Source organism: Telluria sp. BA11, assembly GCF_056680305.1.
In genome coordinates, this window is record NZ_CM155275.1 from 2,183,560 (window position 1) to 2,298,902 (window position 115,343).

The 115,343-nt window shown below is 61.7% G+C and carries 82 protein-coding genes, 6 tRNA genes, 9 rRNA genes and 2 pseudogenes (1 of these 99 running past the window's edge); 30 read left to right on the forward strand and 69 right to left on the reverse strand.

Annotation, left to right across the window (positions count from 1 at the left end; all coding sequences use genetic code 11):
• Nucleotides 1-913: the 3' portion of an FAD-dependent monooxygenase gene (locus AC1MGT_RS09560; RefSeq protein ID WP_499503985.1), read on the forward strand. The gene continues 236 nt to the left of window position 1, outside the view; only the last 913 of its 1,149 coding nucleotides appear in the window; its start codon lies beyond the left edge, outside the window; it ends in the stop codon at nt 911-913.
• A gap of 112 nt (nt 914-1,025) precedes the next feature.
• Here the strand turns inward: AC1MGT_RS09560 and AC1MGT_RS09565 are convergent, their stop codons facing one another.
• From AC1MGT_RS09565 to AC1MGT_RS09585, 5 genes are all read right to left on the reverse strand, one after another.
• A complete protein-coding gene (locus tag AC1MGT_RS09565; RefSeq protein ID WP_499503986.1) occupies nt 1,026-1,712 on the reverse strand; it encodes a type 1 glutamine amidotransferase domain-containing protein in 687 nt (228 codons plus the stop codon).
• An 89-nt stretch (nt 1,713-1,801) separates the two neighbouring features.
• Nucleotides 1,802-2,407: a TetR/AcrR family transcriptional regulator gene (locus AC1MGT_RS09570; RefSeq protein WP_499503987.1), complete on the reverse strand. Its 606-nt coding sequence runs from the start codon at nt 2,405-2,407 to the stop codon at nt 1,802-1,804.
• Nucleotides 2,408-2,539: 132 nt separating this feature from the next.
• Nucleotides 2,540-3,997 (reverse strand): NAD(P)(+) transhydrogenase (Re/Si-specific) subunit beta, encoded by a 1,458-nt coding sequence (locus tag AC1MGT_RS09575; protein WP_499503988.1) that lies wholly within the window; start codon nt 3,995-3,997, stop codon nt 2,540-2,542.
• The gene (locus tag AC1MGT_RS09580) at nt 3,994-4,314 is read right to left on the reverse strand and encodes an NAD(P) transhydrogenase subunit alpha part 2 (RefSeq protein WP_183556027.1); all 321 of its coding nucleotides are present in this window, start codon (nt 4,312-4,314) and stop codon (nt 3,994-3,996) included. The genes AC1MGT_RS09575 and AC1MGT_RS09580 overlap by 4 nt, the downstream gene beginning before the upstream one ends.
• Before the next feature lie 53 nt (nt 4,315-4,367).
• Entirely contained in the window at nt 4,368-5,480 is a 1,113-nt protein-coding gene (locus AC1MGT_RS09585; RefSeq protein ID WP_499503989.1) for a Re/Si-specific NAD(P)(+) transhydrogenase subunit alpha, read from the reverse strand.
• A gap of 248 nt (nt 5,481-5,728) precedes the next feature.
• Here AC1MGT_RS09585 and AC1MGT_RS09590 point away from each other — a divergent pair, with 248 nt between their 5' ends.
• Together AC1MGT_RS09590 and mnmA are read left to right on the forward strand one after the other, a co-directional pair.
• Nucleotides 5,729-6,211: an NUDIX hydrolase gene (locus tag AC1MGT_RS09590; protein ID WP_258835919.1), complete on the forward strand. Its 483-nt coding sequence runs from the start codon at nt 5,729-5,731 to the stop codon at nt 6,209-6,211.
• Nucleotides 6,212-6,232: 21 nt separating this feature from the next.
• Nucleotides 6,233-7,345: a tRNA 2-thiouridine(34) synthase MnmA gene (mnmA, locus tag AC1MGT_RS09595; RefSeq protein WP_258835920.1), complete on the forward strand. Its 1,113-nt coding sequence runs from the start codon at nt 6,233-6,235 to the stop codon at nt 7,343-7,345.
• A 7-nt stretch (nt 7,346-7,352) separates the two neighbouring features.
• On the opposite strand, the gene AC1MGT_RS09600 is transcribed toward mnmA, so the two are convergent.
• A complete protein-coding gene (locus AC1MGT_RS09600) occupies nt 7,353-9,131 on the reverse strand; it encodes a sensor domain-containing phosphodiesterase (protein WP_499503990.1) in 1,779 nt (592 codons plus the stop codon).
• A gap of 167 nt (nt 9,132-9,298) precedes the next feature.
• On the opposite strand from AC1MGT_RS09600, the gene AC1MGT_RS09605 reads away from it, so the two are divergent.
• Complete coding sequence (locus AC1MGT_RS09605; RefSeq protein WP_499503991.1) at nt 9,299-10,033, forward strand: GAF domain-containing protein; 735 nt, start codon at nt 9,299-9,301, stop codon at nt 10,031-10,033.
• Nucleotides 10,034-10,039: 6 nt separating this feature from the next.
• Here AC1MGT_RS09605 and AC1MGT_RS09610 read toward each other — a convergent pair whose 3' ends face one another.
• The 6 genes from AC1MGT_RS09610 to AC1MGT_RS09635 all read right to left on the reverse strand — a co-directional run bounded on the left by AC1MGT_RS09610 (nt 10,040) and on the right by AC1MGT_RS09635 (nt 14,495).
• On the reverse strand, nt 10,040-10,435 hold the full coding sequence (locus AC1MGT_RS09610; RefSeq protein ID WP_499503992.1) for a response regulator: 396 nt from the start codon (nt 10,433-10,435) through the stop codon (nt 10,040-10,042).
• Between the two features lie 33 nt (nt 10,436-10,468).
• Nucleotides 10,469-11,251 carry a 5'-3' exonuclease gene (locus AC1MGT_RS09615; RefSeq protein ID WP_499503993.1) on the reverse strand — a complete coding sequence of 261 codons (783 nt, stop codon included), beginning with the start codon at nt 11,249-11,251 and terminating at the stop codon, nt 10,469-10,471.
• Nucleotides 11,252-11,341: 90 nt separating this feature from the next.
• Nucleotides 11,342-12,022: a glutathione S-transferase gene (locus tag AC1MGT_RS09620; protein ID WP_499503994.1), complete on the reverse strand. Its 681-nt coding sequence runs from the start codon at nt 12,020-12,022 to the stop codon at nt 11,342-11,344.
• Between the two features lie 70 nt (nt 12,023-12,092).
• Complete coding sequence (locus tag AC1MGT_RS09625) at nt 12,093-12,353, reverse strand: DUF6587 family protein (RefSeq protein WP_499503995.1); 261 nt, start codon at nt 12,351-12,353, stop codon at nt 12,093-12,095.
• A gap of 2 nt (nt 12,354-12,355) precedes the next feature.
• Nucleotides 12,356-14,236 (reverse strand): ferrous iron transporter B, encoded by a 1,881-nt coding sequence (feoB, locus tag AC1MGT_RS09630; protein ID WP_499503996.1) that lies wholly within the window; start codon nt 14,234-14,236, stop codon nt 12,356-12,358.
• Nucleotides 14,237-14,240: 4 nt separating this feature from the next.
• Entirely contained in the window at nt 14,241-14,495 is a 255-nt protein-coding gene (locus AC1MGT_RS09635) for a FeoA family protein (RefSeq protein WP_482896485.1), read from the reverse strand.
• A 247-nt stretch (nt 14,496-14,742) separates the two neighbouring features.
• On the opposite strand from AC1MGT_RS09635, the gene AC1MGT_RS09640 reads away from it, so the two are divergent.
• Nucleotides 14,743-14,952: a (2Fe-2S)-binding protein gene (locus AC1MGT_RS09640; RefSeq protein ID WP_183556015.1), complete on the forward strand. Its 210-nt coding sequence runs from the start codon at nt 14,743-14,745 to the stop codon at nt 14,950-14,952.
• A gap of 251 nt (nt 14,953-15,203) precedes the next feature.
• Nucleotides 15,204-15,674 carry a bacterioferritin gene (gene bfr, locus AC1MGT_RS09645; protein ID WP_183556014.1) on the forward strand — a complete coding sequence of 157 codons (471 nt, stop codon included), beginning with the start codon at nt 15,204-15,206 and terminating at the stop codon, nt 15,672-15,674.
• A gap of 55 nt (nt 15,675-15,729) precedes the next feature.
• Here the strand turns inward: bfr and AC1MGT_RS09650 are convergent, their stop codons facing one another.
• Nucleotides 15,730-16,665: a PfkB family carbohydrate kinase gene (locus AC1MGT_RS09650; protein ID WP_499503997.1), complete on the reverse strand. Its 936-nt coding sequence runs from the start codon at nt 16,663-16,665 to the stop codon at nt 15,730-15,732.
• The gene (locus tag AC1MGT_RS09655; RefSeq protein ID WP_499503998.1) at nt 16,662-17,279 is read right to left on the reverse strand and encodes a glutathione S-transferase N-terminal domain-containing protein; all 618 of its coding nucleotides are present in this window, start codon (nt 17,277-17,279) and stop codon (nt 16,662-16,664) included. Before AC1MGT_RS09655 ends, AC1MGT_RS09650 begins: the two co-directional genes overlap by 4 nt.
• Nucleotides 17,280-17,436: 157 nt before the next feature.
• Here AC1MGT_RS09655 and purB point away from each other — a divergent pair, with 157 nt between their 5' ends.
• A complete protein-coding gene (gene purB / locus AC1MGT_RS09660) occupies nt 17,437-18,816 on the forward strand; it encodes an adenylosuccinate lyase (RefSeq protein WP_499503999.1) in 1,380 nt (459 codons plus the stop codon).
• 82 nt (nt 18,817-18,898) lie between these two features.
• On the opposite strand, the gene AC1MGT_RS09665 is transcribed toward purB, so the two are convergent.
• Entirely contained in the window at nt 18,899-20,881 is a 1,983-nt protein-coding gene (locus AC1MGT_RS09665; RefSeq protein ID WP_499504000.1) for a TOL_0244 family TonB-dependent receptor, read from the reverse strand.
• Nucleotides 20,882-21,029: 148 nt separating this feature from the next.
• On the opposite strand from AC1MGT_RS09665, the gene AC1MGT_RS09670 reads away from it, so the two are divergent.
• The 3 genes from AC1MGT_RS09670 (at nt 21,030) to AC1MGT_RS09680 (ending at nt 22,862) form a co-directional block, all read left to right on the forward strand.
• On the forward strand, nt 21,030-21,578 hold the full coding sequence (locus AC1MGT_RS09670; RefSeq protein WP_499504001.1) for a cytochrome b: 549 nt from the start codon (nt 21,030-21,032) through the stop codon (nt 21,576-21,578).
• Complete coding sequence (locus AC1MGT_RS09675) at nt 21,575-22,147, forward strand: YceI family protein (protein WP_499504002.1); 573 nt, start codon at nt 21,575-21,577, stop codon at nt 22,145-22,147. The genes AC1MGT_RS09670 and AC1MGT_RS09675 overlap by 4 nt, the downstream gene beginning before the upstream one ends.
• A gap of 145 nt (nt 22,148-22,292) precedes the next feature.
• Entirely contained in the window at nt 22,293-22,862 is a 570-nt protein-coding gene (locus AC1MGT_RS09680; protein ID WP_258835932.1) for a YceI family protein, read from the forward strand.
• Between the two features lie 112 nt (nt 22,863-22,974).
• Here AC1MGT_RS09680 and AC1MGT_RS09685 read toward each other — a convergent pair whose 3' ends face one another.
• Nucleotides 22,975-24,297 (reverse strand): hypothetical protein, encoded by a 1,323-nt coding sequence (locus AC1MGT_RS09685; RefSeq protein ID WP_499504003.1) that lies wholly within the window; start codon nt 24,295-24,297, stop codon nt 22,975-22,977.
• A 281-nt stretch (nt 24,298-24,578) separates the two neighbouring features.
• Between AC1MGT_RS09685 and AC1MGT_RS09690 the strand changes: the two genes are divergently transcribed.
• From AC1MGT_RS09690 to AC1MGT_RS09700, 3 genes are all read left to right on the forward strand, one after another.
• Complete coding sequence (locus tag AC1MGT_RS09690) at nt 24,579-24,848, forward strand: GlsB/YeaQ/YmgE family stress response membrane protein (RefSeq protein ID WP_123067791.1); 270 nt, start codon at nt 24,579-24,581, stop codon at nt 24,846-24,848.
• Between the two features lie 148 nt (nt 24,849-24,996).
• Entirely contained in the window at nt 24,997-26,196 is a 1,200-nt protein-coding gene (locus AC1MGT_RS09695) for a phospholipase D-like domain-containing protein (protein WP_499504276.1), read from the forward strand.
• A gap of 163 nt (nt 26,197-26,359) precedes the next feature.
• Complete coding sequence (locus tag AC1MGT_RS09700) at nt 26,360-28,519, forward strand: S46 family peptidase (RefSeq protein ID WP_499504004.1); 2,160 nt, start codon at nt 26,360-26,362, stop codon at nt 28,517-28,519.
• 396 nt (nt 28,520-28,915) lie between these two features.
• Here the strand turns inward: AC1MGT_RS09700 and AC1MGT_RS09705 are convergent, their stop codons facing one another.
• The 12 genes from AC1MGT_RS09705 to AC1MGT_RS09760 all read right to left on the reverse strand — a co-directional run bounded on the left by AC1MGT_RS09705 (nt 28,916) and on the right by AC1MGT_RS09760 (nt 46,839).
• The gene (locus AC1MGT_RS09705) at nt 28,916-29,566 is read right to left on the reverse strand and encodes a CatA-like O-acetyltransferase (RefSeq protein ID WP_499504005.1); all 651 of its coding nucleotides are present in this window, start codon (nt 29,564-29,566) and stop codon (nt 28,916-28,918) included.
• 16 nt (nt 29,567-29,582) lie between these two features.
• Complete coding sequence (locus tag AC1MGT_RS09710) at nt 29,583-31,067, reverse strand: APC family permease (RefSeq protein ID WP_499504006.1); 1,485 nt, start codon at nt 31,065-31,067, stop codon at nt 29,583-29,585.
• Nucleotides 31,068-31,207: 140 nt separating this feature from the next.
• Entirely contained in the window at nt 31,208-32,080 is an 873-nt protein-coding gene (locus tag AC1MGT_RS09715; protein WP_499504007.1) for a head GIN domain-containing protein, read from the reverse strand.
• A 124-nt stretch (nt 32,081-32,204) separates the two neighbouring features.
• Nucleotides 32,205-33,317: an NADH:flavin oxidoreductase/NADH oxidase gene (locus AC1MGT_RS09720; RefSeq protein WP_499504008.1), complete on the reverse strand. Its 1,113-nt coding sequence runs from the start codon at nt 33,315-33,317 to the stop codon at nt 32,205-32,207.
• A gap of 314 nt (nt 33,318-33,631) precedes the next feature.
• Complete coding sequence (locus tag AC1MGT_RS09725; protein ID WP_499504009.1) at nt 33,632-34,633, reverse strand: succinylglutamate desuccinylase; 1,002 nt, start codon at nt 34,631-34,633, stop codon at nt 33,632-33,634.
• Nucleotides 34,634-34,646: 13 nt separating this feature from the next.
• Complete coding sequence (locus tag AC1MGT_RS09730) at nt 34,647-39,353, reverse strand: NAD-glutamate dehydrogenase domain-containing protein (protein WP_499504010.1); 4,707 nt, start codon at nt 39,351-39,353, stop codon at nt 34,647-34,649.
• A 98-nt stretch (nt 39,354-39,451) separates the two neighbouring features.
• Nucleotides 39,452-40,792 (reverse strand): N-succinylarginine dihydrolase, encoded by a 1,341-nt coding sequence (gene astB / locus AC1MGT_RS09735; RefSeq protein WP_499504011.1) that lies wholly within the window; start codon nt 40,790-40,792, stop codon nt 39,452-39,454.
• Nucleotides 40,793-40,794: 2 nt separating this feature from the next.
• The gene (gene astD, locus AC1MGT_RS09740; RefSeq protein ID WP_499504012.1) at nt 40,795-42,279 is read right to left on the reverse strand and encodes a succinylglutamate-semialdehyde dehydrogenase; all 1,485 of its coding nucleotides are present in this window, start codon (nt 42,277-42,279) and stop codon (nt 40,795-40,797) included.
• Complete coding sequence (gene astA, locus AC1MGT_RS09745) at nt 42,272-43,351, reverse strand: arginine N-succinyltransferase (RefSeq protein ID WP_499504013.1); 1,080 nt, start codon at nt 43,349-43,351, stop codon at nt 42,272-42,274. Before astA ends, astD begins: the two co-directional genes overlap by 8 nt.
• Nucleotides 43,342-44,394, reverse strand: coding sequence for an arginine N-succinyltransferase (locus AC1MGT_RS09750; RefSeq protein WP_499504014.1), 1,053 nt, complete (start codon nt 44,392-44,394; stop codon nt 43,342-43,344). Before AC1MGT_RS09750 ends, astA begins: the two co-directional genes overlap by 10 nt.
• Nucleotides 44,395-44,462: 68 nt before the next feature.
• Nucleotides 44,463-45,764 carry an acetylornithine/succinyldiaminopimelate transaminase gene (locus AC1MGT_RS09755; RefSeq protein ID WP_258835945.1) on the reverse strand — a complete coding sequence of 434 codons (1,302 nt, stop codon included), beginning with the start codon at nt 45,762-45,764 and terminating at the stop codon, nt 44,463-44,465.
• A gap of 136 nt (nt 45,765-45,900) precedes the next feature.
• On the reverse strand, nt 45,901-46,839 hold the full coding sequence (locus AC1MGT_RS09760) for a GlxA family transcriptional regulator (RefSeq protein ID WP_183555994.1): 939 nt from the start codon (nt 46,837-46,839) through the stop codon (nt 45,901-45,903).
• Between the two features lie 225 nt (nt 46,840-47,064).
• Between AC1MGT_RS09760 and AC1MGT_RS09765 the strand changes: the two genes are divergently transcribed.
• From AC1MGT_RS09765 to AC1MGT_RS09785, 5 genes are all read left to right on the forward strand, one after another.
• Complete coding sequence (locus AC1MGT_RS09765; protein WP_332533498.1) at nt 47,065-47,493, forward strand: MarR family winged helix-turn-helix transcriptional regulator; 429 nt, start codon at nt 47,065-47,067, stop codon at nt 47,491-47,493.
• A complete protein-coding gene (locus AC1MGT_RS09770; RefSeq protein ID WP_183555992.1) occupies nt 47,490-47,771 on the forward strand; it encodes a hypothetical protein in 282 nt (93 codons plus the stop codon). The genes AC1MGT_RS09765 and AC1MGT_RS09770 overlap by 4 nt, the downstream gene beginning before the upstream one ends.
• Before the next feature lie 92 nt (nt 47,772-47,863).
• Nucleotides 47,864-48,697 (forward strand): HDOD domain-containing protein, encoded by an 834-nt coding sequence (locus AC1MGT_RS09775; protein WP_499504015.1) that lies wholly within the window; start codon nt 47,864-47,866, stop codon nt 48,695-48,697.
• A 263-nt stretch (nt 48,698-48,960) separates the two neighbouring features.
• A complete protein-coding gene (fabG, locus tag AC1MGT_RS09780; protein ID WP_499504016.1) occupies nt 48,961-49,758 on the forward strand; it encodes a 3-oxoacyl-ACP reductase FabG in 798 nt (265 codons plus the stop codon).
• A gap of 13 nt (nt 49,759-49,771) precedes the next feature.
• Entirely contained in the window at nt 49,772-51,583 is a 1,812-nt protein-coding gene (locus AC1MGT_RS09785) for a glycoside hydrolase family 15 protein (RefSeq protein WP_499504017.1), read from the forward strand.
• A 24-nt stretch (nt 51,584-51,607) separates the two neighbouring features.
• Here the strand turns inward: AC1MGT_RS09785 and AC1MGT_RS09790 are convergent, their stop codons facing one another.
• From AC1MGT_RS09790 to queA, 6 genes are all read right to left on the reverse strand, one after another.
• Nucleotides 51,608-51,928: an EAL domain-containing protein gene (locus tag AC1MGT_RS09790; RefSeq protein WP_499504277.1), complete on the reverse strand. Its 321-nt coding sequence runs from the start codon at nt 51,926-51,928 to the stop codon at nt 51,608-51,610.
• 319 nt (nt 51,929-52,247) lie between these two features.
• A complete protein-coding gene (gene secF, locus AC1MGT_RS09795) occupies nt 52,248-53,270 on the reverse strand; it encodes a protein translocase subunit SecF (RefSeq protein ID WP_499504018.1) in 1,023 nt (340 codons plus the stop codon).
• 16 nt (nt 53,271-53,286) lie between these two features.
• On the reverse strand, nt 53,287-55,161 hold the full coding sequence (secD, locus tag AC1MGT_RS09800; RefSeq protein ID WP_499504019.1) for a protein translocase subunit SecD: 1,875 nt from the start codon (nt 55,159-55,161) through the stop codon (nt 53,287-53,289).
• A 59-nt stretch (nt 55,162-55,220) separates the two neighbouring features.
• On the reverse strand, nt 55,221-55,553 hold the full coding sequence (gene yajC / locus AC1MGT_RS09805) for a preprotein translocase subunit YajC (RefSeq protein ID WP_183555984.1): 333 nt from the start codon (nt 55,551-55,553) through the stop codon (nt 55,221-55,223).
• Nucleotides 55,554-55,733: 180 nt separating this feature from the next.
• Complete coding sequence (gene tgt / locus AC1MGT_RS09810) at nt 55,734-56,873, reverse strand: tRNA guanosine(34) transglycosylase Tgt (protein WP_499504020.1); 1,140 nt, start codon at nt 56,871-56,873, stop codon at nt 55,734-55,736.
• Between the two features lie 12 nt (nt 56,874-56,885).
• Complete coding sequence (queA, locus tag AC1MGT_RS09815) at nt 56,886-57,908, reverse strand: tRNA preQ1(34) S-adenosylmethionine ribosyltransferase-isomerase QueA (protein WP_499504021.1); 1,023 nt, start codon at nt 57,906-57,908, stop codon at nt 56,886-56,888.
• 118 nt (nt 57,909-58,026) lie between these two features.
• On the opposite strand from queA, the gene recG reads away from it, so the two are divergent.
• Nucleotides 58,027-60,087 carry an ATP-dependent DNA helicase RecG gene (gene recG, locus AC1MGT_RS09820; protein ID WP_499504022.1) on the forward strand — a complete coding sequence of 687 codons (2,061 nt, stop codon included), beginning with the start codon at nt 58,027-58,029 and terminating at the stop codon, nt 60,085-60,087.
• Here recG and AC1MGT_RS09825 read toward each other — a convergent pair.
• Nucleotides 60,084-60,827 (reverse strand): NYN domain-containing protein, encoded by a 744-nt coding sequence (locus AC1MGT_RS09825; protein WP_499504023.1) that lies wholly within the window; start codon nt 60,825-60,827, stop codon nt 60,084-60,086. The two genes, recG and AC1MGT_RS09825, sit on opposite strands and share 4 nt — an antisense overlap.
• Before the next feature lie 209 nt (nt 60,828-61,036).
• Between AC1MGT_RS09825 and AC1MGT_RS09830 the strand changes: the two genes are divergently transcribed.
• Complete coding sequence (locus AC1MGT_RS09830; protein WP_499504024.1) at nt 61,037-61,795, forward strand: tetratricopeptide repeat protein; 759 nt, start codon at nt 61,037-61,039, stop codon at nt 61,793-61,795.
• A gap of 14 nt (nt 61,796-61,809) precedes the next feature.
• On the opposite strand, the gene AC1MGT_RS09835 is transcribed toward AC1MGT_RS09830, so the two are convergent.
• The 5 genes from AC1MGT_RS09835 to pyrC are packed head-to-tail and all read right to left on the reverse strand — an operon-like array spanning nt 61,810 to nt 65,491.
• Nucleotides 61,810-62,205 (reverse strand): 50S ribosome-binding protein YggL, encoded by a 396-nt coding sequence (locus AC1MGT_RS09835; RefSeq protein WP_499504025.1) that lies wholly within the window; start codon nt 62,203-62,205, stop codon nt 61,810-61,812.
• A 57-nt stretch (nt 62,206-62,262) separates the two neighbouring features.
• Nucleotides 62,263-62,619, reverse strand: coding sequence for a glyoxalase superfamily protein (locus AC1MGT_RS09840; RefSeq protein WP_499504026.1), 357 nt, complete (start codon nt 62,617-62,619; stop codon nt 62,263-62,265).
• Complete coding sequence (locus AC1MGT_RS09845; RefSeq protein WP_499504027.1) at nt 62,616-63,617, reverse strand: Gfo/Idh/MocA family protein; 1,002 nt, start codon at nt 63,615-63,617, stop codon at nt 62,616-62,618. The genes AC1MGT_RS09840 and AC1MGT_RS09845 overlap by 4 nt, the downstream gene beginning before the upstream one ends.
• A 15-nt stretch (nt 63,618-63,632) precedes the next feature.
• Nucleotides 63,633-64,436: a DUF3025 domain-containing protein gene (locus AC1MGT_RS09850; RefSeq protein ID WP_499504028.1), complete on the reverse strand. Its 804-nt coding sequence runs from the start codon at nt 64,434-64,436 to the stop codon at nt 63,633-63,635.
• Nucleotides 64,437-64,441: 5 nt separating this feature from the next.
• Nucleotides 64,442-65,491 carry a dihydroorotase gene (gene pyrC, locus AC1MGT_RS09855; RefSeq protein ID WP_499504029.1) on the reverse strand — a complete coding sequence of 350 codons (1,050 nt, stop codon included), beginning with the start codon at nt 65,489-65,491 and terminating at the stop codon, nt 64,442-64,444.
• 252 nt (nt 65,492-65,743) lie between these two features.
• On the opposite strand from pyrC, the gene AC1MGT_RS09860 reads away from it, so the two are divergent.
• The 3 genes from AC1MGT_RS09860 (at nt 65,744) to AC1MGT_RS09870 (ending at nt 69,483) form a co-directional block, all read left to right on the forward strand.
• Nucleotides 65,744-67,012, forward strand: a complete 1,269-nt coding sequence (locus AC1MGT_RS09860) for a dicarboxylate/amino acid:cation symporter (RefSeq protein ID WP_499504030.1) — start codon at nt 65,744-65,746, stop codon at nt 67,010-67,012.
• Nucleotides 67,013-67,094: 82 nt separating this feature from the next.
• Nucleotides 67,095-68,378 (forward strand): metal-dependent hydrolase family protein, encoded by a 1,284-nt coding sequence (locus AC1MGT_RS09865; RefSeq protein WP_499504031.1) that lies wholly within the window; start codon nt 67,095-67,097, stop codon nt 68,376-68,378.
• Nucleotides 68,379-68,409: 31 nt separating this feature from the next.
• The gene (locus tag AC1MGT_RS09870) at nt 68,410-69,483 is read left to right on the forward strand and encodes a type II asparaginase (RefSeq protein WP_499504032.1); all 1,074 of its coding nucleotides are present in this window, start codon (nt 68,410-68,412) and stop codon (nt 69,481-69,483) included.
• Here AC1MGT_RS09870 and AC1MGT_RS09875 read toward each other — a convergent pair whose 3' ends face one another.
• Nucleotides 69,484-71,367, reverse strand: a complete 1,884-nt coding sequence (locus tag AC1MGT_RS09875) for an ABCB family ABC transporter ATP-binding protein/permease (protein ID WP_499504033.1) — start codon at nt 71,365-71,367, stop codon at nt 69,484-69,486. It lies immediately after the preceding gene.
• A gap of 56 nt (nt 71,368-71,423) precedes the next feature.
• On the opposite strand from AC1MGT_RS09875, the gene AC1MGT_RS09880 reads away from it, so the two are divergent.
• Nucleotides 71,424-71,867 (forward strand): acyl-CoA thioesterase, encoded by a 444-nt coding sequence (locus AC1MGT_RS09880; RefSeq protein ID WP_183555969.1) that lies wholly within the window; start codon nt 71,424-71,426, stop codon nt 71,865-71,867.
• A 65-nt stretch (nt 71,868-71,932) separates the two neighbouring features.
• Here the strand turns inward: AC1MGT_RS09880 and AC1MGT_RS09885 are convergent, their stop codons facing one another.
• The 4 genes from AC1MGT_RS09885 to AC1MGT_RS09900 all read right to left on the reverse strand — a co-directional run bounded on the left by AC1MGT_RS09885 (nt 71,933) and on the right by AC1MGT_RS09900 (nt 78,770).
• The gene (locus tag AC1MGT_RS09885) at nt 71,933-73,615 is read right to left on the reverse strand and encodes a long-chain-fatty-acid--CoA ligase (protein ID WP_499504034.1); all 1,683 of its coding nucleotides are present in this window, start codon (nt 73,613-73,615) and stop codon (nt 71,933-71,935) included.
• An 88-nt stretch (nt 73,616-73,703) separates the two neighbouring features.
• On the reverse strand, nt 73,704-75,392 hold the full coding sequence (locus AC1MGT_RS09890) for a long-chain-fatty-acid--CoA ligase (protein WP_499504035.1): 1,689 nt from the start codon (nt 75,390-75,392) through the stop codon (nt 73,704-73,706).
• A gap of 173 nt (nt 75,393-75,565) precedes the next feature.
• The gene (locus AC1MGT_RS09895) at nt 75,566-76,642 is read right to left on the reverse strand and encodes an aminopeptidase (protein ID WP_499504278.1); all 1,077 of its coding nucleotides are present in this window, start codon (nt 76,640-76,642) and stop codon (nt 75,566-75,568) included.
• Between the two features lie 25 nt (nt 76,643-76,667).
• Nucleotides 76,668-78,770: a molybdopterin-containing oxidoreductase family protein gene (locus AC1MGT_RS09900; RefSeq protein WP_499504036.1), complete on the reverse strand. Its 2,103-nt coding sequence runs from the start codon at nt 78,768-78,770 to the stop codon at nt 76,668-76,670.
• Nucleotides 78,771-79,015: 245 nt separating this feature from the next.
• On the opposite strand from AC1MGT_RS09900, the gene AC1MGT_RS09905 reads away from it, so the two are divergent.
• Entirely contained in the window at nt 79,016-80,209 is a 1,194-nt protein-coding gene (locus tag AC1MGT_RS09905) for a M20 aminoacylase family protein (RefSeq protein WP_183555965.1), read from the forward strand.
• Nucleotides 80,210-80,254: 45 nt separating this feature from the next.
• On the opposite strand, the gene AC1MGT_RS09910 is transcribed toward AC1MGT_RS09905, so the two are convergent.
• A complete protein-coding gene (locus tag AC1MGT_RS09910) occupies nt 80,255-80,956 on the reverse strand; it encodes a suppressor of fused domain protein (protein WP_499504037.1) in 702 nt (233 codons plus the stop codon).
• A 140-nt stretch (nt 80,957-81,096) separates the two neighbouring features.
• Between AC1MGT_RS09910 and AC1MGT_RS09915 the strand changes: the two genes are divergently transcribed.
• The 4 genes from AC1MGT_RS09915 to AC1MGT_RS09930 all read left to right on the forward strand — a co-directional run bounded on the left by AC1MGT_RS09915 (nt 81,097) and on the right by AC1MGT_RS09930 (nt 86,017).
• Entirely contained in the window at nt 81,097-81,660 is a 564-nt protein-coding gene (locus AC1MGT_RS09915; RefSeq protein ID WP_332533527.1) for an acyloxyacyl hydrolase, read from the forward strand.
• Nucleotides 81,661-81,780: 120 nt separating this feature from the next.
• A complete protein-coding gene (locus AC1MGT_RS09920; protein ID WP_499504038.1) occupies nt 81,781-83,223 on the forward strand; it encodes a DHA2 family efflux MFS transporter permease subunit in 1,443 nt (480 codons plus the stop codon).
• A gap of 224 nt (nt 83,224-83,447) precedes the next feature.
• Nucleotides 83,448-84,410 carry a DUF2157 domain-containing protein gene (locus AC1MGT_RS09925; RefSeq protein ID WP_499504039.1) on the forward strand — a complete coding sequence of 321 codons (963 nt, stop codon included), beginning with the start codon at nt 83,448-83,450 and terminating at the stop codon, nt 84,408-84,410.
• Nucleotides 84,407-86,017, forward strand: coding sequence for a GDYXXLXY domain-containing protein (locus AC1MGT_RS09930; protein ID WP_499504040.1), 1,611 nt, complete (start codon nt 84,407-84,409; stop codon nt 86,015-86,017). The genes AC1MGT_RS09925 and AC1MGT_RS09930 overlap by 4 nt, the downstream gene beginning before the upstream one ends.
• Before the next feature lie 90 nt (nt 86,018-86,107).
• Here AC1MGT_RS09930 and rrf (AC1MGT_RS09935) read toward each other — a convergent pair.
• From rrf (AC1MGT_RS09935) to AC1MGT_RS09955, 5 genes are all read right to left on the reverse strand, one after another.
• A 5S ribosomal RNA gene (rrf, locus tag AC1MGT_RS09935) occupies nt 86,108-86,220 on the reverse strand.
• 126 nt (nt 86,221-86,346) lie between these two features.
• Nucleotides 86,347-89,222 (reverse strand): 23S ribosomal RNA (locus tag AC1MGT_RS09940).
• 224 nt (nt 89,223-89,446) lie between these two features.
• A tRNA-Ala gene (locus AC1MGT_RS09945) sits at nt 89,447-89,522 on the reverse strand.
• 24 nt (nt 89,523-89,546) lie between these two features.
• A tRNA-Ile gene (locus tag AC1MGT_RS09950) sits at nt 89,547-89,623 on the reverse strand.
• Between the two features lie 84 nt (nt 89,624-89,707).
• Nucleotides 89,708-91,240 (reverse strand): 16S ribosomal RNA (locus tag AC1MGT_RS09955).
• The 16S, 23S and 5S rRNA genes sit together here with 2 tRNA genes alongside, the layout of an rRNA operon.
• 527 nt (nt 91,241-91,767) lie before the next feature.
• Between AC1MGT_RS09955 and AC1MGT_RS09960 the strand changes: the two genes are divergently transcribed.
• Nucleotides 91,768-92,178, forward strand: coding sequence for a DUF2061 domain-containing protein (locus AC1MGT_RS09960; protein ID WP_499504041.1), 411 nt, complete (start codon nt 91,768-91,770; stop codon nt 92,176-92,178).
• A gap of 216 nt (nt 92,179-92,394) precedes the next feature.
• Here AC1MGT_RS09960 and AC1MGT_RS09965 read toward each other — a convergent pair whose 3' ends face one another.
• The 18 genes and pseudogenes from AC1MGT_RS09965 to AC1MGT_RS10050 all read right to left on the reverse strand — a co-directional run bounded on the left by AC1MGT_RS09965 (nt 92,395) and on the right by AC1MGT_RS10050 (nt 115,317).
• The gene (locus AC1MGT_RS09965; RefSeq protein ID WP_499504042.1) at nt 92,395-93,876 is read right to left on the reverse strand and encodes a DUF3999 family protein; all 1,482 of its coding nucleotides are present in this window, start codon (nt 93,874-93,876) and stop codon (nt 92,395-92,397) included.
• Nucleotides 93,877-93,894: 18 nt separating this feature from the next.
• A complete protein-coding gene (locus AC1MGT_RS09970; RefSeq protein ID WP_499504043.1) occupies nt 93,895-97,149 on the reverse strand; it encodes a DUF2339 domain-containing protein in 3,255 nt (1,084 codons plus the stop codon).
• 358 nt (nt 97,150-97,507) lie between these two features.
• Nucleotides 97,508-97,620: ribosomal RNA gene (gene rrf / locus AC1MGT_RS09975) — 5S ribosomal RNA — on the reverse strand.
• Nucleotides 97,621-97,746: 126 nt separating this feature from the next.
• Nucleotides 97,747-100,622: ribosomal RNA gene (locus AC1MGT_RS09980) — 23S ribosomal RNA — on the reverse strand.
• 242 nt (nt 100,623-100,864) lie between these two features.
• Nucleotides 100,865-100,940: transfer RNA gene (locus tag AC1MGT_RS09985), tRNA-Ala, on the reverse strand.
• A 24-nt stretch (nt 100,941-100,964) separates the two neighbouring features.
• Nucleotides 100,965-101,041: transfer RNA gene (locus AC1MGT_RS09990), tRNA-Ile, on the reverse strand.
• Nucleotides 101,042-101,125: 84 nt separating this feature from the next.
• A 16S ribosomal RNA gene (locus AC1MGT_RS09995) occupies nt 101,126-102,658 on the reverse strand.
• A gap of 393 nt (nt 102,659-103,051) precedes the next feature.
• Nucleotides 103,052-104,251: pseudogene (locus AC1MGT_RS10000) on the reverse strand (Wadjet anti-phage system protein JetD domain-containing protein).
• On the reverse strand, nt 104,251-104,715 hold the full coding sequence (locus tag AC1MGT_RS10005) for an SbcC/MukB-like Walker B domain-containing protein (RefSeq protein WP_499504044.1): 465 nt from the start codon (nt 104,713-104,715) through the stop codon (nt 104,251-104,253). The pseudogene AC1MGT_RS10000 and the gene AC1MGT_RS10005 overlap by 1 nt, the downstream one beginning before the upstream one ends.
• Nucleotides 104,688-106,196, reverse strand: coding sequence for a hypothetical protein (locus AC1MGT_RS10010; protein ID WP_499504366.1), 1,509 nt, complete (start codon nt 106,194-106,196; stop codon nt 104,688-104,690). The genes AC1MGT_RS10005 and AC1MGT_RS10010 overlap by 28 nt, the downstream gene beginning before the upstream one ends.
• A gap of 24 nt (nt 106,197-106,220) precedes the next feature.
• Nucleotides 106,221-106,772: pseudogene (locus AC1MGT_RS10015) on the reverse strand (DUF3375 family protein); the annotation flags it as partial.
• Nucleotides 106,655-107,302, reverse strand: coding sequence for a DJ-1/PfpI family protein (locus AC1MGT_RS10020; protein ID WP_499504046.1), 648 nt, complete (start codon nt 107,300-107,302; stop codon nt 106,655-106,657). The gene AC1MGT_RS10020 and the pseudogene AC1MGT_RS10015, both read right to left, overlap by 118 nt.
• 129 nt (nt 107,303-107,431) lie before the next feature.
• A 5S ribosomal RNA gene (gene rrf / locus AC1MGT_RS10025) occupies nt 107,432-107,544 on the reverse strand.
• Nucleotides 107,545-107,670: 126 nt separating this feature from the next.
• A 23S ribosomal RNA gene (locus AC1MGT_RS10030) occupies nt 107,671-110,546 on the reverse strand.
• A gap of 223 nt (nt 110,547-110,769) precedes the next feature.
• Nucleotides 110,770-110,845: transfer RNA gene (locus tag AC1MGT_RS10035), tRNA-Ala, on the reverse strand.
• A 21-nt stretch (nt 110,846-110,866) separates the two neighbouring features.
• Nucleotides 110,867-110,943, reverse strand: a tRNA-Ile gene (locus AC1MGT_RS10040).
• 84 nt (nt 110,944-111,027) lie between these two features.
• A 16S ribosomal RNA gene (locus tag AC1MGT_RS10045) occupies nt 111,028-112,560 on the reverse strand.
• Nucleotides 112,561-112,905: 345 nt separating this feature from the next.
• Nucleotides 112,906-115,317 (reverse strand): penicillin acylase family protein, encoded by a 2,412-nt coding sequence (locus AC1MGT_RS10050; RefSeq protein ID WP_499504047.1) that lies wholly within the window; start codon nt 115,315-115,317, stop codon nt 112,906-112,908.
• Between the last annotated feature and the right edge of the window lie 26 nt (nt 115,318-115,343).

Here is a 115,343-nt window from a genome sequence, read left to right on the forward strand (position 1 = left end):
GATCCACGTCTCGCGCCGCGGCCAGCTGGGCCGCAGCCTGATGCAGCGCGAAGACCATGATGTGCCGGCGCTGGGCTATGTGACGCGCTACGGCGCCGTGGTCGATGCGCTGGCGAAGATCGGCGAGCAGGCGGGCGTCTTGACGCTGCGCCCGGCGCGCGTGACATCGCTCGATGAGCAGCCCGATGCGGCGCTGCTGCACCTGGACGACGGCAGCACGGTGCGTGCCCGGGTGGCGGTGCAGGCCGAAGGCGGCCTGTTTGGCGCGCAGGACCAGCGCGCCCGCAGCCGCGACTACGAACAGAGCGCCGTCATCGCGCGCGTGACGACATCGATGCCGATCGCGCACCGCGCGTTCGAACGCTTCACCGACGAAGGCCCGCTGGCGCTGCTGCCCGAAGACGGCGCCGATGGCCACCAGTACGCGCTGGTCTGGTGCATGCGCCCGGAACGCGCACAGGCGATCCTGGCGCTGGACGACACGCGGTTCCTGACGCAGCTGGGTGAGGCGTTTGGCGCCCGCCTGGGCGCCTTCACGAAAGTATCGTCGCGCAGCGCGTTCCCGCTCGGCCTGAACGCCGAAGCACGCGCCACGGCGCGCACGGTCGCCATCGGCAATGCCGCGCAAACACTGCACCCGGTGGCCGGCCAGGGCCTGAATCTGGGCCTGCGCGACGCCGCCGTGCTGGCACGCCAGCTGGCGCGCGGGATCGACCCAGAAGCGATCGCGCGCTTCACACAAGACCGCGCAGGCGACCGCCGCACGACCATCGGTCTGACCGACACGATGGCCCGCGCCTTCACGATCCCCGGTCCGCTGCAACCGCTGCTCGGCCTGGGCCTGGCCGCCCTCGACCTGACCCGCCCCGCCCGTACCCTGCTGGCCGACCTGATGATGTTCGGCCGCCGCTAACCCCAAGCAATTACCCAACAATTGGGGTCAGAGTCGAATTGTTTGACAACGTTTTGTTAAATGGCCGCCAATACATTGCCAACGGCGATGTATTGGCGGCCGCCGCGTCCTGTCAGGCAGCGCGGGACAGCGCTTCCAGCAGCTTGGTGGCCGTGGCCGCCGACGAACCCGGATTCTGACCGGTGATCAGCAAGCCATCGGTGACCACATACGAACCCCAGTCATCGGTGCGCGAATAGTTGCCGCCTTTTGCCTTGAGCTCGTCTTCCACCAGAAACGGCACGATGTCCGTCAGTTCAACGGCGGCTTCTTCGGTATTGGTAAAGCCCGTGACGCGCTTGCCCTGCACGAGTGGCGTGCCATCGGTATTCTTCACGTGACGCAGCACGCCCGGTGCGTGGCACACCAGCGCCACCGGCTTGTTCGCAGCGATGAACGACTCGATCAGCGCGATCGAGTTGCGGTCTTCGGCCAGGTCCCACAGCGGGCCGTGGCCGCCCGGGTAGAACACGGCATCGAAGTCACCCTGCGAGACGGTATCGAGACGCACGGTCGCGGCCAGTTGCGCGTTCGCCGCGGCATCGGCTTTGAAGCGACGGGTGTCATCGGTCTGGGCCGATTCATCATCACTCTTCGGGTCCAGCGGCGGCTGGCCACCGGCAGGCGAAGCCAGCACGATGTTGGCGCCGGCTTCCTTCAGTGCATAGTACGGCGCGGCCAGCTCCTCGAGCCAGAAGCCGGTCTTGCGGCCGGTGTTGCCCAGGGTGTCGTGCGAGGTAAGAACGATCAGGATGTTCATGGTGTGGCTCCTTGTTGTTGATGTTAATAGACCAGTCGTCTAGATTACGTATCAAAAAAACGCTTCACTTGAAGCGTTTGGTATTCGTTTCATTCAGGCAATTGCAACAGGCGCCGCGTGGTCGCCAGCGCCGCATCGAACGCCACCGCGTCACGCGCGATCTTGGCCATGAGGCTGGCGCCGAGCCAGAGCTGATACAGGCTCTGCGCCACCTGCCCTGCCTCGCCCTCCACCTTCAGCGAACCGTCGCCGATGCCGCCTTCGATGGCCTCGGCCAGACGAGCAACAATGCCGGCAGTACCTTGCTTGAGCGTCAAACGCATCGGCTCGGACAGATCGACCACTTCCGCGCCCAGCTTGACGGCCAGGCACTTGCCCTGGCAATCATCAAATGACTGGTTCGTGCGCCATTGCCCGAAGTAGGTCAGCAACTTGCCGGCCATCGTGGCATCCGGATTGCGCAGCGTGACATCCATCTCTGCCAGATACGCGTCGAAATACCTGGCCAGCAGCGCTTCGCCAAAGGCATCCTTCGAGCCGAAGTAATGGTAGAACGATCCCTTCGGCACGCCGGCCGAGACCAGGATCTCGTTCAGGCCCACCGCCGAGAACCCTTTGCCGGCCATGATGCGTTGCCCGACGTCGAGGATAGTGTCACGAACGCCGGACGATTCGGATGTCAATGCTTTTGCCATGAACCTACTATACAGCAAAATTAGACCAGTCGTCTAGCGCCGCACTCAAGCGAAGCGCGAGGCTGAATGGTCAGCGTTCCTGAAGGCTATTAGCCAATAATTCGACTCTGACCCTAATTGTTGGGCTATTGCTTAGTCGACGGCTTTGACCATCGCTTCGATGACTTTTTTGGCGTCGCCGAAGACCATCATCGTGTTGGGCTGGTAGAACAGGTCGTTGTCCAGGCCCGCGTAGCCGGAGGCCATCGAGCGTTTGTTGACGATGATGCTTTTGGCCCGGTAGGCTTCCAGGATCGGCATGCCGGCGATCGCCGACTTCGGGTCTTTTGCGGCCGGGTTCACGACGTCGTTGGCGCCCAGGACCAGGACCACGTCGGTCTGACCGAATTCGCCGTTGATGTCTTCCATCTCGGCCACCTGGTCGTAGGGTACTTCGGCTTCCGCCAGCAGCACGTTCATGTGGCCCGGCATGCGCCCGGCCACCGGGTGGATCGCGTAGCGCACCGTCACGCCGTGCGCGGTCAGCTTGTCGACCAGTTCCTTGACCGTGTGCTGCGCGCGCGCCACGGCCAGGCCGTAGCCGGGCACGATGATGACCGACTCGGCATTCTGCAGGATGAACGCGGCGTCTTCGGCCGAGCCGGATTTGACGGGCCGCTGCTCTTTCGCGCCACCGGCGTCAACCACTGCTTCGCCGCCAAAACCGCCCAGCAGCACATTGAAGAACGAGCGGTTCATCGCCTTGCACATGATGTACGAGAGGATCGCGCCGCTCGAGCCCACCAGCGAGCCGGCGATGATCAGCATCGCGTTATTCAGCGAGAAGCCGATGCCCGCCGCCGCCCAGCCCGAATACGAGTTGAGCATCGAGACCACCACCGGCATGTCGGCTCCGCCGATCGGGATGATGATCAGCACGCCCAGCACGAACGCCAGCGCCGCCATCACGATGAACGCGCCCCATGCGGGTTCAAGGCCCTCGGCGAAGCAGAAGACCAGCCCCAGCGCGACAATGGCAATCGCGACCAACAGGTTCAGGATGTGCTGGCCCGCAAAGCGCACCGGCGCGCCCTGGAACAGGCGAAACTTGTACTTGCCCGACAGCTTGCCGAACGCGATCACGGAGCCCGAAAACGTTACCGCGCCGACGAACGTGCCGATGAACAGCTCGAGCCGGTTCCCGAACGGCAGCGGCTCGCCGCGCGTCGTGATGTTGAAGGCCCACGGCTCGGCCACCGCCGCAATCGCGATGCAGACGGCGGCCAGCCCAATCAGCGAGTGCATCGCTGCGACCAGCTCCGGCATCTTGGTCATCTCGACCTTTTTCGCGGCGGTCGCGCCGATCGCGCCACCCACGACCACGCCCAGCAGCACCAGGCCGAATCCCAGTCCCCCGCCCTGCTGCAGCCGCTCCTGCAGCTTGAGCATCAGCGCGATGGTGGTGAGCACGGCGATCGCCATGCCGGCCATCCCGAACGCATTGCCCAGGCGTGCCGTCGATGGTGACGACAGACCCTTGAGCGCCTGGATGAAGCACACCGAGGCGACCAGATAGAACAGCGTGACCAGGTTCATGCTGATGGCGTTCATGCCGCATCCTCCTGCTTCGGGGCGGCCTTGGGCGCCTTCTTGCGGAACATCTCCAGCATGCGCTGCGTGACAAGGAAGCCACCAAACACGTTCACGGCCGCGAGAGCCACGGCCAGCGTGCCGGCCACGCGCCCCGTCACGCCTTCGGTCAGGCCGGCGGCCAGCATGGCGCCGACGATGACGATCGCCGAGATCGCGTTGGTGACCGCCATCAGGGGCGTGTGCAGCGCCGGGGTGACGGTCCAGACCACGTGGTAGCCGACGTAGATCGCCAGCACGAAGATGATCAGGTTGATGACGGTGTGGCTGATGTCCATGGTGTCTCCAGTCCGTTCTTGTCAACGATGCCAACGTTTTATTTGCCAACGTATTACTTGCGCAGCAGTTCTCCGGCGCTGCACATCAGGGTCGCGCGCACGATCTCGTCGTCGCGGTCGATATGGAAATGGTCGTCGGCGTCGATCACCAGCTTGAGAAAATCGAGCACATTGCGCGCATACAGGGCCGAGGCGTCGGCCGGCACCAGCGTGGCCAGATCGGGCTCGCCGATGATGTGCACGCCGTGTTTCAGGACGGTGGCGCCGATCTCGCTCAGGACGCAGTTGCCGCCCTGCGCCACGGCCATGTCGACGATCACGGACCCGGGCTTCATCGCGCGCACCGTGTCTTCGCCGATCAGCACCGGCGCGCGCCGTCCCGGAATCAGGGCCGTGGTAATGATGATGTCGGCCAGCTTCGCGCGCTCGTGCACGAGCTGCGCCTGGCGCCGCATCCAGTCGGCCGGCATCGCGCGCGCATAGCCGCCGCTGCCGGCCGCGATCTCGCGCTCTTCGTCGGTTTCATACGGCACGTCGATGAATTTCGCGCCGAGCGACTCCACCTGCTCTTTCACGGGCGGGCGCACGTCGGACGCTTCGATCACGGCGCCCAGCCGCTTGGCGGTGGCGATCGCCTGCAGGCCGGCCACGCCGACGCCCATGATCAGCACGCGCGCAGCCTTGACGGTGCCGGCCGCCGTCATCAGCATCGGCATGAAGCGCCCGTAGGTATTCGCGGCCAGCAGGATGGCCTTGTAGCCGGCGATGTTCGCCTGCGACGACAGCACGTCGAGCGACTGCGCACGCGTGATGCGTGGCGCCGCTTCCAGGGCAAAGGCGGTGATGCCGGCCGCGGCCAGCGCGGCGAGATTCTCACCATCGAAGGGATCGAGCATCCCGACCAGCACCGCGTCGCGGCGCATCATGGCCAGTTCGCCGGCGGCAGGACTGCGTACCTTGAGCACCAGGTCGGCGCCGAACGCGCCAGGGGCATCGACGATGACGGCGCCGGCGGCCTCGAACGCCGCATCTGGCGCCGCCGCGTGCAGGCCGGCGCCGGCCTGCACCATGACCGCGTGGCGCGCGGCCAGCTTTTTCACGGTCTCGGGGGTGGCTGCAACACGGGTCTCGCCCGGCCGGGTTTCGGCCGGAATACCGATTCTCATGGATCCCTCCATTCGTTGAACTGCCGCGTCAGCAAATCTATCACGTCTTTACAGTGATTGTTCAAATATTAAATTTGCGTGGCCGATTTGATCATCCGTAGAGACCGTGCAGGGCGCACCGGGCCATGATGGTTGTTTTTGCGACAGATCAAGCCCGATTAACCACATGCCAACGTTGCAGGAAGCGACCGGCTGAGCAAACACGGGCCTTGTCAAGGTAGAATACCGGCTCATTTTCAAGGACAGGCATGAGCGATATCTTCAAACCATCGGTTACCGTGGCAGCGATCATCGAGCACGAGGGCCGGTTCCTGCTGATCGAGGAAGAGACGAGCGAAGGTATCAAGCTGAACCAGCCCGCCGGCCATCTCGACCCGCACGAATCGCTGGAACAGGCGGTGGTGCGCGAAGCGCTCGAAGAAACGGCGCACGAGTTCATCCCGCGCTCGCTGGTGGGCATGTACATGTCGCGCTATCACTCGAAGTCGCGCAATGCCGACGTTACCTACCTGCGCTTTACCTTTGCCGGCAGCGTCGGGCGCCAGTTCGACCAGCCGCTCGACGAGGGCATCCTGCGCACCATGTGGATGACGCGCGACGAAATCGCCGCCACCGTCGACCGCCACCGCAGCCCGATCGTGCTGCGCTGCGTGGACGACTACCTGGCCGGCCAGAGCACCCCGCTCTCCCTGCTGCACACCCACCCTTCGGTGTTCGAAGGCGGGATCTGAAGAATTCACTACGGACGTAACATGCGCAAGAAAAAAGTCGTGATCGGAATGTCGGGCGGAGTCGACTCCTCGGTCGCGGCCTGGATGCTCAAGGAACAAGGCTACGACGTGGTCGGCCTGTTCATGAAAAACTGGGAAGACGACGACGATTCCGAGTACTGCTCGACGCGTCAGGACTGGATCGACGCGGCCAGCGTGGCCGACGTGGTCGGCGTGGACATCGAGGCGGTCAACTTCGCCGCCGAATACAAGGACCGGGTATTCGCCGAGTTCCTGCGCGAATACCAGGCCGGCCGCACCCCGAACCCGGACGTGCTGTGCAACGCCGAAATCAAGTTCAAGGCCTTCCTCGACCATGCGATGAAGCTGGGCGCCGACCTGATCGCCACCGGCCACTATGCGCGCGTGCGCGAAAACACGGCCAGCGGCAGCTTCGAGCTGCTCAAGGCCTTCGACGCCACCAAGGACCAGAGTTATTTTCTGCATCGTCTGAGCCAGGCGCAGTTGTCCAAGTCGCTGTTCCCGTTGGGTGAGATCCCGAAAACCGAGGTGCGCAAGATCGCCGAAAAACTCCAGCTGCCCAACGCGGCCAAGAAGGATTCGACCGGCATCTGCTTCATCGGCGAGCGGCCGTTTCGCGACTTCTTGAACCGCTACCTGGCCTACAAGCCGGGCCCGATCCGGCTCGACGACGGCACGCAGGTGGGCGAGCACGTCGGCCTGTCGTTCTACACGCTGGGCCAGCGCAAGGGGATCGGCATTGGAGGCCTGAAGTCACGCAAGACTGCTGACGGCATCAGCGAGCCATGGTTCGTCGCGCGCAAGGACATCGAAGCCAACACGCTCTACATCGTGCAGGGCCACGACCATCCATGGCTGCTGTCGGACCGGCTCGAAGCCGGCCAGGCCAGCTGGATCGCCGGCCACGCACCAGCGGCCGGCGCGCTGTCGGCCAAGACCCGCTACCGCCAGGCCGACATGGCCTGCCGCGTGCTGGCCGATGGCGACGCGCGCTTTGCGCTCGACTTCGATGAAGCCCAATGGGCAGTCACGCCGGGCCAGTCGGCCGTGCTGTACGACGGCGACGTGTGCCTGGGCGGCGGCATCATCGACGTGCGCTCAAGCGCCGCCTGACGACACATCAAGGCTGGCGCGCAGCCAGCCATTCCACCAGCACAGCGGGCGCCAGCGGCCGCGCGTGCAGGTAGCCCTGGATCTCGTCGCAGCCGGCCAGGCGCAGGAAATCTTCCACCTCCACCGTTTCGACGCCTTCGGCCACGACCTTGTGACCGAGGTCGTGCGACAGCTTGATCATCGTGCCCACCAGCGCGCGGCAGCGTTCGTCCTGGACCAGGTTGCGCATGAAGCTCTGGTCGATCTTGACCACGTTTGCCGGCAGGCTTTGCAGGTATGACAGGCTGCTGTAGCCGGTGCCGAAGTCGTCGATCGCCAGTTGCACGCCGGCGCGCCCGAGGCGTTCGAGCGTGGCCTGCGCGACCTTCGGGTTGCGCATCAGCGCACTTTCGGTCAGCTCGATCACGAGGCACGACGGCGCCAGGCCATGGTGCTGCAACTCCATCAGCACGCGATCGCAGAAATCCGGCTCTTCCAGGTTCACGGCCGAGACATTCACCGCTACCTGCAATGCCAGGCCGTCCAGGCGCCACGCGACCATCTGGCGCAGCGCCGCGCGCAGCACCCACTCGGTGGTGGCGCGCGCCAGTGACGTCGTCTCGATCACCGGCATGAATTCGCCGGGCGAGATCGCGCCGGCCGTCGGATGGTTCCAGCGCAGCAGCGCTTCGACACCGACACAGCCGCTGTCGAGCAGGCTGACCTTGGGCTGGAACACCAGATGCAGTTCGTCGTCGCTCGCGAGCGCGGCGCCGAATTCGGTCACCAGCCAGAAGCGGCGCTGCAGGATCGCGTCGTGCTGTGACGAGAACACGCGCACGCAGCGCTCGGCCGCCAGCGCATCGTGCGCCGCGCTGTGCATATTGCGCAACAGGTCCAGGCCCTCGGTGTGGCCGACCGTGAACGGCGCGATGCCCACCGTCGTCGTCGTGATCAGGCGCGCCTGGCCATAACTGGCACGCGCGTCGAGCCACAACTGCATCTGCTCGCAGAACGGTTCGATCGACAGGCCGCGCGGCGCGAAGAACGCAAACTGCGTGCTGCCAACATGATAGATCTTGCCGGCGCCGCCCAGGCGCAGCTGCGGCACCGTTTCACGCACCATGTCGTCGAGATAGCTCGAACCCATCACGCGCTGGGCATCGCTCAGCTCCTGCGGACTGGCCAGGCTGATCAGGGCTGCAGTGCGCACTTCGCCATTCGGCTCATACAGTTCGAGGTCGTTGAAGTCGATGATGAACTGGTTGCGGTTCGGCAGGCCGCTGACCGGATCGACGCGGCCGAACGCATGCTGCAGTTCGATCTGCGCCATCACCATGGTTGCCAGGTCCGTCAGCGCCTGGCGCTCGGCCATGCTGACCTGGCGCGGTTCAGTACCGAGCACGCACATCGCGCCCAGGCAAAAGCCCTCGCTGGTCGTGAGCGGCGCGCCGGCATAGAAGCGGATCCCGCCGTCCGCCAGCGGGCTGTCGCGGAAATATGGATCCTCCAGCAGATCCGGCACGATCAGCACTTCGCGCTCATCGGCCACCATGGCGCATGGCGCTTTCATCCGCGGGATCGTGTCGTGGGTAATACCGACCTTTGACTTGAACCATTGACGGTTGGCGTCGGTCAGCGACACCGCTGCAATCGGCAACCCGAACAGCTGCGCCGCCATGCGCGTGATGCGATCGAATGCTTCGCTTGGCGGCGTATCGAGCAGTTCCAGGCGACGCAAGGCATCGAGACGGGCAGTCTCGTACTGGGGCGATACACAGTGCGGTTGAAAGAGCGGAGGATTCATGAAAAGACGACGCGCCGATGCGCGTAAATATGACGGATATGACGGACAGAATCTATTGTTGCTAATAAAAAACTTAAGGTCAATCATTATTTTCAAGCGAATCGTTGTATTCGTCATTTTTAGTTGCTTCGTGTAAAATAAAATCAGCAAATCACACGAACGATGTCATGAAAACACATGAATTTAACGATCCGATACTGACTACCCGCGAAGCAGCGCAGTTGCTTGGTGTTGCTGTCAGTACGGCCCAAGTATGGATGGAGAGCGGTGATTTGCCAGCCTGGAAGACGCCAGGCGGCCATCGCCGTGTGCATTACAGCGCCGTGATGCGCCTGGTGCGCGAGCGCGTTGCATTAAAAGACGCCGGCAAGGCGACAAGTGCGCCAGTGGCTGCGGAGTTCCTGCCAGCTGCGGCGCCTGACTATCCTGTCCCGGCCAATGAGGCACAGCGGCTGGCAGCGCTCGCTCAAAGCGGCCTGATGGATTCGGAAGATGACGCTGCCTTCGATCGCCTGACGTGGCTCGCCGGCCACGCCACGGGCTGCCCCATGTCCCTGATCACCTTGTTGTCAGCAGAGCGCCAGTGGTTCAAGTCGCACGTCGGGATGGAAAACCGCGAAACCACGCGCTCCTCGGCCTTCTGCAGTCATGCGCTGATGCAGGATGAGCCTTTTGTAGTCGAGGATGCCAGTGCTGACCCGCGCTTTGCCGACAACCCGCTGGTCACCGGCGCACCGTTCATCCGTTTTTATGCCGGCTACCCGGTACGCACCGCCGACGGGCTCGCGCTGGGTTCGCTGTGCGTGCTCGATACCGAGCCGCGCCGCCTGCGCGAGCGCGAAATGCGCGCACTGCGTGAACTGGCCGTGCTCGCGTCGGACGAAGTGCAGCGCCGCGCATAGCCTGTATCAGCCCGGCTTGCCCGGCGCCTGCTGCTGCTTGACGAACGCAATGACGGTATTGCGGATCGTCTTGAGCACGGTGTCGGCCTTGAACGGCTTGACGATGAAGCCGTGCACGCCCCGCGCCAGTGCGCTCTGGACTGCGGCGGCGTCGAGCGTGCCCGATACCAGAAACACGAGCGTCTTGGGCAGCGCTGCGCGCAGCTGCTCGACCACGTCGCTGCCATCCTCGACCTGTTCGCGCGCGATGCAGATCACGTGCGGGTGGTGCTTGACCGCCAGCGCAAGCCCCAGCGCACTGGTGTGCGTGGCGCCGACCACGTTGTAGCTGCCGTCAGCCAGCACGGTGCCGAGCGTCGAGCGCGAGACGGCGTTTGCATCCACGATGACCGCTTTGAGCATAGCTTCACATTCCTTGTCAGTGCGCTGAAGAAATCAGCCTTCGTACGCCAGTGTCTTCCATGTCACGCCCAGGCGCACGTCCAGTTTCAGCGACACCAGACAGCGTGACATCTCCAGTATCTCACGCTCGGCGCGTAATCTCTCGCCGAGCGGCGTCTTGAGGATGCCGGCGCCGGCCATCACGGCCTCGAGATTGCCATACGCCCCCAGCAGGCGCGCCGCCGTTTTCATGCCCACTTTCGATACGCCCGGCACGCCATCGGTCGGGTCGCCCATCAGCGCCAGCAGGTCGTGCAATTGCTCGGGCGCCACGCCAAAGCGTGCACGGACCCAGGCGTCGTCGTGCCACTCGTTCTTGAAATGATCCCACACCAGCGCGCCGTGCGCGATCAAAGGATGCAGGTCCTTGTCGGTGGTGGCCACGACCGCCGTGCCGCGGCCTTCGGACAGCCAGCGCATCACGCCGGTGGCGATCACATCGTCGGCTTCGACCTCGGGCACCATCAGCACATGCAGGCCAGCCGCGCGCAGGCGGTCGTGAAATTCGGGCAGCGCTGCGCGCAGTTCGGACGGCATCGCCGCCCTGCCCTCGCGGTAGCGCGGATACAGCGCATGGCGCCAGGTCGGGCCGCCATGATCAAAAGCGGCCAGCACGTGGGTCGGCGCATGCGCCTCGAGCACGTGGCGAAACGACGAGAACGCATGGCGCAGCGCGATGCTGGCCTTCAGGTCGGAATCGGGCTCGGGGCTGGCTTCGTAGACGCGGCGCACGATGTTCAGGCCGTCGATCGCGAGCAGCTTTCCCGGGTTAGACATGTGATGTGGGCATGAAGAGACGTGGAAGGCGCCCATCATAAACCGGTTGCACGGTCGCGGGAAGATGCGCGACCGTGGTGGGAACTGGCCCTACGTCGCGTACGCGTATTCGCCACCGCGCTCGAGCGCGCGGCGATACGCCGGCCGCGCATGGATGCGGGCCAGGAAATCGGTCAGGTTCGGGTACTTGGCGTCGAGCCCGCCACGCGAGGCAGCCGCTTCCAGCGGGAAGCTCAGCTGGATGTCGGCGGCGCTGAATTCTTCACCGGCAAACCACGGGTGCTTGCCCAGTTCGGCTTCGAGGTAACCCAGCTGCAGCGCGATCTGCGGCAGCACGAAGCTGCCCTTGACCTTCTGCGCGATGCCGCGCGCGATCGGCTTGGCAAAGAACGGCATCGGCGTGGTTTCGATCTTGTCGAACACGAGCTTGAGCAGCAGCGGCGACATCATCGAGCCTTCGGCGAAGTGCAAAAAGTGCGTGTAGCGCAGGCGCGCCGGCGTGCGGGCGGCCGGCACCAGGCGTGGGGCATCCGTGTCGGATGCGCGCGCCGTGAGGTACTCGACGATGGCGCCTGATTCGGCCACCACGAGGTCGCCATCGGTGATCACGGGCGATTTGCCCAGCGGGTGCACGGCCTTGAGTTCGGGCGGGGCCAGCATCGTCTTGGGATCGCGCTGGTAGCGCTTGATCTCGTACTCGAGTCCGAGTTCTTCGAGCAGCCAGAGGATGCGCTGCGAGCGCGAATTGTTCAGGTGGTGGACGACGATCATGGCGTGGACAGGAAAGTGGAGATGGCGGCCAGCTTAGCACCGTTGGCCACGCACCTGCAGCCCGCTAGCGCTAGCGCTGGTGCAGCTTGATGACGCGGTGCTTGCCCGCGCCCTGCGGCGCCGGCGCCGCGGCTTTCGGGGCGCAGCTGCCGCAGCTGCCGCCACCGCAGGCGCCACCGCTGCTGGTATCCAGCCAGCGCGCCAGCGCCGACTGGCGGCCGCCCTTCGTCAGCGCCAGCACCACGCGTGCACGCAGGGGGGCCGGCAGGTATTTCGCGCCCAGGTACAGCGCGGCGATGGCAACGATGACGATGACGGTCAGTTCTTGCATGGTTATGCTCCGGTGAAGGCCAGCGTGACGCGGTAGACGATGAACGCCGCCACGTAGGCCAGCGCGAACATGTAGCCGGCCATGATCCAGGCATATTTGCGGCTGCCCGTTTCGCGCGCCACGGTGGCCAGCGTTGGCAGGCAGTGCGGCGCATAGACATACCAGGCCAGCAGCGACAGGCCGGTGGCCAGTGACCACGACTGGGCGATCAGCGGTGCCAGCGTGTTGCCCACTTCATCGCCGCCCGACAGCGCGTACACGGTGCCCAGCGCGCCGACGGCCACTTCACGCGCGGCCATGCCCGGCACCAGCGCGATGGCGATCTGCCAGTTGAAGCCGATCGGGGCCAGCACGACTTCGAGTGCGCGGCCGATCATGCCTGCCACGCTGTAGTAGATCGGCGGATTGGTCGCGCCTTCCGGTGCGCCGGGGAAGCTGGAGAACAGCCAGAGCAGGATCATCATGGCCAGGATCAGCGTACCGACGCGCATCAGGAAGATCTTGGCGCGTTCGAGCAGGCCCGAGGCCAGGCCGCGCGGATGCGGCCAGTGGTAGGCCGGCAGTTCGAGCATCAGCGCATGCTGCTTGTAGCCGTTGCGGCGCTTCATGAACCAGGCCACCGCCATCGCAGACAGGATGCCGGCCAGGTACAGCACGAACAAGACGATGCCCTGCAGGTTCATGAAGCCGCCCACGACGCGGTCGGGAATGAACGCGGCGATCAGGAGCGCATACACCGGCAGGCGCGCCGAACACGTCATCAATGGCGCGATCATGATCGTCACCAGGCGGTCGCGCGGATTCTGGATCGTGCGCGCAGCCATCACGCCCGGGATGGCGCAGGCAAACGACGACAACAGCGGCAGGAACGAGCGGCCCGACAGGCCCACGCTGCCCATGATGCGATCGAGCAGGAACGCGGCGCGCGGCAGGTAGCCGACGTCTTCCAGCAGCAGGATGAAGAAGAACAGGATCAGAATCTGCGGCAGGAACACGAGCACGCTGCCCACGCCGGCAATGATGCCGTCGACGATGAGGCTATGCAGCATGCCCTCGCCGATCCATGAGCCGACCATCTCGCCAAAGGCGCCCATGCCCGCCTCGATCAGTTCGATCGGTGCGTCGCCCCAGCTGAACACGGCCTGGAAAATCACGAACATCAAGAGTGCCAGGATGATCGGACCGGCGACCGGGTGCAGCACGACGCCGTCGATCTTTTCGCTCAGGTTGCCGGTGTCCTTGGCCGTCGAGACGGCAGCGGCGAGGATGCGGCGCACTTCGCGCTGGGTATCTTCGACCGACACTTCGTCGATCGCCGACAGCGGCTTGGGCGTTACCGGCACGCCGAACGGCATCGCGTCGAGCTGGGCCAGCAAGGCTTTTTCGCCGCCGGACTGGATCGCGACGGTCTCGACGACCGGCATGCCCAGCTCTTGCGAGAGCTTGGCGGTATCGATTTCGATGCCGCGCTTTTTGGCCACGTCGACCATGTTCAGCGCCAGCACCATCGGCAGGCCGAGACGGCGCAGCTCGAGCACCAGGCGCAGGTTCAGGCGCAGGTTGGTGGCGTTGACGACGCACAGGATGGCGTCCGGCGGCACTTCACCGGCGCGCAGGCCTGCGACCACGTCGCGCGTGATGCCTTCGTCGGGCGTCTGCGCATTCAGGCTGTAGGCGCCCGGCAGGTCGAGCACGCGAAACGCGCGCCCGGCGGGCGACGTGAAGCTGCCCTCCTTGCGTTCGATCGTGACGCCGGCGTAGTTGGCGACCTTCTGGCGCGCGCCGGTCAGGCGGTTGAAGAGTGCGGTCTTGCCGCAGTTGGGATTGCCCAGCAGTGCGACCAGTGGCGTGCGTGACGCGACTTGCGATTCCATGACACCCATGCGACTAGTCCGCCTTGATCGAGACGAGGGCGGCTTCGAAGCGGCGCAGCGCAAAGGTGGATTCACCGACCTTGACGGCCAGCGGACCGCCCAGCACGCGCTTGAGCACACGAATGCGCTCGCCCGGCACGAAGCCCAGCTCCATCAGGCGGCGCTGGACGTCGATGCCGCCCTCCTGCGCACCGCGCGCAAGATGGACGACGGTGGCGCTCTGGCCCGTCTTGAGCGAGTCGAGGGTTGGCAATGCGGCGTGGGTCATGGCGGCTTCCGAAAAATTGTTGCGCGTATGAGACAGCGACTGGAACGATCCCGGTATCATAAACCTAAATAGGAATTATTTCTATTTGCAGCTTGTCATTGCCAGACGGTCAAGTCCAAAAAAGTACGGTCGAACCGAAAATTTCGCTTGCGTTCACGGTCGAGTTTACAGAAAATAGCAACGCAAATGAGAATGATTCGCATTTTATAGACTAAACTGCAATGGTTGTTTCAAAAGGGTTGCTCCAATGATCGTCTGTGTCTGCAATAACATCTCCGACCGTGAAATCCGCCAGGCTGCTGAACTGGGCATCTCGTCGATCGCCGAACTGCGCAAGGAGCTGGGCGTGGGCACCATGTGCGGCACCTGCGTCAGCTATGCACGCGAAGTGCTGCACGAGCACATCGACAGCAAGACCACCGTTACCGAAGTGCGCCGCCTGCCGCAGGCTGCCTGACCTTCTCTGATTTTCCGGTAGCACGAGCCTCGCAATCTGTGCGGGGCTTTTTTTCGTCGGCCGTAACCACGTCACCAGGTAGTGAGAACCGTTCGCACAGTGAACTGAGAACGGTTGCTATTACGCTCAAAAATGGCACATTTCGCGTTATTTAATGCGCTTTTTTACCCATTTTCGCGCAATTTCTAGCGTTTTAATGGCTCTCTGTTTGCTATCATGGAGGTCATTCAACACATTACCGAGGGCACCCCATGAAAGGCGATCCAAACGTCATCCGTCTGCTGAACGCACAGCTGACCAACGAGCTGACCGCGATCAACCAGTACTTCCTGCACGCGCGCATGTATCGCCACTGGGGCCTGGACAAGCTGGCGAAGAAGGAATACGACGAATCGATCGGCGAGATGAAGCACGCCGACAAGCTGATCGAACGCATCCTGATGCTCGACGCGCTGCCAAACCTGCAGGCGCTGCACAAGCTGATGATTGGTGAGTCGACGCAGGAAACGCTCGAATGCGACCTGAAACTCGAACGTGCCGCGCACGTGACGGTCAAGGAAGGCATCGGCGCCTGCGAAGCGGCAGCCGATTACGTCTCGCGCGATCTGCTGCTGATGATTCTCGAAGACACCGAAGAGCACATCGAGTGGTTGGAGACGCAGCTGGACCTGATCGTCAAGATCGGTATCCAGAACTACCTGCAAACCCAGATCGGCGAATAAGCCACCAGCCGGATTCCCCGCGGGAGTCCGGCGTCTCAGCTGCCAGCGCCCACTATCAGCGCCAGCGCGTCATCCATTTGTCGTAAAACCCCATATCCCTTGGCACCGCACCCGGTATCGCGCAGATCGCACCGGCGAATTCGTTCGCGCGCGAGAGCGTGACGTCCAGTGGCCAGCCGCGCGCCGTACCGAGCAGGAAAATAGCCGAGAAGGCGTCGCCCGCCCCCACCGTATCGATGACGAACGGCGGCGCCGGCGTGTCGTGGTTCTTGAGCGCGCTGCCATCGCTGCCGAAGTACACCGAACCGCGGTGGCCCAGCGTGACGATCAGCGCGTCGAGCGAAAACATCGTCAGCAAGGCCTGGCAGGACGCGCGCACTTCGTCGGCCGACAACGCCGGGGCGTCGGGTTGGATCTGGCAGTACCAGCCGAACAGCGCCTGCAATTCTTCTTCATTGACCTTGACGATATTGGCCGCGTCCAGCGAGCGGGCCACGCCGCGTTCGTCGTACTGGCCTTCGCGCAGGTTCAGGTCGAGAAAGCGTGGCGCGCTGCTGGCCGCCAGCACCGCCGTCAGGGCGGCGCGCGACTGCAGGTTGCGCTGGGCCAGCATGCCGAAATAGACCATGGCCGGCTGCACGCCCGCCAGCGCGGCGCCGGCAGTGGAGGCGTCGATGAAGTCGTAGGCCTGGTGCGGCAGGATCGTGAAGCGGTGGCCGCGCGGACCGCGCTCGACCAGCACGCGGCCGGTTTCTTCGATCGGATCGACCTGCAACCCGGCGTCGCTCATGGCGAAGCGCTCGAATTCGGCGCGCACCAGCTGGCCGCTGCGATCGTCGCCGATGCGCGTGATCGCCAGGCACGGCGCCATGAAAGCAGACAGGTGGCGCGCCACATTGAACGGCGCACCGCCGACGATCTGCTCGTTGTTGAAATCGTCGACGAGCGCTTCGCCGAAGATGACTGTCGTGAACAGGTTGTTGTCCATCATGCGGCGACGACAGGCACGGTGTCCTTGAACGACTGGCGCTCGGACAGTTTATCAAACAGGCGCGCCAGGTTGGGGTAGTCGCCGCGCCAGTCGATCTCGGGGAAGCGGAACGCGAGCCAGCCCAGCGCGCAGCCCACGGCGACGTCGGCCAGCGTGTACTGGTTGCTGCGGCAGAAAGCGCCCTCACCCAGGCGCTCGGACATCACGCGCAGGCCGGTATTCACCTTGCCCAACTGGCGGGCGATCCACTCGGGACTTTGCTGCGCTTCTGGCCGCAGCGTTCTTTCAAGGCGCACCAGCACGGCCGCATCGAGCACGCCATCGGCCAGCGCTTCCCAGACCTTGACCTCGGCCCGTTCGCGCCCGTTCGGCGGCAGCAGCTTGCATACCGGGGTGAGCGTGTCGAGGTATTCGGCGATCACGCGCGAATCGTACAGGGCGCTGCCGTCATCCATCAGCAGGCATGGCACCTTGCCCAGTGGGTTGGTCTGCGCGATGGTGGTGTCGGCCGACCAGACGTCTTCAAGGATGAAGGCGCAGTCGAGCTTTTTCTCGGCCAGCACGACACGCACCTTGCGCACGTATGGGCTGGCAATGGAACCGATGAGTTTCATGGATGTACGCAAGTGGAAATTGGACTTCAGTATAGCATCGGCCCCAGCGGCAAAACCTGCACCGCCACCGCTGCGGTGCGCTGCAACATCGCAGCATCGGCAATAGGTGGACGGCCGGCCAGTGGTAAAATCCGCGTTTTTGACCGACACGCCCGCCATGACCTCTACTGCTCTGTCGCCGACCCTGTCGGCCCTGTCCCCGCTCGATGGCCGTTACGCCACCAAAACCGACAAGCTGCGTCCCATCCTGTCGGAAACGGGTTTCATGCACCACCGCGTGAAGGTGGAAATCGCGTGGCTGCAGGCGCTGTCGCAGGCCGGCTTCGCCGAGATCAAGCCATTCTCGAGCGAAGCGATCGCCCACCTCGACGGCATGGCGGCCAACTTCGGCGAGAAGGACGCGGCCCGCATCAAGGAAATCGAAGCGGTCACCAACCATGACGTCAAGGCGGTCGAGTACTGGCTCAAGGAGCAGGTCAAGGACGTGCCGGAACTGGTCGCGGCCAGCGAATTCATCCACTTCGCCTGCACCTCGGAAGACATCAACAACACGTCGCACGGCATGATGCTCAAAGCGGCGCGCGATGGCGTGATGCTGCCGGCGCTGCAGGCGATCATCGCCAAGCTGACCGAGATCGCGCATACCAATGCGGCTCTGCCGATGCTGTCGCGCACCCACGGCCAGACGGCCAGCCCGACCACGCTGGGCAAGGAGATGGCCAACGTCGTCGCCCGCCTGCAGCGCGCCATGAAGCGCATCGCTGACGTCGAAATCCTGGGCAAGATGAACGGTGCAGTCGGCAATTACAACGCGCACCTGTCGGCCTATCCGGGCTTCGACTGGCCGGCGTTCTCGAAGGACGTCATCGAGACGCGCTTGGGCTTGACCTTCAACCCGTACACGATCCAGATCGAACCGCACGACTACATGGCCGAGATGTTCGACGCGTTCGCGCGCGCCAACACGATCCTGCTGGACCTGAACCGCGACATCTGGACCTACGTTTCGCTGGGCTACTTCAAGCAGAAGCTGAAAGCCGGCGAAATCGGTTCGTCGACCATGCCGCACAAGGTCAACCCGATCGACTTCGAAAACTCGGAAGGCAATCTGGGCCTGGCCAACGCGCTGCTGCGCCACATGGCCGACAAGCTGCCGGTCTCGCGCATGCAGCGCGACCTGACCGACTCGACGGTGCTGCGCAATATCGGCGTGGGCTTCGGCTACACGCTGCTGGCCTACGACAGCTGCCTGCGCGGCCTGAACAAGCTGGAAGTGAATGCAGCGCGCCTCGAGCAGGACCTGGACGCGAACTGGGAAGTGCTGGCCGAGCCGGTACAGACCGTGATGCGCCGCTATGGCATCGAGAACCCGTACGAGCAGCTCAAGGAACTCACGCGCGGCAAGGGCATCACCCGCGACGCGCTGCGTGAATTCATTGGAACGCTGGCCGTGCCGCAGGAAGCGAAAGACCTGATGCTGGCGATGACGCCGGCAAACTACATCGGGCTGGCCGCCAAGCTGGCGGCAGAGATCTGATGCCATGCGCGATGCCGCCAACGGCGGCATCGCGCATGCATCTGCGTCTGTTCTCCATCCACGATGCGCCGGCCCCGGCGCATCAGTAATCCCACCTGACCTTCCCCCCCACGCGCCGCTCGAACTCTGCCCAATACGTGGTCGAGCCGAATTCCGCGTGCCCGCCATTCAGGTTCTCGCCATACACCGACAAGGCCACGCCCGGCCGCAAGCGCCAGCCGAAGCGTGCATCGAGCGCCGTCGCTGACGCAATGCGCGACGCCGGCATCTCGCCAGTGCGGCGCAGCGTGACGTTGATCTCGCGCGCATCGTCGATGGTGTAGTGCGACCGCAGTTGCAGCGTATGGGACGGATCGCGCCGCGCCGCGCTCAAGCCCATCACGTCGTTGCCGCCGGGTTTGAGGGCCAGGCGCTGGTGCAGCGCCGTCCAGCCGGCCGACAGGCGCCAGCGTGGCAGTGCCTGCCAGCTGCCCCAGGTTTCGATGCCGCTGGCGCGGCCTTCCAGCAGACTGGCAAACTCGACATAACTGAAGGTGGGGTCGATCTGCTGCCCCCGCAGGTGGTCGTAATCGTGGTGGTACAGCACGACCGTGTACGATAGCCCCGCTGCCGGCTGGCCGCGGTAGCCCAGTTCGAGCACGGGCGCCACTTCGCTGCGCACGTGCGGCCCGCCGCGCAGGATGAACGGTGGCTGGCCGGGCACCCAGGCATCGACGTCCAATCGCGCGGGCGAGCGCACCGTGCGCGCGGCCGATGCCCACAGCGCGTGCTGGGGCGAGAGGCGCCACGACAGGCGCGCGCTCGGCAGCCATTCGATGCCGGTGTAATGGTTGTATTCGACGCGGCTGCCCAGCGTCAGGCGCCAGTCGTCGTTCAGCAGGATGTCATCCTGCACAAACACGCTGCCCCAGCGCAGCAGTTTGCGCGCCGGCAGGAACGCGACCCAGGGGCTGTTGGTGACGCGGTCACGCGTGCTGCGGTAGTTGGCGCCCCACATCAGGTCATGGCGGCCTTTGGTGGCCAGCGTGTGCTGGAACTGCACGTCTGCGGTCGTGAGGCGCTCGGCAAACAGCGGCGGCGATTCGCGCACCGTATGGTCGAGATAGGCTTGCAGCGACACGCTGGCGCCCGCGTCGAGCGTGCGCTGCCAGCGCGCCAGCAGGTTGGCGCCGTCCGATCGCACACGGCCAAATGTGGCCGGGCCGAACGGCGTGGCCAGTTCACCGGGTGCCGGCTGATCGAGGCGCCCGCGGTTGACATTGCCGATGACCGAGAAGGCATCGGCGCCCTGGTCCCAGTCGGCGCGCACGCCTACCAGCGCGCGCCGGTGACCGTCGTCGATGCGCCCGCCACCAATGCCCTCGCTGTCGCTGCGCCGCGTGACCTTGCCATACGCGCGCCAGGCGACGCCGCCATCGCTCGTGCCGCCCTGGCGAAACGCCGCGCCGGCCACGCTGTCGCTGGCGCCGTGCAGCGCCACCATGCCGCCCTGCGTATCGCGGGCCGAGCGCGTGCTGATATTGATGACGCCGCTGACGGCGTTCAGGCCCCACATCACGCCACCCGGCCCGCTGACCACCTCGATGCGCGCAATGTCTTCGAGCAGCACGTCCTGCGCATCCCAGAACACGCCCGCAAACAGCGGCGTATAGACCGAGCGGCCATCGATCAGCACCAGGATCTTGTTGGACAGGACGCTCGGCCCGCTGTTCATGCCGCGCGCGCTGATCGAATAGGCATAACCATTGATGCGCGCCACATGCAGGTTGGGCGCGAGGCGCAATGCCTCGGGCAGCGAATCGGCGCCGGAGCTGCGGATGTCGTCGGCAGTGATCACGAAGACCGCCGCCGATGCGTCCTGCAGGCGCTCGGGGCGCTTCGAGACCGATGTCACCTGGATATTAGCCAGTTCCTCGATTGACAGGTCGGCCAGATCGGCCAGGTCGACAGGATTGGCCTGGCCATGGGCGAGCGCCAGGACCGGCGCGGCGCAAACAAGAGCAACCCAGACAGCAGCAACACGAGGGCTGGCGGCAAACGGCATGCAGGGTATGAATGCGCTCATAACCAGATATTACATTCGGCAGAACGCGATGGTGTATCTTTTGCAATCCGGTGTGGCTTGTTGGGCGTGAAAAAGCGCGTCAACACCACGACGGCCTTTTTTGCTATAGTGAGTTAGTTCTAGCCCGTACTAATTACTTATAAGAAAAATGCGCCGCTATTCGATTCCAGCGATCGTGCTGCACTGGCTGATGGCCTTGGCGATCATCGGCACCTTCACCCTTGGCCTCGTGATGACCGACATCCAGGGCATCAGCATGGCCAAGCTGCGCTATACGAGCTGGCACAAGTGGGCAGGCGTGACGATCCTGGCGCTGGCCGCGCTGCGCCTGTTATGGCGCCTGTTCAACAAGCCACCCGCCTACCCTGCCGGGTTGCCGCGCTGGCAGCATGGCGCCGCCCACGGCCTGCATCTGGCGCTGTATGTGCTGATGTTCGCCGTGCCTCTGTCCGGTTATTTCTTCAGCCTGGCGGCCGGCTATCCGGTCGTTTATTTCAGCAAATTTCCGTTGCCGGTGCTGATCGGCCCCGACCCGGTGCTGCGCGACATCCTGCGCGGCCTGCACTACTGGCTCAATATGCTGCTGGCCAGCCTGGTGGCATTGCACGTGCTCGCCGCGCTCAAGCACCTGCTCATCGACCGTGACGGCATCATGCAGCGCATGCTCCCCATCCCTACCCCGAAGGAAAAACCATGAATGCCATCAAGGCCCTGCTGCTGGTGAGCCTGGTTGCCGGCAGCGTCGCTGCCGTGCAGGCTGCGCCACTCAAGACCGACATTGCCGCCAGCAGTGTCTCAGCTGTCTTCAAGCAGATGAACGTGCCGGTGGAAGCACCGTTTCGCACGTTCGCGGCGCAGATCGATTACGACGCCGCCAAGCCGGCGGCGGCCAGCGCCAGCGTCGAGATCACGACGGCCAGCTTCGATATCGGCGACGCCATGTACAACAAGGAAGTGGCCAAGAAAGAATGGTTCAATTCGGCGCAGTTTCCGAAGGCCACTTTTGTCTCCACCAGCATCGCACCGGCCGGCGCCGGCAAGCTGACGGTGTCGGGCAAGCTGACCCTGAAAGGCAAGAGCGCCAATGTCACGTTCCCGCTGACGGTCAAGGCGGCTGGTGCGAAAACCGTGTTCGAAGGCCAGTTGCCAATCAAGCGTCTGGCGTTCAATATCGGCGAAGGCGAGTGGAAAGACACGAGCATGGTCGCCGATGAAGTTGTCATCAAGTTTCGCGTTACCGCAGCACCAGCTGTCGCAGCAAAATAAACTGATTCACCACCACGTAGGGTGGACGGGTTCCCCGTCCACGCGTTCAACGAAGCTTGATCAGTTTGAACGCGTGGGCGGCATAGCCGCCCACCCTACGGCTGCACGACAAATCTCTATCAACTTTTTTACAGGAATTGCACCCATGAACATCAAGCACCTGATCGCAGCCGCCGCCGCCTTTGCCGCCACCTCGGCCTTCGCCGCGCCAGTCACGTACGACATCGAGCCAAACCACACTTACCCAAGCTTCGAAGCTGACCACATGGGTCTGTCGGTGTGGCGCGGCAAGTTCAACAAGTCGAGCGGCAGTGTTACCATCGACCGCGAAGCAAAGACCGGCTCGCTGGACATCACCGTCGACATCAACAGCATCGATTTCGGCCACGAAAAGATGAACGAGCACGCGAAAAAGCCGGACATCTTCGACGCTGCCAAATACCCGACCGCCACCTTCAAGTCGAAGGCGATCAAGTTCACGGGCGACGTGCCGACCTCGGTCGACGGCGAACTGACCCTGCACGGCGTGACCAAGCCACTGACCCTGCAGATCAACAAGTTTAAGTGCATCATGCACCCGATGCTCAAGAAAGAAGCATGCGGCGCGGACGTGACCGGCACCTTCAAGCGCGACGACTTCGGCATCAGCTTCGGCCTGCCGAACTTCTCGCCGGAAGTGAAGCTGGCAATCCAGGTTGAAGCAGTCAAAAAGTAATCTGGTTCGACCATGAAAAATCCCCGCCGGTTCGCACCGGCGGGGATTTTTTTTGATCAGCGCGCTGACGAATCAGTGCTGCTCAGTGCTGCTCAGTGCAGCTCAGTGCCGATTAACGGCCATCACGATCGAAGTCGCCCGGGATCGCGCGCTCGACACGGTGCCAGCCGGCGCGGGTGGCCGACTTGGCCTGGTCCCAGCTCAGGCGCGAATTGCCTTTCGAGCGATCCCACTCGGTCGACAGACGACCTTCGTTGGCATCGTAGCCGCCGTCGTACTTGTCGTAGTTGTTGTAACCCAGAGCGTAGGCTGGCTCGTAGTCGTCATAGGTGTAGCCTGGCGTGTAGTAAGGCTGGGTCTGGTACTCGTTGCGCCAGTAGTCATTCTCGGCTTTCGGATTGACCACATGGCCCACGCCCTTGCCTGCTGCGCCGCCGACCATGCCGCCGATCGCTGCGCCTGCCGCCACGCCCAGTGGGCCGGCTGCTGCACCGATCACGGCGCCAACCGTCGCGCCGCCACCAGCACCGACGCCTTGCGCCAGGTTATGGTCGCTCAGTTCGTCGGTGGCTTTTGGATTGACCACTTCGCCCGCGCCACGGCCGGCTGCACCGCCTGCCAGGCCGCCGACGACAGCGCCTGCTGCCATGCCGATCGGACCGCCGACAGCACCGACCAGTGCGCCTGCTGCTGCGCCCGAACCTGCGCCAACGCCCTTGGCCAGATGGTGCTCGGACAGGTCGTCATTGGCTTTTGGATTGACCACTTCAGCTGCGCCCTGGCCGGCGATGCCGCCAGCGATGCCGCCGACAACCGCGCCTGCTGCCATGCCGATCGGACCAGCAACGGTGCCGACGGTAGCGCCCAGTGCCGCGCCGCCTGCCACGCCCAGGCCAGCGCCCAGCACGTGCGAACCACCCTGCTCGGTCCACGATTTGTGGATGTGCGCTGCATCTTCATCCGAACGTGCATTCACGCCCAGCAGGATGCCGCCGCCCTTGATGCCTTCTTCATAGTGCTGTGCGCGTTCTTCCGGGATGCCGGCGCCGATCAGCGCGCCGATCAGGCCACCGGTGATACCGCCCGCGCCAGCACCTGCCAGCGCCGCTGCCAGAGGACCGGCGACGACCAGGCCCAGGCCTGGCAGCACCAGCGTGGTGCCCACTGCTGCGATACCGGCCAGCACGGCGCCGATGGTGCCGCCGATACCGGCGCCAATGCCCGCACCTTCAGCCGCCTTGGTACCCAGTTCGGTGTCCGTGTCGGCGAAGTGGGTTTGACGGGTGGAGTCGGACATCATCAGGTTGACGTCATCGCGGTCGTAGCCGCGCTCGGACACGGTGCCATACGCACGCTCGGCGCTGGCACGGTCAGGGAACAGGCCAGTAACCATGCGCTGGTTATCCGTGGTGCGGTTGGTATCAAAGCTGCTCATGATGAATCCTTTGCTGGTTGGTTTCGGCAGCCGGCTACGGATGAGCTGTTGCTGCCAAGGACCTTCACCATAGGCCCCGGCGCTCTCTGGCTCTGTTCGATGACGCACGCTCGGATGACTGACAGCATCTTGCCGCAAAGAATTTTCATAACGATGCAAATTCGTCATCGAAGGTACGCTGCCGCACCGACCCAGGGGTGCGGCGTCTCTAAACTTTTTCACATGGTCTCGGCATTCGTTGGGCCTGGGGATAATGTCTTTTCACTTGAGGAGGAAGCACCATGTTATTTATTATCTGGATCGTCGTTGGCGGTATTCTGGGTTGGCTGGCCAGCATGGTCATGAAAACCGATGCCGAGCAAGGCATCATCCTGAACGTTGTGGTCGGTATCATCGGCGCCTTCCTGGGCGGCTGGTTGCTCTCGCCACTGTTCGGTACCGGCACCATCAATTCCGACGACTTCAGTGTTGCTTCGCTCCTGGTCTCGTTCCTGGGTGCAGTCATCCTGCTGGCCATCGTGAATCTGCTGCGTCGCGGTCGCGTTCGCTAATATGGTGGTTCGCCACCCATAAAAAACCAACGCCTTGTGCGTTGGTTTTTTTTCCTCTGCGATTTTACTGATGAGCTCAAAAAAGTTCTGGACACTGTTGCTGACAGTAGCCGCCACCCTCGTACTGGGGGTGCTCGCATTGAATTTCATGCCGGGCGAAAAACAGATCGAACGCCAGCTGACACGGCAATACGATACGGCCGATCCGCAGTTCCGTCGCTCGCTTGGCGTGTTGCTGGGGCCACCGATCATCGAAGGCAACCAGGTCGAGGCGCTGCTCAATGGCGACCAGATTTTCCCTGCGATGCTCGAGGCTATTCGCGGGGCCAAAAAAACGATTACGCTGGAAACCTATATCTACTGGTCGGAATCGATCGGGACCGAATTTTCCGAGGCCTTGGCCGAGCGCGCGCGCGCCGGTGTGAAGGTGCACGTGATGCTCGACTTCATGGGCAGCATGAAGATGGACACCGCCCAGGTCGACAAGATGAAGGCGGCCGGCGTGCAGGTGCAGCGCTATCACAAGCCGGTCTGGTGGAAGCTGGCGCGCATGAACAACCGCACCCACCGCAAGCTGCTGATCGTGGACGGCACGGTCGGCTTCACGGGCGGCGTGGGCATTGCCGACCAACGGCGCGGCAACGCGCAGGACGAAGACCACTGGCGCGACAGCCACTTCCGCGTCGAAGGCCCGGTCGTCGGGCAGATGCAGGCCGTGTTCAACGACAACTGGACCAAGGCCACGGGCGTGGTGCTTGATGGCGCGGCGTACTTCCCGCCGCTCCAGCCGAAGGGCACGATGCCGGCGCAGATGTTCTCCAGTTCGCCCACGGGCGGCAGCGAGAGCATGCACCTGATGTACCTGATGGCGATCACGTCGGCACGCGAGACGATCGATTTGTCGGCCTCGTATTTCGTGCCGGATGAACTGACGGTGCGCACACTGATCGCCGCCGCCAGGCGCGGCGTGAAGGTACGCCTGATCACGCCGGGCCACATCATCGATTCGGATCTCGTGCGGGCCGCCTCGCGCGACCGCTGGCCCGAGCTGCTGGCGGCCGGGGTGCAGATCTCGGAATACCAGCCGACGATGTACCACGTCAAAACGCTGATCGTCGACAAGCTGCTCGTATCGGTGGGGTCGACCAACTTCGACAACCGCTCGTTCAGTATCAATGACGAGGCGAACCTGAACGTGCTCGATACCGGGTTTGCGGTGCAGATGACGGACGTCTTTGACGCCGACTGGGCACTGGCCAAGCCGGTGACGGCCCAGGCACTCGCCAAGCGGCCCTGGTGGGAACACGCGGCGACGTGGTTCGTGTCGCTGTTCGAGGCGCAGTTGTAGGCGCAATTGCGCGCACCGTTGCAAGCAGGCCCGCGCCCATACTGGCGCGGGCTTTTTCATTGGTGTTGCTGAAATACAGGTTGACGATCCGATAGCGGATTAACCATACTCATGAACACTCTCCGGAGTCCATGAATATCCCTTCCCAACCAGACCAAAGCGCATGAAAAAGACCCTTCTCTCGCTCGCCATCCTGACCAGCTTCGCCGCCCAAGCGGACGAAGGCATGTGGATGCCGCAACAGCTGCCACAAGTAGCCAAGCAACTGAAAGCCGCCGGCCTCAAGCTGGATCCGGCAAATCTGACCAAGCTGACTGAATTCCCGATGGGCGCGATCGTGAGCCTGGGCGGCTGCTCGGCGTCGTTCGTCTCGCCGCAAGGTCTGGTCGTGACCAACCACCACTGCGTCTACAACAGCATCGCCGTCAACTCGACGCCCGAGCGCGACCTGCTGGCCAACGGCTTCCTGGCCAAGACCATGGCCGACGAGCTGCCAGCATCGCCCGGCAGCCGCGTGTATGTCACTGACGAAGTGGCCAATGTCAGCGCCCAGGTCATTACCCCTGAAGTCGCCAAACTGACCGGTAAGGCCCGTATCGACGCCATCGAAAAGAACCAGAAAACCCTGGTGGCGGCCTGCGAAAAAGATGCTGGCTACCGCTGCACCGTGGCCAGCTTCTACGGCGGCCTGGAATTCTATCGACTGAAACAGCTCGAGATCCGCGACGTGCGCCTGGTGCATGCACCGGCATCGGGCGTCGGCAAGTTCGGCGGCGACACCGACAACTGGATGTGGCCACGCCACACGGGCGACTACGGTTTCTACCGCGCCTATGTCAGCAAGGACGGCAAGTCGGCCGAGTTCTCGAAGGACAACGTGCCGTACCAGCCAAAGCACATCATCAAGATCGCGAAAGACAACCCGAAAGAAGGCGACTTCGTGATGGTGCTGGGCTACCCTGGCCGAACGAACCGTCACCGCCTGCCGTCCGAAGTGGCATTCACGTTCGACTGGAACTACCCGGCCTTCATCCAGGCCTCGAGCGAGACGCTGGCGATCATCGACCGCGAAACCAAGAACGATCCGGCCGCCCGGCTGAAATATGCGGGCCAGATCGCGGGCGTGAACAACTACTACAAGAATCGCAAGGGCATGCTGGTCTCGTACCAGGGCAGCGACTTCCTGCAGCGTAAAACGGCCGAGCACAACGCGCTCAAGGCCTGGGTCAATGGCGACGCCGCGCGCAAGGCGCAGTACGCAGCCGACATCGAGATGGCCGAAAAGCTGATCGCCGAACGCGATGCAGGCATGAAGAAGAGCTTCTTCCAGACCTATGCGCAGCCGAAGTTCCTGTCGTCGGCCCGCACGCTGTACCGCCTGGCCAACGAGCGCACCAAGCCGGACGCCGAGCGCAAGACCGGCTACCAGGAACGCGACCTGCCACGCCTGACGTCCGTCGTCGAAGGCCAGGACCGCACCTACGACGAAAAAGTCGACAAGGCACTGGTACTGAACTTCCTGACCAAGTACAACGCGCAACCTGCCGCCGAACACGACGCCGCGTTCGACGCCGCACTGGGCATCCGCGCCGGCATGAGCGAAGCCGAACTGAAGGCTGCACTCGACCGCATCTATGCAGGCTCGAAGCTGGCCGACAAGGCAGCGCGCACTGCGTGGCTCAAGAAGACGCCAGCCGAGTTCAAGGCATCGAACGACAGCTTCATCAAGGCAGCAGTGGCAATGTACGACGCCGACATGAAGGATGAAGAAAAGCAGGAAGAGTCGGCCGGCAAGATCCAGCAAGCCTACGGCAACTACATGAAGGCCAAGATCGCCTACATGAACAGCCGTGGCCAGGCCGTCTACCCGGACGCCAACAGCACGCTGCGCGTCACCTTCGGCAAGATCGCCGGCCGCCCGCAAGGCGCCGACGGCACCACCGGCTGGACCGCATTCACCACCGTGGCCGGCGTCACCGCCAAGCACACGGGCGAAGGCGAGTTCGACGCACCGGACAACCAGCTGGCCGCCATCCAGGCAAAGAACTTCGGCAAGTACGTCGACCCGAAACTGAAAACGCTGCCAGTGAACTTCCTGGCGACGCTGGACATCACGGGCGGCAACTCGGGTTCGGCTGCACTGAACGCCAAGGGCGAGCTGATCGGCCTTGCATTCGACGGCACGCTCGACTCGATTATTTCGGATTGGGACTTCAACAAAGCCATGACCCGCTCGATCCAGGTCGATACCCGTTACATGCTGTGGAATATGCAGTATGTCGACAAGGCCGATAACCTGCTGAAAGAAATGAACGCGCTGTAAATCGCGTATCAATCCTGCCAAAGGCCGCGCTACCGAAAGGAGCGCGGCCTTTTTAATATCCCAAAGAAATTCCCAACAATTAGGGTCAGAGTCGAATTGTTTGACAACTTTTGTGGATGAGCCGTTAATGCGACTCTGACCCTAGTTATCTCTGGGGCAATTGGCCAACAATTCGACTCTGACCCTAATTAATTTTTAGTTAAATTTGGCGAGTTTGAATAGCTGCAGGAAAGTAATGCCGAGAGTATTTGAACGTGCCGTAACTTCTACCAAACTCAAGCAGAAAACCACCTCAAAAACAATTAGGGTCAGAGTCGAATTGTTTGACAACTTTTGCGGATGAGCCGTTAATGCGACTCTGACCCTAGTTATCTCGGGGGCAATTGGCCAATAATTCTACTCTGACCCTAATTGGAGGATGGTGGTGAGTTCGGTGGTGATTTGGGTGGCCAGGCGGTGGATGTGGAGGCCGTCGACGAAGCCGTGGTGGGCCTGGACGGAAAATGGCAGCGTCAGATTGCCGTTTGGGGCGTCGCGAAAGCGCCCCCAGGCCAGGGACGGGATGTCGGGCTGCGCCAGCATTGCGGTCGGGTGCTGGATTGAGGTGAAGTCGAGCCAGGGGATGCAGGTGACGAAGACTTGCTCTTTTGCTGCGCGCGGTGACAGTGCTGCGTACTGCGTGTTCAACGCCGTCATGCCGGCGGCTTCGGCGCCGGCGGCACGGCTGCGGGCGACGAACGTGTGCAGGTCGTCGGACCACGCGAACATCGCGAAATTCAGGTCGTCATTGGCGTTCGTGACGGTGAACGACGGGTTCAGGCGTTGGATGCGGATGACCTCGCCGTCCACGATACGGTAGCAGAAGTTCTCGATCTTCAACACCGCGCGCAGCGTGGCGCACAGCAGCACGTGGAATGGCGCCAGGCCCTGCGCGCGGCACCACGGCCGCAGGTCCGGCAGAGTCAGCGTGAAGCACAGGTTCAGCGCCGGGCTGTCCATGCTGTCGAACAGCGCGAAGCGGTCGCGCCGTCGTTCGAACTTGTCCATCGCGATCGCCAGCCGCTTACGCCTGCTGTTTGTTCAGGCGGCTGTTGCGCATGCTGTAGACGAAGTAGGTCACGACCGCCACGCCCATCCAGATGAAGAACACGCGGAACGTCGTGCTCGACAAGTCCTTCATGATGTACAGGCAGGCCAGCACCGACAGGCCCGGCACCACATATGGACCGAACGGCACGCGGAAGCCAGGTGGCGCGTCAGGGCCCTGCTTGTGGCGGATCACCGGCACCGCGATCGATACCACCATGAACGCTGTCAGCGTGCCCATGCTGACCATGTCCCACAAAAAGGTCGAGTCGACCGTGCCGGCCACCAGCCCCACGACGCTGCACACGATGATCGTATTGGCCACCGGTGCCTGCGTACGCGGGCTGACTTTCTGGAACACTTTCGGGATCAGGCCATCACGGCTGATCGCGTACAGGATGCGGGTCTGGCCGTAGATCGTCACCAGCGTCACCGAAAACACCGACACCACGGCGCCAGCCGACAGGATCAGCGCCGGCCAGGCCTGGCCCGTCACGTTCTGCAGGATGACCGACAGGCCAGCTTCCTGGCCTTCGAACAGGTGCGCCGGCTGCGCGCCCATCGCGGCAATCGCCACCAGCATGTAGAACACGGTGACGATGACCAGCGCCGACAGGATCCCGATCGGCACATTGCGGCGCGGGTCCTTGACCTCTTCGCCGGCGGTGGCGATGGTGTCCAGGCCAATGAACGAGAAGAACACGGTGCCGGCCGCGGCGGTCACGCCGGCCATGCCCGCATAACCCTTGCTCTCGTCCATATTGAAGAACGGCTGGAAGTTGTTGGCGTCAAAACCGGTGAACGCAATCGCGGCAAAGAACACCAGGATCGCCAGCTTGATCATCACCATGATGGCGTTGGTCGTGGCCGATTCCTTCGTGCCGCGCACCAGCATGATGCCGCACATGATCACGAGCAGGATCGGCGGCAGGTTGATGTGGCCCGGATTGAACGAGACGTTATGGTGGTCCGACACGAACATCGGCGAGCGCAACTCGATCGGTATCTGCCAGTGGAACGCGTTGAGCAGGAAGTTGTTCAGGTAATCGGACCAGCCAATTGACGTCGCACTGGCCGCCAGCCCGTATTCGAGCAGCAGGCAGCCGGCGACGATGAACGCCGCGAATTCGCCCAGCGTCGCATACGCGAACGAGTACGAGGAGCCCGATGCCGGCACGCGCCCGGCCAGTTCGGCGTAGCACAGCGCGGTCAGGCCGGCGGTGATCGCCGCGAGCAGAAACGAGAGGACGACGGCAGGACCGGCTTTCGGCACCGCTTCGACCATCGTGAAAAAGATGCCGGTACCGATCGTGGCACCCACGCCGATCATCGTCAGCGGGAACAGCCCGAGCGAGCGATGCAGGCCGGGCAAGGCGCCGGCAACGCCAACGGATGTGCCCTCGTCGTGATGGCGTCCCGCCGGTTTGGTACGTAGCAGCTTTTGGCCCAGAGTCTGATTCACGGCGAGTCCTTCAGTACGCGGTTGCAATCGCGTTCGATGCCGCCGGTAAGCAGTCCCCAAACGCAGTCTCAAAACGAAGCTGCGATTATAGGGGACTCTGCTGTCGCTGAAGACATTTTGTTTGCACGCGCGACAAGACCTCAATCGAGCAGGTGGATACGCTCGCCCGTCATGCTGCGCTGGGCCGGCTGGCCATACACGCGGATGCCGCCCGAGCCCGAGGTACGGGCAAACAGCGACTGCCTGACCGTGGCCCGGATGCTGCCAGCGCCGCTCGCGCCCAGGTCGGCGTCCTGCGTCGTCAGGCCCGCCAGATCGGCGCTGGCCGAGCCGCTCACACGGGCGTTGAGCGAGCGCACCGCGCCGCTGGCCTCGAGCGAACTCGATCCACTCAGCTCCATGCGCGCGACCTCGCCGCTGACTGGTCCGAGGCGCATCCGGCTCGACCCGGACAGCGTGACATCGATGCTGTTGCTGGTGAGCCGGGCCGCATCCAGCAGACCGGAGCCGCTTGCGCGCGCATGCAGGTTGCCGGCGCTGCCAGCCAGCGTCACGCTCGCCGAACCGCTCTTGCGAACGTCAAGCGGTGCACCATTCAGGCCGCCCACGTCGACGCGGGTCGCGCCCGACGCACGCACCTCGCTCAAGCGCGGCGTCGTGTAGATGATGCGCAGCGGCGTCTTGGTGCGCAGGTTCTGCTCGGACCAGATGCGCAGCGTGTCGCCCTGCGTCTCGGTGCGAATCAGTGGCAGCAGGTTGCTGTCGGCTTCCACCACCAGCGACGCGACCGGCCCCACGCGCACATCGACCGGCAGCGCGCCGCTCACGTCCAGTGCCGGCAACGCCGCGATGGCGCGGGCATCGCGCGCCGCGACACCGTTCCCCTCCGTCGTCCCGCTGCTCCACGACGTATGAAAGCGCATGTCGCTGCCATCCTGCGGCGCGACGATGATGGCGCAACCGGCAAGGGCAGCAAGGGCAGCAAGAGCGGCAAGGGCGATGAGGGTACGCATGGCAGTCCTGACAGGTTGTTGTTCGGGTGATGGCACTCTACCAACCGCCCTGCCCCCCAACGTGCTGCATGCGACGAACTGCAAAAACGGCGCCGTGGGCTGCATGCCCCAGGCGCGAACCGTGTCAGCCCTTGCCAGGCCGCGTGGTGTCGAACAGCGTCTTGAATTCGTGCGGCTGCGAGCGCCAGTACTGCGGCGGCGCGCTCACCTGCGCCCCCAGTTCGGCCGCCGCGTGCCACGGCCAGCGCGGGTCGTACAGCATCGCGCGCGCCAGGGCGATGACGTCCGCCTGGCCCGCCTGCAAAATCGCTTCAGCATGGCGCGCCTCGGTGATCAGGCCCACGCCGATCGTCGGCAGGCCCGTGTCACGCTTGATGCGTTCGGCGAAGCCGATCTGGTAGCCCGGCTCCACCGGGATCTTCTGGGCGGTCGACACGCCACCGCTCGACACGTGGATGAAGTCGCAGCCGATGCGCTCGAGTTCCTGCGCAAGGCGCACGCTCTGTTCGAGGTCCCAGCCGCCGTCGACCCAGTCGGTGGCCGAAATGCGCATCCCGAGCGTCATCGACGGCACGGCGGCGCGCACGGCCGCAAAGACTTCCAGCGGATAGCGCATGCGGTTCTCGAGCGAGCCGCCGTATGCGTCGGTGCGGTGATTGGCCAGCGGCGAGAGGAACTGGTGCAGCAGGTAGCCGTGGGCGCCGTGCAGCTCGATCGCATCAAAACCCAGCGCGTGCGCGCGGCGTGCCGCAGCGACGAAGCTGTCACGCACCCGTTCCAGGCCGGCGGCATCCAGCGCCAGCGGCGCGGCGTCGCCCTCGGTATGCGGTACGGCGGACGGACCTTCCGTCTGCCAGCCGTTGGCCGCGTCGGGGGCGATCTGCGCGCCGCCGTCCCACGGCACATTCGTCGACGCCTTGCGGCCCGCGTGGCTTAGCTGGATGCCGATCTTGATGGGTGAATGACGACGCATCGCCGCCAGAACCGGCGCGAGCGCGTCGGCGTGCGCATCGGACCACAAACCCAGGTCACTCGGGGAAATGCGGCCTTCCGGCACGACGGCGGTGGCCTCTAATGTGATCAGCGCGGCGCCGGACAGCGCCAGGCTGCCAAGATGGATCATGTGCCAATCAGTGGCTAGGCCATCGACAGCCGAATACTGGCACATCGGGGCGATGGTAATACGGTTGGACAGCTCGAGGGGGCCGAGCGAGTACGGTGAAAACAGCATGGTCATGGTGGCTCCTGCATATCAAGAGCACCAGTCTAGCCCGACATGAAAATTCGTGTCGTCGACCAAAAAAAGCGGGGGTCAGGTCTGACATTCGGACACGACCTCGACAATCGCGTAATGGGGACCAGCTGGCACCGGGCCATGCTAATACTGGCTAGACACCGTTGCAGGTGGATAAGGCTGAGGTCGTGTCCGAATGTCAGACCTGACCCCGGCTGTAAGGCTGAGGCCGTGTCCGAATGTCAGACCTGACCCCGGCTGTGTTATGGAAATACGTGTCGTCGACCAAAAAAAAGCGGGCTGCGGCCCGCTTGGTCTTACCCGATGCGCACCACCATGATCCCGGCGCGCAGTCCTACCCGTACATCCGGGTTCGGGAACACGACCAGTTCTTCGTCGTGCTGCACCGTGTAGGTCGTTGCGCCATCCTGCGCGATGACCTCACCTTTTTGCATCGGCGTGAAGTTCCAGGTCTCGCGCCCTACCCGCATGGTAAATGCGTCGGACAGCTTGATGATCGACTGCGCCGTCCCGAACACGCGCGGCGACACGGTCGCTGGCTGCGCCGGCTGCCCGCGCAGCAGGCGATCCAGCGCGCCCGATGCAGCAGCAAACTGCGACAGATCATTCTGCCCCAGTGTGCCAACACGGCCCAGTTCGACCGTGCTGCTGGCCGCGCCGAGATGCTCGGCCGTGAAGTAACTGTAGGTGCCGGCCGATTCGGGGTTCATGATGATCGCTTCGATCCCTGCCTCGCCCAGCCACGTCATCAAGCCGCCACGCGCGGCATTGGCAATCAGTTCCGGCACGATCGCGAACATCGGATAGTGCGACGGCCTGATTGCCGTGTGCAGGTCGAGATGCCAGCGCGCCGGGCCGCTGCCCTCGAAAAACGCGCGGGTCGCCTCGATCAGCACATCGGCGCGCCCGGCCTCGAACGTCCCGGCGAGCGAGCCGCGTTCGGCGCGGAACATCCGGTTCAGGTCCGCGTCGATGAAACGCTTCCCGGCGCGGATGGCGTCGATATGCCCGACACACAGCATCAGGTCCACCGCCAGCGCACTGGCGGAACGCGACAACGCGTCGACCAGATACGCCACCATCTCGATCGGCCCCGTCTCGTCACCATGCACGCCGACCGACACCAGCACGCTGGGGCGATCGGCGTCCGGCGTTGCGGCGCGCACCGTCAGGATCCCTGACGCCGGCAACGCGACGACAAAGCCGGCATCACGAAAACGCTGCGCGACCGCGCCGAAGTCGGCTTCGGCCAGTGCGCGCACCGCTTCCGGCAAACCTGCTGCAGGTGCGGTGCTCATCTCGGTGCTCATATCACGCAGCCAGACGTTCTGGGCTGAGGCCTTCCGACAGCGCCCACACGTCCAGCATCGCCTGCTCCAGCTCCGTCGGCGGCGCAAAGCCCGTCAAGCCGCGCGCGGCGGTCACTTCGTCCACCGCTGCCTGCATGTCGTTGCCATTGTGGCCCGCATGCTCGATCACCTGCAGCAGCAGGCGCTGTTGCGCGCGGCGCAGCGATTGCAGTGCGTAGTTGCGCAGCTGTTCCTGCGACTTGCTCTGCGCCGGCAACTTCAGGCCCAGTTCCAGCGTGTCGATGCCGACCTGCTGGCGCAGCAGCGTGCCCACCTGCAGGAACTGCAGCAGCGACATGCCTTCTGGTCGTGGCACCGACACCGCAGCGAACAGGAACGAGGCTTGCGACTCGATGATCTCGACCGCCTTCCAGGCCGCTGCAAACTGCGGTGGCAGGCCCGTATGGCCATCGGCCTCGGAACGGAACTTGGCGGCCGCGCTCCCGTCGGCTTCGGCGAACAGCGTCGAGAGCTCGTCCAGGCCTTGCGAGCCTGGCGGCAGCGACAGCACGCCTTCGATCGTGGCGCGTTGCAGCGCGCGGGTGCGGTTGTCGACCGAAACCGACACGTCGCGCGGCACCACCAGGGCGTCGGCGTCGAGCGCGTCGAACACCGGCGCCAGGTGCAGTGCAGCCCAGGCCTTGGCCCACGCCTTGACGACTTCGGTGTCGTCGATGCGGTGTTCCAGCGCCAGGTCGCGCAGCATCAGCGGACCGCAGCGGTTCACGGCTTCGTTGGCCAGCACGGTGGCCAGGATGGCATTGGCCAGCGGATGGTCCAGCGGATCGCGCGTGGCGACCAGCTGCGCCGGGAAGTAAGGCCGCAGCAGCGAATCGGCCCAGACTTCATCGGTCAGCGGCAGCGCGGCCAGCGTACGCTTGAAGCGGTTCTTGACGTTGGCAATGACCACCGCCAGTTCCGGCGCCGTCAGGCCCAGGCCCAGCGCTTTACGGCGCAGCAGTTCGGCGTCACTCGGGAGTTGCTCGAGCTCGCGCGAGACGGCGCCTTCGGCTTCCAGGTTGGCGATCAGGGCGATGTAGCCGTCGACCACTGCGCCGGTAGCTTGCGCCTGCACTTCGCGCGTCAGCAAATGGGTCTGCAGCGTGTTGTCGCGCAGGACCAGGCGCTCGATCTCGCCGGTCATTTCGTTCAGCGTGCGATTGCGGTCGGTTTCCGACAACTGGCCGGCATTGACTTCGGTATCGAGCCAGATCTTGACGTTGACTTCATGGTCCGAGCAATCCACGCCGGCCGAGTTGTCGATGGCATCGGTGAAGATGCGGCCACCTGCCAACGCGAACTCGATGCGGCCGGCCTGGGTCGCGCCCAGGTTGCCGCCTTCGCTTACCACCTTGCAGCGCAGCTCATTGCCATTGACGCGGATCTGGTCGTTGGCGCGGTCCTTCACTTGCGCGTGCGTCTCGGTCGAGGCCTTGATATAGGTGCCGATGCCGCCGTTGTAGAACAGGTCGACCGGTGCCTTGACGATGCGGTGCATCAGTTCCTGTGGCGCCAGCGATGTCTCTTCGATCTGCAGCGCCTCGCGGATCTGCGGCGACAGTTCGATCGAGCGGGCATTGCGCGGGTACACGCCGCCGCCGGCCGAGATCAGGCTCTTGTCATAGTCTTCCCACGACGAGCGTGGCAGCGCGAACATGCGCTCGCGTTCCTTGAACGAGACTTCGACGTCCGGCGTCGGGTCCAGGAAGATGTGGCGGTGGTCGAACGCCGCCACCAGTTTCAGCTGGCGCGACAGCAGCACGCCGTTGCCGAACACGTCGCCCGACATGTCACCCACGCCGGTCATCGTGATCGGGTTGTTGGCCAGGTCGTGGCCCAGTTCATAGAAGTGGCGCTTGACCGCCTCGAACGCGCCCTTGGCGGTGATGCCCATCTTCTTGTGGTCGTAGCCGTTCGAGCCGCCCGATGCAAACGCGTCGCCCAGCCAGAAGCCGCGCTGCACGGCGATGCTGTTGGCGATGTCCGAGAACGTCGCGGTGCCTTTGTCGGCTGCCACCACCAGGTACGGGTCGTCCTGGTCGTGACGCACGGTAGCCTCTGGCGGCACGATCTCGCCGCGCACGCGGTTATCGGTCACTTCCAGCAGGCTGGCAATGAACAGGCGATACACGGCTTCGCCCTCAGCGGCGACCACGTCGCGCGCCGCATCCTTCGGCATCTGCTTGCAGACAAAGCCGCCTTTCGAGCCGGCCGGCACGATGACGGCATTCTTGACCATCTGCGCCTTCACCAGGCCCAGCACCTCGGTGCGGTAGTCCTCCATGCGGTCCGACCAGCGCAGGCCGCCGCGGGCGACCGGGCCGCCGCGCAGGTGCACGCCTTCGAAGCGGCGCGAGAACACGTAGATTTCGCGGAACGGCCGTGGCTCCGGCGCCAGCGCCAGGTCACTCGTGTCGACCTTGAAGATGATCTTTTCGCCGCTGTTCTGGAAGTAGTTGGTACGCACGGTGGCCAGCGCCAGGTCGATCAGCGCCGCCATGATTTCTTCGGTGTCGGCGTGGTTCACGCCTGGCAGGCTGGTTTTCAGCAGGTACAGCGCGCTGCTGCCTTCGTTGCGTTGTTCGTCGGTCAGGGCCGGATCGAAGCGCTGCATGAAGCCGTTGACGAATTCCTTGACCAGGCCAGGCTGGGCGCGCAGCGTTTCGGCCATGTAGCGCACCGAGAACTTCGAGCCGAGCTGGCGCCAGTAGCTGATGTACGCGCGCACCAGTTGCACTTCGCGCAGCGAAAGGCCGCCTTCGATGGTCAGGCCGTTCATGCGGCCATCTTCGGCCTCGTCGTTGAACAGGGCCGAGAACAATTCTTCGGCCACTTTGCCGATGCCAGGCTTGGTCAGCTTGGCAGCGCTTTCGGCGTCGACCGACAGCGCGGTCACGTAACGGCGCACGCCATCCAGGCCCGTGTGGCGGAAGGTCTGCTCGCGGTCGACCGCGATGCCCGCGTTCTGCAGGGCCGGCAGGATGCGCGACAGCGACGGCACGGTTTCGCTCGAATACAGGCGGATCGAGGTCCCGGCAGCATCATCCTGCTCGATGCGCGCGGTCACGCGGTCCGGACGGCAGCGCGTCAGCAGCGCGTGCACGTCGCGGAACGCCGTTTCGGGCGCAGTGGCGGAGACAAAACTCACCGGCAGCGTTGGCACCACCTTGCGCATCAGGCTGCGCAGGCGGCTTTCATCGACGCTGTTGGTCAGCTGGGCAAAGCGATCATGCCAGCCATCGAGCACGCCCAGCAGCGGCGCCTGCAGATCGGTTTCCAGGTCGAGCGGATAGCGGGCAGCGTGCGCGATCAGGTACACGCGCGCCAGCGGGCCATCGGCCACCAGGGTCTGGACGTCGACGTCGCGCGCGCCCGAGCTTTCCTTCAGGGCAGCTGCCAGGCTCGCGGCCACGGCAGCGCTGAAGCGCTCGCGCGGCAGGTACACCAGCACGTTCAGGTGGCGGCGATACACGTCGCGGCGTGCAAACACCTTGGCGCGCGGCTGCTTGTACAGCGAGACCACGGCGCTGCAGACTTCGGCCAGCCATTCCGGCTCGGCTTCCAGCGCTTCGTTGCGCGGCAGCGATTCGAGGATCTCGATGAATTTCTCGGCGCGGAAACCTTCCTGGCGCACGCCGGCGATGCCGAGCACCTTGGCCACGCGGCCACGGGCGAACGGCAGGCGCGCCAGCGGGGTCGAGGTGGCGGCGCGAGTGAACAGGCCAATGAAGCAATGCTCGCCCAGGATGCGGCCCTGCGCGTCGGTATCGCGCACGCCGATGAAGTCCAGCGGCTGGTCGCGGTGCAGCGTGCCGCCCACGTCGGCCTTGACGATCGACAGCGTGTCAGCGCGGCGCGACAGCGTATCGAGGTCGCCCGGGATGCTGGCCAGGCAATCGCCATACACCGGATGCGCGGTGTCCTTCAGCACGCCGATGCGGCTGCCCAGATCGCGTTCGAGTTCGCGCTCACCCGCCTTGACGACGTAGTAGGCGTAGCCGAACGGCTCGAAGCCTTCGTTCTTGGCCCATTCGAGGAAGGCGGCGGCTTCCTGGCCATCCGGCGTGCCGGCGGCGGCAGCGGCTGCTGCCACGGCGGTCATGCGGTCGCCCATGGCGACGGCGTCGCGCTGCACGGTGGCGGCGTCGCTGGCGACCATGCGGATGCGCGCGGTCAGCTTGTCGAGTTCTTCGTACTGCAGTTCGTCGTTCAGCAGGCACAGGACGATGGATTCGAGCGGGCTGCCCGCTTCGCCGATGGCGGCCAGCGCGCCCGTGGCGTCGCGGCGTACCGGCAGCACGGCGTTCATGACGCCGGCGGCGACGATGCGCTCCTTGCGCAGTGCCATGACGAAGGAGTCGACCAGGTACGGGCGGTCATCGTTGAGAATCAAGAGTGCGGTGGCCTTGCCGCCGCGGCCGTCCGAGTAACCCATCGTGGCGATCTGCGCGCCAGGGCCGGTGCGCTGGGCCAGTTGCGAGAAACCGTCGACCAGCACGGGCGCCAGGCTTTGCGGCGCGGTGCCGGCCAGGTCTTCGTCGTCGAGCGACTCGAGCCAGGCGGCGATCAAGGCATTAACCTGCGCGCTGCCGGCCGATTGACTGGCCGAACCGTTCTCGTTGATCAGCGCCAGCGTCTGGCCGCGCAAATCGTTGGGCATATCTTTCATCTTGCTTCTCCAAAGTTGTGTGCCTGGCGCGCAACCGGCTCGTGGCGTGGCGCTGCCCTGCTTTATATGGACAGGGATTACCCGCCCGAATCCTGCTGTTACAAGTCGTACAGCCCCGGCAAGCCGAGGATGCGTGTGAGTTCTTCCAGCGCGGCGGCGCATTCAAGCGCCAGCTGCGGGTCCATCAGATCCTGCGTCTCGACACGGTCGCGATAGTGGCGTTCGACCCACGCCACCAGTTGCGCATACAGCGCCTCGGTCATGATCACGCCCTGGTGCATCGCGGCCGCCTCGGCATCGGTCAGCGCCACGCGCAGGCGCAGGCACGCCGGCCCACCGCCGTTGCGCATGCTCTGGCGCAGATCGAATTCGATCAATTCGTCGATCGGTCCGCGTCCCGCCAGCAAGCCTGCCAGATAATCGGCAACTGCGGCGTTCTCGCGGCATTCGTGCGGCACCACCAGCGCCATGCGCCCATCCGCCTTGGACAGCAGCTGGCTGTTGAACAAGTAGCTGGCGACGGCGTCGCCCACCGCGACCTGGCTCGTCGCCACGCGCACCGGATGCAGCTCGGTGCCGGCAACGGCCAGCGCGCGCCGCAGCGCGTCGAGCGTGCCCGCTTCATCGGCGAACGCCTGCTCGTGATAGAACAGCACATTGCCGTTGCCAACCGCGATGACGTCGTTATGGAAGACGCCCTGGTCGATCACGTCCGGGTTCTGCGATGCGAACACGGTGCGCGCCGGATCCAGGCCGTGCAGGCGCGCGATGGCTTGCGAGGCTTCGAGCGTCTGGCGCGCCGGGTATTTTTTGGGCGCCGGGGCCGACGGATCGAACTCGACGCGGCCATACACGAAGAACTCGACGCCGGCGGCGCCGTGGCTCGCGGCAAAGCGCGTGTGATTGGCCGCGCCTTCGTCGGCAAAGGCCGGCACCGATGGCAGCGGGTCGTGCACCATGAAATGTTCGCTGTTGCCGAAGATCGCGCGCAGCGTGCGCGTGGCCTGCACGTGTTCTTCGGCGCGGTGCAGCTTGTTGTTCAGGTTCGCGGCCGTGAAGTGCACGCGGCCATCGAGCGAATCGGCCGACGGGCTGACGGTGGCCGCGTTGGCGGTCCACATCGGCGCAGCCGACCAGGCGCAGGCCAGGATCACCGGCGCTTCGCGGTAGGCACGGGCCAGCACGTCGGCGTCGGTACCCGAAAAGCCCAGGCTGCGCAGCAGGCGGAAGTTCGGCCGGCCCTGCGGCGGCATCACCGCTTGTGCAAAGCCGCGCGCAGCCAGCTCGCGCATCTTGGCCAGGCCCTGCAAGGCGGCCTGGCGCGGATTGGAGCTGCTGCGCACATTGCTGAACGAGGCTACATTGCCGAACGACAGACCAGCGTAGTTGTGCGACGGGCCAACCAGCCCGTCGAAATTGAATTCGCGTGCGTCGCGCATGGTCACGCTCCTTCGGCCGGGAAGCTCAGGCCGGGCGACAGTTTGGCCGGCATGTCCAGCACCGGGTTCTCGATCGAGGCGACGGGATAGGCGCAATAGTCAGCGGCGTAATACGCGCTCGGGCGGTGATTGCCCGACTTGCCCACGCCGCCAAACGGCGCCGAGCTGGCCGCGCCGGTGGTTGGCCGGTTCCAGTTGACGATGCCGGCGCGGGCGCGCACGGCAAAGCGCTGCCACAGGTCTTCGGACGGCGACAGCAGGCTTGCGGCCAGGCCGTATTGGGTAGCGTTGGCCACGCGCAGCGCGTCATCAAAACTCGCCACGCGGATCACTTGCAGCAAGGGGCCGAACCATTCTTCGTCCGGAATGCCTTGCGCGTCGGTCGTGTCGACGATGCCGGCGGTGACGAAGCCGGTGTTCGGGTCGAGCTGGCGCATTGCCAGCAGCAGCTTGCCACCCTTGGCGACCATGTCTTCCTGCGCCTGAACCAGGCGCGCGGCGACGGCGCTCGAGACAACGGGCCCCATGAACGGCTGCGGCTCGGCGTTCGACGGGCCGACCTGCAACTGCGCGGCCACGGCCACCAGGCGCGCGAGGAACGCGTCGCCGGCAGCGCCGTTCTCGATCACGAGACGGCGCGCGCAGGTGCAGCGCTGGCCGGCCGAGATGAAGGCCGACATCACCGTGTGGTGCACGGCCGCGTCGATATCTTCCACGCCCCACACGACGAGCGGATTGTTGCCGCCCATTTCCAGCGCCAGCATCTTGCCCGGCTGGCCACCGAACTGTTTATGCAGCGCGGCGCCGGTCTGGCTGCTGCCGGTAAACAGCACGCCATCGATCAGCGCTTGCTGGCCCAGTGCGATGCCGGTGTCGCGGCCGCCGTTGACCAGGTTCAGCACGCCCTTGGGCAAACCGGCCTGCTCCCACAGCTGCACCGTCTTGACGGCCGTGCGCGGTGCGTATTCGCTGGGCTTGAACAGCAGCGTGTTCCCCGCGATCAGCGCCGGCACGATGTGGCCGTTCGGCAGGTGGCCCGGGAAGTTGTATGGCCCATAGACAGCGAACACGCCGTGCGGACGGTGGCGCAGCACGGCGTTGCCGTCGGCGACCTTGGTTGCGCTCTCGCCGGTGCGGGCAGCGTGCGCCTGGACCGAGATGTCGATCTTGTTGGCCATCGTCGCGACTTCCGTGCGCGCTTCCCACAAGGGTTTGCCGACTTCTTCGGCGATCGTCGCGGCGAGCGACTCGGCGTTGTCCTTCAGCAGATCGCGAAAACGCGTGGCGATGGCAATGCGCTCGGCCAGCGGCGTCAGGGCCCAGGCTTCGAAGCTGTCGTGCGCGGCTTGCGCGGCGCGCGCGATGTCATCCGGGCTCGATGCATTGCTGGTCCAGGTCTGGCGGCCGGTCGATGGGTCGATCGTCGCGAGTTCGGTGCCACTGCCGGCGAGCCATTCGCCGTTGATGTAATTCGAGAGATTAGCCATGGGTGTTTTTCCTGGTATTGAGTGTCAGGGTACGCACATTGTCGCCAGCGGCGACGCGCAGCAGCGCCAGCTCGTCGGGACTCAGGACCACGCTGCCCGCGCCGGGCACGGCGCGCGTGAGGATCATCCGGAAGTCGTCAAGGCGCGTGTTCGACACCAGCATGTGTTCGGTGTCGTGGGCGATGTCCTTGGGTGCACCCTCGACCACCTCGCCGGCGTCGATCGCAGGCAAGCCTTGCGCCGCCACGGCCAGCACGCTGTCGCGCACCGCGCGTAGTTCGGACACGCGGCCCTGCAGCACGGGGCCGGCGTCGAAAATGTCGACATAGCCTTCGTAGTACATGCCTTCTTGCTCCAGCAGGCGGCGCGCCGGCTGGGTCGAGGTGTGCACCTTGCCGATGACGTCAATCGCCGATTGCGGCAGGTAGTCGACATACAGCGGCTGGCGCGGCATCAGCTCGGCGATGAAGGACTTCTTGCCGATCGCCGTCAGGCCATCGACATGGTTGAAATCCATCTTGAAGAAGTGCCGCCCCAGGCCTTCGTAGAACGGCGAATCGCCGCCCTCGTCCTGGTAGCCGCGCATCTCGGCGATGATCTTTTCGGTAAACAGCTGCTGGAACTGGGCGATGAACAGGAAGCGGCTTTTGGAGAGCCACTTGCCGTTGAAGCCCACGCGGTATTCGGGCAGCAAAAACAGCGAGCACAGTTCGGTCGAACCGGTGAGATCGTTCGACAGGTACAGCGTCTCCATGCGCGTGAAGACATTCAGTTCGCGGCTGCAGTGCACCAGCGTACCAATACGGTAGTTGTAGAACGGCTCGGTCAGGCCCACCGCGCCCTTGATCGCGCAGACGCCGGCGATGCTGCCGTCCTGCGGCTCTTCGAGCACGAACATGTAGTCGCGCTGTTCGGGGCGGATGGTTTCGGCAAACGAGGCCTCGGACGTGGCCAGGCGCTGGCCCAGCATCTCGGGATCGGGCTTCAGCGTCGTCATGCCGCTGCCGGCCTGGTGCGCCATATTGATCAGGGCGTCCAGGTCGGACGTTTTGGCGGCGCGGATCACGAGCATGATGCTTCTCCTTCGATGCGCAGGCAGACAACCTCGTCGCCCGCTGCGACGCCAAGCGCCTGCTGGACGTCGCGCGGCAGCGCGATCGTCGAGCCGTGTTCGAGCGGCGCGCAGTGCAGCGTCACGGCCCGGAAGCCGTTGTCGACACTGGCGACGGCGTAGGCCACCGGCGCGCCGTGATTCGGCGACTCTTGCCCGGCGGCGGCCACGCGCAGGCGCTGCGAGGCGCCGAACGAGCGCAGCGCATTCTTGTGCGCCTGCAGGATCGGGCCGCCGTCGAAAATGTCGATGTACTCGTCGGCTTCAAAACCCTCTTGCGCCAGCAGGTCGAAGGCCATCTGGCCGCCCGGATGGATCTGGCCCAGCGCCGCCTGGGCGTCGCCCGGCAGCAGCGGTACGTAGACGGGATAGTGCGGCATCAGTTCGACGATCAGCGTGCGGTTGCGGGCGCCTTCGATCAGGCGCTCGGCTTCGAGAAAATCCATCTTGAAGAACTTGCGGCCCAGCGCATTCCAGAACGGCGACTGGCCATCGGCATCGACGCGCCCGGCCAGCGGCACGAAGAAGCGGTCGCCAAAGCGGTGCGGTGCGAGCATCGCGTACAACAGGCGCGCGCGCGACAACAGCGCCGCCTCGACGCCAGCGCTCTCGCGGTTGCGGACAAAAAAACCCGACAAATGCGAATAGGCAGTCAGCTCGGAGCACAGCGTGAGTGCGTGCACGTTGTGGCTGATGTTCAGGTCGCGCGAGACCTGCTGGATGACATCGTTGCGAAACGCGAAATAGGTGCCGTTCGAGCCGGCCGACGCGTGGATGGCGGCGGTGCCGACGACCTCGCGCGAGCGCAGGTCTTCGAGCACGAACAGATACGATTCTTCGCTTGGAATATCGACTTGCGCGGCGAACGAAGCGAGCGAGCGCTCGACGGCGGCATTGATGCCTTCACGCGTGCGCGGGAGCGTATGCACCCCCGGCATCGAAATAGCGGCCATCGCTTCGAGCGCGCCGATATCCGCGCGATCTACCGGACGGACAACATACATGTGGTCTCCCTGTGGGTCAGTGCGTGCGGCCGGCCGCCTCGATCAAGGCGGCCGGCGGTTCCGATGCGTCAGGCGGCGTCGGGTGCAGGCACGGGTGCCTCTTTGCGTGGCGCCGCAGGCTCGTCGATGGCGTCGGCCAGGAATTCGGCCACGGCAGCGCGCATGATGCGGTTCGCTTCCGCGATCTGCGCGTCCGAGACGATCAGCGCTGGCGCCAGGCGCACGACGTCCGGACCGGCGATCAAGAGCATCAGGCCCATCTTCTCGGCGATCTTGGTGAAGTCCTTCGAGCGGCCTTTCGACGTTTCCGCCATCGGCAGGCCCAGGAGCAGGCCCATGCCGCGTGGCTGGCCGAACACCTGCGGGAAGTCCGCCGCCAGTTGCAGCAGGTTCGTCATGATCGCCACGTTGGCTTCTTTTACGCGCGCCAGGAAGGCAGGCTGGTTGATGATCTCCAGGACCTTGAGGGCGACGGTGGTGGCCAGTGGATTGCCGCCGTAGGTCGTGCCGTGGCTGCCCACGCCCAGGTGCTGGGCGATCTCAGTGGTGGTGAGCATCGCGCCGATCGGGTAGCCATTGCCCAGCGCCTTGGCCGACGTCAGGACGTCCGGCTTGACGTTCATCTGCTCATAGGCGAACAGCGTGCCGGTGCGGCCCATGCCCGACTGGACTTCATCGAAGATCAGCAGCGCGCCGGTCTGGTCGCACAGCTCGCGCAGCGCTTTCAGGTAGTCCGGGTTGCCCGGAATGACGCCGCCCTCGCCCTGGATCGGCTCGACGATCACGGCCGCGACATCATCGGTAATTGCGGCGCGCGCGGCCTCGATGTCGTTGTACGGGATGTGGCTCAGTTCCGGTGGCAGCGGCTCGAAGCCTTCGGTGTACTTCGACTGGCCGCCGACCGACACGGTAAACAGCGTGCGGCCGTGGAACGAGGCCAGGCACGAGACGATGCGCGACTTGTGCGGACCAAACTTGGTGTGCGCGTATTTACGAGCGAGCTTGAGGGCCGCTTCGTTGGCTTCGGCGCCCGAGTTGCAGAAGAACGCGCGCTCGGCGAACGTCGCTTCGGTCAGGGCACTGGCCAGGCGCAGCACCGGCTCGTTGGTGTAGCCGTTGCCAAGGTGCCAGAGGGTATTGAGCTGTTTCGTCAGCGCTTCGTTAACTTCAGGATGGGCGTGGCCCAGCGAGGTGACGGCGATGCCCGAGGTGAAGTCCAGATACTGCTTGCCTTCCTGGTCCCACAGGTCCAGGCCCGATGCGCGCACCGGCACCATGGCGGCCGGGGCGTAGGTCGGGACCAGGACGTCGTCGAAGGTCTGGCGGGTGACAGACCGCGTGGCGATACCCGAATCAAGCTGAGCGTTCATGGCTTTTTCCTCATCCAATCAATGTAAATGGCGCGGGATGCTTCTCCCGCATGATCAATTCATTATAGAAACGCTGGCCGACAACTTCTTTTAGAAGTGCGACAGGCATTTTCATTTTTGACGCTACCGGACGGCACTATTGCGCCAGCTTCCTCTGCCGCTCTTCGCGTGGCGTATTGCCGAACAGGGCCCCAAACGCCGTCGAAAAGTGCGAGCCGGACGAAAACCCGCACATCAGCCCCACCTGGACGATCGAGTGATTGGTGTCGAGCAGGAGCTGGCGCGAGCGGCGCAGGCGCAGTTCGAGGTAGTAGCGCGACGGCAGGCTGCCCAGATATTGCTTGAACAGTCGCTCGAGCTGGCGTCGCGAGATGCCGGCCAGCTGGGCAATTTCGTCGGTGGACAGCGGCTCTTCGATATTGGCTTCCATCAGCGCCACCGCCTCGGACAGTTTCGGTTGCAGCGCGCCGAAGCGGGCTTGCAGCGCCACGCGCTGGCGCTCGTCCGGGCCGCGCACGCGGTCGATGCACAGCGTTTCTTTCACTTGCGCCTGGACGGTCGCGCCGAACAGCAGATCGACCAGCGTCAGCGCGAAGTCGATACTGGCCGCGCCGCCGCAGCAGGTGAGGCGGTTGGCGTCGAATTCGTACAGATTGGGGGTGAGCAGGGCCTGCTCGGCTTGGGCATTGACGTCTGGATACAGCGCCCACGGCAAGGCCGTGCGCACGCCATGCAGGACACCCGCATCGGCCAGCCACAGCACGCCGGCGCCGACGCCGCCCCAGAACGGCGCGGCGCGGCAGCGCTCGACCAGCGCGCGCAGATTGGCCGGGCGCAGCGCCGCTTCGGCCTCATCGGCCACCAGCAGCACCAGGTGCCAGTGGCGCTGGGCGTCGCCCATGAATTTGTCGGGACTGCGCACGTCGACGTGCAGGCGCTCGGGGCCCAGCACCTTGGCAGCGAGCCGCAACGGCTGGTACAGCCCGGACCAGGTCAGCGCGTCCGGCTCGCCGGCATTGACCAGGAGCACGCGCAGCAGCCGCTCCTGGGTCAGCAGGGACAGGTCAGGCTGCATCGCGGCGGATGGTCAGGGTCACGAAAAGGAAACGGCCACAGGCCTGTGCAAACGACATGGGCGTACATCATACCGGAGAACATTCATGCAACGAGCCTGTGGCGGCCTGCCCCGCAATATTGCGTACCGATGAACGCGTGGTGCTACAGGCAGTGCAGCGGGCGGCTATAATCCCGCCCCATGGGGGAACGATATCTAAAAAGCGTCCGACTGCTGGCCGAGTGCATGCAGAGCTTCGAGCGCGTCTCGGGCGACGCCGTGCGCCAGAATGGCTTGACGCATGCGCAGTTCGATATCATCGCCACGCTCGGCAACACGAGCGGCATGAGCTACAAGGAGCTGGGCGAGCGCACCCTGATCACCAAGGGCACGCTCACCGGCGTCATCGAACGCCTGGAGCACAAGGGCCTGGTGCTGCGCGAGCGCAGCTGTGACGACAAGCGCTCGTTCTTCGTGCGCCTCACGCCGGCCGGGGAACAGGTATTCTGCAACGTATTCCCGATCGTGATCGCACGCGGCAAGGAATTGTTCCACGCTTACAGCGACACCGACTTCGCCACGCTCGAAACCGCCCTGACGCTGCTGCGCACCCGCATCGCCAGCCACGGCAACGGTCCCCTGCCATCATCACCCCACCTGAAGGAAACGCCTTGAAAACCGCCCTCATCGACGACAAGAAGCCCGCCCATTTCGACAAGCACATTATCGGCAACATCCTGCTCGACGTCGCTCCACTGGACGAAGTCCAGCAAGAACCGATGCTGATCGGCGTGCGCAACGAAGCCGGCGAAATCTACCGCCTCATCGGCGCCACCAAGCTCAACAGCTACATGAACGCCGTCGAAGAACTGTTCGACCTGGGCCTGGCAGACGAGCTGGAAAACACCGAAGAGCCAAAAGAAGGCTGCGACGCCATCTTCAGCGAAGCGTAATCCGGTCGCAGGGATGCCACAGGCCCTTGCCCGTGGTTCTCTAGAGCAATATATTTGGTCGTGTTCCGATGGGTTGGGGGTATAATTTTTTGATGGACCAACTCTCCTCTCTCGACAGCATCGCTGCTGAAGCCAGCCGGGGCGAACTCACGTTCCCCACCAGCGTTCACGCATCGCTCAGGTTGCAGCGGGCGTTGAGCGAACCCGACTGCCACATCGACGCCGCCGCCCGCCTCGTGCAGGCCGAGCCGCTGCTGGCCGCGCGCACGGTGGCGATCGCCAACTCGGTCGCCTATAACCGCTCCGGCAACGACGTCACGAGCGTGCCCGCAGCCGTGCAGCGGGTGGGCTTTCGCACGTTGGGCGCGCTGGCCGCGTCCGTCATCGTGCGCCAGCTGGCCAGCGAAATCCGCGACCCGGGCCTGCGCAAGAAGGCCGACCAGCTGTGGACCCACTCGGCCCACGTGGCCGCACTGGCCCAGGTGATCGCGCGCCGCGTCTCGTTTGTCGACCCTGAAACTGCGCTGTTCGCTGGCATCGTGCATGAAGTCGGCGGCTTTTATCTGCTGTCGCGCGCCGAAGCGATGCCGGGGCTGCTTGACGATCATCTCGACGCCTGGCTCGACCATGGCGAAGCGGCCATCGGTCGCGGCGTGCTGCACCAGCTCGCCGTACCGGCGCCGGTGATGAGCGCCATCGAAGCGTTGTGGAACGGCATGCGCGCGCTGCCACCCGAAACCCTCGGCGACACGCTGCTGCTGGCCAATGACCTGGCACCCTTTCCGTCGCCGCTGTTCGCGCCCGTGGGCGCCACGACCTACGCGGCCGCAGCCACCATCGACTTCGTGTTCGGCCACGGCACGCTCAAGGGCGTGCTGGAAGAGTCGGGTGAAGAGGTCAAGAGCCTGGCCTCAGCGCTGCTGTAAGCAAAAAAATGCCCGCTCGGTGAGGAGCGGGCCAAAGTCCAAAACTAGGGATGTCCTGAAAGAGACAGCCTGATCTTATGTCTCACAGGGTGCGCACTCGGTGCGCTGACTCACACTCGCACCATCTTTTCGCACGGATTTTATCCCTGTTTTTCCGCACGCCATTGCCACCCCTGGCGTGCCGGTCGCATCCCCGCTTTCTGCTAAGGTCACGCCAATAAATGGCGTACGCAACAGTGCGCCCCGACCTTCTGGAGAATCCCATGAAAATCAGCTTGCAAGACCAGGTGGTGCTCGTCACCGGTGGCGATTCCGGCATCGGCCGCGGCATCAGCCTCGCGTTCGCCGAGGCCGGCGCGCAGGTCGTCGTCAACTACAACAGCAGCCGCGACAAGGCCGAAGAGGTCGTCGCGCAGATTGCGGGCGCCGGGGGCCGCGCCGTGGCGGTCCAGGCCAATGTCGGGCACGAAGACGATGTCGGGCGCCTGTTCGACGAAACCATCAAAGCCTTTGGCGGCATCGATATCCTGGTCGCCAACTCGGGCATCCAGAAAGACGCGCCGATCGCCGAGATGACGCTCAAGGACTGGCAAGCCGTCATCGACGTCAACCTCACCGGCCAGTTCCTGTGCACGCGCGCGGCCATCCGGCGCTTTCGCGAGCAGGGCAACCGCGGCCGCATGCGCGCCAACGGCGCCATCCTGTGCATGAGTTCCGTGCACGAGATCATTCCCTGGGCCGGCCACGTGAACTACGCCGCGTCCAAGGGCGGCATCGGCATGCTGATGCGCTCCCTGGCGCAGGAAGTGGCGCCAGACCGCATCCGCGTCAATGCCATCGCCCCGGGCGCGATCCGCACGCCGATCAATGCCGAGGCCACCGAAGGCGCGGCGGCCGACAAGCTGCTCAAGCTGATCCCGTATGGCCGTATCGGCGACGTGGAAGACGTCGCGGCGCTGGCGCTGTTCATGGCGTCCGACCTGGCCGACTACATGACCGGCACCACGGTGTATGTCGATGGCGGCATGACGCTGTATCCGGGCTTCGAAGACAATGGTTGAACGTTCAGATAATTTGGCCCGCACCCCGCCGCCAAGACCTATTGCCGATCACGGCGCCATCGGTAACCTGGCCACGATGGCACTGGTCGCCACCGACGGCACGATCGACTTTTTGTGCTGGCCCGACTTCGACAGTCCCAGCATCTTCGCCGCCCTGCTCGACCCGGACAAGGGCGGCCACTTCACGCTCGCCCCGCAGATGGCCGATGCACGCGTCGTGCAGACCTACCTGCCCGACACCAACGTCCTGCTCACGCAGTGGCTGAGTGACGAAGCCAGTGTCCAGGTCACCGACCTGATGGCCGGCCCCGAGGAAATCGGCCATGGCGCAGCGCGGCTGCTGCGCCGCGTGCAGGTCACGAAGGGCGACGTGTGCATGCGGCTCGATTGCCAGCCGCGCTTTGACTATGCGCGCCTGCAGCCCGAGGTCAGCATCGCCTCGGACCATGTGGTGTTTTCCGCCGCTGGCGCGCCGTCGCTGCGCCTGTGCGCGCCTGTGGACTTTACGGCTGCCGAAGGCGGCGCCGGCGCCACCTTCGTGCTGAAGGCAGGCGAGTCGATCGACATCGTCATGGACGAAGAAGGCGATCCGCCCCTTGACCAGGCGGCGCGCGATACGCTGGTGGTTGACGTGGTCGCGCACTGGCGCAACTGGGCCCGGCGCTCGACCTACAAGGGCCGCTGGCGCGAGGACGTCACGCGCTCTGCGCTGGTGCTCAAGCTGATGACATCGCGCCGTTACGGTTCGATGGTCGCTGCCGCCACCTTCGGCCTGCCCGAGGTGCTGGGCGGCTCGCGCAACTGGGATTACCGCTCGACCTGGATCCGCGATGCCTCGTTCACCGTGTATGCGCTGATGCGCCTCGGCTACACCGACGAAGCCAAGGCGTTCACGCGCTGGTCGGCCGAGCGGCCCACCCACGGGCCGGATGACGGCCAGTTGCGGATCATGTACGCACTCGACGGCGGCGAAGTGCAGGCCGAAGTCGATCTCGATCACCTGGCCGGTTATGCCGGCTCGCAGCCAGTCCGGATCGGCAACGATGCCGCGACCCAGCTGCAGCTCGATATCTTCGGCGCCCTGCTCGACGCGGTTTACCTGAGCAACAAGTACGGGGAAGCGATCTCGCACGCCGACTGGCTCGGCGTCTGCCACGTGGTCGGCTTCGTGTGCGACAACTGGCGCCGGCCCGACGCCGGTATCTGGGAAGGCCGCGAAGCACCGCGCGAGCACCTGCACTCGCAACTCATGTGCTGGGTGGCGGTCGACCGTGCAATCCGCCTGGCCAGCAAGCGTTCGCTGACTGCGCCATTCGACCGCTGGATCGCGGCGCGCAACGACATCGCCAACTATATCTGGGCCACGTTCTGGAACAAGGAACTGGGCCACTTCGTGCGCAGCAAGGGCTCCACTGACCTCGATGGCGCGATGCTGATGATGCCGCTGGTGCGCTTCATCGGCTCGACCGACCCGCAGTGGCTGGCCACGCTCGACGCCATCGGCGACCAGCTGGGCGACGACGCGCTGGTGCTGCGCTACGACCGCGACGATGGCCTCGAAGGCGAGGAAGGCGCGTTCGCGGCGTGTTCGTTCTGGTATGTGGAATGCCTGGCGCGCGCCGGGCGCCTGGAGCAGGCGCACAACAATATGGAAAAGCTGCTCGCCTACGGCAACCATGTCGGACTGTACGCGGAGGAGTTCACCGGCAAGGCCGAGCTGCTCGGTAACTTCCCGCAGGCGTTCACGCACCTGGCCCTGATCAGCGCCGCGACATATCTCGACAGCGCGCTCGATGGCAGGAACAACCATCCGTGGCAGTTGTAGAGAAAGCAGCTTGCACGCCACCTTTCAAAGCAGCGGCAAGATCATCGACCTGGCCGCTGCGGTGATGCAGACCGGCGTAAGTAGCGCGACAGCGCCGAACACGTTCCCGATCGGCTCGGGTTTATGTAGCAAGTACCCTTGTGCGAAGTCGATGCCGATCTCACGCACGCGCTCCAGCACGTTGGGTTGGTCCACGAACTCGGCGACCGTCTTGACGCCCACCACCCGGGCCACATCAACGAAACAGCGGAGCCGGGAGCCGGGGGAGCCGGGGTCAGGTCTGACATTCGGACACGAACTCAGCCGGGAGCCGGGGTCAGGTCTGACATTCGGACACGAACTCAGCCGTAGCCACTTCCGATGGTATCTTGTCCACTATTCACATGGCCCGGTGCCCGCTCGTTCCGACTGCCTGAATGTCGAGGTCGTGTCCAAATGTCAGACCTGACCCCCGCTTTTCTTCGCTACTGTCGAGATCGTGTCCGAATGTCAGACCTGACCCCCGCTTTTCTGCAAGGAAAGCAGGGCAAAAAAAACCCGCGCCGTTGCCGGGGCGGGTGAAGTCCAAAACTAGGGATGTCCTGAAAGAGACAGTTCCACTATAAATACGGGCACATCGCGGCTCCGTGCGTTGACACACACAAAGCCGCAATCGTGCAATCGGTCAGACGACGGCGCCGTCGGTGTCGTCTTTCTCTTTGACCGGCTTGATCAGGTCTTCACGCTTGACGCCCAGCCACATCGCCACGGCCGCCGCCACGAACACCGACGAATAGATACCGAAGAGAATGCCGATGGCCAGCGCAATCGCGAAGTAGTGCAGTGCGTAGCCGCCGAAGAACAGCATCGACAAGACCATCATCAGTGTCGAGCCGTGCGTGATGATCGTGCGCGAGATCGTGCTGGTGATCGCATGATCGATCACTTCGGGCACGCTCATGCGGCGCTGCTTGCGGAACATCTCGCGGATCCGGTCGAAGATGACAACCGACTCGTTGACCGAGTAACCCAGCACCGCCAGCGTTGCCGCCAGCACCGTCAGCGAGAATTCCCACTGGAAGAACGCGAAGAAGCCCAGGATGATGACCACGTCGTGCAGGTTGGCGACCACGGCAGCGACGGCGAATTTCCATTCGAAGCGGATCGCCAGGTAGACCACGATGCCCAGGATGACCATCAAGAGCGCGTTCAGGCCGTTCTGGGCCAGCTCTGCGCCGACCGACGGGCCGACGAACTGCACCTGCTGCAGGCCCAGCAGCTCCTGGCCGCCAGGTGCCACGCAGCTCGTGCGGTTGAGCACGTCGCCCTTGTCGGTGGTCGTTTGCGTCTGCTTGGGCGTGCCCTGCTCGTCACGGCAAATCGCGTTGAACACGGCCGTCGAGCTGCTCGATGCCGGCGCACCTTCGACGATCGGCAGGCGCAGCATGATGTCCTGCGCAGTGCCGAAACTGGCCACCTCAGGATGCGAATAGCCCATGCCACGCAGCGTGTTACGGATCTTTTCCTGGTCCGCCGCCTTCGGATAGTGCAGCTCCATCACCGTGCCGCCGGTGAACTCCACCGAGAAGTTCAGGTTCTTGGTCACCAGGAAAAACACTGCAGCCAGGAAGGTCACCGCCGAGATCACATTGAGGATCAGGGCGTGGCGCATGAACGGGATATCCCGTTTGATCTTGAAAAATTCCATTGTCGTATCCCGGTGCTTACTTCTTGTTGGGCGTCATGCCAGGCTGCCAGACCGTGCCGATCGACAGCTTGGTCAACTTCTTCTTGCGGCCGTACCACAGGTTGGCGAAACCGCGCGCCACGACCACGGCCGAGAACATCGAGGTCAGGATGCCCAGGCAGTGGACCACGGCGAAGCCGCGCACCGGACCGGAACCGAAGATCAACAGCGCCAGGCCGACGATCAGCGTGGTGACGTTGGAGTCGACGATGGTGTCCCAGGCATGCTTGGAACCGGCCGAAATCGCCGCCTGCGGCGTCGCGCCGGCACGCAGCTCTTCGCGGATACGTTCATTCACCAGCACGTTCGAATCGATTGCCACGCCCAGTGCCAGCGCGATCGCGGCGATACCCGGCAGGGTCAGGGTAATCTGCAGCAGCGACAGCAGGGCCAGCAGGAACAGCACGTTGGCCGCCAGCGCCAGCGCCGAAAACACGCCGAACAGGTGGTAGTAGATGACCATGAAGATCGCGATCGCCACGAAGCCCCAGATGGTGGAATGCAGGCCGCGTTCGATGTTCTCGGCGCCCAGTTGCGGGCCGATCACGCGTTCTTCGACGAATTCCATCGGCGCCGACAGCGCGCCCGAGCGCAGCAGCAGCGCCAGTTCGTTGGCGTCCTGCGAGGTACCCATATTGGTGATCTGGAAGCTCGAACCCAGTTCGCTCTGGATGGTCGGCGCCGACAGCACGTTGTAGACGCCCTTTTCTTTCAGCAGGATCGCCATGCGCTTGCCGACGTTTTCACGCGTGGCCAGGCGGATGCGGCGGCCGCCGTCGCCGTTCAGGTCGAGCGAGACGGCAGGCTGCTGGTTCTGGTCGAAGCTGGCGGTGGCGCTCGAAATCGATTCGCCGGTCAGGATGATGTCGCGCGAGACGACGATCGGTGCGCCGCGACCTTCGGTGAACAGTTCGGAGTTGATCGGAATCGCTGCCGACAGCTCGGTGCCCGGGGTCACGGTGGTGTCGACCATGCGCAGTTCGAGCGTGGCGGTGCGGCCGATAATGTCCTTGGCGCGGGCGACGTCCTGCACGCCTGGCAGCTGGACCACGATGCGGTCGGCGCCCTGCTGCTGGATGATCGGCTCGGTGGTACCCAGTTCATTGATACGCTTGGACAGCGTCATGATGTTCTGCTTGATGCCGTCTTCGACCGAGCGCTTGATGGCTTCGGGCTTGAGGCTCACGACCAGCTTCATGTCGGCGCCATCGGCGGCGTCGGCAAAGGCCAGCTCGCTCGACTGCGCGGCCAGCACGTTGCGCGCATTGCTGCGGGTGGCGGCGTCGCGGAAGCGCACTTCGATGGTGTCGCGCACGCGCTCGATGCCGCTGTGGCGCACGTTCTTGTCACGCAGGTTGCTGCGCACGCTCGACTGCAGGGCTTTGACTTTGTTGTCGAGGACCGCTTTGGTGTCGACCTGCAGCAGGAAGTGCACGCCACCGCGCAAGTCCAGGCCCAGGCTCATCGGCGCTGCGCCAATGGCCGTCATCCAGGCCGGAGTGTTCTTCACCAGGTTGACGGTGACGATGTAATCGGGATTGGCAGGGTCGCGGTTGAGTTCGCGTTCGAGGGCCAGCTTGGCCTTGAACTGCTCTTCGGTACCGGCGAAGCGCGCGCGCACCGAGGTGGTGTGGCCCGTGCCTTCGAGGGTGATACCGGTGGATGGAATGCCGGCACGCTTGAGCGCATCCTCGACCACGGTAGTGGAGGCACTCGTGATATTTAGGGTAGAGCGGCCTGATGTGACCTGCAACGCCGGCGTTTCGCCGAAGTAGTTCGGTGCCGTGTACAAGGCGCCCAGCAGCAGCGCAATGACGATCAGTATGTATTTCCAGACGGGATAGCGATTCATAGTGTTCCGGCGTTCAGGTTAGGCAGTGCGGGTTGCCCCGCACGGCGCACAGCTAAGGCTTACAGGGCTTTCAGCGTGCCTTTTGGCAGCAGCGTGGTCACCGAATTCTTTTGCACGGTGATTTCGGTGCCGACGGCAACTTCCAGCGTCACATAGGCTTCGGCCACTTTCGAAACACGGCCGACGATACCGCCGGCGGTCACGACTTCGTCGCCCTTGGCCAGTGCGTCCATCATGGCTTTCGCCTCTTTCTGGCGTTTCTGCTGAGGACGGATCATCAGGAAATACATGACCACGAACATCAGGATCAGCGGCAGGAAGGTCGTCAGGCTACCCATGATGCCGGCATCGGCGACAGGGGCAGTTTGCGCGTACGCGTTGGAAATGAACACAAGAACTCCGATGGTGAAGTTAAAAAAATAAGCGGTGTATTCTAGCATCGGCCAGAAGCCGCAAACCATATCCGGCAGTATGTCGTCTTGCTTTCAGGTATTGCAAGACAAACCGGTCGATATTGCATGCAGCCCCAACCGTCAATACGGCAAGATCGGGGCTGCAGGGTAAGCAAGTGCTTACACGCCGCGTGCGCGGTCGGCCGCGAATTTGACGCGGAACGCCTGGAAGCCGTCGGCGTCGATCGCGTCGCGCATTTCCTGCATCAGATTCAGGTAGTAATGCAGGTTGTGGATCGTGTTCAGGCGCGCGCCGAGGATCTCGTTCGAGCGGTGCAGGTGGTGCAGGTAGGCGCGCGAGAAATTCTGGCAGCAGTAGCAGGTGCAGCTCTCGTCGAGCGGCGCCATCTCTTCTTTATAGCGCGCATTCTTGATCTTGACGTCGCCAAAGCGCGTAAACAGCCAGCCGTTGCGGGCGTTCCGGGTCGGCATCACGCAGTCGAACATGTCGACGCCGTTGGCCACGCCATCGACCAGGTCTTCCGGCGTGCCCACGCCCATCAGGTAATGCGGCTTGTTCTCGGGCAGGCGCGGGCCGACGTGGGCCAGGATGCGCTTCATGTCTTCCTTCGGCTCGCCGACCGACAGGCCGCCAATGGCCAGCCCCGGGAAGTTGATGTCTTCCAGACCGGCGAGCGACTCGTCGCGCAGGTGCTCGTACATGCCGCCCTGGACGATGCCGAACAGCGCGTTCGGGTTGCCGCCGCTCGTGAATTCATTCATCGAGCGCTGGGCCCAGCGCAGCGACATGCGCATCGATTTCGCTGCTTCTTCCGCGGTGGCCGGGCGGCCGTCGATTTCGTAGGGCGTGCATTCGTCGAACTGCATGACGATGTCCGAGTTCAGCGCGCGCTGGATCTGCATCGAGATTTCCGGCGACAGGAACAGTTTCGAGCCATCGATCGGCGAGGCAAACTTGACGCCCTCTTCCGTGATCTTGCGCATTGCGCCCAGCGAAAACACCTGGAAGCCGCCCGAGTCGGTCAGGATCGGACCATCCCAGCCCATGAACTTGTGCAGGCCGCCGAACTTGTTCATCACGTCCACGCCCGGGCGCAGCCACAGGTGGAAGGTATTGCCCAGGATGATCTGCGAGCCGACGTCTTTCAGCTCGATCGGGTCCATCGCCTTGACCGAGCCGTAGGTACCGACCGGCATGAAGATCGGGGTTTCGATGGTGCCGTGGTTCAGCTTGAGGCGGCCGCGGCGGGCGTGCGACAGGCCGCTGGTGTCTTTTTTGAGCAGGGTAAATTCGAGCATGTGTTCTCTGACTTATCGTGAGGTGGTGCTCAAGAGCATGGCGTCGCCATAGCTGAAGAAGCGGTATTCGTTGGCAATCGCGTGCGCGTAGGCAGCGCGGATCGGCGCATAGCCGGCAAAGGCCGACACCAGCATCAGGAGCGTCGACTTGGGCAGGTGGAAGTTGGTCACCAGGCGCGTGACCGTTTTAAAGGTGTAGCCGGGCGTGATGAACAGGGCCGTGTCGGCGCTGCCGGCAACCAGTTCGCCGCTTTGCGACGCCGACTCCAGCGCGCGCAGGCTGGTCGTGCCGACGGCAACCACATCGCGGCCTGCGGCCCGGGTGGCGCGCACCGCGTCCACCGTCTCTTGCGCGATCGTGTACCACTCGGTGTGCATCTTGTGTTCGCTGAGGTCTTCGACCCGCACCGGCTGGAAAGTGCCAGCGCCCACGTGCAGCGTGACGTAGGCAAAGTTCACGCCTTTCGCGGCCAGGCGGTCGAGCAGCGGCTGGTCGAAATGCAGGCCGGCCGTGGGCGCGGCCACGGCGCCAGGCTCTTTCGAGTACACCGTCTGATAACGCTGTTCGTCGAATTCGTCGGCGGTGTGCTCGATGTACGGCGGCAGTGGCAGGCGGCCGTGCGCTTCGATCAAGTCGAACACATCGCCCTCAAAGTGCAGCGTGAAGAATTCGCCGGCGCGCTCGCCTGCCGTCACATCGAAGGCGTCGGCCAGGCGGATGCGGTTGCCGGGTTTCGGCGACTTCGACGCGCGGACCTGGGCCAGCACCGTGCGGTTGTCGAGCACGCGCTCGACCAGCACCTCGACCTGGCCGCCGGATTCCTTGACGCCGAAGAAGCGCGCCTTGAGCACACGGGTGTTGTTCATCACGAGCAGGTCGCCCGCCTGCAGTTGGTCGACGATGTCGGCGAACTGGCGGTCGATGATCTGGTCGCCATCGAGGTGCAGCAGGCGCGACGCGCTACGGTCCGGCAGCGGCAATTGCGCAATGCGCTCGGGGGGCAGGTCGAAGTCGAAATCGGATAGCGAATACATGATGTTCAATTGGTTGGGCAAATCTCGGCAAATCAATGCTGCCAGCTTTACAATAGAGGCTTGAAGCGCATACGGCGAACCTTCTATTTTACGTCAGCAAGCGCCACTTTGCCGCAATATGCCCGCCCCTAAAACCACAACGCCCCCAAAAACGCTCGAAAGCAAGCTCGCCCGCCTTGGCCTGCGCACCGACATGGACCTGGTGCTGCACCTGCCGCTGCGCTACGAGGACGAGACCCAGATCATCACGATCCGGGATGCCTGCATGCGCGGTGGCCAGACCTGGCAGGTAGAAGGCATCGTGACCAAGAACGAGATCTCGTTCAAGCCGCGCCGCCAGCTTCTCGTGACGATCGCCGATGCATCGGGCGATCTGCTGCTGCGCTTCATGAACTTCTACGGCAGCCAGGTCAAGCAGATGGCCGAAGGCGTGCGCATCCGCGCGCGGGGCGAACTCAAACACGGCTTCTTTGGCGCCGAGATGGTCCACCCGGGCTACAAGGTCGTCAACGAAGGCGCGCCCCTGCCCGCCTCGCTCACGCCCGTGTACCCGGCCGGCGAAGGCCTGTCGCAAACGGTGCTGCGGCGCGCGATCGCCGACGCGATGAAGCGCATCGACTGGGCCGACACCGTGCCGCCCGCGATCCGCAAGCGCATGGACCTGATGGACTTCGAGCCAGCCGTAAAGCTCCTGCACTACCCGCCTGCGGATGTCGACGAGCACGCGCTGATCGAGCGCTCGCATCCGGCCTGGGACCGCATGAAGTTCGACGAACTGCTGGCGCAGCAGTTGTCGCTGAAACGCGCGCAGCGTGCGCGCCGCGAGAAAGGCGCGCCGCCACTACGCGCGGTGGGCCAGTTGTCCGAAGGCTTCCTGGCCGGTCTGCCGTTTGCACTGACCGGTGCGCAGCAGCGCGTGGTCGAAGAAATCCGCGCCGATCTGCGCGCAGGCTACCCGATGCAGCGCCTGCTGCAGGGCGACGTCGGCAGCGGCAAGACGGTGGTGTCGGCGCTGGCCGCCGCGCAGGCAATCGACAGCGGCTACCAGGCAGCCCTGATGGCGCCGACCGAGATCCTGGCCGAACAGCACTTCCGCAAGATCGCCGCCTGGATGGAGCCTCTTGGCGTGAAGGTCGCGTGGCTCACCGGCAGCCTGAAGAAAAAGGACAAGGCCGCATCGAACGCGTTGATCGAATCGGGCGAGGCAAACCTGGTGATCGGCACGCACGCGCTGATCCAGGACTCGGTGCAGTTCGCGAAACTGGGCCTGGTGATCGTCGACGAGCAGCACCGCTTCGGCGTCGGCCAGCGCCTCACGCTGCGCAACAAGGGCAGCGATGGCCTGGTGCCGCACCAGCTGATGATGTCGGCCACGCCGATCCCGCGCACGCTGGCGATGACGTACTACGCCGACCTCGAAGTCTCGGTCATCGACGAACTGCCGCCCGGACGCAGCCCGATCGTCACGCGCGCCATCGACCAGAACCGCCGCGACGAAGTCGTCGAACGCGTGTACGCCGCGGCGCTCGAAGGCCGCCAGGTGTACTGGGTCTGCCCGCTGATCGAGGAATCCGAAGCGCTGCAACTGCAGACCGCGACCGAGACCTATGAAACGCTGGCCGAGTCGCTGCCCGATCTGCAGGTGGGGCTGGTGCATGGCCGCATGAAGCCGGCCGAGAAGCAGGAAGTGATGGACGCGTTCACGGCGGGCCAAGTGCATGTGCTGGTGGCGACGACCGTCATCGAAGTGGGCGTGGACGTGCCCAATGCGTCGCTGATGGTGATCGAGCATGCGGAGCGGTTCGGCCTGTCGCAGCTGCACCAGCTGCGCGGGCGCGTGGGCCGCGGCTCGGCGGCGTCGGTGTGCCTGCTGCTGTACCAGTCGCCGCTGGGCCAGGTGGCCAAGCAGCGCCTGTTGACGATGCGCGAAACAACGGACGGCTTCGAGATTGCGCGGCGCGACCTGGAGATTCGCGGGCCCGGTGAGTTTTTGGGCGCGCGCCAGTCGGGACAGGCGATGCTGCGCTTTGCCGACCTGGAGATCGATCAGTGGATGGTCGACCGGGCGCGCGACGTGGCGCAGTGGCTGCTTGAGGGCGAGACGCCGGAGAAGATGGCGGTCGTCGATGCACACCTGGCGCGCTGGCTGGGTGGGCGTGAGGAGTTCTTGAAAGTTTAGACGGCGCGCAGCATGGCGGGGGGCGCCAGCCCTACCCGGCAGTGGCCAAGGTCGCTTTGATGGACGCATAGCAGATCGTAGGCATCCAGCATGGTGCGCAGGCTTTTGTAACCGTTCGCCGTGTGGCTGAACCCGGGGCGTACTTGCCGCAGATGATTGCCCAGCGCGCCAAGATCGACCCTGCCATCGGAAGCCGAGTCGGCTAACAGGCGCACTGCCTCCACGACGAATCGTGGCCTGCGCCTGACAGGCGCGATGACCTTGTCGTCGATCGCAACTGCTGCCACACGAGGCGGTTCAACGACCTGCACTACCACTGAAGCCGCTTCATGAAACCGGTCGCACGCATGACGCAAGGCCGCAGGCGTCTTCACTTCGCCAACGACATGCACACCAGCCCCGCGCTCCTGAAGCTTGCGGCACAAGCCGACAAAATCCGAGTCGCTCGTCACGATCACGAACTGGTTGGCACGCCCGTCGAGCAGCATCTCCAGTGCATCCAGCGCCAGCGCGATATCGGCCGTGTTCTTCCCGCCCACATACTGGAATTGCAGGCACGGCGCGAAGCCGTGGCGGATCAGCGCTTCCTGCCACTTGTTGGTCAGCGAAGCCGCGTTGCCGTAACCGCGCCGCAGCACCACACGCCCAAGGGTTGATGCATGCTGCATCGCCTGATCGAGCACGGCGCTCTGCGCATTTTCACAATCGACCAGTACCGCGACATTCCGTTCTGCAGGCATGAGAATTCCTGTTAGGCAACAGCTTAACTCTAGCAGGATATTGACGACGGGCGGGTGGGATTTCCTGTCTGAGCGCTTACCGTGTTGTACAAACGCACTGTGACAATCCGTTAGAAATTTGCTGCCTGTTTGCGGCTATCTTGGCTGAGTTGCAACGCCCTGCCCGGGGCAGTTGCGCCTCTCGTTCACCATTCACCACGGAACCTGGCATGCCTATCGTCGGACTCGGACTGCACTTTCTGATCGCGCTGTTCTTCGCGGTCCACGCGCTGCGCAACGGGCGCCAGATGGTCTGGCTGCTGATCCTGTTTTCGTTCCCGGTCCTTGGCAGCCTGGCTTACTTCGTGGCTGAGTACCTGCCCGCGTCGCGCCTTCAGCGCCAGGGCCGTATCGCCACCCGCGCGCTGCAGAAAACCATCGATCCGGGGCGCGACGTACGCGAAGCGCGGCGCGCGTTCGACCTGACCCCGACTGCCCACAACCAGATGCGCCTGGCCGCCGCGTTGCTGGGTGCGGGCCAGTCCGACGAAGCGGTTCAACATTACGATGCCTGCCTGCGCGGGCCGTTCGCGGGCGATCCGGAAGTGGTGCTGGGTGCTGCGCGTGCCAATACGGCGCATGGCCAGCCGGCGGCAGCGATTGCGCTGCTCGCGTCGCTGCAAGACCGGCAGCCGGGATTTCGCGCCGATGAGGTCGCGCTGGCGCTGGGCCGCGCGTATGCCGCGAACAATCAGCAGCTTGAAGCCGGCGCCCAGCTCGAGTCAGTGGTGGAACGCTTCGGCAGTATCGATGCGCGCGTCGAACTGGCGCTGTGGGCCATCGCCAACGGCAAGAATGACGTGATGCAGCGTGAGCTGCAAGAAATCGCGCACGCGCGCAAGCACATGGAAAAGCACACGCGGGACCTGCATCGTGACTTGTTCAGGCGGCTGGATGGGGCGGTCGCGTCGACGCCACCAGCCACCTGACTCGGAACATACTTTTATTGGGTACGATCATGCCCATGTTGGGTTGCGCCGTGCCATCCATCGACCAATGCATGAACACGGACATCGGCCACCTCTGGCCGGGCACGTAACCACTGCTCGACGGCCTCGCGATCGTCTTCGCCCGGTGAGCCGCGTTCCAACGTCGTGACGACGCCAGATGTTGCGGTCAGAGGGAAGCGTCCGCCGAAACCGCCACCGAGCAAACCACGTCCCTCGAGAAATCCCAGCAGGCCATCGGTAAAGCCGTAGTACGAATCGACATCGATCGGCTCACTGAACGTCAGCTCGACATCGAAGACATATTCCGTAAATTCGCCAACACGCAGCTTCTTGCGTTGACGTTGATTGAGGCGCCGTACACGGGCGGTCGAGCGGGCATCGCGTTTCATGGTGTCCTTGTTGTTATCGGTGTTATCCGAACCGCCGGTGGCGGTTCGATCGTGTCGTCAGCATGCGAACGTGAGCCGGTTCCCGAACGGATCCTTGATGCTCAATTCACGTGAGCCCCATGGCGTATCCTCGATCTCCGGCCTTGCGTAGCCATATTGTCTGGCCGTCAGCCCGGCATGCAGCGCATCGATATCGTCAACGGCGATCCGCAGCGCCGCACCAGGACAGCAATCGCCATGATGTTCGCTCAGGTGCAGCACGCACCCATCGCGCGCGATCTGCAGGTACAGCGGCAGATCGGGCGCGAAGCGGTGTTCCCAGTCGACCGTGAAGCCGAGGTAGTCGACATAGAACTGCCTGGCCTTCGCTTCATCGAAAATACGCAGGATCGGCGTGACGGCGCCAAGCATCATGCTGGCGGGCGTACCCGGTCCGCCTCGTAACGCAACCCGATCTGGCGCCGGATCTCGTCCATCACGCCCATCAGCGCCAGTGTTTCGCGCTGCGTCATTACCGGGCTTTCCAGCAAACCGGCTTGCCAGCAGCGCTGCGCTTCGATGGCTTCGTGCACGTAGCCGTTGCCCAGATACGGCGTGTCGATCGTGCGCGAGGTGCCGTCGTCGAGCGTGACCGTGACCGACGTCGCGCAGTGAAAGCGCGTGTTCATGCGCACGTGGCCACGCTCGCCTGCCACCGTCAGTTCGGCCGGCGTGCGCGCCAGCAGCGAGCAGCTGCAGACCGACATGCCGCCGCCTTCGTGCTTGAGCGTGAAGCCCGTCTGCACGTCGACGCCGGTCGGGCCCATCTCGGCCTGGGCGCGGATTTCCGTCACCGGGCCAAGCAGGCCCGCAGCGATCGACAGCGGATAGATGCCCAGGTCGAGCAGCGCGCCGCCGCCCAGTTCGGGATTGAAGACGCGGTGCTCGGGGCCGAACGTGGCGGCGAACCCGAAGTCGGCCACCACCTGGCGCGGCGTACCGATTTCACCGGACGCCAGGATGCGCTGGACTTCCTGGTAGGCCGGCAGGTAGCGCGTCCACATCGCCTCCATCAGGAACTGGCGCTTCGAGCGCGCGAGCGTCACGACCTGCTCGGCTTCGCGCAGGTTCATCGTGAACGGCTTTTCGCACAACACGCCCTTGCCGGCGCGCAGGGCCATCGATGCATTCTCGACGTGCTGCGGGTGCGGCGTGCCGATGTAGACCAGGTCGATGTCCGGGTTCGCGGCCAGGGCCTCGTACGAGCCGTAGCTGGCCAGCGCGCCGAATTCACGGCCGAATGCATCGGCCGTTTCCTGGCTGCGTGACGCCACGCCGGCCAGCACCGCGCCCGGCACACCCTTGAGTGCAGTGGCAAAGGCATGGGCAATCTTGCCCGTGCCGAGGATTCCCCAACGTACCGCTTCAGCCATGCACATTCTCCTTGGTTAGTCCGTCCGGCGTGGACGGAATACGGTGGTATCACGATAAAAATCGGCGTCCTGTCCCGGCCACCAGCCCGGCACGCCCAGCACCTGCAGCGGTGTGAAGCCGGCTGCGGCCCCGTTGCTCGCCAGGCCTTCGCCGGCCAGTGCAGCGGCCACCTCGCGGTCGATCCAGGCGCGGCGCGCGGCCGGCGCGAGTAGAAAGTAAGCGTCGTCCACGAACACGACGCGCGTGTGCGCGGTGATCGCCTTGCGCGGCGTGACCAGCTTTTCCATCAGCGCGTGGCCGAACAGCCAGACCTCGGCGTCGCGGCCGAACATGGCGCGCCCGTCGTACAGCGCTTCGAGCCAGCGATGCGCGCGCAGGTCGTCGACCAATGCATGTCCAGCGTCATTGTCGCGCACCACCAGCAGCGCCGCATTCTCGTCGAAGATCGTGGCGGCGTCGCGCGCCGGTCCACGCGACTTGCCCACGCCCGCCTGCGCGATCTGCGCCGCCTGCAGCGTGTTCAGGGCGCGTTTGATACCGGGGAACGTCTGCCACACCAACGCATTGAAAAAGTCGTGCAGATTGTCGCGCGTGGGCACCTGCCCTGTCGCGCCGATGAATGCCTCGTACGCCGTGCCGTCGGGCAGGCTCGCTTGCGGCACGAAGCACAACGGCTGGCCGGCACCGTTGCGCAAGTCCAGCGCGCGCGCCGCGACGTTGAAGGCATCGATGAAGCCTTCAGGCGGCGGCGCGGCGCGCTCGAAGGCCGGGCGCACCGTGTCGTACCACGGCTGCGCCCAGTCGATCGGCGGCAGCATCGGTGTTACAGCATCTTCCAGTTGATGGTCTCGCCCGCGTTGAGCGGTACCAGCTGGTGCTCGGCCATCGGCACCGATTGGGGCAGTGTCCAGGCTTCGCGCTTGAGCGTGATCGTGCCCTCGTTGCGCGGCAGGTTGTAGAACGCCGGGCCGTTGAAGCTGGCGAATGCCTCCAGCTGGTCGAGCGCGCCGGCCTGGGCGAAGGCTTCGGTATACATCTCCATCGCGTGCAGCGCCGTGTAGCAGCCCGCGCAGCCGCAGGCCGCGTACTTGGTGTGCACCGCGTGCGGGGCCGAGTCGGTACCCAGGAAGAAGCGCTCGTCGCCACTGGTGGCGGCGGTGACCAGCGCCAGGCGGTGTTCTTCGCGCTTGAGCACCGGCAGGCAGTAGAAGTCCGGGCGGATGCCGCCCTTGAACAGTTCATTGCGGTTGTACAGCAGGTGGTGTGCGGTGATGGTGGCGGCGATCGGGCCTTCGGCTTCGGCCACGTACTGGGCCGCATCCTTGGTGGTGATGTGCTCGAACACGACCGGCAGGGCCGGCATGTCGCGGCGCAGCGGGCGCATGACGCGCTCGATGAACACGGCTTCGCGGTCGAACAGGTCGATGTCGCTATTGGTGACTTCGCCGTGCACCAGCAGCGGCATGCCGATTTCCTGCATCACTTCGAGCGTCTTGTAGCACTTGGTCAGGTCGGTCACGCCGGCGTCGGAATTGGTCGTGGCCCCGGCCGGGTACAGCTTGACGGCGTGGATGAAGCCCGTGTCCTGTGCGCGGCGGATCTCGTCCGGGTTGGTGTTGTCGGTCAGGTACAGCGTCATCAGGGGCTCGAACTGCACGCCCTCGGGCAGCGCAGCCAGGATGCGGGCGCGGTAGTCCAGCGCCATCGCGGTGGTGGTGACGGGCGGGCGCAGGTTCGGCATCACGATCGCGCGCGCGAACTGACGCGCGCTGTGCGGCAGCACGCTGGCCATGGCCGCGCCGTCGCGCAGGTGCAGGTGCCAGTCGTCGGGACGGGTGATGGTGATGGTGTCGGGGATTTCGATGGTGGACATGGCGGCTCTCGGAAAACGGATGGCGTATTTTACCTGTGCCGGGGCGCCGTGGATCACCACGCAACATGGGCAATGACGCACGCGACTGCATGCTTGACAGCACTAACAGCCCCTAGGATACTGCGGAACTTGCCATAATCTTCAGAATCAACTGGTCTTTCGGTCCTCGACAGCCAGCCACTGCCCGAACAATTCACCAGCGACAGCGCCGTTGCCGCGGGTGTCGCACAGGTCCCAAAGACAGGAAGCTTTATGAACAATCGAAACCGCCTGACCACTTTTATTCTGATCGCGCTGGTGATCGGTATTCTGGTCGGCTATCTGGTCAACACCAACACGGACACGGCTGGCGCACAAAGCTTCGCCGACACGATGTCGTTGATCACGACGCTGTTCCTTCGCCTGATCAAGATGATCATCGCGCCGCTGGTGTTTGCCACCCTGGTGGTCGGCATCGCCAAGATGGGCGATGCCAAGGAAGTCGGCCGCATCGGCGTCAAGGCGCTGGGCTGGTTCTTTATCGCTTCGCTCATCTCGCTGTCGCTGGGCCTGATCCTGGTGAACCTGTTCCGTCCCGGTGACGCGCTGTTCGCCGCCGGCATGATGCCGCCAGTGGACGCCACTTCGGGCATTACCACCAGCGGCCTGACGATGAAGGACTTCATCACCCACCTGGTGCCAACCTCGATCGTCGACGGCATGGCCCGCAACGAGATCCTGCAGATCGTCGTGTTCTCGGTGTTCTTCGGCACCGCTGCCGCTGCCGTCGGCGCACGCGCCACGCCGATGATCGATGCCATCGACGGCGTCGCCCACGTCATGCTCAAGCTGACCGGCTATGTGATGAACTTCGCACCGATCGCGGTGCTGGCCGCCGTCTCGGGCATCATCGCCAAGAGCGGCCTGGGCGTGCTGTCGACCTACGGCGTCTTCATGGCCCAGTTCTACTTCGGCATTGCGCTGCTGTGGGTGGTGTTGATCGGTATCGGCATGATCTTCGTCGGCCCGCGCATCCTGCGGCTGATCGCCGAACTGCGCGGCCCGACCCTGCTGGCCTTCTCGACCGCATCGTCCGAAGCGGCGTTCCCGAAAACACTGGAAGGCCTGGAGCGCTTCGGCGTCAAGAACCGCCTGGCCTCGTTCGTGCTGCCGATCGGTTACTCGTTCAACCTCGATGGCTCGATGATGTACTGCACCTTCGCCGCCGTCTTCATCGCCCAGGCCTATGGCATCGAACTGTCGATGAGCACCCAGATCACGATGATGCTGGTGCTGATGCTGACCTCCAAGGGCATGGCCGGCGTACCGCGCGCGTCGCTGGTCGTGATCGCCGCCACGCTGAACCAGTTCGACATCCCCGAAGCCGGCCTGCTGCTGCTGCTGGCGATCGACCACTTCCTGGACATGGCCCGCTCGGCCACCAACGTCATCGGTAACGGCATCGCCACCGCCGTCGTCGCCAAGTGGGAGGGCGAGCTGGGCGATCCGAACGCCGATCCGGCCATTTCACCGCTGCGCTAGGCGCAGCGGGCATTGCTTGATACCGGAAGGCCTTCCAGCGATGGAGGGCCTTTTTTTTCATGAAAATAACGAGGGACAAACGATGAAAACCATGATGGCCGCCGGCATGCTGCTGGCCTTGAACAGCGCGCACGCCGCCACCCAGACGGTCGATTGCGGCCGCCTGCTGGACGTGCAACAAGGCACCTGGCGCGAACGCGTCAGCATCGTCATCGAGAACGGCAGCATCGTCTCGGTCGGCCCCATGACTGGCGCCCCCGGCAACATCGACCTGTCGCGCCACGCCTGCCTGCCCGGCCTGATCGACATGCACGTGCACCTGACCAGCGAGACCCTGCCGGCAGTGGACGCCTACCGCGACCGCCTCACGGCCAACCCGGCCGACATGGCCTACCGTTCGATCAGGTTTGCCGAGCGCACGCTGATGGCGGGCTTCACGACGGTGCGCGACCTGGGCGCGGCCGATGACCTGAACATCGCCCTGAAGCGGGCAATCGCCGCCGGCGACGTGCCGGGCCCGCGCATGTTCACGGCCGGTAAATCGCTGGCCACCACGGGCGGCCACGCCGATCCGACCAACAACCTGTCACACTTTTTGAACGAGAAGATCGGCACGCCCGGCCCGGTCGAGGGTGTGCTCAACAGCCCTGAGGAGGCGCGCCATGCCGTGCGCCAGCGCTACAAGGATGGCGCGGACCTGATCAAGGTGACGGCCACCGGCGGTGTGCTGAGCCAGGCCGCCAGCGGCCAGAACTCGCAGTACACCGAGGACGAGCTGCGCGCCGTGGTCACGACCGCGAAGGATTACGGTTTTCGCGTCGCGGCCCACGCTCACGGCGCGGAAGGCATGAAGCGTGCGCTGCGCGCCGGCGTCGACTCGATCGAGCATGGCACGCTGATGGACGACGAGGTCATCACGCTCTTCAAGAAGACCGGCGGCTGGTACGTGCCGACCATCTCGGCCGGCCGCTACGTGGCGGACAAGGCCAAGGTACCAAACTACTATTCGGCGCTGGTGCAGCCCAAGGCAGCGGCGATCGGGCCGCAACTGCAGGCCACGTTTGCCCGCGCCCACAAGGCCGGCGTGAAGATCGCGTTCGGCACCGATGCCGGCGTGTTCCCGCATGGCGAGAACGCGAAGGAATTCGGCTACATGGTCGAAGCGGGCATGACGCCGATCGAGGCGATCCGTGCTGCCACCGTCAATGCGGCCGTGCTGCTGGATCAACCCAAGCGCCTGGGCGCGATCGCGCCGGGGTTCGCGGCTGACATCATCGCGGTCGAGGGCGACCCGCTCAAGGACGTCAAGCTGCTCGAGCAGGTCAGGTTCGTGATGAAGGATGGCGTCGTCTTTAAAAAGCTGTAAGCTGCCGGGTTTATAAAACCCGGAGACCTTCATGCTGTTCCCACGATCTGCCCACGCCGCCCTGTGCGGCGTTCTTTTTTTGTTCGCCGCTGCCGTCCAGGCCCAGACCGCCAAGCTGCCGAACGTGACGATCCTCGCTACCGGCGGCACCATCGCCGGGACAGGCGCCAGCAGCACGACGACGATCGGCTATACCGCTGCCACCGTCGGCGTGCAATCGCTGATCGCGGCCGTGCCCGAGATCGCGAAGGTGGCCAACGTCACCGGCGAACAGGTCTTCCAGATCGCCAGTGAAAACATCAGCGATGCGCAGTGGCTGCAACTGGCCAGGCGCGTCAACGTACTGCTGGCGCAAAGCAGCGTCGATGGCATCGTCATCACGCACGGCACAGACACGCTGGAAGAGACGGCATACTTTTTGAACCTGGTCGTCAAGAGCAGGAAGCCAGTGGTGGTGGTCGGCTCGATGCGGCCGTCAACGGCGCTGTCGGCCGACGGCCCGATCAACCTGTACAACGCTGTGCGCCTGGCCGGTACGCCTGAAGCGGCGGGCCGTGGCGTGCTGGTAGCGATGAATGACCAGATCCACGCGGCGCGCGACGTCACCAAGGCCAATACGACGACGGCAGACACCTTCCGCACGACGGAGCTGGGCATGATCGGCTACATCCAGGGCGGCAAGCCGTTCTTTTATCGCGACGTGACGCGCAAGCACACGGTCGATACCGAGTTCGATCTGGCCAAACTGGACGCGCTGCCGCAGGTGGATGTGGCGTACGCGTATGCGAATGTGGGCGATGTGGCGGTCAATGCACTGGTGGCAGCCGGCGCCAAGGGCCTGGTGCATGCTGGTGTCGGCAACGGCAGCCTGCCTGCCAAAACCAAACCGGCGCTGGTGGCTGCGCGGGCCAAGGGTGTCATCGTCGTGCGCGCAAGCCGCGTCGGCCAGGGCATCGTAGCGCGCAATGGCGAGGCCAATGACGATGGGCTGGACTTCGTGGTAGCCGATACGCTCAGTCCCCAGAAGGCACGTATCCTGTTGATGCTGGCGTTGACGAAAACGACCAGCACCAAGGAAATCCAGCGGATGTTCTACACGTATTGATTACGCGCCGGATACCGTAGGGTGGACGGCTGCGCCGTCCACGCGTTCAAACGCTTCCGGCACCAGCGGCGGCGAGGCCACGTCTTCATCCGGCCGCGCCAGCTGCCGGTCCCACATCTGCGCATACAGGCCGCGCGCCGCCAGCAGCGCGCCGTGCGTGCCACGCTCGACGATCTTGCCGTGATCGAGCACGATGATCTGCTGCGCATCGGCGATCGTCGACAGGCGGTGCGCAATTACCAGCGTCGTGCGGTTCTTCGCGATCTCTTTCAACTGCGCCTGGATCGCCTGCTCGGCGCGTGAGTCGAGCGCCGACGTGGCTTCGTCGAAGATCAGCAGCGCCGGGTCCTTCAGCAGCGTGCGCGCGATCGCTACGCGCTGCTTCTCGCCACCCGACAGTTTCAAGCCCCGCTCACCCACCATGCTCTGATAGCCATCCGGCAGGCTTTCGATGAAGTCGTGGATCGACGCCGCGCGCGCGGCTGCCACGATGTCGTCGCGGCTGGCGCCGGGCCGGCCATACGCGATGTTGTATTCGATCGTGTCGTTGAACAGCACTGTATCTTGCGGGACGATGCCGATTGCCGCGCGCAGCGACGACTGGGTGATGTCGCGCAGATCCTGGCCATCGATCTTGATCGCACCGCCGTTCACGTCATAGAAGCGAAACAGCAGGCGTGACAGCGTGGACTTGCCCGAGCCGCTGTGGCCCACCACCGCCGTCGTGGTGCCGGCGGCAATGGTGAAGTCGACGTCGAACAGGATCTGGCGCTTGGCCTCGTAGCTGAATTCCACGTGCGAGAACTCGACCTGCGCGCCCTTGATATCCAGCGGCAGCGCCTTTGGGCCGTCGGCCACTTCGCGGTTCTGGTCGAGCAGGCCAAACAGGCGCTCCATGTCGGCCAGGCTTTGCTTGATCTCGCGGTAGATCACGCCCAGGAAGTTCAGCGGCATGTACAGCTGGATCATGAAGGTATTGACCAGCACCAGGTCGCCCAGGCTCATGGTGCCGTTGATAACGCCCTGCGTGGCGCGCCACAGGATCAGCGTGACGGCAGTGGCGATGATCAGGGACTGGCCCGTGTTCAGCACCGACAGCGACGTCTGCGAGCGCACGCCGGCGTTCTCGTAGTTCTTCAGCCCCTCGTCATAGCGCTTGGCTTCGTAGTCTTCGTTACCGAAGTATTTCACCGTCTCGTAATTGAGCAGCGAGTCGATCGCCTTGGTACTGGCTTTCGATTCGAGGTCGTTCATCGTGCGCCGGAAGTGCGTGCGCCATTCGGTCACCACCACGGTAAAGGTGATGTACGAGGCCAGCGCCACGGCGGTGATGATGCTGAACCAGATGTCGTAATTCAGTATCAGGTAGCCCAGCACCAGCGTGATCTCGACCAGCGTCGGCAGGATGTTGAAGAGCGAGTACGAGATCAGCGAGTTCACGCCACGCGTGCCGCGCTCGATGTCGCGCGTCATGCCGCCCGTCTGGCGGTTCAGGTGAAAGCGCAGTGACAGCGCATGCAGGTGACGGAACACCCGCAGCGCGATGGTGCGCACGGCGCGCTGCGTCACGCGCGCGAACAGAAATTCGCGCAGCTCGGTGAAGACGGTCATCGACAGCCGCAGCAAGCCGTAGGCGATCAGCACGCCGACCGGCAGCACCATCAGCGCGTGCGGGTGCGCGGGATCGATGGCCAGGCCGTCGATCAGCCGCTTGAGCACCAGCGGCACGCCGACGTTGGCCATCTTGGCCGCGACCAGCGCGCCCATGGCGGCCAGCACGCGCCACTTGTAGACCCACAGGTACGGGAACAAGGTCTTGAGCGTTGCCCAGTCGTTGCGGGGAATGCCGGTAGGGTCCGGCGGAAGTGAGGTATTGCGGCGCATGGGGAGACTTTTGTGGTTCAATTCGGGTCGATTGTAGCTTTTACCGAGAATTCACGATGACCACGCCCGAAAACACCGTTACCACGCCCAGTACCATTCGCCTCCCCGCCGGCAAGATGCCCGAACTGCGGGTCATGCCCGCCCCGTCCGACGCCAATGTGTATGGCGATGTGTTCGGCGGCTGGATCATGGCCCAGGTCGACCTGGCCGGTTCGCTGCCGGCCACGCGCCGCGCCAATGGCCGCGTGGCGACCATCGCCGTGAACTCGTTTTTGTTCAAGAATCCGGTGTTCGTCGGCGACCTGCTGTCGTTCTATGCCGATATCACCAAGGTGGGCAACACGTCGATCACGGTGTTCGTCGAGGTGTACGCCGAACGCAACCGGCTGGCGGCCGAAGTGGTCAAGGTGACCGAGGCGACGCTGACCTATGTGGCCACCGGCCCGGATCGCAAGCCGCGCCAGTTGCCGCCGCTCGAATCGCTGATCGCGAACCGGTAATCCGGTCATGAAAAAGGCCGCCATGATGGCGGCCTTCGGCATCTTATTCTGACATCACGCCGGCATCAGCCCGGCTTTTTTTCGTCGCGCAGTTCGCGCCGCAGGATCTTGCCGACGTTTGTCTTGGGCAGCGTCTCGCGGAACTCGACGAACTTTGGTCGCTTGTAGCCGGTCAGCTGCTCCTTGCAGAATGCCTTGACCTGGTCGGCGGTGAGGCTCGCGTCCTTCTTGACCACGTACAGCTTGACCGCCTCGCCCGAGTGCTGGTCGGGCACGCCCACGCACGCCACTTCGAGCACGCCCGGCATCGCCGCGACCACGCCCTCGACTTCGTTCGGATACACATTGAAGCCCGAGACCAGGATCATGTCCTTCTTGCGATCGACGATGCGGGTGTAGCCCTTGTCGTCCATGATGCCGATGTCGCCAGTCTTGAAGAAGCCGTCGGGCGTCATGACCTTGGCCGTTTCGTCATCGCGCTGCCAGTAGCCGGCCATGACCTGCGGGCCACGCACGGCGATCTCGCCGGCGGTGCCGAACGGGACGGCGTTGCCGGCATCGTCCAGGATGCGCAGTTCGGTCGATGGCAGCGGCAGGCCGATGGTGCCGGTGAACTCGCTGATGTCGCAGCGGTTGGCGGTGACCACAGGCGAGGTCTCGGACAAGCCGTAGCCTTCGACAATCGGGATGCCCGTCGTCTTGAGCCACTTGTCGGCCACGGCTTTTTGCACGGCCATGCCGCCACCCGGGCACACCATCAGGCCCGAGAAATCGAGCTTGGCGAAATCGTCGTCGTTCAGCAGACCGTTGTACAGCGTGTTCACGGCCGGGAAGATGTTGATGCGGTAGCCACCCAGCTCCTTGATGAAGCCCTTGATGTCGCGCGGGTTCGGGATCAACAGGTTCATGCCGCCCACGCGCAGGCCGAGCAGCGCGCAGACCGTCAGCGCATAGATATGGTACAGCGGCAGCGCGCAGGCAAACTGCGCCTGCTGGCCCGCCAGCTGGCGCCCCAGGGTCGGCGCGAACCAGGCCTCGTTCTGCAGCACGTTGGCGATCACGTGGCGGTGCAGCAGCACCGCGCCTTTCGACACGCCCGTGGTGCCACCCGTGTACTGCAGGAAGGCGATGTCGTCGTGGCCGATCGTAACCTGCCCCAGGGTTTCGCGCGCGCCCTCGGCCAGCACCTTGTTGAAGGCGACCGCGCCTGGCAGCGAGTAGGCCGGCACCATCTTCTTGACCTTGCGCACCACCAGGTTGACCAGCGTGCCTTTCAGGCCGCCCAGCAGGTCGCCCATCGTGGCCAGGATGACGTGTTTGACCTTCGTCTGGCCGAGCACCTGCTCCAGCGTGTGGGCGAAGTTTTCCAGCACCACGATCGCCTCGGCGCCCGAGTCGGTCAGCTGGTGTTGCAGCTCGCGCGGGGTGTAGAGCGGATTCACGTTGACGACGACATAGCCGGCGCGCAGCACGGCGGCCAGCGCTACCGGATACTGCAGCACGTTGGGCATCATCAGCGCCACGCGCGCGCCGGGTTTCAGGCCCTTTGCCTGCAGCCAGGCGGCCATGCGCTGCGACATCGTATCGAGTTCGGAAAACGTGATGGACTTGCCCATGCAGGCATAGGCCTTGCGGTCGGCGTACTTGCGAAACGCCTCCTCGAGCAAATGCGCCAGCGAGCGATATTGCGTCGCATCGATCTCTGCCGGTACACCGGTTTCGTACGACGTGAGCCAGAATTTGTCCATGTATTCCACTGCCTTCCTTGTTGTTCCAATAAAACGCCGAAGCCGCCTTGCGGGCGGCTTCGGCTGGTTGCCCATCGTCCGCCGTGACTTATGCCACCGTGTCCGCCTGCTTTTCATCCCGCAGCGCGCGGCGGAGAATCTTGCCGACGTTGGTCTTGGGAAGCTCTTCGCGGAACTCGATGTACTTGGGGCGCTTGTAGCCGGTGAATTCCTGCTTGCAGTAGGCCAGCAAGTCGTCTGTCGTGAGGCCCGGGTCTTTTTTTACCACGAATACCTTGACCGCCTCGCCCGAATGGGCGTCCGGCACACCGACCACGGCGCACTCGAGCACCCCTGGATGGCCGGCGATCACGCCTTCGAGCTCGTTCGGGTAGACGTTGAAACCCGAGACCAGGATCATGTCCTTCTTGCGATCGACGATCTTGACGTAGCCGTTGGCGTCCATGATGCCGATGTCGCCCGAGCGGAAGAAGCCGTCGGCCGTCATGACCTTGGCGGTTTCGGCCGGCTGTTTCCAGTACCCCTGCATGACTTGCGGACCGCGGATCGCGATCTCGCCGCTCTCACCCAGCGCTACCGGGTTGCCGGCATCGTCGATGATGGCGATGTCGGTCGATGGCACCGGCAAGCCGATGGTGCCGGTGAAGTCCAGCACGTCGGCGCGGTTGCAGGTGGCCACCGGCGACGTCTCGGACAAGCCGTAGCCTTCGATGATGGCCACGCCGGTGATATCGCGCCATTTGTCGGCCACGGCCTTTTGCACCGCCATGCCGCCGCCATTGCAGATGCGCAGGCCGGAGAAATCGAGGTGGGTGAAATCGGGGTTGTTCACCAGCGCGTTGTACAGCGTGTTCACGGCCGGCAGCATGTTGAAGCGGTACTTGGCCAGCTCTTTGACAAAGCCGGGGATGTCGCGCGGGTTCACGATCAGCACGTTCAGGGCGCCCATGCGCATGCCCCACATGGCGCACGCGGTCAGCGCAAAGATGTGATACAGCGGCAGCGCGCACACGATTGTCAAAGGCTCGCCGCCCGCCTCGCCCAGCGCCGGCGCCGACCAGGCTTCGCTTTGCAGCACGTTGGCGATCACGTTGCGGTGCGTGAGCGTCGCGCCTTTCGATGGCCCCGTGGTGCCGCCCGTGTACTGCAGGAACGCGACGTCGCCGGCCTTGAGCGTGGCCGGCTTGAAGGTCATGCGGGCGCCCTGCGCCAGCGCATCCTTGAACGACACCATGTTCGGCAGCGAGAACTCGGGCACCATCTTCTTGACGTGACGGACCACGAGGTTGACCACCATGCCCTTGACGCCACCAAGCAGCTCGCCCATGTTCGCCACCACCACATGGCGCAGCGGGGTCTTGCCCATCACCTTCTGCACGGTGTGGGCAAAGTTCTCCAGCACGATGATCGCTTCGGCGCCCGAGTCGGTGATCTGGTGTTCGAGTTCGCGCGCGGTGTAGAGGGGATTGACGTTGACGACGACGTAGCCGGCGCGCAGCACGGCGGCCAGCGCGATCGGATACTGCAGCACATTGGGCATCATGATGGCCACGCGCGCACCCGGCGTCAGGCCGCGGCTTTGCAGCCAGGCGGCGAGCTTTTGCGAACAGGCGTCAAGTTCGCGGTAGGTGAGGAACTTGTCCATGCAGACAAAGGCATTGCGGTCTGCGAATTTGCTGAACGATTCTTCCAGCAATTGCACCAGCGAAGAGTACTGATCAGGATTGATCTCTGCCGGCATGCCTGGTGGATACGACTGCAGCCAAATCTTGTCCATGGGTTGCCTCTGTCTCGGGATCTTTTTCAAGATCGTGATCGTTCTTGTCGACGGCCGTGCTATGTTGCCGGCTCGCGTGCGCACGAAGCTTATGCCTTTGCTATCGCTGGTTGTGATGCTATCGGGCAGCGCCCTTGTGCGCAAGCGCTTTTACGCCGATTGGAACCGGTCCTCTACGGCAGAGCACTCATGGTGCGCTGCACCACCTGCAGGCCCGTGGAACCCGTCGCAGCCAACCCCGCCAACACGCGGGTGCGCTCTTTCTTGTCGAGGGCGGCGAGCCGGTTGACGGCCTTGTAGAAACCCGTCCACGTTTTCTCGCGGCGTAGCAGGGCGCGAAACGCCGGCACCAGATCATTGTAGGTCGCCACCGAGGCAAGATGGGCATTGGACAGCGGCTCGGCAAAGAAGCGGTCATAGCCGGCGTAACCGCCCCAGTTTGCCTTGAGCACCTGGTAGTCGTTCTGCAGCGCGATGAACAGGCGGCCCTTGGTAGCGCGCTTGGTGGCGTCCGGTTCCATGCTCTTGTAGGTGCGCTCGAGCTCGCCGCGATAACGCAGCAGCAGCGCCAGGAAGTCGCGCTTGCGTGCCTTGTAGCGGTCGTAGGCCGCGCTCATGGCCGGGTTGCCGAAGCGTTCGAGCCAGGCTTCCACGCCAGCCTGCTCCACGGCGCTGGCGAACGATTCATTGAATTGCGAGTCGCCCGCGACGTAGACGACCTGGTGCGCGAGTTCATGGAAGATCAGGCGCGCCAGTTCGGCATCCGGGTAATTGATGAAGGTCGATACCAGCGGATCGCTGAACCAGCCAAGCGTCGAATAGGCGCTCACGCCGCCCACTTCGACGTCGTGGCCTTCTGCGCGCAGTTGCCGGGCATAGGCCTGGGCGTCGGTCTTGCTGTAGTAGCCGCGGTAGTTGACGCACCCGGCCACCGGGAAGCACCACTGGATTGGTTTGAGCGACAGTTCGGGCGTGGCCACCACATTCCACAGCACGTAGGGGCGTTTGAGGCTGGTGTAATTGGTGTAGCTGCCGTTATCGGGCAGCTGCATTTCCTGGATGGCGAAGCGGCGGATCTGGCGCGCTGCCTCGAGCCGGTGCCGCAATTTGACGCTGGTGCCGGTGTCGGCGATCCAGTCGTCGATCGGGCGCGCGTCGGACAGCAATTGCAGCTGGCCTTGCGCGGCCTGGGTGTAGTACGAGAGCGATGAGCAGCTTGTCAACATCAGGGCCGCAGCTGCCGCGGCCATGAGCGGCCGGAAGGCCAGTGAGAATCTAGAGGGCGTCATCTCGTGTGGGGGGCGCAGCTTTTTCAACCTGCACCAGGGTGTCGTAGAAAGTGGGCGCCCGGCCCATGTCGGTCAAACGCTGGCTGGTGACTTCGTTGGCGTTCTTGCCGTCGGTGGCCAGTTTTTTCCACCAGATCGACAGGCCCACCACCAATCCAGCGCGCGCCTTGTCGGTCACGCGTGCACGGGCGAGGAACGAACCGCGGTCGTTATAAATGCGCGCCATGTCACCGTGCGCGATGCTGCGTGCGGCGGCGTCAAGCGGGTGGATGTCGAGGTGCGGTTCGCCCTCAGTTGCGCGCAGGCTCTGTACATTGACAAACGTCGAGTTGAGGAAGTTCCGTGCCGGCGGAGAAATCATGGCCAGCGGATAGGCTTTTGCCAGCTCCGGGTTCGAGGCGACCGACTCGTATGGCGGGATATACGTCGGCACCGGATCGAGGCCGTCGGCCAGCATGCTCTCGGAAAAGAACTCGCACTTGCCCGATGGCGTCGTGAAGCCGCCGTCGGCAAACGGCGCGTCCGGCATGTTGAGCTTGCTCCAGCCGGTGCGCTTGAGCGACTCCCAGTCGAAGTGTACCGCGCGCGTATCCTTGCTGTTGAAGGCTTGCGCTGCGATGGCGTCGTCGCTCTCGCGGAAGCACGGATCGGTAAAGCCCATGCGCGCGGCCAGCAGGCGGAAGAACTCGGTATTCGGCTTGGATTCGCCCACCGGCTCGACGGCGGCGTTATTGGCCATCATGTACAGGTGGCCGTAGGCCAGGTGCGCATCGACGTGTTCGAGCTGCGTGGTGGCCGGCAGCAGGATGTCGGCGTAGTCGGCGCTGTCGGTATGGAAGTGCTCGAGCACCACGGTGAACAGGTCTTCGCGCTCGAAGCCCTGCTGCACCTTGCGCGAATCGGGCGCAATGGCCAGCGGGTTCGCGTTGTAGACAATGACGGCCTCGATCTTCGGGCCGAAATCGGGCGCGCTTTCGCGCAGCAGGTCGTCGCCAATCGTGGTCATGTTGATCGTGCGCGGGGTGCGGCCGGCCAGCAGATCCGGGCGCTGCAGCGCCGGGCGGTTGGTCGGGAACGACGCTGAGCTCGATAGCTGGATGCCGCCGGCTGGCTGGCGCCAGGCGCCCACCAGGGCCGGCAGGCAGGCGATATTGCGCACGGCCATGCCGCCGCCGCGCACGCGCTGGATGCCGTAGTTGACGCGGATCGCCGCCGCCTCGCCGTTCTTCGCGGTCTGGCCGTACAGGCGCGCCAGGTTGACCACTTCATCGACGCTGATGCCGCAGATCTCGGCCGTGCGTTCCGGCGGCCATTCGAGCGCACGCGCTTTAAGGGGCTCGAAACCCAGCGTGTGCTTGTCGATGTAGGCGTGATCCAGTAAATCTTCCTTGATCAGCACATGCATCATGCCCAAGGCCAGCGCGGCATCCGTGCCGGGCAGCAGCGCAATGTGTTGATGGCATTTTTCGGCAGTGAGCGAGCGATACGGATCGATGGCAATCAAGGTGGCGCCATTGCGCTTGGCTTCTTGCGCACGCATCCAGAAATGCAGGTTCGACGCGATCGGGTTACCGCCCCAGATCAGGATCAATTTGGCGTTCTGGAACTGTTCGAGGTCGGTGCCGATCGAACTACCGATGGAATACCGGTAGCCGGTCGCGCCGGCCGTGGCGCAGATGGTGCGGTCGAGCAGCGACGCGCCCAGTTGATTGAAAAAGCGCAGCGACATCGATTCGCCCTGCACCAGGCCCATCGTGCCGCAATAGCTGTACGGCAGGATCGCTTCAGGGTCGCGCGCAGCGATGGCGGTCAGGCGCGTGGCGATCTCGTCCAGGGCGGCGTCCCACGTGATGCGTTCGAACTTGCCTTCGCCCTTGCGGCCGACGCGCCGCATCGGATACAGCACGCGGTCAGGGTGGTAGGTGCGCTCGATGTAGCGCGAGACCTTGGTGCACAGCACGCCGGCCGTGGTGGGATGGTCCGGGTCGCCCTTGACCTCTGTCGCGACGCCGTTCTCGACTTTGACGAGCAGCGCGCAGGTATCGGGACAATCGTGGGGACAGGTCGCACGGACGGTGGTGGTGGTCATATTGTTATTTGGGCTTTGCATGCAGGCTGCACTGAAAAAACTGCGCTAAACCAATACTTTATACGATTCGGACGGGGTTCGTGACCTCCCCTGACAAGTCTGTTTAAGGCACGCTACAATAGTTAAAACCATGCCATGCAAGGGTGGCAAGACAACCGAGGGGCCTCCAGTAACCCCCTACGTGCAGCGCCTGACGCGCTGCAGCGCGCGGCAGCGTCACCGAGGTCCCCATCGCGGAGAACATCATGAAACTGGTTGAACCTATCCTGGCGTCACTCGCCGAAATCCAGGCAATCCGGCGCGACCTGCACGCGCATCCCGAATTGGGCTACGAAGAACACCGTACCGCGCAGATCGTGGCCGACCGGCTCGAAGCGTGGGGCATTCCCGTCGTGCGCGGGCTGGGCGTAACGGGCGTCGTCGGCATCATCAAGAACGGCACGTCCGAGCGCGCGATCGGCCTGCGCGCCGACATGGACGCGCTGCCCATGCAAGAAATCAATGGCTTCGCCCACGCGTCGACCAATGCCGGCAAGATGCACGCCTGTGGCCACGACGGCCACACGGCGATGCTGCTCGGCGCCGCGCACTACCTGGCGCAGCACCGCAATTTCGACGGCACCGTGTATTTGATTTTCCAGCCGGCCGAAGAAGGCGGCGGCGGCGGGCAGCGCATGATCGAAGACGGCCTGTTCGAACGCTTCCCGATGGACGCCGTGTACGGCATGCACAACTGGCCAGGCATTGCCGAGGGCACGTTTGCCGTGGTCGACGGGCCGATGATGGCGTCGAGTAACGAGTTTCGCGTGACCGTGCGCGGCAAGGGTGCCCACGCGGCGCAGCCGCACCGCGGCATCGATCCGATCATGGTGGCAGTGCAGATCGCGCAGGCGTGGCAAACGATCATCTCGCGCGAAAAGAACCCGCTGCTCACGGCGGTGTTGTCGATTACCCAGATCCACGCAGGCAGTGCTACCAACATCATTCCGGATGAAGCACAGCTGGTGGGCACGGTGCGTACGTTCACGACCGACGTGCTCGACCTGATCGAGCGACGCATGCAGGAAATGGCCGACGGGATTGCTGCGGGCTTTGGCGCGACGGTCGACTTTGGCTTCAAGCGCAAGTATCCGCCGCTGGTGAACCACACCGAGCAGACCGCGTTTGCAATCGAGGCAATGCGCGCGGTGGTGGGCCCGGACGCGGTCAATGTGAATGTCGAACCAACCATGGGCGCCGAGGATTTCGCCTTCATGCTGCAGGCCAAGCCAGGCTGCTATGTCTTCCTGGGCAATGGCGACGGCGACCATCGCACCGGTGGCCACGGTCTTGGACCATGCCAGTTGCACAATGCCAGTTACGACTTCAACGACAATCTGCTGCCGATTGGCGCGAGCTATTGGGTACGCCTGGCGGAGACGAGTCTGCCGGTTGCCTGACAACGTGGCGGGCCGGGCATCGCGCCCGGCCCTGCTTGACGGCGCCTAGAACAGGCCGAGGAATTTTTTCTTGACCGTGTTCTTGCGCGCCGGGTCGACGACATCGGTCACGTCCTTGTCGTTGAACTTGTCGATCAGGGCGGCAAAACCCTGGTGCCGCGCCAGATCCAGTTCTTCCTTGAACAACGGCACAACGCAGTGGAAGTAGATGTCCTTGCCTTCGACCGTTACCGAGTGAAACGGTTCCGGCGCCGATACCGGCGGCAGCAGGATGGCGCCGCAGAAGCCCACGCCATCGACGTAGGGCTTGGGCGGGGCGCCATTGGGCAGCGCATGGCCCAGGCCAATCCAGGTGCCCTGGTTGTGCGGATAGTGCGCCAGGTGGCGCATCAGGGCCACCGGCCAGTACCAGCGCTCTTCCTTGATCGACGCTTCGTCGAGCTGCCAGTTTGCCGGCAGGGTCATGATCAGCTCGGCGAACGGCGGCGCGCCTTCCGGCGTCGTCATCGGACGCTTGCTCATTCCCGAGGTCACCAGGCGCACGTAAGGGAAGTCGGCGGTTGGTCCGATCACGTGGATGTCGACCTGGACAGCGCCGCCATCGGTCTCGTGGAAAAACATCGCAGGGGCGCCCAGGTGCGTGGCAATGTGTTCGCCGACAGGGTCATGCGGCAGCACGACGGATTCGGGTTGGCGCTGCATCGGCGCGGTCAACGGATACAGCGGAGTGATGGTTGGTTCGGCCATGGTGATTGATCGATATTGTTGCGGCGGGCGCCTATGATACCTGCGCCGCCCGCTTGCGTGGCTGCCAGCACGCTATTGTTCTCGCTAGTACAATACCGCATTATTCCAAAATGTCATCCCCCACCCTTTCCAGGTAGACCATGTTCACTCTCAAAAAAATCAGCATGCTGGCGCTGGCCAGCGCCGCGCTGTGCGCGCCTGCCGCGTTCGCCCAGTCCACCGTGGGCAACGGTTATATCGATTCCGTCTCGTTCGAATACGGTACCAATCCGCAGCAGCGCATGGGCCGCGTCGCGATCCAGTCGGACTGGGACAAGCAATGGTTCGCCGGCAATGGCCGCCATCTGTCGGGTTACTTTGAAACCAACCTGGCCCTGTGGCGTCTGAACTCGTACGAGAACGTGCGCGGCCGCAACAAGAACATCGGCGTGCTGGGCTTTACCCCGGTATTCCGCTACCAGAACGACAACAAGCTGGGTCTGTATGGCGAAATCGGTATCGGCCTGAACCTGCTGTCGACGCTGTACAAGAATGAAGACAAGGAACTGTCGACCGCGTTCCAGTTCGGCGACCATATCGGCGTGGGCTACACCACCGCCAAGTGGGACTTCGGCCTGAAGTACCAGCACTATTCGAACGGCAGCATCAAGAGCCCGAACGCCGGCGCGAACTGGCTCGTCGCCAAGGCAGCCTACCGCTTCTGACGGGTTTCGTTGCCCGCGTCATACCCCTCTCGGCTGTGGGTACATGGCGCAGGTAAATAGCATTTCGTGACACAATCGGGCCTTTCGCGGCGCAGTCCGCGCGCTGTTGCCGAGGCCCGATTGACTCCTTCGCCTACCCTCAAACGCTATCTCCCCTGGCTCGTCGCCATCGCCCTGTTCATGGAGCAGCTGGACGCGACCATCGTCAACACTGCCATCCCCAGCATTGCCGCCAGTCTCGGCGTCACACCGTTGAGCCTCAAGTCCGTCGTCACCAGCTATATCCTGGGCCTGGCCGTCGGTATTCCGCTCAGCGGATGGATGGCCGATCGCTTCGGTACGCGGCGCGTGTTTTTTACCGCAATTTCGATTTTCACCTTTGCATCCGTGCTGTGCGGGCTGTCGGTCGATGCGCGCATGATGACGGGCGCGCGGCTGCTGCAGGGGCTGGGCGGCGCGATGATGATCCCGATCGGGCGTCTGTCGATCGTGCGCACGTTTCCCAAGAACGAGTTACTGGGAGCGATGAACTTCGTGATCATCCCGGCGCTGATCGGACCGTTGCTGGGACCGACAATCGGGGGGCTGATCGTGCACTGGACCACCTGGCGTGTGATCTTCTTCGTCAATGTTCCCGTGGGCTTGATCGCGCTGTACTTTGTGTGGCGGCATATGCCGGATTACCGTGCGGAGCAGCGGCGGCCGCTTGACGTAGCCGGCTTGCTGCTGTTTAGCAGCGGGACGGCATTGCTGTCGTGGGTGCTGGAAGTGTTTGGCGAGCACACGCTCGACGGCATCACGGCCGGTCTGCTGTTCTTGCTGGCACTGGGCTTGCTCGGCGCCTACGCCTGGCATGCATGCCGCACGAAGTTTCCATTGCTGCGCCTGACGCTGCTCAAGGTACGTACGTTCCGCATCGCTGTGCTGGGCGGCTTCGTAACCCGTCTGGGCGTCGGTGGCCTGCCGTTCCTGCTGCCGCTGCTGTACCAGCTGGGCCTGGGAATGCCGGCGTGGCAGTCAGGGCTCATGATGATGCCATCCGCGCTGGCGGCAATGGGAATGAAGCTGTTCGCGCCGCGCCTGCTGGCGCGCTTCGGTTATCGCCAGGTGCTGCTGGCCAATACGATCATGATTGGCGTCACCATCGCCATGTTCACACTGGTCGATGCCGGCTCGCCGTTGATCATGATCGTGTGCATTAGCCTGATGCTGGGGTTCTTCAACTCACTGCAGTTTTCGAGCATGAACACGCTGGCCTACGCCGACATCGAACCGGCGGACTCGAGCATGGCAAGCACGATCTCGAGCTCGCTGCAGCAATTGTCCATGAGCTTTGGCCTCGCAGCAGGATCGATCGTGACGGCCTGGTTCCTTGGTGACGTGTCCCAGACCAATGGGGGTCAAGTGACGCAAGCGATACACCACGGGTTCATGGCGCTCGCGATACTGACGCTGTTCTCTTCCCTGGTGTTCTGGCGCCTGCGCCGCGATGATGGCGACAGCATCAGTCAGAGTCGCGGCGTGGCCAAGACGGTCGAACCGGTGACGGTGACGGGGCAGTGAGTCGGAATGGCCTTGGTCAAACCCATGCCGTTTGAGGCCATTTGCCATGCCTGTCTCAGGTAGTTAGCATCGGAACAGGCGGGTGCAGAGCATGTTGATCGACGCCACGCGGACGTCAATCGCACTGCATGATCGTCTGGGCGCCTGACAGATCATTCTGCCGCATCAAGGCTAGTTGACGTGGTGGCTCCTAGAATGTTTCACGACTTTCTAGGGAGAAAATCATGTTAAGCATGCGCTTGGCTGTTCTAGAACTCGCCAGAAGACACCATTTTCCGGCGAATACTTACGCTTCCTTGCTCCACAGCGCGTCACGTGAAGGCATTGGTATCGCGGCCAAGGTGTCACTGCAACAGGCGGTTTATCTTGTCGCGCTCCTGTTTGCAGGACTGGGCGTCATTTTTTTTGTCGCGGCTAACTGGATAACCGAAAATCCGTTTCCCATGTTCTTTGGGCTGGAATTGACCCTCATCACCGCAGCAGTGTGGGCAGCTCGCAGTACCCGACGTCGAACGCCTCTGACACTCCTTGGATTTCTGGTCATCGGCGCGTTGCTGGCGTTCTTTGGCCAGCACTATCAGTCCGGGGCCGACTTGTGGCAAATGTTTGCAGTGTGGGCAGCACTGGGGGTACCGCTTGCTTTGGCCGCGCGTTCTGACGCCATATGGTGCGCTTGGCTCGTCGTTGCGATGACGGGCGTGACAGTATGGTGGCGACACCTGGGCCTATGGCAGCATGATAATCATCTGACCGGCACCAATCTTCTCACGTTTGCGCTCATGTTCAGCATGTCATATGCGCTGTTCAAGCCATCGCAGCGCTATACCGGTGCCGGTATCTGGTCTTTCAACCTGGCGATTCTGTGTTCCACGGCATTCGTCACGACAGCAGGCATTGCCAGTCTTTTTCATGACGCCACCGGCATTTATGTGGCTGCGTTACTCGCCGTCGCCTGCGCGACTGGCCTGGGCATATTGCGCCAGTTGTTCGACATTCGCGCACTCAGCATTTGCGCGCTTGGCATGGATTTGCTGATCGTTGGCGGATTCACCAAGATGGGTTTTGAATTCAACTCACTCCTCGTTGTTTTCTGCATAAGTGCGCTTGCAGCACTTGTCGTACTGGGAATTACCGTGTCGCTGATCCTCGAGCTATATCGCAACCGCTCGGTGGGGGATAAATCATGAGTCAGGATTTGGCACGTGCGCTTCAGGACGCCATCGCCTCAGGGCTGATCGAGGCACCACCCAACGACACCGGAGAAGCATCCCGACCTTGGCCAGTTGTCATCATGACTGCGCTGATGACTGCGCTCGCAGCCATCCCGCTGTGCGGCGTGTTAGTGATGCTGTTTCTCGAACATGCACAGGGTTGGCAGACGGTTGTCGTTGGTAGCGTTACGCTTGCATGCGCCATTGGCATTCTGGCCGTTCGCCCCACTGCGCTTTTCCTCGAGTATGCGGCGGCGGCCTTTGTGGCGAGCAGTCTGATTCTTCTCTATTTCAATCCGCTTCACACAGGTCCAGAGCTGTTACCAGGCCTGGTAGCCGTTGCATCTAGTTGCCTTGTTCCGCAACGATGGATACGCGCCTTATTGGCAGCTGCAGCGGTATGGCTATTGGGCAGGGGGTTTGACGGCAACATGCAGTACATCACGTCTTTCATACCTTGGCCTGCTTGGTATGGTTCCTGTTTTGCGTGGCTGACTGCACACGTTTTATTGCAGCAGACCGAGCGTGCTGGCAACTATCTGGCGGCAGAGATCATCGAATCCATCCTGATCGGATCTAGCTTGATGATCATTGTGATGCTGACCTACTCTTCTGGCCCCACGTTTCTGCTCAGTGGTTCTGTATTCCTTCATGCATGGATGGACGGAGGAACTGGCTTGGGAAATTTTCTCATCCTTCCTCCAGTAATCTCGGTCTGCGCTGCAGCAGGGTCCTGTCTGTGGTTAGCGGGAAAAGCGAACGCGTCCTACCGCCCCTGGTTGCTACTTGCCACGGTGCCGGTCTCAGTACTCAGCTATTTCGCCTTGCCTCTGGGGGCAATCATCCTTATGGGAATCGCCAATTTTCTGTTCTATCGAAAGCACCTTGCGCTTGTGTCCTGTCTTGCCGGGTTGTGGACGGTAGGATCGCTGTATTACAGGCTCGACTGGCCCCTGCTCTACAAAGCTTCTCTTCTATTTGGCATCGGTGTGACCTTAGTTTTTAGCAATCGGCTATTGAACCGCGAGAGCCAAGGGAACCCTATTTCAGCAGTCGACATGCCTCCGACCGGGTGGAAGCAATGGGCGCTTGTGGTCCCAGTCAGCGTGATCGTCATCGCAATCAATGTCAAAATCTGGAATAACGAACTGGTAATCCGCCAAGGCACGACGATCTTTGTGGAATTAGAACCGGTGGATCCTCGCTCATTGATGCAGGGTGACTATATGAGGCTCAGATTCATTCTGCCTGCAGAAGTCGAAGACTCAACACAAGCCTCCGGCTTGGCTGTTGCAAAACGCGGCGCAAACGGCGTGGCAGTCGTCACACATTGGCGTGTTGGGATCAACAAACCAAAGCCGGATGAGGTATTGATCAAGGTGGTGCGGCGTGGTGACAGGAATGTCCTTGTTACGGACGCCTGGTATTTCAAAGAAGGAGATGGGAGTCGTTGGAGCAATGCGAAATACGGAGAGTTTCACATTGATGACCAAGGAAAGGCAATCCTGGTAGGACTTCGTGGACCGGCCTTGGAAACGATATCGGAGGACGCACCTGGCGCGGGAGAACGCGCAGCGAAATAGTGGCAGGCTAATTTCGATTAAACAGAAAATCAGTAGCTCAAAGCGAAAAGCCCCACTCAGATCACTGAGTGGGGCTTTTCTATATAACTAGCCTGACGATAACCTACTTTCACACTGGTTGCAGCACTATCATCGGCGCAAAGTCGTTTCACGGTCCTGTTCGGGATGGGAAGGGGTGGGACCGACTTGCTATGGTCATCAGGCATAACTTGTACGAGCTTCGTTGCACATGCAACGCTGCTCTGAATCTGGAAGAAGTAGTTTTTATTGGGGGTCGTATTTGTGTCAACAACAGCTGAACTCTCGCAACCCTGGACTACCAAGGTTATAGGGACAAGCCGTACGGGCAATTAGTACTGGTTAGCTTAATGCATTACTGCACTTCCACACCCAGCCTATCAACGTCCTGGTCTCGAACGACCCTTTAAAGAGCTCAAGGCTCTGGGAAATCTCATCTCAAGGCAAGTTTCCCGCTTAGATGCTTTCAGCGGTTATCTCTTCCGAACTTAGCTACCCGGCAATGCCACTGGCGTGACAACCGGTACACCAGAGGTTCGTCCACTCCGGTCCTCTCGTACTAGGAGCAGCCCCCTTCAAATTTCCAACGCCCACGGCAGATAGGGACCAAACTGTCTCACGACGTTTTAAACCCAGCTCACGTACCACTTTAAATGGCGAACAGCCATACCCTTGGGACCGGCTACAGCCCCAGGATGTGATGAGCCGACATCGAGGTGCCAAACTCCCCCGTCGATATGAACTCTTGGGAGGAATCAGCCTGTTATCCCCAGAGTACCTTTTATCCGTTGAGCGATGGCCCTTCCATACAGAACCACCGGATCACTATGTCCTACTTTCGTACCTGCTCGACTTGTCGGTCTCGCAGTTAAGCACGCTTATGCCATTGCACTATCATCACGATGTCCGACCGTAATTAGCGTACCTTCGAACTCCTCCGTTACACTTTAGGAGGAGACCGCCCCAGTCAAACTGCCTACCATGCACTGTCCCCGATCCGGATAACGGACCAAGGTTAGAACCTCAAATGAACCAGGGTGGTATTTCAAGGTTGGCTCCACAAACACTAGCGTGTCTGCTTCAAAGCCTCCCACCTATCCTACACAGATTGATTCAAAGTCCAATGCAAAGCTACAGTAAAGGTTCATGGGGTCTTTCCGTCTAGCCGCGGGTAGATTGCATCATCACAAACATTTCAACTTCGCTGAGTCTCGGGAGGAGACAGTGTGGCCATCGTTACGCCATTCGTGCAGGTCGGAACTTACCCGACAAGGAATTTCGCTACCTTAGGACCGTTATAGTTACGGCCGCCGTTTACTGGGACTTCAATCAAGAGCTTGCACCCCATCATTTAATCTTCCAGCACCGGGCAGGCGTCACACCCTATACGTCCACTTTCGTGTTTGCAGAGTGCTGTGTTTTTATTAAACAGTCGCAGCCACCATTTTATTGCAACCCGTTCATCCTCATGGAGTAAACCAATCAAACTACTAGGGCGTACCTTATCCCGAAGTTACGGTACCAATTTGCCGAGTTCCTTCTCCCGAGTTCTCTCAAGCGCCTTAGAATACTCATCTCGCCCACCTGTGTCGGTTTGCGGTACGGTCTCGTATGACTGAAGCTTAGAGGCTTTTCTTGGAACCACTTCCGATTGCTTCAGAACCTAAGTTCCTCGTCTCGACCCCTTGAATTATGTACCCGGATTTGCCTAAGTACCTTCTATGAGTCAAAAACTGGCTATTCCAACAGCCAGACAACCTTCCGCGATCCGTCCCCCCATCGCATCATACGACGGTGCAGGAATATTAACCTGCTTCCCATCAGCTACGCATCTCTGCCTCGCCTTAGGGGCCGACTCACCCTGCTCCGATGAACGTTGAACAGGAAACCTTGGGCTTACGGCGTGGAGGCTTTTCACCCCCATTATCGCTACTCATGTCAGCATTCGCACTTCTGATACCTCCAGCATCCTTTACAAGACACCTTCGCAGGCTTACAGAACGCTCTCCTACCATATCCAATAAAGGATATCCGCAGCTTCGGTGACTGGCTTAGCCCCGTTACATCTTCCGCGCAGGACGACTCGATCAGTGAGCTATTACGCTTTCTTTAAATGATGGCTGCTTCTAAGCCAACATCCTGACTGTTTTAGCCTTCCCACTTCGTTTTCCACTTAGCCAATCTTTGGGACCTTAGCTGGCGGTCTGGGTTGTTTCCCTCTTGACACCGGACGTTAGCACCCGATGTCTGTCTCCCAAGCTCGCACTCATCGGTATTCGGAGTTTGCAATGGTTTGGTAAGTCGCAATGACCCCCTAGCCATAACAGTGCTCTACCCCCGATGGTGATACTTGAGGCACTACCTAAATAGTTTTCGGAGAGAACCAGCTATTTCCAAGTTTGTTTAGCCTTTCACCCCTACCCACAGCTCATCCCCTAATTTTTCAACATTAGTGGGTTCGGACCTCCAGGGCGTGTTACCGCACCTTCATCCTGGCCATGGGTAGATCACTTGGTTTCGGGTCTACACCCAGCGACTGTCGCCCTATTCGGACTCGATTTCTCTACGGCTCCCCTATACGGTTAACCTTGCCACTGAATGTAAGTCGCTGACCCATTATACAAAAGGTACGCAGTCACGGAACAAGTCCGCTCCTACTGTTTGTATGCACACGGTTTCAGGATCTATTTCACTCCCCTCCCGGGGTTCTTTTCGCCTTTCCCTCACGGTACTGGTTCACTATCGGTCGATTACGAGTATTTAGCCTTGGAGGATGGTCCCCCCATGTTCAGACAGGATTTCTCGTGTCCCGCCCTACTTGTCGTATGCTTAGTACCACCGTTCGAATTTCGTGTAAGGGGCTATCACCCTCTATGGCGCCTATTTCCAGAGGCTTCCACTATCCGATCGACTATCACATACAGGCTCATCCCATTTCGCTCGCCACTACTTTGGGAATCTCGGTTGATTTCTTTTCCTGCAGCTACTTAGATGTTTCAGTTCGCCGCGTTCGCTTTGCATACCTATGTATTCAGTATGCAATGACCTATAAAGGCCGGGTTTCCCCATTCGGAAATCTGCGGATCAAAGCTCGTTTGCTAGCTCCCCGCAGCTTATCGCAAGCTACTACGTCCTTCATCGCCTGTAATCGCCAAGGCATCCACCATGTGCACTTATTCGCTTGTCCCTATAACGTTGGCCTCTGCTGACAACAGAGATCGTCACAGGTACAAGAGTACAGCTGTGTTGCAATGATACAAATACTACTACCCAAGCACATGCTGTCGCATGCGCTTAAAAACTTTACTTCTTCCAGATTGTTAAAGAACGAAAAAACAGTGATCTCGAAAAGACCAAACCTAAATCACATCAGTGAATCACTGACGACTTACGTTTGAACTTTTACCGTAATGGTGGAGGATGACGGGATCGAACCGACGACCCCCTGCTTGCAAAGCAGGTGCTCTCCCAGCTGAGCTAATCCCCCATTCAGGTGATGCTTAGTGCTGATTGGTAGGGCTGGTTGGACTCGAACCAACGACCCCCGCGTTATCAACACGGTGCTCTAACCAGCTGAGCTACAGCCCCGATAAAACTGTTCTTTACTATTCAACAGTCGATAAGCGTGGACGCTTGATGATGAAACTTCTCAGTTTCGTGGTGCTACTCTAGAAAGGAGGTGATCCAGCCGCACCTTCCGATACGGCTACCTTGTTACGACTTCACCCCAGTCACGAATCCTACCGTGGTAAGCGCCCTCCTTGCGGTTAAGCTACCTACTTCTGGTAAAACCCGCTCCCATGGTGTGACGGGCGGTGTGTACAAGACCCGGGAACGTATTCACCGCGACATGCTGATCCGCGATTACTAGCGATTCCAACTTCACGCAGTCGAGTTGCAGACTGCGATCCGGACTACGATACACTTTCTGGGATTAGCTCCCCCTCGCGGGTTGGCGGCCCTCTGTATGTACCATTGTATGACGTGTGAAGCCCTACCCATAAGGGCCATGAGGACTTGACGTCATCCCCACCTTCCTCCGGTTTGTCACCGGCAGTCTCATTAGAGTGCTCAACTAAATGTAGCAACTAATGACAAGGGTTGCGCTCGTTGCGGGACTTAACCCAACATCTCACGACACGAGCTGACGACAGCCATGCAGCACCTGTGTTACGGTTCTCTTTCGAGCACAACCAAATCTCTTCGGTCTTCCGTACATGTCAAGGGTAGGTAAGGTTTTTCGCGTTGCATCGAATTAATCCACATCATCCACCGCTTGTGCGGGTCCCCGTCAATTCCTTTGAGTTTTAATCTTGCGACCGTACTCCCCAGGCGGTCTACTTCACGCGTTAGCTGCGTTACCAAGTTAATTAAAACCCGACAACTAGTAGACATCGTTTAGGGCGTGGACTACCAGGGTATCTAATCCTGTTTGCTCCCCACGCTTTCGTGCATGAGCGTCAATCTTGACCCAGGGGGCTGCCTTCGCCATCGGTGTTCCTCCACATCTCTACGCATTTCACTGCTACACGTGGAATTCTACCCCCCTCTGCCAGATTCTAGCCTTGCAGTCTCCAACGCAATTCCCAGGTTGAGCCCGGGGATTTCACGTCAGACTTACAAAACCGCCTGCGCACGCTTTACGCCCAGTAATTCCGATTAACGCTTGCACCCTACGTATTACCGCGGCTGCTGGCACGTAGTTAGCCGGTGCTTATTCTTCAGGTACCGTCATTAGCGAGGGATATTAGCCCTCACCGTTTCTTCCCTGACAAAAGAGCTTTACAACCCGAAGGCCTTCTTCACTCACGCGGCATTGCTGGATCAGGCTTTCGCCCATTGTCCAAAATTCCCCACTGCTGCCTCCCGTAGGAGTCTGGACCGTGTCTCAGTTCCAGTGTGGCTGGTCGTCCTCTCAGACCAGCTACTGATCGTGGCCTTGGTGAGCCTTTACCTCACCAACTAGCTAATCAGATATCGGCCGCTCCAGGAGCACAAGGTCCGAAGATCCCCTGCTTTCATCCTTAGATCGTATGCGGTATTAGCGTAACTTTCGCTACGTTATCCCCCACTCTTGGGTACGTTCCGATATATTACTCACCCGTTCGCCACTCGCCGCCAGGTTGCCCCGCGCTGCCGTTCGACTTGCATGTGTAAAGCATGCCGCCAGCGTTCAATCTGAGCCAGGATCAAACTCTTCAGTTCAATCTCTGTTTGTTGGCATTTCTGCCACCCTACCTTACGGCAGGGGTCGCTCACTCAAAATACTGACCGTTACTCATTGCTGAGCAACGTATTTCTTTTTTGTGAACATTTGATAATTTAAGTAATCAAGAACCGAAGTTCTTGGCACCTTCATCAAACGCCCACACTTATCGACTGTTAATTTTTAAAGAACTTTATTCGGTGCTGCATTTTCTGCCGTTTGCTTCGAAGCGTTGTGTTCGTCAGCAGCAGAGAGGCGAGATTATGAAGTGTTTCTCATTTTTCGTCAACCCCTTCTTTCCTTCGCTGTCGCTGCTTTTAAGCAGTGTCTGCGTCGGGCAGAACGAGACTATAACAAACTTGTGACATGTTCGGCAAGAGGGTTTTGAAATACTGCGACCTATCGCAATTAGACTCTCAATAGGGATACGCTATTGCTATGGTAGATATATATGCCTTTGTGTGCCAATCGAGAATGACTATCATTTTCCTCTACCGTATCAACACGTGCAATCTCAGGAGTCAAGATGGTCGTTGCTGCCAAGAAAACCAGTCAAGTCATCACCCACATGGCCATTGCTTTCGCCATTGCGTACGCGCTGACTGGTTCGGTCATGTTCAGCGGTCTCGCGATCATCATTGAGCCCGTGATCAATGTGCTGCTCCTCCCTTTCCACGAGAAAGCCTGGGAGGCCATCCGTGCCCGGGCACGCTCCGAACGCGAACGCTATGCCCGACGCGCTGCCGAAAAAGTCAGCCAGACCGCCATGCACATGGTCGTGGGGTTCACCGTCATTTACTGCGCGACGGGCTCGCTCGCTTCCGGCGGTATCGCGGCCATCCTTGAACCGGTATGCAATGTACTTCTGCTGCCAATTCACGACCGCTTCTGGGACCGGCTCGAATTGCGCGTCGCCGGCCAGCACGGCGTTGCCTGAGTCACTCGTGGCAAAAGCTGCACAGGCTCGGCGATAACAGATGGAGCAGCTTGACCATCCCATGCAGCATGAGGGCCACAGCACCCCTTAACGCGACGACCATTCTTTCCGTGCGCGAGTGCCTGCGCCAGCTCGGTCGGAACAGATCGATCCCCCCACGGCAGTGTCTTACCACCCGTCGGTGCGTTGAGTCGTTTGGTCGCATCTTTTCTTCATTTACTCAGAGGCATGCAGCCCGCTGTCGGGAGCAATGTCAGATGAAGGCGGGCTGGAAGTATCTACCTTCATCTGACGGAACAGATGCCAGGCCATGGCGGCAAGTGCCGCAAGGCCGCACACCAACAGGCCCCACAACCAGTACCGTCGGGTGCCAGCAGTCCGGTCAGCCTCCACGATCGCGGCTGGCGATTGCTGTTGTACGAGTGCCCCGGGTGTCGCAGATTCCAGCTCAGCCAGTTCACGCGACGTAAAGCCCGGCGCAACCTGGGAGAGCGGCACGCTAGCAGCCATGGCACTGACGCGGCCAAATGCCAGTTGGTATGGTGCCTTGCCGGCAGCCACAAACACGATGGTTGCAGGTGCCCAACGCAAGCGCAAGGCTGGACGCTCCAGGATGGCCGTCAGCGGCCGGGCCACCCAAATGGACGCATTGGTAGGTGCGATCTCGACGTCGCCTGAAACGCGCTGCTGTCCCTTCTGCGACAATTGATAAAAGGTTGTATTCACGATTGGCTGCAACCGCGTCACGACCCGTTCACCGGGTTTGCGGCTACGCGTGGTTTGGTACTGGCCCAGTATCACCGGCATGACGACGTTCTGCCCTTCAAACACAAACCCAACAGCGATCGCGGGAATGGCGACGGGCGCTGCATACATCACATCGCGCCCCTCGGCAGATGGCTGGCCCGGCAAAACAATGGTCTCGAGTTGCATGGCGGCGTACTGCTGCACGACGTACTCGGCGTTGATGTCGGCAAAGGCGAGCGGCTTGCCCTCAAGCCAACGAATACGAGCGTAGCGAAATGGCCGCGGCGAAAACTCGATGCGGTGCTTGCCGACGCTTGCGCCGCGATCGTTGACCAGCCAACTGACCGCCGCCTCTGCCAGCACGTCCCAGTCTTGCAGGTCGTTACTTACATCGACCGCAACGTGCGCGTTGTAGTTGTCGATTCCCGGGGGCAGCGATAACGCTAGCGCGCCCACTGGTGCGGCAGCGCTGACCTTCGCAGCCAGTGCTGCCGGCTGAAGGTCGAGGATCAGGCTTTGCAGCTCGTCGCTTGCTGCGCGCGATGGCGTCCTCACCGAGATGACGGCGCCGTCGCTACGGGTACGGATCTGCAAGCTTTCAGGTATTGGCCCTGCGTCACGGGCGGTTCCATACAGTGGAAAAATAGCGACCGGTGCAGTAGCCTTTTTTTCTACGGCTGGTGGGGCCTGATCGATCAGCGCAAAAGGCATCGACGCACCAACGGCATCGAACACACGCAGATCGTGCAAGGCGGACGAACGCGCGTTCAGATAGACCGCACGCGGCAGTGGCAGTCGCACGATGGCCTGGGTGCTCACGGTGCGCAAAGGGAGACGATGAGAATAATCGGCCAGCCTGTCGGTTGGGGCCGCTGGACTTTCAGTGACGGCGGCGCCCGTCAGCGCGAATACCATGATGACGCAGCAGTGCCTGCAGAGAGAAATCGGCATGGGTCGTTCTCCTGTAGGTCAAGCTGACGCAGCCACTGACGCGGCCTGCGGTGCTTTCGGATACGGTGCGAGATAGCCGACCAGCAGCAGCAAGAGGCCAACACCAACGAACGACACGACGCGCGCGATACTTCCGCCATTGGCCAGGTCAACCAGGAACAGCTTGGCCACCACAATGCCGTACAACAGCGCGCCGATCCACCAGACTCGTCGTCGAGCAGTGCGTGCCGCAATGCGCATGAGCGCAAAAGCACTCGCACCCCAAGCCAGAGAGAGCAAGGCCTGCACCGTTTGCGAAGCCGTGAGATCGGCAAGCCGGTAATCGGTGCCAAGGTAATGCGCCGCACTTCGTAGCAGGATGAGATTGAACCAGAGCCACGCTGCCACGATGCTGGCACGCCGCAGTGTGGATAGAACGGGCTGATCCAGCGCAGCCCTGGCAGCGAGCTGCCGCAACGTGCTCACCCATAACATCAGCACGAACCCGGTGGTCAGATCGAGCGGATTGAGCAGTGGGAGATAGGGTAACGGGGCCATCGCGCCATCGTGTCTCAGATTCCACAGAGCGATCGGCAACATCGTAAGAACAGTACCCACTGGGACAGCAATCGACTGGTACCAGTCCGAGATCGGCACGGTCGGCCACCGTCCTTTCCTGCCTCGGCGCAGCAAGCCGACCAGGAACAGCATCATTGCCCATGTCGGGAGGTAATTGCTCCAGGCAGCGTCCGTGATCCAGCTGTCTTGCGAGATCAACACACTGTCCGCCGGTGTGGCGAGCCACCCGTCGATCAGGATCGCGCCAGTTGGCCACAACGCCAGCCATGGGCCAGCCGTGCGCACGGTGTGCAAAATCTGCGATACGGTGCGGTTTAGAAGCGACCCGCTGGCATGCCAGCGCAGCATCGCCTGTTCGCTACCCAGCCATGCAACTGCCCATGCGATCGAGAGCGCGGCGTCCGGGAGCGCGTGCGCGCCGTATAGCTGGGCAAATAAACGCAGCGTGATGATGCCCAGCGCAGACCAGCAGACAAGGGCAAACCAGCGTAGTTGGGGCCAGGCGAAGCGCGCGGCGTAGCGCACGCAGGCGATCGACGTAGCCGCGATGCCAAGGGAATACAGTGCCAGCCAGCGGGAATCCATGCTGCCCAGGATGGCGGGCAGATGGTCGGTTACCCGGCTCGCAGCAATATTCAGGGCGCTCATCCACCAGATACCGCTCCACAGCAGCAACCACGTTGGAAGGTGGCTACCGTTTTGCGTGGGCGCAGTTCGCTGCAGCGTACAGCTGGTTGCGAACGCCGCTACTGCCAGGATCACGATGCCCAGCAAAGGCATGGCGTCATTTAGCTCGACTATGCGTATCCATAACAATCCGGGCGAAACAGCCATCGCCAGGCCGACAGCTCCCGCGATCTGGGCGGCCAGAACCAGTTGCCGCGCGGTAGGCCAGAGCATGCGCAGGCTGATCGCATACAGCAGCAGCGCGGTGAGCATTGAGCCGCCAACGATCCAGTTGGCCAGGGTGCCCCCCGAAAAACGCAGGGATGCTTCGGTGTACCACCCGGCCAGGAGCCATGCAGCAGCGAGTGCCAGGGCCGTGTTGGCTAGTGGCGACAAATCCTGTTCACCGCCGTGCGGCCTGCGTAACGCCACGGCCACAGCATAAGCGCTGCCAGCGAGCAGCAGGAAGCCCAACCACAAGTGCGCCGTCAGTGCGGTGTCGATGTCGAAGCCGGACAACGAAATCGTGAAGCTGATCCAGGCTGCGACTTGCAATAACAGACCACAAATCCAGATGGCTTGCCGGCGGTGTTGCAGGCCGAACCACACGAAACCAAATCCCTGGAGTGCCCATGCGGCCGAGGTCCAGCGCGCATCAAGGGCAAACGGGATCGTCAGCGTGGCGAAAATAGCTCCAAAAACGGCAAACGTCTGCACCAGCGCACGCCAGCGCTCCTTGCCGGCATGCCAGAGCATCGTCCCGACCACGAGATAAAAGCCGCCCAGCCCGAGGGCGGAGAAAGCCAGTCCAAACTGCATGTCCTTCACCAGCCCGACCTGAAAACCGAAGGTTAATAGCGGCGTGCCCATGATCAGCGTGGCATCGACGTAATCCTGCAGCCGTGTTCTCTCGCGGCCTGCGAATGCGAAAGGGATGGCCGAATAGCACAGGAAAAAGAAGATGAGAAATGCCTGCGCCGATGCGTAATTGTCCGAGGTGTATTGCAACCCACCCCAAGCCCCGCCAACCCCAAACGTGAAGACAAAGCCAAGTAAATTAAGTTGGTGCCACGAACGCTTGAACGCCAGCACGAACACGCCGACATTGAGCATCGCGTAATAAGAAAACAGGGCTATATGGTTTCCCTCTCCGGTCGATAAGAGCAGGGGACAGGAGAATCCGCCGGTTATACCGAATGCCGCGAGCCACGGCGCTTCTTGCAATATGGCCAACAGGCACGTGAACACCGTGAGCGACACCAGCAAGGCGAAAGCGAATTCCGCAGGTATCAAGGCATAGCGCTGGAATGCGCTGAAGATCACCAGCATCAGGATGGCGATGGCGGTTCCCTGTACCGGCAAGCCGATCTCTCTGCGTTTGCTGCGCAGGCGCCAGCCCCAACCCAGCAGTCCCAGGTCGACCAGTACCACGGCGGCCAGCCGTAGCTCAATAGGAATCGTGATGGTCGCCGCGACATACTTGAGCAGGAATGCAATACCGATAAACAGGATAACCAGGCCGAGCTTGGCGACCAGATTCCCGGTCATCAGCCAGGTTTTGACCGCAACCAGCCAGCGAGGCGGCGGAGATACTGCTTTGCTTGACGCATCAGGGTCCAGCGGCGGCGTGATCGCGTCGCGTTGAATCGGGCTGCCACGGCTTCGGCCGCGGCGGGGAGTACCTCGTTTTGCTTGTGGCGACCGATGGATTGTCTGGGCGTCATCGGCACTGGCACTGGCACTGGCACTGGCACTGGCACTGGCACTGGCAGCGTCCACCCCTTGGACTTGTGCATGGGCGCTATCTGGCAAACCGGCAGGTGGCACCTGTTCAACATCATCCTTTGGTACTGTGGAAACAGCCATGTCAGCAGGACGAGGCACCGGTGTTTCCAGAGGTGCCGGAGATAGCTGTTTGACCTTCTCGCGGAGCAAAACCAGTTGCTCTTCCAATTCGTTGATTTGATAGCCGCGTCGCAGCCCCACAAGCCAGGCTGCAATGAATGGATAAGCCGCTATTATCAACACCCATGTGGTGATCTCACGCATGGCGGCCCTTCATGTGAAGTACTTGGTTCCGCCAGTCCGGGCCCACGCATCATGCGACAGTCCCCTTGGCGTCAAAGAAATAGTAAGAGCCAGAAGCATGTGCAGAAATGAACCTGTTTGACCGTTGCGCCTGATCAAATCATGGGGCTAGTACGTGGGGTTTTGCTGCCACAGTGTGGTCAGTGACGTATTACAGATGCAGCAAACTCTCGCGAGCCTGAGGATGAGCAGCACGCCAAACAAGGAATGACAGCTTGCGGGAATGGGGTGGATGGTTGATGGGTCAATCGCATAAAGTCGATCGCCCAAAGCGAAAAGCCCCACTCAGATCACTGAGTGGGGCTTTTCTATATAACTAGCCTGACGATAACCTACTTTCACACTGGTTGCAGCACTATCATCGGCGCAAAGTCGTTTCACGGTCCTGTTCGGGATGGGAAGGGGTGGGACCGACTTGCTATGGTCATCAGGCATAACTTGTACGAGCTTCGTTGCACATGCAACGCTGCTCTGAATCTGGAAGAAGTAGTTTTTATTGGGGGTCGTATTTGTGTCAACAACAGCTGAACTCTCGCAACCCTGGACTACCAAGGTTATAGGGACAAGCCGTACGGGCAATTAGTACTGGTTAGCTTAATGCATTACTGCACTTCCACACCCAGCCTATCAACGTCCTGGTCTCGAACGACCCTTTAAAGAGCTCAAGGCTCTGGGAAATCTCATCTCAAGGCAAGTTTCCCGCTTAGATGCTTTCAGCGGTTATCTCTTCCGAACTTAGCTACCCGGCAATGCCACTGGCGTGACAACCGGTACACCAGAGGTTCGTCCACTCCGGTCCTCTCGTACTAGGAGCAGCCCCCTTCAAATTTCCAACGCCCACGGCAGATAGGGACCAAACTGTCTCACGACGTTTTAAACCCAGCTCACGTACCACTTTAAATGGCGAACAGCCATACCCTTGGGACCGGCTACAGCCCCAGGATGTGATGAGCCGACATCGAGGTGCCAAACTCCCCCGTCGATATGAACTCTTGGGAGGAATCAGCCTGTTATCCCCAGAGTACCTTTTATCCGTTGAGCGATGGCCCTTCCATACAGAACCACCGGATCACTATGTCCTACTTTCGTACCTGCTCGACTTGTCGGTCTCGCAGTTAAGCACGCTTATGCCATTGCACTATCATCACGATGTCCGACCGTAATTAGCGTACCTTCGAACTCCTCCGTTACACTTTAGGAGGAGACCGCCCCAGTCAAACTGCCTACCATGCACTGTCCCCGATCCGGATAACGGACCAAGGTTAGAACCTCAAATGAACCAGGGTGGTATTTCAAGGTTGGCTCCACAAACACTAGCGTGTCTGCTTCAAAGCCTCCCACCTATCCTACACAGATTGATTCAAAGTCCAATGCAAAGCTACAGTAAAGGTTCATGGGGTCTTTCCGTCTAGCCGCGGGTAGATTGCATCATCACAAACATTTCAACTTCGCTGAGTCTCGGGAGGAGACAGTGTGGCCATCGTTACGCCATTCGTGCAGGTCGGAACTTACCCGACAAGGAATTTCGCTACCTTAGGACCGTTATAGTTACGGCCGCCGTTTACTGGGACTTCAATCAAGAGCTTGCACCCCATCATTTAATCTTCCAGCACCGGGCAGGCGTCACACCCTATACGTCCACTTTCGTGTTTGCAGAGTGCTGTGTTTTTATTAAACAGTCGCAGCCACCATTTTATTGCAACCCGTTCATCCTTCCACAGTAAAGTGGTCAAACTACTAGGGCGTACCTTATCCCGAAGTTACGGTACCAATTTGCCGAGTTCCTTCTCCCGAGTTCTCTCAAGCGCCTTAGAATACTCATCTCGCCCACCTGTGTCGGTTTGCGGTACGGTCTCGTATGACTGAAGCTTAGAGGCTTTTCTTGGAACCACTTCCGATTGCTTCAGAACCTAAGTTCCTCGTCTCAACCCCTTGAATTACGTACCCGGATTTGCCTAAGTACCTTCTATGAGTCAAAAACTGGCTATTCCAACAGCCAGACAACCTTCCGCGATCCGTCCCCCCATCGCATCATACGACGGTGCAGGAATATTAACCTGCTTCCCATCAGCTACGCATCTCTGCCTCGCCTTAGGGGCCGACTCACCCTGCTCCGATGAACGTTGAACAGGAAACCTTGGGCTTACGGCGTGGAGGCTTTTCACCCCCATTATCGCTACTCATGTCAGCATTCGCACTTCTGATACCTCCAGCATCCTTTACAAGACACCTTCGCAGGCTTACAGAACGCTCTCCTACCATATGTCCTAAGACATATCCGCAGCTTCGGTGACTGGCTTAGCCCCGTTACATCTTCCGCGCAGGACGACTCGATCAGTGAGCTATTACGCTTTCTTTAAATGATGGCTGCTTCTAAGCCAACATCCTGACTGTTTTAGCCTTCCCACTTCGTTTTCCACTTAGCCAATCTTTGGGACCTTAGCTGGCGGTCTGGGTTGTTTCCCTCTTGACACCGGACGTTAGCACCCGATGTCTGTCTCCCAAGCTCGCACTCATCGGTATTCGGAGTTTGCAATGGTTTGGTAAGTCGCAATGACCCCCTAGCCATAACAGTGCTCTACCCCCGATGGTGATACTTGAGGCACTACCTAAATAGTTTTCGGAGAGAACCAGCTATTTCCAAGTTTGTTTAGCCTTTCACCCCTACCCACAGCTCATCCCCTAATTTTTCAACATTAGTGGGTTCGGACCTCCAGGGCGTGTTACCGCACCTTCATCCTGGCCATGGGTAGATCACTTGGTTTCGGGTCTACACCCAGCGACTGTCGCCCTATTCGGACTCGATTTCTCTACGGCTCCCCTATACGGTTAACCTCGCCACTGAATGTAAGTCGCTGACCCATTATACAAAAGGTACGCAGTCACGGAACAAGTCCGCTCCTACTGTTTGTATGCACACGGTTTCAGGATCTATTTCACTCCCCTCCCGGGGTTCTTTTCGCCTTTCCCTCACGGTACTGGTTCACTATCGGTCGATTACGAGTATTTAGCCTTGGAGGATGGTCCCCCCATGTTCAGACAGGATTTCTCGTGTCCCGCCCTACTTGTCGTATGCTTAGTACCACCGTTCGAATTTCGTGTAAGGGGCTATCACCCTCTATGGCGCCTATTTCCAGAGGCTTCCACTATCCGATCGACTATTACATACAGGCTCATCCCATTTCGCTCGCCACTACTTTGGGAATCTCGGTTGATTTCTTTTCCTGCAGCTACTTAGATGTTTCAGTTCGCCGCGTTCGCTTTGCATGCCTATGTATTCAGCATGCAATGACCTATAAAGGCCGGGTTTCCCCATTCGGAAATCTGCGGATCAAAGCTCGTTTGCTAGCTCCCCGCAGCTTATCGCAAGCTACTACGTCCTTCATCGCCTGTAATCGCCAAGGCATCCACCATGTGCACTTATTCGCTTGTCCCTATAACGTTGGCCTCTGCTGACAACAGAGATCGTCACAGGTACAAGAGTACAGCTGTGTTGCAATGATACAAATACTACTACCCAAGCATGCATCACATCTCGTTTCCGATTTGCGCTACATACTTAAAAACTTTACTTCTTCCAGATTGTTAAAGAACGAAAAAACAGTGATCTCGAAAAGACCAAACCTAAATCCATCCAACAGGTTGTTGACGACTTACGTTTGAACTTTTACCGTAATGGTGGAGGATGACGGGATCGAACCGACGACCCCCTGCTTGCAAAGCAGGTGCTCTCCCAGCTGAGCTAATCCCCCATTCAGGTGATGCTTAGTGCTGATTGGTAGGGCTGGTTGGACTCGAACCAACGACCCCCGCGTTATCAACACGGTGCTCTAACCAGCTGAGCTACAGCCCCGATAAAACTGTTCTTTACTATTCAACAGTCGATAAGCGTGGACGCTTGATAATGAAACTTCTCAGTTTCGTGGTGCTACTCTAGAAAGGAGGTGATCCAGCCGCACCTTCCGATACGGCTACCTTGTTACGACTTCACCCCAGTCACGAATCCTACCGTGGTAAGCGCCCTCCTTGCGGTTAAGCTACCTACTTCTGGTAAAACCCGCTCCCATGGTGTGACGGGCGGTGTGTACAAGACCCGGGAACGTATTCACCGCGACATGCTGATCCGCGATTACTAGCGATTCCAACTTCACGCAGTCGAGTTGCAGACTGCGATCCGGACTACGATACACTTTCTGGGATTAGCTCCCCCTCGCGGGTTGGCGGCCCTCTGTATGTACCATTGTATGACGTGTGAAGCCCTACCCATAAGGGCCATGAGGACTTGACGTCATCCCCACCTTCCTCCGGTTTGTCACCGGCAGTCTCATTAGAGTGCTCAACTAAATGTAGCAACTAATGACAAGGGTTGCGCTCGTTGCGGGACTTAACCCAACATCTCACGACACGAGCTGACGACAGCCATGCAGCACCTGTGTTACGGTTCTCTTTCGAGCACAACCAAATCTCTTCGGTCTTCCGTACATGTCAAGGGTAGGTAAGGTTTTTCGCGTTGCATCGAATTAATCCACATCATCCACCGCTTGTGCGGGTCCCCGTCAATTCCTTTGAGTTTTAATCTTGCGACCGTACTCCCCAGGCGGTCTACTTCACGCGTTAGCTGCGTTACCAAGTTAATTAAAACCCGACAACTAGTAGACATCGTTTAGGGCGTGGACTACCAGGGTATCTAATCCTGTTTGCTCCCCACGCTTTCGTGCATGAGCGTCAATCTTGACCCAGGGGGCTGCCTTCGCCATCGGTGTTCCTCCACATCTCTACGCATTTCACTGCTACACGTGGAATTCTACCCCCCTCTGCCAGATTCTAGCCTTGCAGTCTCCAACGCAATTCCCAGGTTGAGCCCGGGGATTTCACGTCAGACTTACAAAACCGCCTGCGCACGCTTTACGCCCAGTAATTCCGATTAACGCTTGCACCCTACGTATTACCGCGGCTGCTGGCACGTAGTTAGCCGGTGCTTATTCTTCAGGTACCGTCATTAGCGAGGGATATTAGCCCTCACCGTTTCTTCCCTGACAAAAGAGCTTTACAACCCGAAGGCCTTCTTCACTCACGCGGCATTGCTGGATCAGGCTTTCGCCCATTGTCCAAAATTCCCCACTGCTGCCTCCCGTAGGAGTCTGGACCGTGTCTCAGTTCCAGTGTGGCTGGTCGTCCTCTCAGACCAGCTACTGATCGTGGCCTTGGTGAGCCTTTACCTCACCAACTAGCTAATCAGATATCGGCCGCTCCAGGAGCACAAGGTCCGAAGATCCCCTGCTTTCATCCTTAGATCGTATGCGGTATTAGCGTAACTTTCGCTACGTTATCCCCCACTCTTGGGTACGTTCCGATATATTACTCACCCGTTCGCCACTCGCCGCCAGGTTGCCCCGCGCTGCCGTTCGACTTGCATGTGTAAAGCATGCCGCCAGCGTTCAATCTGAGCCAGGATCAAACTCTTCAGTTCAATCTCTGTTTGTTGGCATTTCTGCCACCCTACATTGCTGCAGGGGTCGCTCACTCAAAATACTGACCGTTATCTCATTGCTGAGACAACGTATTTCTTTTTTGTGAACATTTGATAATTTAAGTAATCAAAGACCGAAGTCTTTGGCACCCTCATCAAACGCCCACACTTATCGACTGTTAATTTTTAAAGAACTTTATTCGGTGCTGCCTCCTGCCGTTTGCTACGAAGCGTTGTGTTCGTCAGCAGCAGAGAAGAGAGAGTATGCGGTGTTTTGCGATGTTCGTCAACTTCTTTTTTTCTTCCCTCTTCGCTGCTGCATCCATTTGAATGCTTCTGCGTCGAGGGAGCGAGACTATAACAAACGCAGGACCAGCCCGCAAGGCAATCATGTCATCCATGTTGAATTGCGGTGGTAACCCATCCATAAGCAATACACTCCTGCTCCAGGCGAAGCCGCTCGCCCAGAACGCTATCGCGCAGCGTGTCATACAGCGCATGCTCGTCATCCGTGAGCCGGGTCAACTCTCCCGTGAAACGCTTGTCGGCATCTTCGCTGCCCCACAGGTGGCGATGCGCCTGAAAGGTCGCCGTATCCATCAACGGGGAACGTACCGTTGGCAAGGCCGCACGCAGGCGGTCAAGGATTGCGAACCCATGGGTGTCAATATCGCCCTAATACGCGATGTCGCGGTCACGCAACCAATCGATCTGCGCCAGGCGATCGATGCCGTACCCGCCGCCGAAGATCACCATGCTTGATGCCACCTGCGGAAACGCAAGTGCATTGATGTCGTTCTCGGTGACGAACACCCGCTCGACGCGCGTGCGCAGCTGCTCAAACTGCGTCACGGGCACCATCAGATCCGACAAGCCGCCGATGTGATGCGCCTCGTCGAGCATGCGAAAGCGGATCAGGGGTGGTTTGCCCAGCAAACCGTAGCGCCCCTCGAACTGGCGCGGCCCGGTCGCATCCAGAATCGCCGCCGGCGGCAAGACCTGATCCAGCAGCTCGGCGAACAGCCCCTTGCGCGCCTCGATGAACTTGGTGTCGACGCCGTGGATATCGAGCTGACGCAGATAAATCGCCGGCCGAGGGTGCGCAACGAACCAGTGCAAAATCGCCAGGACGCGCTCCCACTCGTCACCATGTTCTAGCAGTTTGCGCGGATGACTGCGCACCCACGCGTGCAGCTGAGGAAAGGAGAACAGCGTGGCGGCCGCCAACGTATCGAACTGGCGCGCGTCACGGACACGGCCAATCATGCGAAGCGCCTCGGCCTCAGTGTCAATCACCGCCGCAAACGGGATGCTGTTGCGCCCAAGCTGGCGATGATTGATGTCGCGCCACGTCAGGTCATAGCCGTGCCCCTGCTCCGCGCGGCTGCCTGCCTTGAGCATGGCAACCCAGGTGCGCACCTGCTCGAACTGCTCGCCCATGACGGCGACACCGGGCTGGCGCAGGCGAAGCTCGTACGGTAACAGCGGGGCGTTATCAAGGCGCGCAGCAAGCAAGGCGCCGCTGTCCCATAACCGCTGCACACCGGCGACGATATCGGCAGGCGTCGACCAGGCATTGCGCGCTCCGCTCATTACGCGCGCGTCCCACGTTCGGCGCGGTACTCCTCGATGCTCAGGTACCGCAGCATCGACTGACGCCCTTCTTCGCTATGCACGAACCCCAGCCCGGCGACATAGGGCTCGATGATGTGGATCTTCTGCAGCGGCGTAACGATCAGCAGCTGCAGGTTCATGCGGCGAAACATTTCAAGTCCATAGCGCGCCGATTCATCCGAGCCGCGACCGAACGCTTCGTCGATGACCACAAAGCGGAACGACCGTGAACGCACCGCACCCCACTCGAGACCGAACTGGTATGCCAGGCTCGCCGCCAGCACGGTGTAGGCCACTTTTTCCTTCTGGCCGCCGGACTTGCCGCCCGCATCCGTGTAGTGCTCGTGCTCGTGCTCGCGATCGTCTTCGCGCCAGCGCTCGGACGCCGAGAACACGAACCAGTTGCGCACGTCGGTCACCTTGCGGGTCCAGCGCCGATCCATCTCGGCGCTGCCTTCGCGACCGCGAAAACGTTCGATGATGCGCCGCACCTGCAAGAACTTCGCCTCGGTATAGTCCTCGTCGGCCGACCCGGTGAGCGAGCCTTCGGTGCAACTGCGCAGGTCCTGCTGGAAGTCGCGCAGGTCGGCGTCCAGGCTCGACGCCGCTTCCAGGGCGATATACCGGCTCGGGTTGTAATCGATCGCATGCAGGGAGGCGTTGATGGTGTCGACCCGCTCGCGGATCGTTTCGCGCTCGCGCTTGAGCTGCGACTGGAAGCCGGCAATCTCGCGGATCGTGTTCTCATTGAGCAGACCCTTGAATTTATCGGCAAACGCGGCAGGTCGTCCGCTTCGAGCACGTGCAGCATGCGCTGGAATTCGGCGGCGGCATCGATGCTGACATCGACCTCGCGCGCATCCAGCGGCCAGGTGCGCACGTAATCCTGCATGGCCGAGATGATCGTGTCGCGCAGGCGCTCGATCTTCCGGGTCTCGGCATCGAGCCTGGCCTGAATGAAGTCGCGCATGTCACGCTCACGGTTGTCGCACGACTCCACCATGAGGGTATGTTCGCCCAGCGCCTGCTCACGCAACGCAGCCAACGCCCCGAAGCGCGCGCGGATCGTCTCGTCGGCCGCCGCCGCCAGCACATCGCACTGCGCGAGCTGCTCGCGCGCCGTGCGCAGCTTTTCGACCAGGGTCGCCAGCAGGGCCGCCGCCGCTGCATGGTCCGCGTCGAGCGCAACCTGGGCGGCGCCGAGTGCGCGTAACTGCTCCTGCAAGGTGCGCAGCAGGGCCGACGCCGCGGCCAGTTCTTCCTGCTCGCGTTCCAGCCGGTCGATCGACGCCACCAGCGACTTCCAGTCCAGCTCCGCGAAATGCACGTACACCGCCAGTTGCTGCCACAGGCCATACACCTTGTTGTCGTCTTCCACCTCGCGCTTGAGGGTGACGATCTGCGCGGCGTGTGCCGATATGCGCGTGGCCAGGTCACGCTCCTGCCGGGCCAGGGCGGCGATCTTTGCATCGTTCGACCAGCCCAGCACGTAGCTGGTGCGATCGTCGATCGTGCGCCGGTCATCCTTTTCGTGACGTTCGCCGCCGGCTTTGAGCTGGCCATTGCGGGTGATCGCGCGCTGTTCGCGCCGGAACTGGTCCATGTTCTCGCAGCAGGCATAGTCGAAACGGCGTGCCAGCTCATATGCGATCCAGCTGTAGAACGGCGACGCCGGTTCGATGGCGAGCCTGTGCACGAGCGACTGCGGATGCAGCGTCGGTGGCTGACTCGCTGCTTGCGGCCGCACCCGGTAATACACGAACCGCGCGCCAAGATGCGTGCGCTCGGCCCATGCGGCCACTTGGGCGTAGTACACCTCGGGCACCAGGAGTGACAGGCCGAAAGCGTGCAACAGGCGCTCGGCCGCGCCTTCCCACGCACGCTCCCCATCGGTGATCTGCTTGAGCAGATCAAAGACCGTCATCAGGCGTGATTCGGTGCCGATGAACGCGCGCTGGCCCAGTCCCTGCAGCCACTTGAGCGCCTGCTCGCTCGATGACGTCAGGTCGTAGTGGGGTTCGTCTTCCCCGGGCGGGTAATATTTGCGCAGCCAGCCACGCTAGTCGGACGCCCAATCATCAAGATAACCAGCAGCGCTTTTGGGGAACAGGGTCTCGCCGCTGACCTGGTGCAGCTGATACAAGTGGTCGTCCAGCTGCGACACCAGCTGCTGGCGCGCAATGGTGCGCACGTTCGGCACGACAAACACGTGGTGCAGGAAGCTGGCGATCATGGGGGCATGGTCTGCGGCGAGAAGCCGCCAGGCCGGGTGCGAGCGGCGTTGCGCGTGTAACTGCTGATAGTCCATTGTTGTCTGAGTAGTCACGGATACCGTGACTGTACTGCGGGTTGTGCTGTGAGGCAGCGGGAAGGATGCTGGGCCTATCCAGGCACGGGCCCCTCGGCCTCGGGCGACATCGACGCGACCAGCTCGTGATACCAGCATGCCTGCCGCGTTTTGTGCAGACGGTACCAGGCAGTTGCCGTCGCCGGCCGCCATACCTTGAGCATCTTCAACACTTCATACGAGAATTCCAGCGGCGCCAGGCCGCTCGCGGTAATCAGGTTGTCGCCGCGAACTGCCGGCTTATGGCGGTAGTGGGACTGCCCGGTGTATGCAGGGCAAGCCGCTTGCAAGGATCCGAGATCGTTGGAGGTATGGCGACGCCGGTCAAGTGCACCGGTGCTGGCGAGGCCGACCGTCGCGCCGCAGATGGCGGCAACATTGTGCCCCTTGTCGAGGGCATCGCGCGCCAATTCCAGCAGTGGCCTGACAAATGGCGTCGCCCAGATATCGCCGCCAGGTAGCAGGAGCAGATCGTTGGCATGCAGTTGAATACGATCGACTGTTATGTCAGGTACGTACCGAATGCCACCCATACTGTGCACAGCATCCAGTGACACGCCGAGTTTGACCAGATTGCATGTCATCCCGGGATCATGGAAAAAGCGCCGGCTATGCAGCTCGGCCGTCAGGTAGCCGATCTCCCAATCTGCCATCGTGTCGATTACCGCGAGGTAGACGTTCATCGTGATGTCCTTGCTGGGTCGGTGTGGTTTGACAATGATATCGATGTATCTTGACGTTCGATACGGTATCGATCGCCCAAAGCGAAAAGCCCCACTCAGATCACTGAGTGGGGCTTTTCTATATAACTAGCCTGACGATAACCTACTTTCACACTGGTTGCAGCACTATCATCGGCGCAAAGTCGTTTCACGGTCCTGTTCGGGATGGGAAGGGGTGGGACCGACTTGCTATGGTCATCAGGCATAACTTGTACGAGCTTCGTTGCACATGCAACGCTGCTCTGAATCTGGAAGAAGTAGTTTTTATTGGGGGTCGTATTTGTATCAACAACAGCTGAACTCTCGCAACCCTGGACTACCAAGGTTATAGGGACAAGCCGTACGGGCAATTAGTACTGGTTAGCTTAATGCATTACTGCACTTCCACACCCAGCCTATCAACGTCCTGGTCTCGAACGACCCTTTAAAGAGCTCAAGGCTCTGGGAAATCTCATCTCAAGGCAAGTTTCCCGCTTAGATGCTTTCAGCGGTTATCTCTTCCGAACTTAGCTACCCGGCAATGCCACTGGCGTGACAACCGGTACACCAGAGGTTCGTCCACTCCGGTCCTCTCGTACTAGGAGCAGCCCCCTTCAAATTTCCAACGCCCACGGCAGATAGGGACCAAACTGTCTCACGACGTTTTAAACCCAGCTCACGTACCACTTTAAATGGCGAACAGCCATACCCTTGGGACCGGCTACAGCCCCAGGATGTGATGAGCCGACATCGAGGTGCCAAACTCCCCCGTCGATATGAACTCTTGGGAGGAATCAGCCTGTTATCCCCAGAGTACCTTTTATCCGTTGAGCGATGGCCCTTCCATACAGAACCACCGGATCACTATGTCCTACTTTCGTACCTGCTCGACTTGTCGGTCTCGCAGTTAAGCACGCTTATGCCATTGCACTATCATCACGATGTCCGACCGTAATTAGCGTACCTTCGAACTCCTCCGTTACACTTTAGGAGGAGACCGCCCCAGTCAAACTGCCTACCATGCACTGTCCCCGATCCGGATAACGGACCAAGGTTAGAACCTCAAATGAACCAGGGTGGTATTTCAAGGTTGGCTCCACGAGAACTAGCGTCCCCGCTTCAAAGCCTCCCACCTATCCTACACAGATTGATTCAAAGTCCAATGCAAAGCTACAGTAAAGGTTCATGGGGTCTTTCCGTCTAGCCGCGGGTAGATTGCATCATCACAAACATTTCAACTTCGCTGAGTCTCGGGAGGAGACAGTGTGGCCATCGTTACGCCATTCGTGCAGGTCGGAACTTACCCGACAAGGAATTTCGCTACCTTAGGACCGTTATAGTTACGGCCGCCGTTTACTGGGACTTCAATCAAGAGCTTGCACCCCATCATTTAATCTTCCAGCACCGGGCAGGCGTCACACCCTATACGTCCACTTTCGTGTTTGCAGAGTGCTGTGTTTTTATTAAACAGTCGCAGCCACCATTTTATTGCAACCCGTTCATCCTCATGGAGTAAACCAATCAAACTACTAGGGCGTACCTTATCCCGAAGTTACGGTACCAATTTGCCGAGTTCCTTCTCCCGAGTTCTCTCAAGCGCCTTAGAATACTCATCTCGCCCACCTGTGTCGGTTTGCGGTACGGTCTCGTATGACTGAAGCTTAGAGGCTTTTCTTGGAACCACTTCCGATTGCTTCAGAACCTAAGTTCCTCGTCTCAACCCCTTGAATTACGTACCCGGATTTGCCTAAGTACCTTCTATGAGTCAAAAACTGGCTATTCCAACAGCCAGACAACCTTCCGCGATCCGTCCCCCCATCGCATCATACGACGGTGCAGGAATATTAACCTGCTTCCCATCAGCTACGCATCTCTGCCTCGCCTTAGGGGCCGACTCACCCTGCTCCGATGAACGTTGAACAGGAAACCTTGGGCTTACGGCGTGGAGGCTTTTCACCCCCATTATCGCTACTCATGTCAGCATTCGCACTTCTGATACCTCCAGCATCCTTTACAAGACACCTTCGCAGGCTTACAGAACGCTCTCCTACCATATCCAATAAAGGATATCCGCAGCTTCGGTGACTGGCTTAGCCCCGTTACATCTTCCGCGCAGGACGACTCGATCAGTGAGCTATTACGCTTTCTTTAAATGATGGCTGCTTCTAAGCCAACATCCTGACTGTTTTAGCCTTCCCACTTCGTTTTCCACTTAGCCAATCTTTGGGACCTTAGCTGGCGGTCTGGGTTGTTTCCCTCTTGACACCGGACGTTAGCACCCGATGTCTGTCTCCCAAGCTCGCACTCATCGGTATTCGGAGTTTGCAATGGTTTGGTAAGTCGCAATGACCCCCTAGCCATAACAGTGCTCTACCCCCGATGGTGATACTTGAGGCACTACCTAAATAGTTTTCGGAGAGAACCAGCTATTTCCAAGTTTGTTTAGCCTTTCACCCCTACCCACAGCTCATCCCCTAATTTTTCAACATTAGTGGGTTCGGACCTCCAGGGCGTGTTACCGCACCTTCATCCTGGCCATGGGTAGATCACTTGGTTTCGGGTCTACACCCAGCGACTGTCGCCCTATTCGGACTCGATTTCTCTACGGCTCCCCTATACGGTTAACCTCGCCACTGAATGTAAGTCGCTGACCCATTATACAAAAGGTACGCAGTCACGGAACAAGTCCGCTCCTACTGTTTGTATGCACACGGTTTCAGGATCTATTTCACTCCCCTCCCGGGGTTCTTTTCGCCTTTCCCTCACGGTACTGGTTCACTATCGGTCGATTACGAGTATTTAGCCTTGGAGGATGGTCCCCCCATGTTCAGACAGGATTTCTCGTGTCCCGCCCTACTTGTCGTATGCTTAGTACCACCGTTCAGATTTCGTGTAAGGGGCTATCACCCTCTATGGCGCTTATTTCCAGAAGCTTCCACTATCCGATCGACTATCACATACAGGCTCATCCCATTTCGCTCGCCACTACTTTGGGAATCTCGGTTGATTTCTTTTCCTGCAGCTACTTAGATGTTTCAGTTCGCCGCGTTCGCTTTGCATACCTATGTATTCAGTATGCAATGACCTATAAAGGCCGGGTTTCCCCATTCGGAAATCTGCGGATCAAAGCTCGTTTGCTAGCTCCCCGCAGCTTATCGCAAGCTACTACGTCCTTCATCGCCTGTAATCGCCAAGGCATCCACCATGTGCACTTATTCGCTTGTCCCTATAACGTTGGCCTCTGCTGACAACAGAGATCGTCACAGGTACAAGAGTACAGCTGTGTTGCAATGATACAAATACTACTACCCAAGCACATGCTGTCGCATGCGCTTAAAAACTTTACTTCTTCCAGATTGTTAAAGAACGAAAAAACAGTGATCTCGAAAAGACCAAACCTAAACCGCGTTGGCATATTCGCCAGGCTTATGTTTGAACTTTTACCGTAATGGTGGAGGATGACGGGATCGAACCGACGACCCCCTGCTTGCAAAGCAGGTGCTCTCCCAGCTGAGCTAATCCCCCATTAGGTGATGCTGTGCTGATTGGTAGGGCTGGTTGGACTCGAACCAACGACCCCCGCGTTATCAACACGGTGCTCTAACCAGCTGAGCTACAGCCCCGATAAAACTGTTCTTTACTATTCAACAGTCGATAAGCGTGGACGCTTGATAATGAAACTTCTCAGTTTCGTGGTGCTACTCTAGAAAGGAGGTGATCCAGCCGCACCTTCCGATACGGCTACCTTGTTACGACTTCACCCCAGTCACGAATCCTACCGTGGTAAGCGCCCTCCTTGCGGTTAAGCTACCTACTTCTGGTAAAACCCGCTCCCATGGTGTGACGGGCGGTGTGTACAAGACCCGGGAACGTATTCACCGCGACATGCTGATCCGCGATTACTAGCGATTCCAACTTCACGCAGTCGAGTTGCAGACTGCGATCCGGACTACGATACACTTTCTGGGATTAGCTCCCCCTCGCGGGTTGGCGGCCCTCTGTATGTACCATTGTATGACGTGTGAAGCCCTACCCATAAGGGCCATGAGGACTTGACGTCATCCCCACCTTCCTCCGGTTTGTCACCGGCAGTCTCATTAGAGTGCTCAACTGAATGTAGCAACTAATGACAAGGGTTGCGCTCGTTGCGGGACTTAACCCAACATCTCACGACACGAGCTGACGACAGCCATGCAGCACCTGTGTTACGGTTCTCTTTCGAGCACAGCCAAATCTCTTCGGCCTTCCGTACATGTCAAGGGTAGGTAAGGTTTTTCGCGTTGCATCGAATTAATCCACATCATCCACCGCTTGTGCGGGTCCCCGTCAATTCCTTTGAGTTTTAATCTTGCGACCGTACTCCCCAGGCGGTCTACTTCACGCGTTAGCTGCGTTACCAAGTTAATTAAAACCCGACAACTAGTAGACATCGTTTAGGGCGTGGACTACCAGGGTATCTAATCCTGTTTGCTCCCCACGCTTTCGTGCATGAGCGTCAATCTTGACCCAGGGGGCTGCCTTCGCCATCGGTGTTCCTCCACATCTCTACGCATTTCACTGCTACACGTGGAATTCTACCCCCCTCTGCCAGATTCTAGCCTTGCAGTCTCCAACGCAATTCCCAGGTTGAGCCCGGGGATTTCACGTCAGACTTACAAAACCGCCTGCGCACGCTTTACGCCCAGTAATTCCGATTAACGCTTGCACCCTACGTATTACCGCGGCTGCTGGCACGTAGTTAGCCGGTGCTTATTCTTCAGGTACCGTCATTAGCGAAGGATATTAGCCCTCACCGTTTCTTCCCTGACAAAAGAGCTTTACAACCCGAAGGCCTTCTTCACTCACGCGGCATTGCTGGATCAGGCTTTCGCCCATTGTCCAAAATTCCCCACTGCTGCCTCCCGTAGGAGTCTGGACCGTGTCTCAGTTCCAGTGTGGCTGGTCGTCCTCTCAGACCAGCTACTGATCGTGGCCTTGGTGAGCCTTTACCTCACCAACTAGCTAATCAGATATCGGCCGCTCCAGGAGCACAAGGTCCGAAGATCCCCTGCTTTCATCCTTAGATCGTATGCGGTATTAGCGTAACTTTCGCTACGTTATCCCCCACTCTTGGGTACGTTCCGATATATTACTCACCCGTTCGCCACTCGCCGCCAGGTTGCCCCGCGCTGCCGTTCGACTTGCATGTGTAAAGCATGCCGCCAGCGTTCAATCTGAGCCAGGATCAAACTCTTCAGTTCAATCTCTGTTTGTTGGCATTTCTGCCACCCTGCATTGCTGCAGGGGTCGCTCACTCAAAATACTGACCGTTATCTCATTGCTGAGACAACGTATTTCTTTTTTGTGAACATTTGATAATTTAAGTAATCAAAGACCGAAGTCTTTGGCACCTTCATCAAACGCCCACACTTATCGACTGTTAATTTTTAAAGAACTTATTCGGTGCTTCATCTGCCGTTTGCTTCGAATCGTTTTGTTCGCTGCAGCAGAGGAATGAGATTATGCTCGACCTGCTGAGCTTCGTCAACAGCTTATTTTTCAGTTGTGTGACAAATCTGGCGCGATGCCTGCACTGAACTGCTTCGCTACTCCCGCAGCGTGACGGTCGTGTAGTTCGGGTCGGCCTTGATCTTTTCTTGCGTAAAGGGAAGGCTCGGCCAGCTCTTGCGTGAATACAGCAGTGTCTGGTCGGCATACCACGGCGACGTGGGATCGACCGACTGGCCATATGTCAGCATCGCCTGCGCCACCGGCCCCTGCTCGTCGAACGTCACGGTCTGCAGATAGCTCTGGCCCCAGTGCGCGCCGACATAGCCTTGTGCCGTCAAGCTGCTGCGCATCGTCAATGACCCATACGTCCCCTCCTGATTCCCATTGCCGCCGTGCAGTGGAATACGCACGCCGTTGCGTGGTTCGACCTGATAGTCACCCATACGGCCATCGAGGGGCACGCCGAGTGACTGCAGCTTGTCGGCCGCTGTCCTGAGCGCCACCAGCATGGCGGGCATGGCCGCCGGCGCCACGCCGGCCGGCGTATTGACGGGGTCCGCCGGATCGAACGGCCGTGCCCATTTGTTCGGGATCGCCGTCGCCAGCGCCCAGAATTCGCGGAACAGCACCGCGCCCCGGCTGTCGAGATCGGCGCGCCGGTCCCACGCTTGCAGCGTCGTGCAGGCTTGATGCATCAGCGTGCTGCTCGCGCTGCTGCAGGCGGTCAATAACTCGGGCAACACCAGCTCGGCCGCGTAAACGCGGTTCGAGAACGCCAGCGCCTGCATGTCAGCGAGGTTCAGCTTGTTGCGCTGGGCCAGCAGATCCTCGACCTGGCGGAACCCGATCCGCGTGCGCAGGCTTTGCTCGGCATTCACGCGCCCGTACAGCGGCGAATAGCCCAGCGGCGCCGGACCGGTGAGCAGCGCCTTCGGATTGGTCAGCCAGTAACTGTCATTCGAATTGCCCACGTAATCGGTGCGCATCATCCACGGCGCCGTGGCCGGTGCGTAAATGCCGGCCGGCGCGCCCACATCCTGCCCCCAGCCGCAGCTGCCCTTTGACCCGTCGAACAGCAGCGCCGCCTGCAGCAACAGGCAACCGTTCACGAACTTGTCCGCATTCATGTGCGGCACGACACTGGCGTCCGCATACAGCGTATTGCCATCGCGGTCGGCCGCCACCGTGTTCACCCATGGCAACCCCACCACCTTGTCGAGCGAATCCTTCAGCGTGCGCACACTGGTGGCGGTGCCGATGCCCAGCCACTGCTCGAGCATCCGGGTATTGCTGCGATTCGGGTCGGCCAGCACATAGGCAGCCTGAGCGGTCCACGTCAGGCCCGCAGCCGGCCGGCTGATGACGGCGCCCTGGTGGCTGAAATAAAAGGTCTTGGTACGCCGGCCGATCAGGCCATCGGGCAGCAGCGCCTCGACCGTCACCGTTTTCGATGTCATTGTCCGCCGCGCCCCGTCATACAGATAGGTGGTGCCGCTGGCGTCGCCGGGATCCAGCGCCAGCCGGAACGTGGTGAAGTGATTGGCGAACGTGACCGTGTGGCTCCAGGCCACGTCGCGGTTGAAGCCAATGACGACGGCCGGCACGCCGCCGATGATCACGCCCATCGCATCGTAGCGCCCCGGCACGGTCAGATGCGCCTGATAGAAGCGGTCGGTCGTGGTCCACGGATAGTGCGGGTTGCCAAGCAATAGCCCGCGCCCATTGGCGGACAAGTCCTTGCCCACCGCCAGCGCATTGCTGCCGAAGCCTTGCCGGTTCAGCAGATCGAGCTGCGCGACCAGCGACGACGCATCGATCTTGCGCGGCGCCATTTTAGCCAGCGTCACGGTGGCGCCGGGAACCCGACCGGCAGCAACGAAGTCGCGGGCAAAGGCCTGGCCCGATGCGTGCAGCGCCTTTTCCGCCACCACCAGCATCATGTCGTCGAGCGAAATCGGCCTCACCCATTTCGTGTTGGCACAGGCCGCCGGCAACTTGCTTCCCGCATCCTTCAGGTACCGGTTATAGCCTTCGACATAGCCTTCAAGCAGGTCGCGTGGCTCGCGCGCGCCGCTGGCATACCCCGTGCGCAATTGCTCAATGTCGAGGTAGCCCTTGAAGAAGAAGTCGCTGTCCTCGTTGTTCAGGTCCATGAACCCGCTACCGCCGCCATACTCGTCGCCGGTGCGCTGGCGAGGTCGCGCATCGCCGCCAAAGAACAGTGAGCGCTCACCGCGCACGGTCAGCACTGCATCGGCGAACATGCAGACATTGTCTTGGGCATAGGCATACGCCAAGCCATAGCCGAGGCTGCGGAAGTCGTCAGCCCGGACATGCGGCACGCCATGCGTGGTGCGGGCGACGTCGACGTTGATGCGGGCGGCGGTGGCTGGGGGCGGCGGCTGAACGGCGGGGTCGTCATCATGATTCCGACCACAGGCGCCCAGCGCCAGCACGAGTGACACGACAAGGAGGCGATAGGGCGCAGCAGGATGACGACGTTGCATGAAGACGCTTTCTGCGGCGGGCGCCG

Excerpts from the sequence above, each read along its gene's own strand:
- AC1MGT_RS09565 (WP_499503986.1), bottom strand. The coding sequence starts at position 1,712 with ATGAACATCCTGATCGTTCTTACCTCGCACGACACCCTGGGCAACACC.
- AC1MGT_RS09570 (WP_499503987.1), bottom strand. The coding sequence starts at position 2,407 with ATGGCAAAAGCATTGACATCCGAATCGTCCGGCGTTCGTGACACTATC.
- AC1MGT_RS09575 (WP_499503988.1), bottom strand. The coding sequence starts at position 3,997 with ATGAACGCCATCAGCATGAACCTGGTCACGCTGTTCTATCTGGTCGCC.
- AC1MGT_RS09580 (WP_183556027.1), bottom strand. The coding sequence starts at position 4,314 with ATGGACATCAGCCACACCGTCATCAACCTGATCATCTTCGTGCTGGCG.
- AC1MGT_RS09585 (WP_499503989.1), bottom strand. The coding sequence starts at position 5,480 with ATGAGAATCGGTATTCCGGCCGAAACCCGGCCGGGCGAGACCCGTGTT.
- AC1MGT_RS09590 (WP_258835919.1), top strand. The coding sequence starts at position 5,729 with ATGAGCGATATCTTCAAACCATCGGTTACCGTGGCAGCGATCATCGAG.
- mnmA (WP_258835920.1), top strand. The coding sequence starts at position 6,233 with ATGCGCAAGAAAAAAGTCGTGATCGGAATGTCGGGCGGAGTCGACTCC.
- AC1MGT_RS09600 (WP_499503990.1), bottom strand. The coding sequence starts at position 9,131 with ATGAATCCTCCGCTCTTTCAACCGCACTGTGTATCGCCCCAGTACGAG.
- AC1MGT_RS09605 (WP_499503991.1), top strand. The coding sequence starts at position 9,299 with ATGAAAACACATGAATTTAACGATCCGATACTGACTACCCGCGAAGCA.
- AC1MGT_RS09610 (WP_499503992.1), bottom strand. The coding sequence starts at position 10,435 with ATGCTCAAAGCGGTCATCGTGGATGCAAACGCCGTCTCGCGCTCGACG.
- AC1MGT_RS09615 (WP_499503993.1), bottom strand. The coding sequence starts at position 11,251 with ATGTCTAACCCGGGAAAGCTGCTCGCGATCGACGGCCTGAACATCGTG.
- AC1MGT_RS09620 (WP_499503994.1), bottom strand. The coding sequence starts at position 12,022 with ATGATCGTCGTCCACCACCTGAACAATTCGCGCTCGCAGCGCATCCTC.
- AC1MGT_RS09625 (WP_499503995.1), bottom strand. The coding sequence starts at position 12,353 with ATGCAAGAACTGACCGTCATCGTCATCGTTGCCATCGCCGCGCTGTAC.
- feoB (WP_499503996.1), bottom strand. The coding sequence starts at position 14,236 with ATGGGTGTCATGGAATCGCAAGTCGCGTCACGCACGCCACTGGTCGCA.
- AC1MGT_RS09635 (WP_482896485.1), bottom strand. The coding sequence starts at position 14,495 with ATGACCCACGCCGCATTGCCAACCCTCGACTCGCTCAAGACGGGCCAG.
- AC1MGT_RS09640 (WP_183556015.1), top strand. The coding sequence starts at position 14,743 with ATGATCGTCTGTGTCTGCAATAACATCTCCGACCGTGAAATCCGCCAG.
- bfr (WP_183556014.1), top strand. The coding sequence starts at position 15,204 with ATGAAAGGCGATCCAAACGTCATCCGTCTGCTGAACGCACAGCTGACC.
- AC1MGT_RS09650 (WP_499503997.1), bottom strand. The coding sequence starts at position 16,665 with ATGATGGACAACAACCTGTTCACGACAGTCATCTTCGGCGAAGCGCTC.
- AC1MGT_RS09655 (WP_499503998.1), bottom strand. The coding sequence starts at position 17,279 with ATGAAACTCATCGGTTCCATTGCCAGCCCATACGTGCGCAAGGTGCGT.
- purB (WP_499503999.1), top strand. The coding sequence starts at position 17,437 with ATGACCTCTACTGCTCTGTCGCCGACCCTGTCGGCCCTGTCCCCGCTC.
- AC1MGT_RS09665 (WP_499504000.1), bottom strand. The coding sequence starts at position 20,881 with ATGAGCGCATTCATACCCTGCATGCCGTTTGCCGCCAGCCCTCGTGTT.
- AC1MGT_RS09670 (WP_499504001.1), top strand. The coding sequence starts at position 21,030 with ATGCGCCGCTATTCGATTCCAGCGATCGTGCTGCACTGGCTGATGGCC.
- AC1MGT_RS09675 (WP_499504002.1), top strand. The coding sequence starts at position 21,575 with ATGAATGCCATCAAGGCCCTGCTGCTGGTGAGCCTGGTTGCCGGCAGC.
- AC1MGT_RS09680 (WP_258835932.1), top strand. The coding sequence starts at position 22,293 with ATGAACATCAAGCACCTGATCGCAGCCGCCGCCGCCTTTGCCGCCACC.
- AC1MGT_RS09685 (WP_499504003.1), bottom strand. The coding sequence starts at position 24,297 with ATGAGCAGCTTTGATACCAACCGCACCACGGATAACCAGCGCATGGTT.
- AC1MGT_RS09690 (WP_123067791.1), top strand. The coding sequence starts at position 24,579 with ATGTTATTTATTATCTGGATCGTCGTTGGCGGTATTCTGGGTTGGCTG.
- AC1MGT_RS09695 (WP_499504276.1), top strand. The coding sequence starts at position 24,997 with ATGCCGGGCGAAAAACAGATCGAACGCCAGCTGACACGGCAATACGAT.
- AC1MGT_RS09700 (WP_499504004.1), top strand. The coding sequence starts at position 26,360 with ATGAAAAAGACCCTTCTCTCGCTCGCCATCCTGACCAGCTTCGCCGCC.
- AC1MGT_RS09705 (WP_499504005.1), bottom strand. The coding sequence starts at position 29,566 with ATGGACAAGTTCGAACGACGGCGCGACCGCTTCGCGCTGTTCGACAGC.
- AC1MGT_RS09715 (WP_499504007.1), bottom strand. The coding sequence starts at position 32,080 with ATGCGTACCCTCATCGCCCTTGCCGCTCTTGCTGCCCTTGCTGCCCTT.
- AC1MGT_RS09720 (WP_499504008.1), bottom strand. The coding sequence starts at position 33,317 with ATGACCATGCTGTTTTCACCGTACTCGCTCGGCCCCCTCGAGCTGTCC.
- AC1MGT_RS09725 (WP_499504009.1), bottom strand. The coding sequence starts at position 34,633 with ATGAGCACCGCACCTGCAGCAGGTTTGCCGGAAGCGGTGCGCGCACTG.
- AC1MGT_RS09730 (WP_499504010.1), bottom strand. The coding sequence starts at position 39,353 with ATGAAAGATATGCCCAACGATTTGCGCGGCCAGACGCTGGCGCTGATC.
- astB (WP_499504011.1), bottom strand. The coding sequence starts at position 40,792 with ATGCGCGACGCACGCGAATTCAATTTCGACGGGCTGGTTGGCCCGTCG.
- astD (WP_499504012.1), bottom strand. The coding sequence starts at position 42,279 with ATGGCTAATCTCTCGAATTACATCAACGGCGAATGGCTCGCCGGCAGT.
- astA (WP_499504013.1), bottom strand. The coding sequence starts at position 43,351 with ATGCTCGTGATCCGCGCCGCCAAAACGTCCGACCTGGACGCCCTGATC.
- AC1MGT_RS09750 (WP_499504014.1), bottom strand. The coding sequence starts at position 44,394 with ATGTATGTTGTCCGTCCGGTAGATCGCGCGGATATCGGCGCGCTCGAA.
- AC1MGT_RS09755 (WP_258835945.1), bottom strand. The coding sequence starts at position 45,764 with ATGAACGCTCAGCTTGATTCGGGTATCGCCACGCGGTCTGTCACCCGC.
- AC1MGT_RS09760 (WP_183555994.1), bottom strand. The coding sequence starts at position 46,839 with ATGCAGCCTGACCTGTCCCTGCTGACCCAGGAGCGGCTGCTGCGCGTG.
- AC1MGT_RS09765 (WP_332533498.1), top strand. The coding sequence starts at position 47,065 with ATGCAGAGCTTCGAGCGCGTCTCGGGCGACGCCGTGCGCCAGAATGGC.
- AC1MGT_RS09775 (WP_499504015.1), top strand. The coding sequence starts at position 47,864 with ATGGACCAACTCTCCTCTCTCGACAGCATCGCTGCTGAAGCCAGCCGG.
- fabG (WP_499504016.1), top strand. The coding sequence starts at position 48,961 with ATGAAAATCAGCTTGCAAGACCAGGTGGTGCTCGTCACCGGTGGCGAT.
- secF (WP_499504018.1), bottom strand. The coding sequence starts at position 53,270 with ATGGAATTTTTCAAGATCAAACGGGATATCCCGTTCATGCGCCACGCC.
- secD (WP_499504019.1), bottom strand. The coding sequence starts at position 55,161 with ATGAATCGCTATCCCGTCTGGAAATACATACTGATCGTCATTGCGCTG.
- tgt (WP_499504020.1), bottom strand. The coding sequence starts at position 56,873 with ATGCTCGAATTTACCCTGCTCAAAAAAGACACCAGCGGCCTGTCGCAC.
- queA (WP_499504021.1), bottom strand. The coding sequence starts at position 57,908 with ATGTATTCGCTATCCGATTTCGACTTCGACCTGCCCCCCGAGCGCATT.
- recG (WP_499504022.1), top strand. The coding sequence starts at position 58,027 with ATGCCCGCCCCTAAAACCACAACGCCCCCAAAAACGCTCGAAAGCAAG.
- AC1MGT_RS09825 (WP_499504023.1), bottom strand. The coding sequence starts at position 60,827 with ATGCCTGCAGAACGGAATGTCGCGGTACTGGTCGATTGTGAAAATGCG.
- AC1MGT_RS09830 (WP_499504024.1), top strand. The coding sequence starts at position 61,037 with ATGCCTATCGTCGGACTCGGACTGCACTTTCTGATCGCGCTGTTCTTC.
- AC1MGT_RS09835 (WP_499504025.1), bottom strand. The coding sequence starts at position 62,205 with ATGAAACGCGATGCCCGCTCGACCGCCCGTGTACGGCGCCTCAATCAA.
- AC1MGT_RS09840 (WP_499504026.1), bottom strand. The coding sequence starts at position 62,619 with ATGATGCTTGGCGCCGTCACGCCGATCCTGCGTATTTTCGATGAAGCG.
- AC1MGT_RS09845 (WP_499504027.1), bottom strand. The coding sequence starts at position 63,617 with ATGGCTGAAGCGGTACGTTGGGGAATCCTCGGCACGGGCAAGATTGCC.
- AC1MGT_RS09850 (WP_499504028.1), bottom strand. The coding sequence starts at position 64,436 with ATGCTGCCGCCGATCGACTGGGCGCAGCCGTGGTACGACACGGTGCGC.
- pyrC (WP_499504029.1), bottom strand. The coding sequence starts at position 65,491 with ATGTCCACCATCGAAATCCCCGACACCATCACCATCACCCGTCCCGAC.
- AC1MGT_RS09860 (WP_499504030.1), top strand. The coding sequence starts at position 65,744 with ATGAACAATCGAAACCGCCTGACCACTTTTATTCTGATCGCGCTGGTG.
- AC1MGT_RS09865 (WP_499504031.1), top strand. The coding sequence starts at position 67,095 with ATGAAAACCATGATGGCCGCCGGCATGCTGCTGGCCTTGAACAGCGCG.
- AC1MGT_RS09870 (WP_499504032.1), top strand. The coding sequence starts at position 68,410 with ATGCTGTTCCCACGATCTGCCCACGCCGCCCTGTGCGGCGTTCTTTTT.
- AC1MGT_RS09875 (WP_499504033.1), bottom strand. The coding sequence starts at position 71,367 with ATGCGCCGCAATACCTCACTTCCGCCGGACCCTACCGGCATTCCCCGC.
- AC1MGT_RS09880 (WP_183555969.1), top strand. The coding sequence starts at position 71,424 with ATGACCACGCCCGAAAACACCGTTACCACGCCCAGTACCATTCGCCTC.
- AC1MGT_RS09885 (WP_499504034.1), bottom strand. The coding sequence starts at position 73,615 with ATGGACAAATTCTGGCTCACGTCGTACGAAACCGGTGTACCGGCAGAG.
- AC1MGT_RS09890 (WP_499504035.1), bottom strand. The coding sequence starts at position 75,392 with ATGGACAAGATTTGGCTGCAGTCGTATCCACCAGGCATGCCGGCAGAG.
- AC1MGT_RS09895 (WP_499504278.1), bottom strand. The coding sequence starts at position 76,642 with ATGGCCGCGGCAGCTGCGGCCCTGATGTTGACAAGCTGCTCATCGCTC.
- AC1MGT_RS09900 (WP_499504036.1), bottom strand. The coding sequence starts at position 78,770 with ATGACCACCACCACCGTCCGTGCGACCTGTCCCCACGATTGTCCCGAT.
- AC1MGT_RS09905 (WP_183555965.1), top strand. The coding sequence starts at position 79,016 with ATGAAACTGGTTGAACCTATCCTGGCGTCACTCGCCGAAATCCAGGCA.
- AC1MGT_RS09910 (WP_499504037.1), bottom strand. The coding sequence starts at position 80,956 with ATGGCCGAACCAACCATCACTCCGCTGTATCCGTTGACCGCGCCGATG.
- AC1MGT_RS09915 (WP_332533527.1), top strand. The coding sequence starts at position 81,097 with ATGTTCACTCTCAAAAAAATCAGCATGCTGGCGCTGGCCAGCGCCGCG.
- AC1MGT_RS09925 (WP_499504039.1), top strand. The coding sequence starts at position 83,448 with ATGTTAAGCATGCGCTTGGCTGTTCTAGAACTCGCCAGAAGACACCAT.
- AC1MGT_RS09930 (WP_499504040.1), top strand. The coding sequence starts at position 84,407 with ATGAGTCAGGATTTGGCACGTGCGCTTCAGGACGCCATCGCCTCAGGG.
- AC1MGT_RS09960 (WP_499504041.1), top strand. The coding sequence starts at position 91,768 with ATGGTCGTTGCTGCCAAGAAAACCAGTCAAGTCATCACCCACATGGCC.
- AC1MGT_RS09965 (WP_499504042.1), bottom strand. The coding sequence starts at position 93,876 with ATGCCGATTTCTCTCTGCAGGCACTGCTGCGTCATCATGGTATTCGCG.
- AC1MGT_RS09970 (WP_499504043.1), bottom strand. The coding sequence starts at position 97,149 with ATGCGTGAGATCACCACATGGGTGTTGATAATAGCGGCTTATCCATTC.
- AC1MGT_RS10005 (WP_499504044.1), bottom strand. The coding sequence starts at position 104,715 with ATGGATCGGCGCTGGACCCGCAAGGTGACCGACGTGCGCAACTGGTTC.
- AC1MGT_RS10010 (WP_499504366.1), bottom strand. The coding sequence starts at position 106,196 with ATGACGGTCTTTGATCTGCTCAAGCAGATCACCGATGGGGAGCGTGCG.
- AC1MGT_RS10020 (WP_499504046.1), bottom strand. The coding sequence starts at position 107,302 with ATGAACGTCTACCTCGCGGTAATCGACACGATGGCAGATTGGGAGATC.
- AC1MGT_RS10050 (WP_499504047.1), bottom strand. The coding sequence starts at position 115,317 with ATGCAACGTCGTCATCCTGCTGCGCCCTATCGCCTCCTTGTCGTGTCA.